Genomic DNA, 109954 nt, shown 5'->3' with positions numbered 1-109954 from the left:
CACCCGGGCCCGGAAGCTGGTCGACGTGACCTACGAGGCTCTGGAGCTGGGCCTCAAGCAGGTGAAGCCGGGGAACACCTTCGGCGACATCGGCTTCGCCATCCAGAAGTTCGTGGAGTCCCACCGCATGAGCGTGGTGCGCGACTTCTGCGGCCACGGCATCGGCCGGGTGTTCCACGACAGCCCCAACGTCCTGCACTTCGGCCGGAAGGGCGAAGGGGCGGTGCTGAAGGCCGGCATGTTCTTCACCGTCGAGCCGATGGTGAACCTGGGCAAGCCGCAGGTGAAGGTGCTGTCCGACGGCTGGACCGCCGTCACGCGCGACAAGTCCCTGTCGGCCCAGTGCGAGCACACCGTGGGCGTGACCGAGGACGGGGTGGAGATCTTCACCGCCAGCCCGGCGGGACTGTTCCGCCCCAACTGACGTCGCCGCTGGTCGCCGCCGCCGGCTCGCGTTAGCGTCACCCCGGCGGAGGGGGCATGGACGACGAGATCGCTGAGGACGCGCCGCGTCGTGCGACGCCGAAGCCGCACCACGTCGGCCACCGGGAGCGGCTGCGCGAACGGGCGCGCGGCGCCGGGATCCATCACCTGCCCGACTACGAACTGCTGGAGCTGTTCCTGTTCCGCAGCCAGCCGCAGGGGGATGTGAAGCCCATCGCCAAGGCCCTGCTCGAGCGCTTCGGCTCGCTCGCGGCGGTGCTGGCGGCGTCGGTCGAGGACCTGACGACGGTCAGGGCGGCGGACTCGCGCGGCCGGACCAAGGGGGTGGGGGCGGAGACGGCGCTGGACCTCGCGGCGCTGCACGAGGTGGCGCGGCGGGTGGCGAAGGAGGAGGCGAACCGGCGCACGGTGATCTCGTCCTGGACCTCGCTGCTCGCCTACGTCCGGCTGACGCTGCAGCACGAGCCGCGCGAGCAGTTCCGGGTGCTGTTCCTCGACAACCGCAACCAGCTGCTGCTCGACGAGGTGCAGAACCGGGGCACGGTGGATCACGCCCCGGTCTATCCCCGCGAAGTGGTGCGCCGCGCACTGGAGGTGTCGGCCAAGAATCTGATCATCGTGCACAACCATCCGTCGGGCGATCCGACGCCGAGCCGTGCCGACATCGACATGACCAAACAGGTGATCGAGGCGGCGCGGGCCCTGTCGATCACGGTGCACGATCACCTGATCGTCGGCCGCCAGGGCGTGGCCAGCTTCAAGCAGCTGGGCCTGATGTAGGGCTCACGAAAAAAGCCGCCCGACTCCGGGGAGAGTCGGGCGGCCGCCTCCGGTCCGGACCGGGCGGGGTCGGATGGCGGGTCGCGCCGGACCCGACCGGAGGGAAGGGACGGCGGGCGTCGGCCCGCCGGTCAGACGGATCAGCCCTCGAGGTCCTGCCCCTCGTCGGGCTCGGGCGTGCCCAGGAGCTCGTCGGCGATCTTGGCGGTGGAGCCGCGCACCGCCTTCTCGATGGCGGCGGCCACGTCCGGGTTGGCCTTCAGGAACTCGCGCACGTTCTCGCGGCCCTGGCCGATGCGCTGGCTGTCATAGGAGAACCAGCTGCCGGACTTCTCGATGACGTTGGCCTTGACGCCGAGGTCGATGATCTCGCCGAGCTTGGAGATGCCCTCGCCGTACATGATGTCGAAGATCACCTCCCGGAACGGCGGCGCGACCTTGTTCTTGACCACCTTCACCCGGGTCGTGTTGCCCACCACCTCGTCGCGGTTCTTGATCGCGCCGGTGCGGCGGATGTCGAGGCGCACCGAGGCGTAGAACTTCAGCGCGTTGCCGCCGGTGGTCGTCTCCGGCGAGCCGTACATGACGCCGATCTTCATGCGGATCTGGTTGATGAAGATGACGATGCACTTCGACTTGGAGATGGAGGCCGTCAGCTTGCGCAGCGCCTGGCTCATCAGGCGCGCCTGAAGGCCGGGCAGGCTGTCGCCCATCTCGCCCTCGATCTCGGCGCGGGGGGTCAGGGCGGCGACGGAATCGACCACCACGATGTCCACCGCGCCCGAGCGCACCAGGGTGTCGGTGATCTCCAGCGCCTGCTCGCCGGCGTCCGGCTGGGACACCAGCAGGTCGTCGAGGTTCACCCCCAGCTTCTGGGCGTAGACCGGGTCCAGCGCGTGCTCTGCGTCGACGAAGGCGGCCACCCCGCCGGCCTTCTGAACCTCGGCCACCGTGTGCAGCGCCAGCGTCGTCTTGCCCGAGCTCTCGGGACCGAAGATCTCGATCACCCGGCCCTTGGGCAGGCCGCCGATCCCGAGCGCCATGTCGAGCCCGAGCGAGCCGGTGGAAACCGCCTCGATCTCGTTCACCACCCCGCCCTTGCCGAGCTTCATCACCGAGCCCTTGCCGAAGGCGCGATCGATCTGCGCGATCGCCGCCTCGAGCGCCCGTTGCTTGTCGCCGTCGTCCTTGCCCACCAGTTTCAATGCCGCCTGCGCCATGGATTTCGTCTCCCTTGCCATGATTCCCCGAAAGGCTCGGGAGAGACCCGCCATGGACCCGCCCCCGTGAGGTGAGACGAGTATGTGCACGGTTTGTTCCGGTTCACAAGATGTTCTCTTTCTGGGCTCGGGCGCGCTCGTCCGGCCTGCGACCGGGTCTGACGCAGGCGTCCACTCGGGTTGGACCGAAATCTGAGCCCTTTGGCCGTGCGCCCAACTGGACCGATTTCGGTCTAGGTCGGGCCGCCGGGCCGGGCCGCCGGCGGGGGTTCGGCGACCCGGGCCGAGAGGGCGACGCCCGCGCCCGTCAACGCCAGCAGCGCCGCCACGACAAGGGCCGGACGCGCCAGACGCCCGCCGGGGGTGAACAGCCGCAGGCCGGCCCCGACCAGCAGGACGAAGACGGCCGTCACGCCGGGGAGATCCATGCCGACGCCCAGGATCACCGGATGCGCCTGGTACAGCAGCCAGGCGACGACCGGGACGGCCAGGATCGCGGAGGGAAGCAGGGCGCGTCCCTCCTGCAGCCGACGGGCAAGCCCCGCCGCGACGACCAGCCCGACGGCGAAGACCAGCCCGGGCCAGAGGAACAGCACGGCCGCGGTCGGCGCCAGGATCTGGATCAGCAGGCCGATCCCGAGGACCGCCGCCGACCAGCCGATCGCCGCGCCGTAGGGGGCTTCGGGTCGGGCGGCCGGGGCGAAGGCCAGCGCCGCCGCGAGCCCCGCGACGATGAGGACGACGAGGTTCAGCCCTCCGGCCAGCACGGCCACGGCCGCCGACAGCGCCAGGCCGCCCGCCCACCAGACCGGACGTATGCGCGCCCGTCCGGCGAGCAGCGCGATCAGAAGGCCCAGCAGAGCCAGCGCCAGCCCCGCCTCGATCCACGGAAGCCGTCGCAGCATGGTGTAGTAAAGCTCCGGGCCCGCGCCGTAGCGGTCGCCCATCGGTCCGGCGAGGCCCCGCACGGCGTAGGCGAAGGTGAAGGCGGCCAGGAGCGCGAACAGCGCGTCCAGAGCCCCGCGTCCGATGTCGCCCCAGCCCGCCTCGCGTCGCCAAAGCCAGGCCGCGCCGCCCAGCGACCCGGCGGCGGCGAGCAGGATCGCCCAGCCCGACCAGGCCGGAAGGGCGACCGGCCCCCAGCCGAGCAGGTCGGCGAAGGCGACGTCCCGGGTCGCCTCGGGCAGCCGCGGCGCCGCCAGGGCCTCCCGGGCGATCGCCAAGGTCTGGTCGCCGATGTGCTGCACGCTGCCGACGTCCAGCGCCTCGGGCGTCGATGTGGGCGAGTGATACTGCGACGGCCGTCCGATGAAGGCGAGGTTCAGTCCGGCGATCCCGCGCGCCTTGGGCACGGTGTAGTCGGTGCCGTTGGGCATGTTCTCGTAGACCAGGGTGGCCAGCGAGTTGGACGTCACGCCGCCCCTCACGTCCCGGGCCGCACGGGCGAACAGGGCCACGGTCTCGGCGTTGCCGGGGCCGGTCTCGAACATCATGGCCCGGCCGCCGCCGCCGCGCGCCTCGAGGTTCACGATCAGGCCGATCCGGTCGCGCAGCGGATGTTCGCTGAAGAAGGCGCGGGCGCCGTCCAGGCCCAGCTCCTCCGCGTCGGTCAGGAGCACGACCAGATCCCGGCGGCGCGTCTCGTCGTTCCGCAGCGCCCGCACCGCCTCGAGGATGGCCGCGACGCCGCTCGAGTCGTCGGCCGCGCCCGGCGAGTCCCAGGCGCTGTCGTAATGCGCCATCAGCATGACCGCCGGAAGGGCGCTGTCCTGCCCCGGCAGCACGCCGACCAGATTGTCGACGCGGCTGTGGCCGGCGATCCGTCCCGCGCTCCATCGCTCGAGCCGTCGGGAGGAGTCCGGACTCATCAGGCCGGTCTGGACCGTCGGCGACAGGCCCAGGCTCTCCATCCGGCCGAGAAGATAGGCCCTGACCCGCGCGTGCTCGGCGCTGCCGACGGGGTGCGGACGCCGGCCGATCTCGCGGATGTCGATCATGGCGCGCTCCGCCGAGAAGCGGTCGGCGGGCGCGTCGGTCCCCAGGGGGCGCGGCGCCTGGGACGCCAGCACCGCGAGGGCCGTCGCCACGATCAGCGTGGCCGCCAGATAGATGATCCGCGTCATGGTCCCCTCCGTCGCGCCCGCGGAGGTTATCGAGCCCGGAGGCTGACGTCGATCAGGCGGCGCGACGGGCGCTGGACGTGCCCTTGACGTAGAGGCCGCGGCGGCCGGCGACGGCGCGGAAGGCGACCGTGTCGCTCTCCACGCGCTCGTTCGGCGCGAGGAACAGGCAGCCGTCCTCCGCCAGCTCGGCGTCCAGGCGGTCCAGCAGCTGGGTCCGGCGCCCGGGCTCCATGTCCGACAGCACGTGACGGCACAGGACAATGTCGAATCCGCCGCCCGGAGCCCCGGCGTCCAGCAGGTTCTCCCGCTCGAAGCGGATGTCGTCGCGAAGACGTCGGGTCGCCCGCCAAAGCTCCCCGGCCTTGTCGAAATAGGTCAGCATGAGCCGGGCGCTGAGCCCGCGCTGGATCTCGAAGGGCGAATAGGCCCCCGCCCGGGCGCGCTCGATGGCGGCATGGGACAGGTCGACGCCGACGATCTCGGCGGCCACGCCGGCTTCGGCGCAGGCGATGGCGAGGGAATAGGCTTCCTGTCCGGTGGCGCAGCCCGCCGACAGCAGGCGGAGACGACGCCCGCCCCCGCGCGCGCGGGCCAGCGCCGGCAGCAGCTCGGCCTCGAGGGTCTGGTAGGCGCTCCGGTCGCGGCGGAACCAGGTCTCGAGGTTGAGCATGGCCTCGATCACCGCCCAGCCCAGGGCCCCGACGGGGCGGGACCAGACCGCGTCCATCAGGGCGTCGATGGTCTCGAATCCCTCGCGCCGGGCCACCGGCCCCAGCCGGTGCGCGGCGAGGTGCATCCGCGCGCGCGTCAGCCGATAGCCGGCGCGAGACGCCACCAAGGCCTGGAGCCGCTCGAAATCCTCCGCCCTCATGCCATCGCCACCGCGCCGATCTCGGCGAGCTTGGACTGCAGGATCTCACCGTCGAAGGGCTTCATGACGTAGTCGTCCGCCCCGGCCTCGAGCGCTTCGGCGATCCGTGAGGGGTCGGTCTCGATGGTGCAGAACAGGACCTTGGGCATGGGGCCTGGCAGGTCGCGCAACCGACGCACGAACGTGAGGCCGTCCATCACCGGCATGTTCCAGTCGAGAAGGATGACGTCGGGCGAGGCGGCGGCGCAGAACGACAGCGCCTCGGCGCCGTCGGCGGCCTCGTCGACCTCGAAGCCGAGACCCTCGACGATACGACGCGCGACCTTCCGGATGATCCGGCTGTCATCGACGATGAGACAGGTCCTGACGTCCAAGAGGGCGGTCCTTCCAGCGCGAAACGGAACGCCGCGCTTCACCTCCGATGATGAGGCCGGGCGGTTAACGAGGGGTTGGGAAGACCCGTTAAACGGGCATTAGGCACGTCAGCGCGACCTGGTCCTCCTGGGTGTGGATCGCCAGCCGGCCTCCGGCCTCGGTGACGGTCAGCCAGAGCCAGTAGGGCTGGATCCATTGTCCATGAAGCCCTTCGATCAGGACCTCGCCCGCGAGGCCGGTCGTGGCCTCCGGCTTCAGCCGCGCGCGGGGCCCGGCGGCGCGACCGGCGAGACGAATCTCCTCGCCCTCGGCGACGACCTCGATCACGGCCTCGCCCCCCGAGGGCAGGGCGCCGACGGTCATGTAGGCCAGGTTCAGAAGGGCGCGGGCCTGGACCTTGGACAGGTCCTGGACCTCCAGCCGCCAGGCCAGCCGCGCCCGCCCGCCGGCGAGGAGGGCCTCGGCGAGGTCGCGGATCGCCTCGGCGGAAAAACGCTCGGCGGTGGTCGAGGCGCCGAAGGCCACGCGCGCGAAATGCACGAGCGCCACCATCTTGGACGCGCTCTGCTCGATCAGCGCCAGGGCGTCTTCCCGCATGTCCTGCGCCGAGGGATCCTTCAGCAGGTCCAGGCCCGAGGTGATCGCGCCCGCCGGGCTGATGAAGTCGTGGCAAAGCTTCCCGGCCACCAGCGCGGCGAGGTCGACGGCGCGGATGGCGGAAGGGGACGTGGCGGTCATGGCGGCGGCTCACTCTGAAACCAGGCGAAGTTGGGGTGATTTGCCCCTTCGTCCAACCGTCCCGACCGGCTATGGGCTGGCGTCATGACCCCTATCGTGAGCGGCGACCCGGCGGCGGATCTGGACAGCGGCGCGCTGGAGGCGACGATCGCCGACCTCGCCGAGGAGGCCGGGCGGGTGATCCTGCCGTTCTGGCGCAACGGCGTCGCCGTCGAGCGCAAGGCCGACGACAGCCCGGTGACCCTGGCGGACCAGAGGGCCGAGGCGCTGATCCTGGAGCGGCTGGCGGCGCTCTGGCCGAGCGTGCCCGCCGTGGCCGAGGAGGCCATGGCGGCCGGCGGCGAGGGGCGGGTCGCCGCGTGGTGGTGGCTGATCGATCCCCTCGACGGCACGCGGGGCTTCGTCGAAGGCAAGACGGCCTTCACGGTGAACATCGCGCTGATGCGCGGCGACGCCCCGGCCGCAGGGGTCGTGTCGGCGCCCGCCATCGGCCGGACCTGGGCCACCCGGGGCGGCGGCGCCGTGGCGCGCGACGACGGCGGCGCCTGGAGGACCATCGCCGTGCGCGCGCGGCCGACGCGGGGGTCCATGCTGCTCAGCCACTCGGTCAAGCCGGAGGCGGCCGCCCGGCTGGCGGCGGAGCACGATTGCGCGGCCTGGGAGGGCACGGATTCGTCCCTCAAATTCTGCCTGATCGCCGAGGGGCTGCACGACCTCTATCCCCGCGAGGGCCCGACCTCGGAGTGGGACACGGCGGCGGGCCAAGCCGTGCTCGAAGCGGCGGGCGGCCAGGTGCTGGACAAGGAAAAAGCCCGGCTGCGCTACGGCAAGCCGGGCTTTCTGAACGGACCCTTCCTGGCGAAGGGGGCCTGATTACTTCTTGGCGCGGGCGCCGCGGGCCGGCTTCCGGCCGCCCTGGCCCAGACCCATCTGCTTGGCCAGTTCCGAGCGCGCCTTGGCGTAGTTCGGCGCCACCATGGGGTAATCCTTGGGCAGGCCCCACTTGGTGCGGTACTCTTCGGGGCTCATGTCGTACTTGGTGCGCAGGTGACGCTTCAGCGACTTGAACTTGCGCCCGTCCTCCAAGCAGATCAGGTAGTCGGGCGTGATCGACTTGCGGATCGACACCGCGGGCTCTTGCGGCGTGGGCTCGGGCTCGACAGGACCGTCCGACACCTGCGACAGAACGCTGTGGATGTTCTGGATGAGCTGCGGCAGAGCCGCCGCTTCGACAGCGTTGTTGCTGACGTAGGCCGAAACGATGTCGGCGGTCATTTCAAGCAGTTCGGGTTTTTGTTCCATTCTGCGGCTCCCCAAGATGTTTTTCTGCAGCGAATGCGATGGACGGTAAATCTACCGTGGCGCGATACACATCTTCGCGGCGATGATCAATGGTCGGCGACTGAATCGGCGTGCAGTTGAGCGGGCTTCGGTTGATCAGGCCCTGAAATCGTCGGACAGGGCGAGAATGGCGAGACGTTCCGGCGCCGCATAGGGATCGGCGGCGTCTTCGTCGCCGTCGCGAATGGCTTGAATAAGTCGTGGCGTGAGCGCCGACGACAGCGCCCAATTCCAGTATCGAAGCACGGTCTGGGCGCGGTCCACCGCCAGCATTTCGAACGTCTGCATGACCCGTTCCAGCACGGGGTGGGCGCCGCCGTCCTCATCGAGCTCGGGTCGGCGGAGCGATCGCCACAGCCCGAGCAGGTCGTTCCGCGTCAGGCCGGTCGCCTTGCACAGGATCGCGAGAGGTTCGCCCCCCAGGTCCGCCAGGATCTTTGCGCCCGTCAGCGGCTTCACGCCGGACAGGTGAGCGATCTCGGTGGCCAGCTCCCGGGTCAGGCCGTCCCGCCCGGCGACGGCGACCGCCGCCTCGAGATCCGGGAACGGACTCTTCTCGATGGCGGCGCGGTTTCGTTGCCGGCGCTCGATGAACTGCAGCGCCTTGCGCGCGACGGGATCCGACCATCCCTCGGCGGCGGCCAGGGAAAAGACATCCTCGGCCACCTCCTGCATCACCTCGCGGGAGACGGCGAACCGCTGCAGGATCGTGCGCCGTTCCTCCGGGCCGCACCACCAGAACATGGCGTAGGCGCCGGACGGGCGTAGCTCCGGCCGCCGCAGCAGCGCTTCGCAAAGCTCGCCGTGGTCGCGGCTGAGACCGACCATCATCTCGACGCCGGGCTGCGACAGTCGTGCGGTCGCATTGCGGAGCAGCGCCATGATGACCTCGGGCTCCCCCGGCGACATCAGGGTCTCGGTCACCACCTCGGACAGGCCGCGACGCTGGGCCATCAGCAGGCGATGGGCCGTTCCGGTGTCCTGGGCCGCCGCGCAGAGGTCGGCGTCGCTGAGGGAGGCGCAGCGCTCGATGAGAAGGCCCGCGATCTCGGGCTCATCCCGCAGCAGCAGGCGCGCGAGGGCGTTCGGCAGCTCCGCGAGTGGCGCGAGCCGCGCGGCGATGCGGCGCCGCTCATCGACGCCCGCCAGGCGCATCATCTCGACCAGCAGATCGCCGACGACGGACCGTTCGAAGGCGTTGATCCGGCTGGCGGGCAGCGAGACGACATCCGCCAGGCGCTTCAGCAGCGCCTGACGGGCGCGAGAGCCCTCGGGGGCGGGCCCCGGGGCGGCCAGGGCCGCATCGTCGGACATGTCGAACGAGAGGTTAAGGCCCCGCCGGTTAACCGGGCGTGACGGCGCTGGAGCCGTGAATCAGGCTCGCACTCAAGTCGGACCGAACTTCGAGCCCAGTTGGACGTGCGTCCAACTGAACCGATTTCGGTCTAGAGGCCCTCGAACAGCGCCGTCGACAGATAGCGCTCGGCGAAGCTGGGAATGATCGTGACGATGGTCTTGCCGGCGTTCTCGTCCAGGGCGGCCTGACGGAAGGCGGCCGTCAGGGCGGCGCCGGAGCTGATGCCGACCGGGATGCCCTCGGTCCGGGCCGCCCGACGGGCCATGTCGAACGCGTCCTCGTTGGAGACCTGTTCGACCGCGTCGATCACCGTCCGATCGACCACCGAGGGCACGAACCCCGCGCCGATGCCCTGGATCTTGTGCGGCCCGGGCTCGCCGCCCGACAGCACGGGGCTGGCGGTCGGCTCCACCGCCACCATGCGGACGGAGGGCTTCTTCTGTTTGAGCACCTGGCCGACGCCGGTGATGGTGCCGCCGGTGCCGACGCCGGAGATGACGATGTCGACCGTCCCTTGAGTGTCGGCCCAGATCTCCTCGGCCGTCGAGACGCGGTGGATGGCCGGATTGGCCGGGTTGTCGAACTGAGCCGGGGATACGGCGCCGGGCGTGCGCTCCAGCAGCTCCTGGGCCATGGCGATCGCGCCCTTCATGCCCTTCTCGGCGGGCGTCAGCACCAGTTCGGCGCCCAGCAGCGCCAGCATCTTGCGCCGCTCGATGGACATGCTCTCGGGCATGACGAGCACCAGCCTGTAGCCCTTGGCCGCCGCGACGAAGGCCAGGGCGATCCCGGTGTTGCCGCTGGTCGGCTCGATCAGCACGCTGCCCGGGCCGATGCGTCCGGCCTGCTCCAGCGCCTCGATCATGGCCACGCCGATCCGGTCCTTCACCGAGGCGATCGGATTGAAGAACTCCAGCTTGGCGAGCACGGTCGCCTTCGGCTGGAGCTCCGCCGACAGCCGGGGCAGGCCGACCAGCGGCGTGTCGCCGATGGTGTCGAGGATCGAGGCGTAGACCTTGCCGCGACCGGACTTGGCGTGACGGGCGGCGTCGTAGGGCTGGGCGACGGACATGGGGAGGCTCCGGCGGTTGTCTGGAGCTAGACTTAGGATGTGATCGCGGACGCCACAACGCGCGGTCTGCCAGCTGATCAATAACGAAACCTCATGGCATGCATCTCGTTCATCAGCTTCTGAGATCGCGACGCGAGACGTATGTGCGCTCCACGCAAATCTGGAGCTTCCTATGACCCAACTCGTCACCGTGGCCTTCGGCGACGGCATCGGCCCGGAAATCATGACCGCCACCCTGTCGATCCTGGACGCCGCCGGCGCGGACCTGCGCTACGAGGTCATCGACATCGGCGAGCGCGTCTACGCCGCCGGGCACACCTCCGGCATCGCGGCCGAGAGCTGGGACAGCCTGCGCCGAACCAAGGTGTTCCTGAAAGCGCCGATCACCACGCCCCAGGGCGGCGGCTTCAAGTCGCTGAACGTCACGATCCGCAAGACCATGGGCCTGTACGCCAACGTCCGGCCCTGCGTGGCCTATGCGCCCTTCATCCAGACACGTCATCCAGCCATGGACGTGGTCATCGTGCGGGAGAACGAGGAAGACCTCTACGCCGGCATCGAGCACCGTCAGACCAGCGAGGTCTATCAGTGCCTGAAGCTGGTCAGCCGTCCGGGCTGCGAGCGGATCGTGCGCTACGCCTTCGAGTACGCGCGTGCGAACAACCGCAAGAAGGTCAGCTGCTTCACCAAGGACAACATCATGAAGCTGACCGACGGCCTGTTCCATCAGGTCTTCAAGGAGATCGGCGCCGAATACCCGGAGATCGAGCAGGATCACTGGATCATCGACATCGGCGCCGCGCGGCTAGCCGACACGCCCGAGATCTTCGACGTGATCGTGACGCCGAACCTGTACGGCGACATCATTAGCGACGTGGCGGCCCAGATCACCGGCTCGGTCGGCCTGGGCGGCAGCGCCAACATCGGCTCGCAGATCGCCATGTTCGAGGCGGTCCACGGCTCTGCGCCGGACCTCGCCGGTCGCGGCGTGGCGAACCCGTCGGGACTGCTGCTGTCGGCGGTCATGATGCTGAATCACCTGGGCAAGGGCGAGGTCGCTCAGCGGATTCACAACGCCTGGCTGAAGACCATCGAGGACGGGGTGCACACCCAGGACGTCTTCCAGCATGGCGTTTCGCGAGAGGTCGCCTCGACGGACGCCTTCGCCCGCGCCGTGATCGCGCGGCTGGGGGAGCGGCCGGATCAGCTGAAGCCGGTTCGCTACGCCGCCAACGCCCCGCTGCGTCTGGAGCCCGCCGAGGCGCCGCGCCGTCCGGCGGCGAAGAAGACGACGGTCGGCGTCGACCTGTTCGTCGACTTCCGCGACGGCTCGCCTGACGATCTGGCGGCCCGCCTGCAGACGCTGGAGAACGCGCGGCTCAAGCTGAAGATGATCACCAACCGCGGCGTGAAGGTCTGGCCGAACGGCGCGCCGGAGACCCTTACCACCGACCACTGGCGCTGCCGCTTCATGAACGGGGGCGGGCCGGTGTCGATACAGGAGATCGCCGCGCTGCAACTCAGGGCCGCAGACGCCGGGGTCGATTTCATCAAGACCGAGCACCTGTGCGACTTCGACGGCGAGCCTGGCTACAGCCTGGGGCAGGGGCAGTAAAGCGTCTCCTCCCCCCTGAGGATGGGGGAGGGGGACCATGCGCAGCATGGTGGAGGGGGCGAGATCAAGCGCCGGTGTCTCGGGTCGCCCCCTCCACCGCTTCGCGGTCCCCCTCCCCCGCCACGCGGGGGAGGAGATAAGACTTAAGCCACGATTAACCATGATGGCGGAAGCCTCGGGGCCTGTTCCCGGGGCCTTCGTCTGTGCACACCCTCATCGCCGCCGTCGATGCGATCGATCCACTCAGCGTGACCGGCAAGGTGGCGGGGGTGAACGGCCTGCTCATCGAGAGCCGGGGGGGCTTGAGCCGCCTCGCCGTCGGGGCCCGGGCCGAGATCGAGCGCCGCCACCAGCCGCCGCTGCCCGCCGAGGTGGTGGGATTCCGCGACGCCAAGGCGCTGCTCATGCCGTTCGGCCCGGTGGAAGGCGTCGCGCCCGGCGCCGACATCCGCATCGTCGAGGCGGCCGCGAGCGTCCGGCCGACCACGGCGTGGCTGGGCCGCATCGTCGACGCCTTCGGCCAGCCCATCGACGGCAAGGGGCCGTTGCCGAACGGGCCGGCCGCCTATCCGCTGCGCGCCGCGCCGCCGCCCGCCCACGCGCGGGGCAGGGTGGGCGAGCGGCTGGATCTGGGCGTGCGCGCCATGGACGTGTTCACCACCACCTGCAGCGGCCAGCGCCTGGGCATCTTCGCGGGCTCGGGCGTCGGCAAGTCGGTGCTGCTGTCGATGCTGGCCAAGCGCGCCTCCTGCGACGCGGTGGTCGTCGGCCTGATCGGCGAGCGGGGCCGCGAGGTGCGCGAGTTCATCGAGGAGACCCTGGGCGAGGAGGGGCTGAAGCGCGCCATCGTCGTGGTCGCCACCTCCGACGAACCGGCGCTTAAGCGTCGCCAGGCGGCCTACATGACCCTGGCGATCGCCGAGTTCCTGCGCGACCAGGATCTGGAGGTCCTGTGCCTGATGGACTCCGTCACCCGCTTCGCCATGGCCCAGCGCGAGATCGGCCTGGCGGCGGGCGAGCCGCCGACGACCAAGGGCTATACGCCGACGGTCTTCTCCGAACTGCCCAAGCTGCTGGAACGCGCCGGGCCGGGGCCGCGCCGCCCCGACGGCACGACGGCGGCCCCGATCACGGCCCTGTTCACCGTGCTGGTGGACGGCGGCGACCACGACGAGCCGATCGCCGACGCCGTGCGCGGCATCCTGGACGGCCACATCGTCATGGACCGAAAGATCGCCGAGCGCGGACGCTTCCCCGCCATCGACGTGCTGAAGTCCGTCAGCCGGACCATGCCGGGCAACCAGTCGGGCGAGGAGCGCGAGCTGAACCGCCGCGCCCGCCAATGCCTCAGCGCCTATTCGAACATGGAGGAGCTGATCCGCATCGGGGCCTACCGGACGGGGGCCGATCCGATCGTGGACCGCGCCATCGCCCTGAATCCCGCGCTCGAGGCCTTCCTGTCCCAGGCGCCGGACGAAGCCACGCCGATCGACGAGAGCTTTAGGCGGTTGGAAACGATTCTGAACCAAGGGTTGCTGACGGAGGACCTGCCATGACCGCCTGGGCTCAATCCCTGATCCGGATTTCGAACTATCAGGTCGAGACGCTGCAGAAGCGCCTGGCCGAGATCACCGAGCGGCGCGCGTCGGCCGAAATGCGTCTGGCGGTGCTGGAGGCCGAGGTCGAGGTGGAGCGGGAGCGCGCCCGCGACGACGCCTCCGCCGGCATGCTGCTTAGCGCCTATCTGGACGGCTGGAAGCTCAGGAAGTCGGCCGCCGAGGGCGATCTGACGGTGGTCGAGGCCGAGGAGGCCGGCGCCCGCGACGCCCTGACCAGCGCCTTCGAGGAACTCAAGAAGTTCGAGCACGTCGCCGAGGTCACGCGGCTGGACAAGCTCGCGGCGCTCGGTCGCCGCGAAGCCGCCGCCTTCGACGAAATGGGTCTGCGCCGGCGGACGGCTTAGTTTTTTTCCTTCTCCCCTCGTGGGAGAAGGTGGCTCGCGGAGCGAGACGGATGAGGGGGATTTATCCGCTTGAGCCGACGGTGCGGAAGCTGAACCAGCCCCCTCATCCGAGCCGCGGCGCGGCCCACCTTCTCCCACGAGGGGAGAAGGATTTTTGCCGCCGCTCCCTCCTTCTCTCGACCCTCGCATTGGCCGCCTGCGGGCGCGCGCCGGTGCAGGCGCAGGCGCCGTCCGCGCCGCTGAAGGCCCTGACGCCCGCGCCGCTCGGCGTCGCCGTCATGTCGGGTCAGCTCGACGACCCCGCCTGGACGACCCTGGCGCGTCGCCACGTCTCCCAGCTCACGCCGGAGTGGGAGATGAAGATGGAGTACATCCTGGGCGACGACGGCGCCTTCCGCTTCGACGCCCCGGACCGGATCGACGCCTTCGCCCGCGCCAACGCCATGCGCCTGCATGGCCACGCCCTGATCTGGTACTCGCAAGGCCAGGACTGGTTCGAGGCGATCAAGCCGGCGCGGCGGGAACAGGCGTTCGACGACTACATCGCCCGCGTCGCCGGACGGTACCGGGGTCAGGTCGCCGGCTGGGACGTCGTCAATGAGGCGGTGGCCGAGGACGGCGACGGACTGCGCGACTGTCACTGGAGCGCGCAGTTCGGTCAGGACGGCTATATCGCCCGCGCCTTCGAGCGGACCCGAGCCGCCGACCCCGACGCTGTGCTGTTCCTGAACGACTACAATCTGGAGAACCTGCCGCGAAAGGGCGCGACCTTCCTGCGGCTGGTGGAGCGTCTGCTGCGCGCGGGCGCGCCGATCACCGGCATCGGGACCCAGGCGCATCTGGATATCGACATTCCGGCGGGTCAGATCACCGCCTTCATGCGCGACGCCGCCGCCTTCGGCCTGCCGATCCATGTGTCGGAGCTGGACGCGCCGATGGGTTCGGGCCTGATCGACCGTGCGCGCCGCGACGCGCGTCGCCGGCTGCAGACCGCGCGGGTGACGGAATACGCCGAGGCCTTCGCCGCCCTGCCCGAGCGCCAACGCTACGCCTTCACCCTATGGGGCCTGCGCGACACCGACAGCTTCGTGAACCGGCAGGGCGGAGACGACAGCCCGCTGGCCTTCGACGGGGACGGGCGTCCGACGCCGCTGTTCCAGGCCCTGGCGGACGGTTTCGCGGCGGCCCGCTAGACCTCGAGCGCCGCCTCGCCCTTCAGGATCGCATCGGCCTCGGGCGCGTGCTTCGCGCCGGATCGGTCGTGGAGCACGAGGGCGGGGAGCAGTTCCAGCGGGGCCCGCCCGCCGCGGATCGCGCGCACGAGCACACGCTTCGCGGGCTTGTCGGCGAAAGGCTGGATCGGCCGGATCGCGAAGGAGCCGCACCGACGGCTCCAGCCCTGAAGGATGTCCGCCAGCCGGTCCGCCCGGTGGATTATCAGCACCCGCCCCCCGTCACGCACGGCCAGCGAGAGGAAGTCGAGCCAGACCTGAAGCCCGTCGTCGGCCATCCAGGCGCCGCGCTTGGCTTCGGCCGGCGCCCTCAGCGCGCCCGGATCGTCGAAGAAGGGCGGATTGCACACCGCCCAGTCGAAGGCGGGGCGGTCCAAGGCCGCGAACCCGGCGGCGACGTCGCCCGCGACGATCTCGCCGGAGAGCCCGTTCAGCCCGAGGTTCTCCGACGCCAGCGCCGCCGTCGCCGGGTCGCGCTCGAGTCCGAACAGATGTACGCCGGGGCGCCGCACGCCGATCTGGCAGAGCGCCCCGCCCGCGCCGCAACCGGCCTCAATTACTCGCTGCCCGGGCTTCGCCCCGCAGGCGGCGGCGAGCAGGGCGGCGTCCATCCCGGCGCGATAGCCGTCCGCCCCCTGGCGCAGCACGACGCGCCCGCCCAGGAACCGGTCCTCGGTGAGCGGGGTTTCTCGCCTGGTTGCGACCGTCACGCGGCTTGACCCTTCATGGCCGCCTCACCATTGTCGCGCCACATCCGCCGGGCAAGACGCCGGCGAAAGAAAAGGGCGCGCCGCTCCGCGCCGGATTGGACGAGTACGCCTTTGGACGCCGCCATCGCCGCCCCGCGCGCAGGAACCGCTCGCCCGTCCGGCGACGCGGAGGCTCTGGTCCGTCTGGCGCGGCCGGACATGGTCGAGGTCGATCGGCTGATCCTGGAGCGCATGCAGTCGACGGTGCCCGTCATTCCGCTGCTGGCCGAGCACATCGTGTCGGCGGGCGGCAAGCGGCTGCGTCCGCTGATCGCCGTGGCGGCCGCCCGGGTCGTGGGCGGCGAGCGGCTGGCTGACGCCCACCGGTTCGCCGCGGCGGTGGAGTTCATCCACACCGCCACCCTGCTGCACGACGACGTGGTGGACAGCTCCGAGCTGCGCCGGGGGAAGGTCGCCGCGCATCTGATCTGGGGCGCGCCGTCCAGCGTGCTGGTCGGGGACTTCCTGTTCGCCCGGGCGTTCGAGCTGATGGTCGAGACCGGTCAGATGCGGGCGCTGGGCGTTCTGGCCCATGCCTCCAGCGTGATCGCGCAAGGCGAGGTGCTTCAGCTGACCCGCGCCCACGACCTGAAGCTGGACGAGGAGACCTATCTCCGGATCATCGCCGCCAAGACGGCGGAGCTGTTCGCCGCCGCCGCCGAGGCGGGGGCGCTGGGCGTCGAGGCGCCGGAAGGGGCGGTCGCGGCGCTGAGGTCGTACGGCCTGAACCTGGGGCTGGCGTTCCAGCTGGCGGACGACGCCCTCGACTATGGCGGCGCCTCGGAGACATTGGGCAAGAACGCCGGCGACGACTTCCGCGAAGGCAAGGTCACCCTGCCGCTGCTGATCGCCATGGCCCGCACCGCCGGGCGCGAGGACGCCTTCTGGCGCGCCGCCATCGACGACGGCAAGCGCGGCGACGAGGAGTTCCGCCGCGCGCGCGAGCTGATCATCGGGACCGGGGCGCTATCCGCCACGCTGGATCGCGCCGGCGCCTATGCTGACGCCGCCAAGGCCGCGCTCAGGGCCGTGCCCGCCAGCCCCTGGCGCGCGGCGCTGGCGGACCTCGCCGACTTCGCCGTCAGCCGGGCGGCCTGACCTAGCAGGGAATGGCAAAGGCGTGTCCGGCGGCCGCGAACTCAAGGATCGGGCGATCGCGGGTCATCAGGCGATAGTTCTGGGCTCTCGCGGTGGCTGCGATGATCCGATCTGACGGGTCCCGTAGGGGAGGTCCGGGCAACTGCGATGCGGCGATAAGGATTTCAGGCGACATTTCCGCGAGCGTCGCGCCCTCGTCCAGCAATGTTTGAAACCAGGACAGCGGCGGCAGGACGAGCGCGATACGTCCGCGCGAAACCAAAAGCCCGATCTCCCAAGCCGTGATCGGCGAGACGAGGACCTCTATGCCCTGCTCCTTGGCCAAGCGAATTTCACTCTCGGCACGGCTGGAAAGGCCGCCCTCGATCATCCAGATCGCGGCGCAGGTATCCAACAGGATCGGCCTAATCACTGAGTTTCCGCGTCCCACACCTCGCCCGTCGGATCCGTCAAATCTACACCGGGCGCGATAGTGACAGTTCCAGACAATCGCGCCCGAATACGCTCGAGAAAGTCTGGGTCTCCCTTCGGAGCCGCAGATGTCATCGTGGGCTCTCCCGATCTGGTGTCGCGTCGGAACACCAGGCGGCGGCTAGCCATATCGACTCGCTCTGTGACGTAGCCGGCGGCGAGCCACGCCTTCGTCATGACGTTGTTAGACGGATTATTGCTCCACCAAGCGCGTATGCCGCTCGCTTTGCCCGGCAATGGGAAGCCGAGAACCCGTTCGATCTCCGTGAACGTCATCGGCACTTCCTGGGTGCGCTGCCCGGCGAGAAACCGCGTCAAAGGCTCATATTTGCTCATGCCGACTCCTCCCTACCGCATGAGCCATGAAAACACACTGTGTGTTTTTTGGCAATGGAGTGTGTTTACTTCAAACTCGCCGCGAAGCGCTGGATGCGGCTGCAGGCCTCCTCCAGCACCTCGTTCGAGGTCGCGTAGCTGATGCGGAAATAGGGGCTCAGGCCGAAGGCGGCGCCGTGCACCACCGCCACGCCCTCGGCCTCCAGAAGCGCCGTGGCGAAGGTCTCGTCGCCGTCGATCACCGTCCCCTCCGGCGTCGTCTTGCCGATCAGGCCCTCGACGGACGGATAGACATAGAAGGCGCCCTCCGGGTTCGGGCAGCGGACGCCCGTCGCCTGGTTCAGCATCGACACCACCAGGTCGCGGCGACGCTCGAACGCCCGGCCGCGCTCGGCGATGAAGTCCTGCGGCCCGTTCAGCGCCTCGACCGCCGCCCACTGGCTGATGGAGGAGGGGTTGGACGTCGTCTGGCCCGCGACCTTGCGCATCAGGTCGATCAGGGGCTTGGGCCCGCCCGCATAGCCGATGCGCCAGCCGGTCATGGCGTAGGCCTTGGACACGCCGTTCACGGTCAGGGTGCGGTCGTAGAGCTCCGGCGCGACCTGGGCGATCGTCGTGTACTCGAAGTCGCCGTAGATCAGGTGCTCGTACATGTCGTCGGTCATCACCCAGACGTGGGGGTGACGCGCGAGCACGCCCGCCAGGGCCTTCAGCTCGTCGGCCGAGTAGGCGGCGCCGGTGGGGTTCGACGGGCTGTTCAGGATCAGCCACTTCGTCCTCGGCGTGATCGCCGCCTCCAGCGCCTCGGGCTTCAGCTTGAAGCCGTCGGCCTCGTGGCCGATCACGACGCGGGGCTCGCCGCCGGCCAGCAGCACCATGTCCGGATAGCTGACCCAGTAGGGCGCGGGCACGATGACCTCGTCGCCCGGCGACAGGGTGGCGACCAGCGAGTTGTAGATCACCGCCTTGCCGCCGGGGGCGACGTGAATCTGGTCGGTCCCGTAGGTCAGGCCGTTCTCGCGCGCGAACTTGGCGACGACTGCGGCCTTCAGCTCGGGCAGGCCGTCGACGTCGGTGTACTTGGTCTCGCCGCGCTGGATGGCCGCTATGGCGGCGGCCTTGATGTTGTCCGGCGTGTCGAAGTCGGGCTCCCCGGCGCCCAGGCCGATGACGTCGCGCCCCTGCCGCTTCAGCTCGCGCGCCTTGGCGGTCGCGGCGAGCGTGGCCGACGGCTTGACGCGGGCGAGGGCGGAGGACTGCAGCTGGGACATAGAGGCTTCCGGCAGGATCAGGCGTCACGTTCTTACGCAGTTGCGAACAGCGCCGCAAAGCTCTTCGCGGCCGATGAGGCGAATGGTAAGGCCCCGCCATGCGCAGGCTCCTCGATTTCGTCCTGAACATGGAGGCGCGCCGCTGGCGCACGGCGCTGGCGGCGGGGGCTCTGCTGGCGGCCACGATCGGGCTTCTGTGGCTCGGCAAGACGCAGCTGGGGCTGCAGGCCGAGCACCGCCTGGAAGCCTGGCTGCAGGGCTATTCCGGCAGCCCGTGGGCCTTCGCCGCGACGGTGGCGCTGTTCGTGCTGTCGGCCTTCATCGGCGCGCCCCAGTTCATTCTGATCGCCGCCTGCGTCGTGGCGTTCGGCCCGTCGCTGGGCTTCTTCTACAGCTGGGCGGCCACGGTGGTGTCGGCCGGGGTGACCTACTGGCTGGGGCGTGGGCCGACCGCGCGGCTGGTGGACCGGCTGGACAGCCGCACCCTGACCCGGCTCAAGCGGTTCGTGGGCCGGAACGCCTTCTACGCCAGCTTCATGATCCGGAACGTGCCGTCGGCGCCGTTCATCGTGGTCAACATGGCGTTCGGGGCCACGCGGGCCTCCTATCCCGCCTTTCTGGTGGGATGCGCGCTCGGCGTGCTGCCCAAGACCGCGCTCGTGGCCTTCTTCGGGGGCGCGGTGGTCACGGCGGTCAGCGGCGACGGGGTCTGGACGTCTCTGATCCTGGCCCTGGTGGCGGTCGTGTGGCTGGGCCTCATGCTCGTGGTGCGCGAGTGGGTGAGACGGCGCGAGGCGGCCGCCGGGGAACCGTGACGGCCCTTGTTGCGATAACGGACAGGGCCTAGACCGAGGCCCACACCGGCCACGGAGGGCTCCGATGCTGAAGCTCTACTATTCGCCCGGCGCCTGCGCGCTCGCGTCCCACATCGCGCTGGAGGAGGCGGGCGCCGCCTACGACAGCCAGGCCATCGACCTGCGGAAGGGCGAGCTGAAGACCCCAGAGTATCTGGCGATCAATCCGGCCGGCGTGACGCCGGCGTTGCAGACGGATCGCGGCGTCGTGACCCAGAACGCGGCGATCCTGGCCTATGTCGCCGAGCTTTATCCCCAGGCGAACCTGGCCCCGACCGACCCGTTCGAGCGGGCGCGGTTCAACGCGTTCAACGGCTTCCTGGCGTCGTCGTTGCACCCGGCGATCGGCCGTCTCCTGTTCAGCCGACCGCCCCTGGAAGGTCAGGCGAGGGACGACGCCCGCGACCTGGTGCTGTCCAAGCTCCAGCTGGTCGAGGACACGATGCTCCAAGGGCCGTTCGTGTTCGGCGAGGGCTTCACCGGCGCGGACGGCTACCTGTCGGTCTTCAGCCGCTGGTCGCGTCAGGCGCAGTTGCTGGACCCGGAACGGTTTCCCAAGCTGAACGCCCATCTGGATGTGATCCAGTCCCGCGACGCGGTCCGGCGCGTTCTTCAGGCCGAGGGCATTTCACCGGTTTGAGATCGCCGCCGCGCCTTGCGCGCGAAGGGCTTGTCATTCTGTGGTTTCGGGGGCAAACGGGCCCCACGGTCGTGTCGGCGGAACGACGAAGCAGCCGCGTGCGTGGGGACGCGCGCGGCGGGGGCCTCGCCGGCGCTTCCAGCCCTGTCAGACGCCCGCAAAGGCCCGAACCGAACGGTATTCCACCCCCATGAGCTTTTCCCTCTTCGGCTCGATGTCCAACGACATCGCCATGGACCTCGGCACCGCCAACACCCTCATCTACATGAAGGGCAAGGGCATCGTGCTGAACGAGCCGTCGGTGGTGGCGCTCAGGAACGTGGGCGGCCGCAAGATCGTCCATGCGGTGGGCATCGAGGCCAAGCAGATGCTGGGCCGGACCCCGGGCCACATGGAAGCCATCCGGCCCATGCGCGACGGGGTCATCGCCGACTTCGAAGTCGCCGAGGAGATGATCAAGCACTTCATCCGCAAGGTGCACTCGCGCCGCGGCTTCGTGCATCCGAACCCCAAGGTCATCGTCTGCGTGCCCTCGGGCGCGACCGCTGTCGAGCGCCGGGCCATCAACGACTCCTGCCTGAACGCCTCGGCGCGCCGCGTGGGCCTGATCGACGAGCCGATGGCCGCCGCGATCGGCGCCGGCCTGCCGATCCACGAGCCCACCGGCTCCATGGTCGTCGACATCGGCGGCGGCACCACCGAGGTGGCCGTGCTGTCGCTGTCGGGCATCGTCTATTCGCGCTCGGTCCGCGTCGGCGGCGACAAGATGGACGAGGCGATCATCAGCTACATGCGCCGCAACCATAACCTGCTGATCGGTGAAACCACCGCCGAGCGCATCAAGAAGGACATCGGCACCGCCCGCATCCCGCCGGACGGCGAGGGCCTGTCGATCGAGGTCAAGGGCCGCGACCTGATGCAGGGCGTGCCTCGCGAGGTGCGGATCTCGGAGCGTCAGGCCGCCGAGGCCCTGGCCGAACCGGTCACGCAGATCATCGAGGCGGTGAAGGTGGCGCTCGAGGCGACCCCGCCGGAACTGGCCGCGGACATCGCCGACAAGGGCATCATGCTGACCGGCGGCGGCGCGCTGCTTCGTGGACTGGACGCCGAGCTGCGCGACCATACGGGATTGCCGGTAACGGTGGCCGACGACCCCCTGTCGTGCGTCGCCATCGGCTGCGGCCGGGTGCTGGAGCATCCGCGTTGGATGAAGGGCGTTCTGGACGCCACGCTCTGACGCGCGCCTCATACCCGCGTGATCGGCGTTTCCTTAGCGCCCTGATTCTGCAATAGGCTGACCCAGCGGCGGGGGGCGTCCCGCCGATTCCGATCTCCCGCAGAGGAAGGCGCGCCGTGGCGTTTCGCGACGGACCGTTCGAGAACCTGAAGGTGCCGCTGGCCTGGACCGCGGGCGCCGCCACGATCGGGGCCGGCGTCGTGGCGCTCTTCCTGCTGCTCGGCGACCGACCGGGGGGCGGGGAGAGTCCGTACGCGGGGCTGAGGAACGGCGTGTCCCAGGTGGCCGCGCCCGTGGGCGGCGTGTTCGCGGCCCCGGTGCGCTGGATCGGCGCGGCCTCGGACTACGTCGGCGGCTACTTCAACGCCGTGTCGGAAAACCGCCGCCTGAAGCGCGAGCTCGCCGAGCTCGAACCCTGGCGCGATCAGGCCATCGCCCTGAAGAACGTCAACGCCCGCTACGAGGCGATGCTCGGCCTTCGGGTCGAGCCGCCCGTGGCCATGGCGACCGCCCGATCGGTGTCGGAGGCGAGGGGCCCCTTCGCCAACGCCCGGCTGCTGGACGCGGGGGCGTCCAAGGGGGTGCGGGTGGGCAACCCCGTCATCAACGAGCACGGTCTGGTCGGCCGCGTCGTCGGGACCACCGGCGGGGTCAGCCGCATGCTGCTGCTCACCGATGTCGCCAGCCGGACCCCGGTGCTGATCGACCGCACCGACGCCCGCGCCATCCTGGTCGGCGACGGCAGCGGCAACCCCCGGCTCGAGTACATCCGGGGGGAGGGGGCGCTCCAGTCCGGCGACAGGGTTCTGTCCTCCGGCGACGGCGGCGGCGTGCCGAGGGGGCTGCCGGTGGGCGTCGTGGCGCGCGGCATCGACGGCAGCTGGCGGGTCAAGCTGTTCAGCGACCGGGGCCCGATCGACTACGTCCGCATCCTGCTGTTCCAGGATTTCGCCCAGCTCGCCGACCGGGAGGCCCTGAACGCGCCGCCCCTGGCCGGCCTGTCGACCGCGCCCGCGCCGTCGGAGGCCGAGGCCGCGGCCCTGCGCGACGCGGCCGCCCGCCGGGATCGCCAGGCTCCGACCGCGGCGGAGGCGCAAGCCCCCGAGTGAGACGCGCCGGCATGGTCAGGGTGGTGGGGCCGGTCCAGTGGATCCTCTATCCCCTGCTGATCGCGCTCGCGGCGACGGTGGTCCTGGCGACGCCGATCAAGCTGTTCGGTTTGTCGCTGCCTGAGCCCGTCCTGTTGACGCCGTTGGCGTTCGCCTGGCCGCTGATCCGTCCGTCCATGCTGGCGCCCGGCGCGCTGTTCCTGGGAGGGGCGTTCCTGGATCTGTTCTGGGGCGCGCCGCTGGGCCTTTGGACCTTCTGCCTGATGGCGGTCTACGGATCGATCCTGTTGTGCCGCAACCTGCTGGCGGGTCAGGAGACCCGGGCCCTGTTCATCTGGTACGCGGCCGCGACGGTAGGCGCCTTTCTTCTGGCCTATCTGATCGTCACACTGCGGGTGGGCAATCCGCCCAGCCTCCTGTCGCTGGTGGGACAGATCGTGCCGACGCTCCTGGTCTTCCCGGCCGCCGACTGGCTGATCCAGCGGTTTGACGATACGGACGTGCGGTTCAGATGAGCGAGCCCTCGATCTTCTTCTCGGATCCGAACGAGCGGCAGGGGTCGTTCCTGCGCCGCACCCTGGTGCTGGGCGGCCTGACCGCGTTCGGCGTCACGGCCCTGACCTTCCGGCTGGGGCAGCTGCAGCTGGTGCAGGCCGGGGAGTACGCGACGCTCGCGACCCAGAACCAGTTCAACTTCCGCCTGATCCCCCCGCCGCGCGGGCTGATCAAGGACCGCAACGGCGTCGTCATCGCGGGCAACCGGCCGTCCTTCCGCGTGCTGGTGGTGCGGGACGAGACCAAGGACCTGGACCAGACGCTCGACCTGCTGGGTCAGCTGCTGCCCGACACGGTGGAGCGGCGGCGCTCGATCATCCGCGACGTCAACGCCGCGCCCCGCTTCTCGCCGGTCCCGGTCAAGAGCGACCTGACCTGGGAGGAGTTCGCCAAGGTCAACCTCTACGCCAACGAACTGCCGGGCGTCATGGCCGACATGCACGAGCAGCGCTACTACCCCTTCGGCGGGGCCTTCGCGCACGTGGTCGGCTATGTGGCCAAGCCCAACGCCAGCGACCGGGAGGTCTTCGCCGAGCGGGGCGAGGATCCGCCGGCCCTGTTCTTCAACCCCAGCTACCGGGTCGGTCGCCAAGGCATAGAGAAGGCGCTCGACGAAGCCCTGAGGGGCGAGCCCGGCGGCAATCGGGTGGAGGTCGACGCACGCGGTCGCGTGGTCGCCGAGGACGTCGGCGGCAGCCGCCCCCCGGTTCCCGGCGCCGAGGTGATCACCACCCTGGACGCCGACATCCAGAACCGCGCGCTTGAGGTCTTCGGCGAGGAGTCCGGCGGCTGCGTCGTCATGGACATTCGCAATGGCGATATCCTGTGCATGGCGTCGGCCCCGGCCTTCGACCCCAACCTGTTCGTCACGGGCGTCTCGAGCGACGTCTATCGCGCCTGGGCCGACTACGAGCGTCGGCCCCTGCTGGACAAGACGATCTATGGCACCTTTCCGCCCGGTTCGACATTCAAGATGACGACCGCGCTGGCCCTGCTCGACGCCGGTATTGATCCGTCAGACCGGGTCGTCTGCACGGGCGGCTACCGCTACGGGGGGCGGACCTTCCGGTGCTGGAAGCCTGGCGGACACGGCGCCCAGGACATGCACGACGCCATCAAGAACTCTTGCGACACCTACTTCTACCATATGTGCAATCGCGCAGGCGTGGACCGGATCGCACGGGTCGCCGAAGACCTCGGCTTCGGTCAGGCCTATGAGATCGGCATCGGCGGCCAGTCCGACGGAACGGTGCCCTCGACGCGATGGAAGCGCGAATACGTCGAGGCCGTGGGAAGAGGCGACCCCACCTGGTACCCCGGAGAGACCCTGTCGGTGGCGATCGGTCAGGGTGCGCTGGCCGTCAACGCCCTGCAGCTGGCGGTGATGACCTCCCGCTTGGCCAATGGCCGCAAGAAGGTGCAGCCGCGCCTGATCAAGGCGGTCGGCGGGGAAGAGCGGCCGCTTGAGGCGTTCCCCGATCTGCCCTTCCCGGACGAGCAACTCGATATCGTGCGCGCGGGGATGGCGGCGGTGGCCAACGATGTGACCGGGACCGCCTATCGCGCCTCTCAGCTCGGGCTCGGGGACATCCTCATGGCGGGCAAGACCGGGACGGCCCAGTCTCGGGACTACAGGCCCGGCGAGAGTCGCGGCCCCCGTAACGCCGTCTGGAGCCGCCGCGACCACGCGCTCTTCGTCGCCTTCGCTCCGCACGACGCGCCCCGGTACGCGATCGCCCTGATCATTCAACACGCTCCGGCCGGGGGTTCCGCCGACGCCGCCCCCCGCGCGCGCGAGGTGATGAAGGTGGCGTTGCTCAAGGACCCCGACATGAGAGCCCGTATCGAGCGGCCGTTGCCGCCCGCTCCCGAGGCCCCTGTCGACTCCATCGACGAGGGCGCCGCGCCCCCCGCACCCGAAGTCGCCCCCCCGGCGGCCACGCCACGCGCGAGCCCCGCGTCTGAGGCGACGCCGACCGGCCCGCGCCCCTATCTGTCGGAGCCGCCCCGGTGACCGCCTCGGCCCTGACCCGGCCCGGGGAGCGCGACCGCCTGCCGGTCAAGCTCAGCCAGATCGACTGGCGCCTGACCGCGCTGCTGTGCGTCATCGGCGGGACGGCGACGGCGATGCTGTACTCGGTCGGCGGCGAGTCGTGGGAGCCGTGGGCCGCCAATCACCTGCTGCGGTTCGGCTTCGCGCTGGGGCTGATGATCGTCCTGGCGCTCATCGATCTGCGGGTGTGGTTCGCCCTGGCCTATCCCTTCTATGGCGTGACCCTGCTGATGCTGATCGCCGTCGAGCTGATCGGCGTCACCGTCAACGGGGCCCAGAGCTGGATCGACCTGGGCGTCACCCGCGTCCAGCCCGCCGAGTTCATGAAGCTGGCCGTCGTGCTGGCGCTGGCGCGCTGGTATCACGGGGCCACGGCCAAGGAGGCGCAGCTCCACTGGAAGCTGATCTTCCCGGCGGCCATCGTCGGCCTGCCGTTCCTGCTTATCGCCATGCAGCCGGACCTGGGCACCGCCATGTCGCTGGGCCTGACCGGGGCGGCCATCATGTTCGTCGCCGGGCTCAGCTGGAAGCTGATCGTCCCGGTGATGGGGGCCGCGCTGGTCGCCATCCCGCCCTATGTGATGTTCGGCATGCACGAGTATCAGCGCGACCGGGTGCTGACCTTCCTCAACCCGTCCGCCGACCCCTCGGGCACGGGCTACAACATCATCCAGTCCAAGATCGCGCTCGGCTCCGGCGGCTTCCTGGGCAAGGGCTTCGGCCTGGGCAGCCAGAGCCAGCTGGAGTTCCTGCCCGAGAGGCAGACCGACTTCATCTTCGCCGCGGTGGCCGAGGAGTTCGGCTTCGTGGGCTCGGTGACCATCCTGCTCTGCTATCTGGCCATCGTCTTCACCTGCCTCAGGATCGCGTCCCTGTCGCACAGCCACTTCGCGCGGCTGGCGGCGTTGGGGGTGACGGCGACCTTCACCGCCTATCTGCTGATCAACGGGGCCATGGTGATGGGCCTGGCTCCGGTCGTGGGCGTGCCCATGCCGCTGATGTCCTACGGCGGGTCGATGATGCTGATGCTGATGGCCGGCTTCGGCCTGATCCAGTCCGTCCGCGTGCACCGCTACACCGAGCTGCCCAAGGGCGCCGGCCTGTTCTGAGCGGCGTTCGCTCAGGGCTCGGACCGCCATGCCCGCCACCACTCGACGAACCGCGCCAGGCCCTCCCGGAGCGGCGCCTTCGGCGCGTAGCCGGTCAGGGCGGCGAGCCGAGACACGTCTGCGTAGGTGGTGGAGACGTCGCCCGGTTGCATCGGCCGCATGATCTTGATCGCCTCGCGGCCGATCAGGTCCTCAAGGGTGGAGATCATCTCCATAAGCCCCACAGGTTGGGAGTCGCCGATGTTGTAGATCTCGTGCCCGCCCCGGGGCGGCGGCCGGTCCAGTACGCCGACGACGCCGTCGACGATGTCGTCGATGTAGGTGAAGTCCCGGGCCAGCCGCCCCTCGCCGAACACCTCGATCGGCTCGCCGCGGAAGGGTGCGCCGGCAGGGACCGGTCCCGGCGCCGCGGGTCGATGGCGTGAGCCGTCGACCCTCTGCCGTCCTCAGCGCGCGAAGGCCGCGCGCAGTTCGGCGGCGCCTTGAGCCACAGCCGCGCGGGCCGGCGTGCTCTCAGCCAGGGCGTTCAGCATGACGAAGTCGTGGATCGTGCCGTTGTAGCGCGTCGAGGTGACCGACACGCCGGCCTGGATCAGCTTGCGGCCATAGGCTTCGCCTTCGTCGCGCAGCAGGTCGTTCTCCGCCACGATGATGGTCGCCGACGGCAGGCCGGTCAGTTGGGCGACGGGGGCGCGCAGCGGGAAGGCCAGCACCTCGTCACGACGCTCGGCCGGATAGTTGGCCTCCAGGAAATAGTCCGGGCTTGTGACGCGAACACGCGATTCTCATGACGAACGAGTTGTTCGGGTCTCGCTGTCTGCGAAGGGACGCCAAGTCGCTGACGAAGCTCAGCGTTGCGTACCGGGCGAGATCCAGACGGCCACGGGGCTTGGCGACGGCGACCTCGCGTCCCTGACGCAGCAGCTGACGCGACTGGCCGCCACCTTACGCGACACGGCCGGGGCGTCGGACTGATCGAAGCTCGCCCGATGGCGCAGGTGCGACCGCGACCTGGATGGGTCGAACGGCCTAGGGGGCCAGTACCGGTGGGGCGACGCCGAGGGTCGCCTCGCGTAGGCGGCCCGCGTCGGTCGCGGGCGGGCGGCCGAAGACGCGGGAATAGTCGCGGCTGAAGTGGGACGGGCTCTCGTAGCCGACCGTGAAGCCCGCGCTGGCGGCGTCGAGGGCGTCGGTCACCATCAGGCGGCGGGCCTCCTGCAGGCGCAACTGGGTGCGGTACTCGATCGGGCTCATCGCCGTGACCGCCCTGAAATGCAGGTGAAATGTCGAGCGGCTCATGCCCGCGACCTCGGCGGCCTCCTCGATCCGGCACGGCTCGCGGAAGTGGGCCCGGATCCAGAGGATGGCGCGCGCGATCTGGCTTAGACGGCTGTCGCTCGTCGCCATCTGGCGCACGATGTCGCCGCCCGGACCGGTCAACAGCCGATAGAGGATTTCCCGCAAGGTCAGGGGCGCCAGGGCTTCCAGATCCTCCGGCGCATCGAGCAGGCCGATCAGTCGAGAGGCCGCGTCGATCAGGGGCGGCGTGGTCTCGTTCAAGGTCAGGCCGGCCGGCGCGTCGAGGCCCGGCCTCCGAGCCGGATGACGCAGGATCAACTCGCCCAGCGCCGTCATGTCCAGATCGATCTGCAGCGACAGATAGGGCTTGGCCGGGCTGGCCTCGATGACCGATCCCATGACCGGCAGGCCGACCGAGGCGATCAGGAATTGCGCGGGATCGTAGACATAGGCGACCGGCCCCAGCATGGCGCGCTTGCGGCCCTGGGCCACGATGCAGACCGTCGGCTCGTAGATGACCGGCATCGGCAGGGTCGGCGTGGCCGAACGGATCAGCTTCACGCCGGGAAGCGGCGTCTCGAACGTCCCGTCGGAGGGCGCATGCCGCGCGATCCGGCCGGCGAGAGTGTCCAGGGTGTCCATGGCGACGTCATCCCACGGAGGATGGGCCAAAAAAAGCCGATGAGGACCATTGCCGGACGATCCGGCAAGCCTCTCGGACAGTCAGGCTACCCGGTCGCGAGCGCGATGCGAGACAAGAGGGTCAGCCGCAGCCCGTACCGCGCTGCCTGCAATCCGCTCGTGGAGATTTTCGATGACCCTGCCCACCGCACTGGACCATTACCGCCTGCTCGGACGATCCGGCTTGCGCGTCTCGCCCCTGTCGCTCGGCGCCATGACCTTCGGCGAGGACTGGGGCTGGGGCGCCGAGGAGGGCGAGGCTCGCCGGATCTTCGACGCCTACGTCGATCATGGCGGCAACTTCATCGACACCGCCGTGAACTACAACAACGGTTCGTCCGAGCGCATCCTGGGTCGTTTCATCAAGGACCTCCGGGACCGGATCGTACTCGCCACCAAGTTCACGATGGCGAGGGACCCGCGGAACATCAACTCGGGCGGCAACCATCGCTTCAACATGGTCCGGTCGGTCGAGGCCAGCCTGCGTCAGCTCGATACGGACCGGATCGACCTGCTTTACGTCCACGCCTGGGACTTCACGACCTCTCCGGAAGAAGTGATGCGTGCGCTCGACGACCTCGTCGCGTCCGGGAAGGTGCTCTATCTGGGCATCTGCAACACGCCGGCCTGGCGCGTGGCCCAGATGCAGACCCTGGCCGATCTGCGCGGCTGGTCGCCCTTCGTCGCCCTGCAGATCGAGTACAATCTGCTGGAGCGGACGGTCGAGCACGAACTGATGCCGATGGCCCAGGCCCTGGGGCTGGGCGTCCTGCCCTGGTCGCCGCTGGGCGGCGGCATCCTCAGCGGCAAATACAGCCGCGAAGACCTGTCCGACGAGAACAGCGCCGATGTGGCCCGGACCCGCAAGGGCGTGATCGCCTCCAGCGGGCACCTGAACGCCCGCGCGCTCGACATCGCCGAGGTGGTCAAGGAGGTGGCCGTCGAGATCGGGGCCTCGCCGTCGCAGGTCGCCCTGGCCTGGACCCTGCGCCATCCGGCCGTGGTTTCACCGGTCATGGGCGCGCGCACCCTGGAGCAGGCAAAGGATAATCTGGGGGCCCTGCAGCTCAGCCTATCGGACGATCAGCTGGAGCGTCTGAGGGCGGCCAGCGCCCCGGCGCCGATCTTCCCGGCGCGCTTCACCGCCCGACCGATGGTGCGGCAACTGATCCGGGGCGTCTCCACCCTCGTGGATCGTGCGGGAAAGGCCGCGTGATCATGACCGCTCTGAGAACACTGGCGCTCGTCGCCGCCTTCGCCGGCTTTTCGCTGGCGTCCACCTCGGTGGCCCGAGCCCAGCCGGGTGCGGCCGCCCTCGCCATGACCGACAACCGCGCCGTCATCGCTTCCGCGTTCGACCGCTGGGCGGCGGGCGGGACCGACTTCTTCGCCACCGTGCTGTCGCCGGACGTCGTCTGGACGATCGAGGGGTCCGGGCCCAGCGCCGGGACCTATCGCGGTCTCGAGGAATTCACCTCCCGCGCCATCCGCCCCTTCGCGACGCGGATGCGCGAGCCGGTCAGGCCCGTCGCCGTCCAGATCTGGGCGGAAGGCGAACATGTCATCGCCCGGTGGGAGGGCCGCGGCGTCGCCGGCGACGGCCAGCCCTATCGAAACGACTACGTCTGGATCTTTCGCATGGCCGGCGGGCGGGCGGTGGACGTGACCGCCTTCCTGGACCTTCCGGCCTATGACGACGTGCTCCGGCGTGTGCCGGCGGCTCAGCGGTAAGCCGCCCGGTCGGAATATGGACGGCGGCCGGAGCCGGCGTGAGATCGGCGATCCCCGTGGCGGGCCTGACCACCCACACGATCCGGGCGGCGGCGCCTCAGGCGTCGGCGTCCCAGGCGATCCAACACCCCCCCAAGGTCATGAGGAACCAAAAATGACGCAGCACCCCTATGTCGGCATGTGGATCACCGCAGACGGCCATATCCGGCAGGAGCTCCTCGCGAACGGTCGCTACGATGAAGCGCGCGGGGCGCGTCAGAGCGCCTATCAGGGGCGCTACGAAGTGCGGGGATCGCACATCGACTACTGGGACGACACCGGTTTCACCGCCGACGGGACCTTCGTGAACGCGGACGAACTCCATCACGGCGGGATGATCTTCTACCGCGAGAAGGCCTGATCGCCGGGAGGAGGCCTCAGGACAGCGCTTTCGGACGATCGGGCAAACACCGTCTTCGAATGGGCATTCGCATTTCGCGGGCCTCCGTCACCCTGTGGAAGACGGCTCGCGAACACCCGCGAGCGACAGGCGGAAGACACGATCATGGCGCGTTGGACGACAGCGAACATTCCCGACCAGAGCGGTCGCACCGTCGTGGTGACCGGGACCGGCGGGCTCGGCTTCGAGTACGCCCTGGCCCTGGCCAAGGCGAATGCGACGGTCATCATCGCCGGGCGCAACCCCGCCAAGGGGGCCGAAGCGGTCGCGCGCATCCGCGCGGCGGCTCCTTCCTCGGATGTCCAGTTCGAAGAGCTGGACCTGGCCAGCCTGGCCTCGGTCGCCCGGTTCGGCGATCGCCTGAAGCAGTCGCGCGACAGTCTCGATGTCCTGATCAACAACGCCGGCATCATGGTGCCGCCGCGCCGGGTGGCGACCGAGGACGGCTTCGAGAGCCAGCTGGGGGTCAACTATCTGGGCCACTTCGCCCTGACCGCCCACCTCATGCCGCTCCTGCGGAGAGGGCGGGACGCGCGCGTCGTCACCCTGTCCAGCGTCGCGGCCCGGCAAGGCGCGATCGACTTCGACGACCTGAACGCCGAGCGCCGCTATCGGCCCATGCCGGTCTACGCCCAGTCCAAGCTGGCCTGCCTGATCTTCGCGCTGGAACTGCAGCGCCGGTGCGAGGCGGCGGGATGGCCGGTCATCAGCCTCGCCGCCCACCCGGGGGTTTCGCGCACCGAGCTGCTGAACAACGCCCCGAGCCGCGAGAGTTTCGAACACTGGGCCCGCAACAATCTGAGCTTCCTGTTCCAGCCCGCCGATCGCGGGGCCCTGCCGACCCTGTTCGCCGCCACGGCGCCGAACGCGCGGCCCGGCGGCTACTATGGCCCGAACGGCATGGGCGAGGTCCGGGGCTGGCCCGCGCCGGCCCGCATCCCGCCCGCGGCCGAGAACCGGGACACGGCGCGGCGTCTCTGGGAGGTTTCCGAGCAGCTGACGGGCCTGGAGCTCGGCTAGGCGGTGACTGAGCGCTTCGCCAAAGGCAGCGTCATCATGCCTCGGCTCGACGAGGCCGCCTTCGCACGCTTTCTGGACGAGGACGACGGCCGTTCGGTGCTGATCCTCAACCTGATGCGCTTTCCCTCCGGCACAGGGCCGGGCCGCCTGGCGGACTCCCTTTTCCGCATGCGAGCGGAGCTGGCCCGCTTCGGCGCGGAAGTCGTCTACATCGGCGAGACGTCATCGGCGCTCTGGGAGGACGGCGGCGGGCCGTGGGACGCCGTCGCGATCGTCCGCTATCCCGGACGCCGCGCCTTCGCAGACATGGTCGAAAGCGCCGAGTATTGCGAGACGACAAGCAGCCTGCGCGACGCCTCCCTGCTGGAGGTCGTCCTGCGACCGGTGCGGCTGATCAATTGAGTTCAGCGGTCGGGCGCGGGCCCGTTCTCGACACGAAGCGCAGTGACGCGAGCCACAGTTCGTGGGCGAGATAGACCAGGAGGTCGCCCCTCGCCCGCGTCTCGCGTGCGAGATCGCCGACGCCGACCTCTTCGGTCGTCACCGTGCAGCCCGAGCCCGCAGGCGTCAGCAGCCAGCTCTGGGCGTAATGCGGGGGCGGACCGGGCGGGGTGACCGTATAGCCGAAGCGACGCCCGGGCTCCGCCACGAATACCTCGGCGACGATCGGGATGTCGAAGATGCTCCAGGCGAAGCGCGACCCAACGTCGACGGGCGCCGACGGGTCCTCGAAGCGCACGTCGCGCGCGAAGATCAGCCAGGTCGGCCAGTCCTGGGGCGCAGACAGCCAGCTGTAGATGACGTCGCAGCTCTGCTCCATCGTCAGTCGATTATGGTTGAACAGGTCGGCCGTGTCGGGATTCAGCCCGGTCGGCCAGGCCATCTCAGGGTCGCGTCGGGGGAGGTCCTGTTCCGTCGTCTGCGCCCACGACGGCGTGGCGGCGAGGACGCCCGCGAAAGCCAGGATGGAAACGAGGGTCTTGAGCATGACGAGAGCCTCGGGGACCTGCCAGGGGATGTCGCAGCGAGCCGTCCGCGATCGCGAACGAAGAGGTGCACGTTAGACAGGGCAGTGGAGCTTCGACATGCCGTGAGATTGCAAGGCCTTGTGAGCCCAGATCAACAGCCTTGACCGTACTCGGATATCACGTGCTCGGCGTCCGGCCTGTCGCAGCGGCCAGCGCCTCGATTCGTCTGGCGTCGGCGTCGTTCGTGGGGGTGTAGACGAGCAGCGTCAGGTCCGGGCGCCCGTCGACGGCGAAGGCCGAATGCTCGATCGTGATGTCGCCCAGCACGGGATGACGCAGACGTTTGACCCCGGACCCGAAGTCTCGAACCTCTATGTCGTCCCAGAGCACGGAGAACTCCGGGCTCCGCGCGCGCAGGTCCTGGATGAAGGGCTCTAGCACCGGGCCCGCGCCGGCCCGGGCCACGTCGGCGCGAAAGGCGCCCACCACGAAGCGGGTGACCTCCTCCCAGTCCGTGTTTCGCTGCCGAGCCTCCGGATCGAGAAACAGCCGATGCAGCACATTGCGTTTGTCGGCCGGCAGGGCCGCGTAGTCCGTCAGCATGACCGTCGCGGCCGTGTTCCAGGCGACCACGTCCCAGTTCACCGTTCGCAGGATCGCCGGACAGCCGGACATGGAGTCCAGCACGCGCTGCAGCCGCTCTGACACCCCCTCGGCCGGTCGATAGCGGACATCAGGCGCCCGCCCCAGCCCGATGAGATACAGATGCTCCCGCTCGAGGTCGGTCAGCATCAGGGCCCGCGAGATGCGGTCCAGGACATCGGCGGAGGGCGCCCCGCCGCGCCCCTGTTCTAGCCAGGTGTACCAGGTGGCGCTGATGTTGGCGCGTTGGGCCACTTCCTCTCGCCGCAGGCCGGGCGTGCGTCGGCGACCGGGGGCGAAGCCCAGCGCCAGCGGGTCCATGCGGGCGCGTCTTTCGCGCAAGTAGACGCCGAGAGCAGAAGCGGTCATCCGCATATCCTGTTAGAAGTTATACCTGGATAAGGTCACGCATTTAACAGGATCAGCATCCCCGTCATTGAAGGCTAGTTCAAGGTCAAAGGAGACGGACGATGCATGTTTTTGTTACCGGCGCGACGGGCTGGGTTGGCGCGGCCGTCGTCGACGAACTGCTGGCCCATGGCCACGAGGTCACCGGTCTGGCCAGGTCCGCAGCGAAAGCGAGCGTGCTGGCCGCCAAGGGCGTTCGGCCGGTGATCGGCTCGCTGGAAGACCCGGCGCTTCTGGCCGAGGCCGCGCGGGAGGCCGACGCGGTGGCTCACCTCGCCTTCAACCACGATTTCTCGCGGTTCGCCGAAAGCGCCCAGGAAGACCGGGCGGCGATCGAGGCGCTGGGAGCGGCGCTCGCGGGCACGCGCAAGCCTCTGCTGATCACGGCCGGCCTCGCCCGGCTCGCCCCGGGTCGCGTCGCGGTGGAAGCCGACCGACCGATCGCGGACCCGTCCTATCCGCGGCGGTCCGAACAGGCAGCGCAGGCTCTGCTGGACGCCGGCGTCCGGGTGGCGACCGTGCGCCTGTCACCCTCGGTCCACGGGGTGGGCGAACGGCACGGCTTCGTGCCGATCCTGATCGACATCGCCCGGCAGACGGGTGTTTCGGCCTACATCGGCGACGGCGAGAACCGCTGGCCGGCCGTGCATGTGTCCGACGCCGGCCGTCTTTACCGACTGGCCCTTGAAAGCGACCTGCACGAACCCGCGTACCACGCGGCGGATGAGGAGGGCGTACGCTTCCGCGACATCGCCCAGGCGATCGGCGACAAGCTGGGACTGCCGGTCGAGGCGCGCGGTCCGGAACATTTCGGCTGGTTCGCCGGCTTCGCCGGCGGCGACATGCCGGCTTCCAGCGCCGTGACCCGCGACCGTCTCGGTTGGACGCCGACGGGGCCGAGCCTGCTCAGCGACATCCGACATCCGGACTATTACGCCGGCTGAAGGTCGACCCAGGCGGCCCTTCGGACGATCAGGCAATCAACTCGAAAGATCTGGCATCTCCACCGCCCGCCCCGCCGACTAAGGTGTCATTCGTGACGAGACAGCGACAGGCCCCATCCCCCCGGGCCTTCCGCATAGCCGTCGCGGACGCGCGAACCGGCTTCTCCCCCAGCCGCCGGTTCGCAAGGGGTCGCCATGCCCCTGGTGATCCTCAGGTCGTCGAGGACGCGCGCGCAAGTCCCGCGTCTTCGACGACCCCCGGGGGCGTTCAGAGACCCCAGAGCCTCCGGCGCTCCGAGTTCGTAGAAACAGGCAAATATTCCCGATCCCAAGGCAAGCCCCGCGCGACCGATTGGGCGACAATCCCATCGACGACGCAATCACTGGAACGAGCCATGACCCTCACCCTTTCGACGGAGCGGACGGCGCCGGAGTCCGAAGCTCGTCGCCGCCTGCGGGCCTTTCAGCGCCACCTCGCCCTGTGGACCCTCCAGGCCTGGCTCTCGATGTTCTTCATCGGCGCCGCCTATGCGAAGCTGACCAGCTCGTCGGAGCTCATGGTCCTATTGCTGGGCTGGCCGGAGGACGTCGACGGGTCGCTCGTTCGCGCCATCGGCGTCTTGGAGCTCTCGCTGGGGATCGGGATCGTCGCGCCGCTGCTGACGTGGAGACTTGCGCCGGTGATGGCGGTCTCGGCGATCGGTCTGACCGGCATGACCGGCGTCAGCCTCGCCCTCATCTCGGGCGTCAGGAGTTCGGTTTCGCCGGGCTGAACCTGCTCCTGGCCGTGGCCGCCTTGGCGGTCCTGATCGGTCGGCGCGACCGCTAGACCGCGCTGACCCGCGCCCCGCCGAAGACGACATGCTGGCGCATCTGATCGCTGAACAGGCCGTAGAGCATGGGCAAGGGCGGAGCGCTCGCCGCGACCAGCGTCGCCAGTTGGTCGGCCGTCAGATGCAGATCGATCGCCGCGATGTTGTCCCTGAGTTGGGAGACACGGCTCACGCCGGTCAGGGTGGTGCGCACGGCGGGGCGACCCAGGATCCAGGCGAGCGCGACCTTGGCTGGCGTTTCGCCGATCTCTGCGGCGACCGCCTTCACGGCCTCGACGATCGACCAATTTCGCTCTGTGAGCAGCATGTCGCCGAACGGATTGTCGCCGTCGAGACGGTCGCTGCGGTTTTCCCTGCTGTCGATAGCCCGCGATCACGGCGTCGATGACCGCTTGGGCGATGCGATCCGCATCGCTGGCGGAGGTCTTCTGCAGGTCGGTCATGAATGTCTCTCTTCTGGACGCCACCCAGATGAGACAGTCGCGACCACTACAAAAGACGGGACTTTATAGGGGTATAGCGCCTACCCCTGAGGCGGCGTTCGGCGGATGGCGTTTGCCGGATCGCGGGATGGCGACGCCGTCCGAGGAGAGACCGCCGAGGTCGCAGATCACTCACAACCTGGAGGATCGGGCAAAAAGCGCTTCCTATCCGGCAAGACCGGAGAGAGGTCGCGTGTTGATCTGACGTCATCGCAACCGGAGACCTCGTGATGACCCAGACCTCTCGCCGCTCCCTTCTCGCCCTGGCCGCCGCCGCCGCTCCGGCGATGGCGGCCGGCGTCGCCCAAGCTCAGGCGGCCGTGTCCGCGGACGGGCCGCGCGCCCTGCCGGGCGCCGGCCGCGCCGCGATCGTCAGCGGCTCGTCACGCGGCATCGGCGCCGCCACCGCCAAGCGCCTGGCGCGCGACGGCTTCGCCGTCACGGTCAATTATCTGACCAACCGCGACCTGGCCGCACAGGTGGTGCGCGACATCGAGGCGGCGGGCGGCCGGGCCATCTATCGCCAGGCCGACGTCGCCGACCCCGCCGCCGTGCGCGCCCTGTTCGACGCCAACGACGAAGCCTTCGGCGGCGTCGACGTGGTGATCTCCAACGCCGCCATCATGAGCGTGGCGCCCTTCGCCCAGTTCGAGGACGCCGCCTTCGACCGCATGATCGCGACCAACATCAAGGGCAGTTTCAACGTCCTGCGCGAGGCCTCGCGCCGGGTGCGGGACGGCGGACGGATCATCACCCTGGCGTCCACCTCCATCAAGGCCAAGCGCGCCACCCACGGTGGTTACGCCGCGACCAAGGCGGCCCAGGAGATCTTCGCCGGCTGTCTGTCCAAGGAGCTGGCCGGGCGGCGCATCTCGGTCAACGCCATGGCCCCGGGACCGACGAACACCTCGTTGCTGGACATTCCGCCGCCGGCGCGGGCTCAGGCCGCCTCGATGACGCCCTACGGCCGGATCGGCGAGCCCGAGGACATCGCCAACGCCATCGCGGCCCTGGTGTCCGGCGACGGGGAATGGATCAACGGTCAGATCGTCTTCGCCAACGCCGGCTTCATGTAGGCGCCGAGGCGTCCCAGGCATCTCGGGCGGCCCGGCGGGTCGCCCGCCTCCTCAAGCGAAAGTCCTCCTCATGCGTCCTTGCGCTCCAGTCTGGGCGGCCCTGCCGCTCGTCCTCGCCACCGCGGCCCTGGCTCAAGAGGGCCCGGGTCCTCAGGACCGGGGCGGAGGCTTCATCGCCGTCGGGCCGGGAGCCACGCCGGAGTATGACGGCGCCGACACGCTTAGGATCGTCCCGTTCGTGGCGAGCGACGTCCGCTGGAACGGCCTGGATGTCCAGGTGCGCGGCCTCGGCGGCCGGGTCGATGTGGCGTCCGATCCGCGACTGGCCGTCGGCCCCGTGGTCAACATCCGCCTGGGCCGCGACGATGTCGATGGACCGGTCGGACGGCTTGCGGACATCGACGCCGCCGTCGAGCTGGGAGGTTTCATCGCCTACCGGATCGGGGGCGGACGCGACGGGCAGGGCGCGCTGACCCCCGAGCTTTCCGTCGTACAGGACATCTCGGACGGTCACGGGGGCCTGCTCGCGACGGCGGGCGCAAGCTACGCCTTGGTCCGGCGCCGCAGTCTGGCGGTCGATTTCGACCTGCGGGCCACTTGGGTCGATGATGACTATTCCGTCACCTATTTCGGCGTCGATGCGATCGGCGCCGCCGCCAGCGGCCTAGCGGAGTATCGACCCGGGTCCGGGGTTCGCGACATCGGGGTGGGCGTGACCGCGGCCTACTGGTTCACGCAGAGCCTCGGCCTCCTGGCGCGAGCGGGCGCGAGCTATCTGCTGGACGAGGCGGCGGAAAGTCCGATCGTCGAGGACGGAGCGCGGTGGCAGCCGACCGTGGGCCTGGCCCTGGCCTACCGCTTCTGACCGGCTGCCCGATCCGCCGAGAGTCTTGCCGGATCGTCCGGGGCGATTGCCGCGCACTGGTCCCCAGGGTTACCGTGGGCGCCGAACCGCAAGGAGGCCGCAGATGGCCGATGACCTGACCTCCGCCATTGGTGCGATCCTGGACAATCAGGGCATCGTAAACGGGGTCTATGTGACGTCCGTCCCGGGGCTGCGGCTGCTCCGCACCCATGCCGACGTCGCGCCGCGCCACATGCACTATCGGCCGTCGCTCTGCGTGATCGCCCAGGGGCAAAAGGAGCTGCTGGTCGGCGACCGGACCATCCGCTACGGCGACATGCAGTCGATGATCGTCACGGTCGAGGTGCCGATCCTCAGCCAGATGTTCCGCACGCCGGACAAGAAGCCCTACGTCGGGGCGGTTCTCGAGCTCAATCCCGAGATCATCCTGGAGGTCGCGACCCAGCTGGGGGCGGCGGGCGAGCCCGTTCGCGGCAGGATCGGCGATGGACTTCTGGTTCAGGACATGGACGCCCGCATCTCGGCGGCGATCAAGCGGCTGCTGGATCTGGTGGATCAGCCGTCCGCCGTCGAGATCCTCTATCCGGTCATCATGCGCGAAGTGTCCTACTGGCTGCTGACCGGTCCGGCGGGGGCCAACGTCGCGCGCCTGGCCATCCCCGAGGGGGAGCCCGCGCGCATCGGCAAGGCCATCCAGAAGATGCGTGAGAACTTCGACGCGCCGATCAGCGTGCCCGAACTGGCCAGGGTCGCGGGCATGAGCGCCTCCACCTTCCATCAGCACTTCAAGACCCTGACCTCCATGTCGCCTCTTCAGTACCAGAAGCACCTCAGGCTGCTGGAAGCCCGACGTCTGATGCAGACCGCCGGCGAAAAGGCGGGCGCAGCCGGACTGTCCGTCGGCTACGAGAGCGTCTCCCAGTTCAGCCGCGAGTTCGCGCGGATGTTCGGCGCCTCGCCCCGCCGTCAGACGCAACGGTCGCTTCCGCGGACCGCCGGCGCCGGCTCCGCGGATCACGCCGCAGGCATCTCCGCCGTGGCGGTCTGACCCTGTCGCCGTTTTCGTCCGACGGCGATGCGCGCGCTGTCGAGGGCGGAACCTTCGCGGGCGGTCGGCTGATCGCGCTGCTGTTCGGTCTGTTCCTGGTCAACGCTCTGTCCCAGGTCGACCGGATCCTGCCGTTCATTCTGGCGGAGTCGATCCGCCGCGACCTGAACCTCAGCGACACCCAGATCGGCCTGGTGACGGGCCTGGCCTTCGCCGTCTGCTACGCGCTTCTGTCCCTGCCGCTGGCCCGCGCCGCCGATCGGGGCTCGCCGCGGGGCGTGCTGGTCGGCTGCATCGGTCTCTGGAGCGCCATGACGGCGCTCGGCGGCCTCGCGACGGGTTTCTTGACGCTCGCCCTGACCCGCTTCGGCGTGGCCTTCGGAGAAGCCGGCGCGATCCCCGCCGGTCACGCCCTGATCGCGCGCAAGGTCCCGATAAAGCGCCGCGGCCTCGCGCTCGGCGTCTTCTCCATGGGCATTCCGCTCGGCACCATGGCGGGGTTCGTCCTGGGCGGGGTTCTCGACCAGGCGATCGGCTGGCGCTGGACCTTCTTCGCGGCGGGTGGTCTGGGCCTGGGCGTCGCTCTCCTGACTTTTGTCGTGGCGGGGCCGACGCCGCGTCTATCGCGCCGGGCGACCGATCCGACCTTTCTGAGGTCCGCGGGCAAGCTCCTGCGCGGCTCGGCGTTTCGCGGCCTCGTGCTCGCCGCCCTCCTGATGGGGTTCGCCGCCGCACCCTTCTACGCCTTCATGCCCTCATTCCTGATCCGGACCCACGGGTTCAGCAGCGGCGAGGCGGGCCTGACCATCGGTCTGTTGCAGGGCCTCATGGGCGTGGCCGGCGCCATCCTGGGCGGGCGGGGCTTCGATCGGACCGTCCGCGCCGGGAGCCGAAGACTCTTGAGCTATCCTGGCCTGGTGTTCCTGATCGGCGCGGCGACGACCGCCGTCGCGCTCAACGTTCCCCAGGGATGGTTGGCGGCAGCGCTGCTGTCGCCCGCGATGTTCGGGTTCTCCTACATGCTGCCCTGGGGCTTCGGCGCCGCCCATCTCCTGGCGGGGCGCGGCAAGGAGGCGCTGGCGTCCAGCCTCGTCGTCATCGCGACGGGCCTGTTCGGCCCCGCGCTCGGACCGGTGCTCGTCGGCGTCGTCAGCGACCTCGCGGCCGGTGTGGGCCGGCCGAACGGTCTTGGTCTCGCGCTTCTACTCGTGCCGATCACGAGCCTGCTGACGGGATGGGCGCTGATCCGGGCGGATCGGCGCCTGGCGGCGGCCCGAGCCGAAGCGGACGCCGCGTTCGGTCCCTGAATGTCGAATAGGATCGACTTCTTGCCTGATCCTCCGGGCCGGGTTGCTCGCTCGCGCCGCCGCATCTAGCGTGGAGACGCTCTCGCAAAGGCTCCGACATGACTCAGGTCCTGCACGACGTCATCACCCGCCTGCTCGACGCCGAGATCGGGCCCGACGGATACATCGACACGGCCGTGCCGGGCCTGACGCTGATGCGGACCACCCTGCCGACGCCGCCCAGCCACATGCAGTACAGGCCCAAGCTGTGTGTGGTCACCCAAGGCGCCAAGCAGGTGCTGGTCGCGGATCAGACGATCGCGTACGGGTCGGGGCAGGCCATGATCGTCACGGTGGAGATGCCCGTGGTGAGCCAGGTCGTCGAGGCCGCGTCGGAGCACCCCTTCACCGGCCTGACCCTCGATCTGGATGCGGAGATCGTCCTCGACGTCGTCACGAGGCTGGATTCCGTGAGCCACCTTCAGGGCGCCGCGGGTCTCGGATTGACAGTCAGCGTCGTCGAACCGCAACTCGAAGGGGCGCTGCTGAGGCTGCTGGAATTGGTCGATCAGCCCCACGCCGTCAGTATTCTTTACCCCGCCATCATGCGCGAACTGGCGTACTGGCTGTTGATGGGGCCCGCCGGTCGCAATGTGGCGCGGATGGTCCTGCCGGAAGGCCAGCCGCAAAGGATCGCCCGCGCGATCGCCCACCTGAGGCAGACCTTCGACGCCCCCGTGAGTATCGCGGACCTCGCGAGCCTGGCGGGGATGAGCCCGTCCTCGTTCCACCACCACTTCAAGACGCTGACTTCCATTTCGCCGCTGCAGTACCAGAAGCAGATTCGGCTGCTGGAAGCGCGCCGGATGATGGTCACCGAAGGCGTCAACGCCGGCGTGGCGGCCTCCGCCGTCGGCTACGAGAGCCCATCCCAGTTCAGTCGCGAGTACGCGCGCATGTTCGGGGCGCCGCCTCGCCGGGAAACTCAGAGGGCCAGGTCGGATCCGGCTCGCTTCGCCACGCTCGAGAGTGGTCGTTCGGAGGCGTCGTCCAGAGCCTGATCGGCTTATGCGGAATCGCTGCTCGGTTCCGCTTGAGGCGTGACACAGGCCCTCGTTCGAACTGAACCGATTTCGCTCCAGGTCGTTCGGTCGTCAGGCGAAGGCGGTTCCGCAGAGACCCTCGAGCGCGCCCCAGAGGCGCCCGGCGTCGGCCTCATTCCTCGCGAGGGCCGGCACCTCGACTTCCTCCGGCGAGCCCGCGATCAGGGCGGCGGGACCATAGTATCCACCGCCTCGCGCATCGGTGGAGGCCCCCGCGTAGAGATGGGACAAGGCGCCGCGCGCGGCGGGCCCGAACATCATGGGCAGAGCCCGCTGGCGAAAACCTTCGGCGCTATCCATCCCGGGCCCGTCCGGCACCAGGAAGGTCCGAGCCACGCCGGGGTGACAGGCCATGCTGGCGACGCCCCATCCCGCCGCCTCGCTCCGGCGCTGCACCTCCTGTGCGACCAGGAGCACCCCAAGCTTGGAACGGTCGTACGCCAGAGCGTAGTCGTAGTCCCGCTCGAACTGCAGGTCCGTCAGCGCGAGCCGGCCGATCCTGCCGCTGGCGACCCAGACGACGCGGGGCGCGCGTCCCTGGCGCAACAGCGGCATCAGTTCGGACGTCAGGACGAAGGGCCCCATGACGTTGGTGGCGAAGACCCGTTCATGACCGCCAAGCGTCGTCTCCCGCGTTCGCCGGCCCATGACGCCGGCGTTGTTGATCAGCGCATCCAGGCGCTCGCCCGAACTCCGCCAGCGCGCCGCGTAAGCCTTGACCTGGTCCAGGCTTGTCAGGTCGAGGGTGTCGAAACGGACCCGGGCTCCGGGGACGGCGGCGCGGATGAGGCGCACGGCCTCGGCGCCCTTGTTCGCGTCGCGCGATGCGATGGTGACGTCGGCGCCCTTGCGGACCAGGGCGAGGGCGGCCTGATATCCCAGTCCGCTGCGATCCTCGCGCGGGTAGCCGTTCCCCCCGGTGATCAACAGACGCCGGCCCGTCTGGTCCGGAATGTTGGCGGCCGCCCACGCCTGCGCTTCGCGATCCGCGGACTGCGCCGCCCCTGGCGCCGCGCACCCGGCCGCCAGGCCGGCGACGGCCCCCGCGGCGCCCAATCGTAGAAGTCGCCGCCGTGAAACGTCCGCCTCATGATCGGACGGATGAAACGGGTGTCGGGACATGGCGCAAACCTTTCGTTCGTCACCATCCAGCCTAGGGGCCGCCCGCGCGGAGAAAATGCCGGAAGCAAGGCTATCCTTGCCCGATGATCCAGCCAGGCCGTGACCCCTCAAGCGGACCCAGGCTCCGGCGCGACCGCAGAATCCATGGCGCCCCCGATCCACCGCGTCGTCGGGCGATCTACCCGCGACGAGAATGTCCGGTTAGGGCAAGGCCGATGGCGGAGAGGGGGGGATTCGAACCCCCGGTACGCTTCCACGTACGCCGCATTTCGAGTGCGGTACATTCAACCACTCTGCCACCTCTCCGCGATCTCAGAGGCCTTACGGCGAGCGAGACGGGGTGTTTAGTCAAGCACGGGGGCCGCCGCAAGAGGGCATCTCACCGGAGCGCCGGAAGCGCCAGGCCCGGCGCGTGGCCGTCGATCCGCTCGCCGGCGCGGGCGGCGAAGAGTTCGGCCGGCCGGCCGCCGGTGCCGGCCACGGTGCGCCCGAGCGGCGTCACCAGCCCGGTGCGCTCCACGCCGCGCCGAAAGTTCTGCTTGTGAAGCTTGAGGCCCGACACCGCCTCGGCCGCCGTCTGCAGTTGCGACAGGGTGAAGGTCTCCGGCGCCAGGTCGAACAGCACGGGGCGGTACTTGAGCTTGCTACGCAACCGGCCGAGCCCCGTGGCGAGGATCCTGCGGTGGTCGGACTCCATGGGTTGCCCCAGCCGCGCCGACGGCCCGTCGGCCGCGCCGTCCCGCTCGGCCTCGGCCACGAGCCCGGCCTCATAGAGCAGCTCATAGCGGTCCAGCACCGCCGACTCGTTCCAGCGGGCGTCGTCGTCGAGGGCGAACAGAGCCTCCACACGGCGACGTCGCTTGGCGGTCTCCGCCGAAGCGGCCCAGGCTTCCAGGCGCGGCGTGATGACCTCGTCGATCATGGGGGCGCGGCCGGCGCGCCGGTCCTCCCAGGGGAAGAAGGCGGTCACCTCGCGCCAGCGGGCGTCGACGCTGGGCGGCGCCGCGATGTCCCGGGTCAGGGCCAGATAGCCGACGGAGACGACGCGCAGACGACCGGGGGCCGGCGTGGCGCGCGGCGTCTCACGGCCCGCGTCGCCGAAGGTGTAGAGCTGCTCCACGAAGCCCAGACGCAGCCCTGTCTGGGCGGTCACGAAGGCCCGCAGCGCCAGTTCGAAGGTGCGGTGGCGGCCGGGGTCGAAGGGACCGAACGGCAGGCCCGGCTCACCCTCCTTGGCATGGGTCGTCAGCACCGACAGGCGGTCGCCGTCCAATGCGAAGACCACGGCCGACAGGCCGATCAGGACGCCGATGTCGTCGTCCCGCGTCATGCTCACTCCGTGTGCCAGGCGTCGGGCCCGGGCAGGAGGCCGCAGGCCTCGGCCAGAACCCGATAACGCTCCAGATACCGCGCCTGGGCGACGGAGGCGGACTGGGGCTCGAGCGTCAGGGTCATGCCCGCGGGCGGCGGCCCGAAGAAGCGCAGCGCCTCCTCGCGCTCGAACCCGGCCAGCTGGGTCGCCTCCAGGTAGGCGCAGGCCCGGTCGGCTTTTTTGATCAGTGTCTTGATCGCGGCCGGCGTGGCCGGCGGCAGACCGAAGCGCAGATGAATGGCCGCCTCGAGCCGCGCTTCGAAGGCCTTGTAGCTGAAGCCGAGCGCCGCCTTGAACGGCGAGATCATGTCGCCGATCACGTATTCGGAGGCGTCATGGACCAGCGCCGCCAGCCGCCATTTCGGCTCGAGACCCGGCTTCAGGTGCTGGGCGATCTCCTCGACGATCACACTGTGCTGGGCGACGGAGAAGGGATGGTCGCCGGTGGTCTGGCCGTTCCAGCGCGCCACCCGCGCCAGGCCGTGGGCGATGTCCTCGATCTCGATGTCGAACGGGGAGGGGTCGAGCAGGTCCAGCCGACGGCCCGACAGCATTCGCTGCCACGCGCGGGGCGGCTCCTTGGCCTTGGCGGACACGGCGGTCTTGGGGGGCAACGCTTCACCTGAACCTGTCGGGCCCGTCAGGTGACGCATCCGGCGTCACGGATCAACCGGCTATTCGCCGACGTTCAGCGTCACGAGGTCCTTTGCGTCGTCGAAGACGCTGTCGCCCTCGCGGTCCTTGGATTTGACCGTGGCGATGATCAAGGGGCCGCCCTGGGGGCCCCGAGCCTCGTAGCCGACCGAGCGCCAACCCAGGGAGGAGGGCTCCGAATCGCTGAGAATGTAGGTGGTGCGCGTCGCATGGCCGCCCGCGTGGACCCGCACCTCGGAGACGTCGTCGCGAGACTGGATCGACACCTGACCGTCGCCGCCGCCCAAGGTGACGGACTGGCCGCCGCCCTCCGCGCTGTGCACGCGCACGCCGGCCACGGCGACCCGGCTGCCGCCTTCCTGGCTGGAGACGGAGACGCCCGGCATCCGCACCTCGGCGTTCTCACCCACGGTGCTGATCGACAGACCCGGCAGACGGATGTCGACCCGCTCGTCGTCGCGCGCGCCCGGGCTTTCGGGCGGCGTCGGCGGCGTGGGCGCGTCGGCCGCCGGCGCGATCGGCGCGACCCGTGACGACGCCTCCGGCATCAGCTGGTGCAGGCGGGTCTCGAACGCCTCCAGCGTTTCCTCAGGCGACGCGCCGTCGAGGCTCACGAGGTGCAGCGCCACCTCGGCGCCGCGCGGCCCGGCATAGGTGCAGATCTGGCCCTCGTCGCTGGACACCGACTTCCGCGTCAGGGCGCCGATCGTCTCCGGGCAGGTCAGGGTCTGGACGACCTTCAGGACCCCGGCGTTCGGCGAATCCTCGCTGCGCTTGGTGATTCTGACCGTCCTGTCGTCACACGCGCCCAGGGCGAGGACGGCGACACAGGCGGCGGCGATGACGACGGGGCGTCTCATGCCCTTATCCTGCTCCGCTTGGCGACGAACGCCAGTGAAATCGCGTTAACCGCCGGGGCGCGCGCCCTCGCGGCGACTCAGGAAGGCCAGCCGCTCGAACAGGTGCACGTCCTGCTCGTTCTTCAGGAGCGCGCCGTGCAGGGGCGGAATGAGCCGATTCGGCGAGCTCTCACGCAGGGACTCCGCAGGGATGTCCTCGACCATCAGCAGCTTCAGCCAGTCGAGCAGTTCGGAGGTCGACGGCTTCTTCTTCAGGCCCGGCGTCTCGCGGATCTCGTAGAAGGTCTTGAGCGCCTCCGACACCAGCCGGGTCTTGATGCCGGGGAAGTGCACCTCAATGATCGCCCGCATCGTCTCGTCGTCGGGGAAGCGGATGTAGTGGAAGAAGCACCGGCGCAGGAAGGCGTCGGGCAGCTCCTTCTCGTTGTTCGAGGTGATCACGACGACCGGTCGCCGTTCCGCGCGGATCGTCTCGTCCGTCTCCTGGACATAGAACTCCATGCGGTCGAGTTCCTGCAGCAGGTCGTTGGGGAACTCGATGTCGGCCTTGTCGATCTCGTCGATCAGCAGAACGGGCCGCACCGGGCTGGTGAAGGCCTCCCAAAGCTTGCCGGGCTTCAGATAGTTGCGCACGTCGTGGACCCGCTCGTCGCCCAGCTGACTGTCCCGCAGACGGCTGACGGCGTCGTACTCGTAAAGGCCGTTGTGGGCCTTGGTCGTGGACTTGACGTGCCAGGTGATCAGCGGGGCGTTCAGCGCCTTGGCGAGCTCATAGGCCAGCACCGTCTTGCCGGTGCCGGGCTCGCCCTTGATGAGCAGCGGCCGCTCCAGCGCCACCGCCGCGTTGACGGCGATCCTCAGGTCGGGCGAGGCGATATAGGCGTCCGTGCCCTCGAAGCGCGACGTCGGTTGCGGCATGGCGGTCTCCCTTGGCTCGGGGTTACGCCTAGCCCAGCCGAGGCCGACTTAACAGCGATCAGTCGTCGCGATCAGGTGATGTGCTTGCCGGTCGCCGGGTCGCTGGCGGGGAAGGTCTCCTCGAGCCCCTCGTCGACCAGCGCCTCCTCGCGGCTCGCGGCATCGTGTTTCAGCTGATCCGGCTTCTCGTGCGCCGCGACGCGATCTTCGGCCGGGCGGAACGGGCTGGCGTTCGGGTCGCTGTCGCGAGGTTCCGGCGACCGAGCCGGCGCGGCGTCGGCGTTCTGGGCGCCGGCGGCGTCGGGATGGATGTGCGAGCGGTCTTGGTCGGTCATGCCTTGTCCTCCGTATCGTCGGCGTAGCCCAGGGCCTCGATGTCGTCGTCGTCCAGGCGGCGAGCTTCCCAGTGGGCGGCGCTGGCCTGGGCGCCTTTCGCGTCGGTCAGGTCGCCGGCGTAGACCAGCTCGATCTCGTCGGGTCGGTTCGGGTCGCCCTCTTCGCCTTCCAGCTCGGCGACGCGCGGCGCGTCCTCGCCCCAGCGCTCGTCGGCCTCCGGCTCGACCCCTTCGGCCGACAGGACCTCATCGACGTCGAGATCGGCCTCGTCGCCGTCACCTGCCTCGGCCGTGACGTCCCTGACGTCCGGCAGGTCCTCGAAGGTGCGGAACTCGTTGGACGACGCGCCTGCGTCGCTCGGGTCGAAGTTGTCCTCGTCGAAGACCTCGGACTGGTCCTGGGGATCGATGGAATAGTTGGTGTCGGACATGGGCGTTCCCCTCGGGTTCCAGGGGGAAACGCCGCGCGGACGCGGCCGTTCCGGCGTTCGGCGATCTAGTCGAAGCCGCCCCTGGCGGCGGCGGCCTCCAGATCCTCGCGCACCTTCGCCAGCGCCACCGGCCAGCCGTCGAAGCCTTCGAGGGGAATGAAGCGCATGCCGGGATAGAAGGGATACCCCTCGGTCCCCAGCCGGTGCCAGTCGTCCGGCGCGTGGATCATCCAGGTCCGCGCGCCCGTCGCCGCCGCGAGGTTCGTGCCCGCGACGCCAGGGCCCACCACCAGATCGACCGCGACCGACAGGGCGGCGACGTCCTCCAGATCGTCCTTCAGGTTGATCGGCGGGGTCCAGATGTCCACGCCGGCCGCCTGCGCTTCGGCCAGGTCGTCGGCGACGTCGCCGCATTGCAGGTTGATCATGCGGCAGCCGGGCGTGGTCAGGACCGGCCGCCACCGCTCGAAGCTGGAGAAGTAGCGGACCCGCGCGCCCTTCATGACCAGGCTCTTCCAGTGCAGCCCGACCTTGAGTCCGGGCCCGAGCGCCGATAGCTCGTCGCGCCAGCGCGCCACGCGCACCGGATCGGCGGGCAGATAGCCGGGCCGCGCGGGGAAGCGGTCGATCGTCGGCCTCAGCGCCGTCATCAGCGACCCCATCGGCGCCCAGCAGTCCGGCCCCTCGCCGTCCAGCTGGTCCAGGAACGGGAACAGCCGGTGCAGCCGTCCCTGATGCTTCACCGAGCGGTGGCCGCCGACGATCGCCGTCGGCAACGCCCGCTGGAACATGGGGACCAGCCGGCTCTCCACGGCCACGAACAGCCGGCCCGTCGGCCCCAGCGCCTCGACCAGATCGGGCAGGAGGGAGCCGAACAGCATCTCGTCGGCCAGACCCTGTTCGCCGGTCACCAGCAGCCGGCGTCCCTCGAGCGGCTCGTCCGGACGCCAGCGGGGCACGGGGGTCGCGAACCTGGGCGCGTCCGGCATGGCGGGGTCCAGGCGCGCCTCGTAGTCGGCGTAGCCCTCGGCCAGACGCCCCGCGGCCATCAGCTGCATGCCGCGCGCCATGGTCATCATGGCCCGCTCATAGCCCGGCTCGGCGCCCTTCAGGGCCTGGGTCAGATCCTCCAGCGCGCCGTCGCGGTCGCCCAGGATCTGGCGGGCGTTGCCCCGATTGTAGCGGGCCTTGACGAACCTGGGCTCCAGCCGCAGCGCCTCCTCGAAGAAGACCATCGCCTGGCGCGCCTCGCCCTGGTCGCTCAGGACGGTGCCCAGGGTGTTCCACAGCACGGCGCTCGTCTGTTCGATGCCGAGCAGGGCCTTCAGCAGGTCGACCGCCTCGCCGTAACGCCTCTGATCGCGATACACGCACGCCAGGTTGTTGGTCGCCTCCACATGGCCCGGGTGCGCCGCGAGGTAGCGGGTGAGCAGCTTCTCCGCGATCTCGGCCTCGCCCATGCGCTCGGCCAGCCGCGCCAGGTCATGGGCGATGTCCGTGTCCTGGGGCGCCAGCTTGAGCGCCGCCTCATAGGCGAGGATCGCGGGGCCGAACTGACCTGATTTCTCCTGACAGATCGCCAGGATGTGCCAGGCCAGGAAGCTTCGCTCGTCGGTCTTCAGCGCCTCCAGGGCGGAGCGGGCGCCGCCGGCGAAATCGCCCTGGCGCACCCGGGCCAGCGCGGCCTTGAGCTTTTCCCGCAGCTTGCGGTCGTCCGCCTTGGCCCGCCCGCCGCCGTCGGCCAGCGCCCGCGACAGCCGTCCCAGCGCCTGGGCCGAGGCCGCGTCGCCGAACAGGCCCTCGGCGCGGGCCTGCACCCCCAGCACGAGCTGGGATGCGTCAGGCGCCGGCGACGGTTGCGGCTGAACGGGCAGGGCGGTCATGCGGCCTCCAGAATCACGGGACCAAGTCTGCACCATGCGGCGGAAGGTATGGTTAACCACGTTCCTTTAGTGTGCGTCAGCCGTCGTCCGGCTAGTCCTCATCCGGACCGGCGACCAGGGGAGCCGCCACGCCATGCCTTTGAAACTGTCGCTCAAGCCCGGCGAAAAGTTCGTCCTGAACGGCGCCGTGGTTCAGAACGGCGACCGGCGCGGCGTGCTGATCCTTCAGAATAAGGCCTCGGTGCTGCGCGAGAAGGACATCATGCAGGCGCACGAGGCGACCACGCCGGCGCGCCGCATCTATTTCCCCGTGATGATGATGTACCTCGACGAGGCCTCCGTTCCGAAGGTCTACGACGAGTTCGTGCGCCGCCTCACCGAGTTCATGGGCGCCACAAAGAACCCCGACGTCCAGGCCGAATGCGTCGCCGCCTCGCGGCACGTGCTGGCGCGCGAGTACTACAAGGCCCTGATGTCGGCGCGGAAGTTGATCGAATACGAGGACGAAAGGCTGGGCGATGTCGCTTCAGGCGTACACGGCGGCGGCGTCGCGGGCTGAGAGCCCGCGCGAGACCGAATATCGGCTGTTCGGCCAGGTCACCCGCGCGCTGATGCACGCCGCGACGGTGGACCGAACCGACATCCAGACGCGGATCAAGGCGCTCGACTGGAACCGGCGGCTGTGGTCGACCCTGGCGACCGACTGCGCCGATCCGTCCAACAGCCTGCCCATGGCGCTGCGGGCCCAGATCATTTCGATCAGCCTGTTCGTCGATCGGCACAGCTCCGCGATCATGCGCGAGGGCGAGGGGTTCGAGCCCCTGATCGACATCAACCGCATGATCATGCAGGGGCTCCAGCCGCCGGCCGACCCGGCGCGCGCGGCCTAGTAGCCGGGAAAAAACCGCCGCCCACACACGAGCGGTGATAAGGCCGGAAAGCTAACCTACTGAAAAGAATGCCATCCGCGCGTCCACGCGGCTGGCAGGGTCCTTGCGTGGGCGCGCGCGAACCAGAACCGGTTCGACGGCCAGAAGGCCGTTCGCATCTCCCGACCAGAATGGAAGGACCCGCCGATGTTCAATTCGGTCAACACCAACGTGGGCGCGATGATCGCGCTCCAGAACCTGAACGCGACCAACGCCGAACTCAGCCTCGCCCAGAACCGTATCAACACCGGCAAGAAGGTGGCGACGGCGAAGGACAACGGGGCCATCTGGGCCATCGCCCAGGGGCAACGGGCCGATATCGGCGCCCTGAACGCGGTCAAACAGTCGCTCGACCGGGGCGTGGCCGCGGTCGACGTCGCCCTCGCGGCCGGCGAGTCCATCTCGGACCTGCTGCTGCAGATGAAGGAGAAGGCTCTCGCGGCGACCGACGCGTCGCTCAGTTCCTCGGCGCGGGCCGCGCTGGATGAGGACTTCACCGCCCTTCGCGACCAGATCACCCAGGTGACCGACAACGCGGTCTTCAACGGCGTCAACCTGTTGGAGACCGGCGCGACCGGCTTCCAGGCCCTGGCCAACGCGGAGGGGACCAGCACCCTGACCGTCCCGGCGGAGGTGCTGGCTCTGGGGTCCACCAACGTGACCGTGACCTCGACCCAGGCGATCGCCACGGCCTCGGCGGCGACGGCCGCCCTGTCGTCGGTCAATGCGTCGATCGCCAACGTGTCCGGCGCCCTGGCGCGCCTGGGCACCAAGTCGAAGGCTCTCGGCACCCATGTGACGTTCGTCGGCAAGCTGATGGACTCGCTGGAAGCCGGGGTGGGGAATCTGGTCGACGCGGATCTGGCGAAGGAAAGCGCCCGCCTCCAGGCGCTGCAGACCAAGCAGCAACTGGGGGTCCAGGCCCTGGGCATCGCCAATCAGGCGCCGCAGCTCCTGACCCAGCTGTTCGGCCGCTGAGGTCCAAAGACTGAAGCCCCGGGGGTTCGCCTCCGGGGCTTTTTCCTGTGCCCATCACGACTTCGGGAGCATCCTTTGCCGACCCGGCGAAGCGCCCTACCTTCGTCCTCCCTGTCCAACAGTTGAAAGGAGGTGATCCAGTGATCTCATTGTCCCATACCCCGACGGTGCAGACCTGGGCCTCCGCGAAGGCGGCCAACGCCTGAGCGCGTCATCGAGGTCGACCGCACGGCGGTCATAGACAATGCGAAGCCGCCGGGTCCGCCCGGCGGCTTCTTCCATTTCCGGCGTCAGACGCCCAGAAGGAAAGTCAGGGGAATGTCGGCCCGCGCGGCCCACGCCGCCTCGTTGTGCTCGGCCCCCTCGAAGCGGCGGGTGACCCAGTTGTGGCCTTCGGTCCAGCCCGCGGCCCGCATGGCGGCGTCCATCCGCGCTTGCAGCGGAGGATAGAGCGCGTCCAGCGTCGCGGTGCCGTAGTCGAAATAGATCCGGTGCGTGGCCGGATCGGGCAGGTTCCGCGCCAGCCAGTCGATCACCGCCCCGTCCCCCGCCGGCCAGTGGGTCGAGACGCAGGCCGCGCCGCCGAACACCTCTGGGTATTCGGCGATCGCATAGGCCGAGATCAGCCCGCCCATGCTGGAGCCCATCACGAAGGTGTCGTCGCGCCCCGCCAGCGTGCGATAGCGCGCGTCGACGGCCGGCTTCAGCTGTCCCGTGAGATAGTCCAGGTAGGCGTCGGAGGTGATGTCCGCCGCGCGCATCACGTCGCGCCCGAAGCCCAGGGTGAAGGTCTCGCCGGTCACGGCCTTCCGGGGCATGTAGTCCAGGGCGCGGTTCTGGCTGTTCCAGATTCCCACGACGATGGGCGCACGGACGCGCCCCTCGGCGATCAGCCGCTCCAGCGTCTCGTCGATCCGCCATTCCTGGCCGCCGTAGGCGCGCCCGGGTTCGAAGATGTTCTGGCCGTCCTGCATGTAGAGAACGGGATGGCGTCCAGTCCCCGCGTCATAGCCGGGCGGCAGCCAGACATCGACGGCGCGGGGCAGGACGCCGACCGGCTCCGGTCCCTCGAACCGCTCCACCCGCCCGCCGTCGAGGCGTCGGTGCGAGGCTGCGATCGGGAGGGCGGCGAAGCCGGCCAGAAGGTCTCGTCTGTCGATCATGCCGCCACGGTAGCGCCGTCTCCGCCGCCTCGCCAGCGGTTCAGACCAGGCCGCCCCACCAGGCGCTGACCGCCTCGATCGTCCGCATGATCGCCTCCCAGGCCAGCCAGACCACCGTGGCGAACGCGGCCGACCCGACCCAGGCGGCGATCACCGCGACCCCGTCGCGCTGCATCAGGCCGAAGCCGAAGGTGGCGACGAACAGCGAGGGAAACAGGTTGAAGCCGATCAGCGGCAGCATCAGGACCCCCGCCCAGATGACGCAGGCCAGGCCGATCAGGCACTCCGACAGGTCGGTGCTCATGAACTGCAGGCGCGGTCGGCTGAACCGCTCGACCCGCTTCAGGTGCGGCATGACCCGGCTCGCGGCGTCGGCGAAGGCCTTGCGCTCGATCTCGCGCTTCAGGATCCAGCCGGGCAGCCACAGCTCGTCGCGGCGGAACAGCAGCTGGACGCCCAGGATCAACATGGGCAGCCCCAGGATCGTCGTCGTTCCCGGGATCGCTCCGATCACCGCGCTGATGAGCCCGAGCAGCAGCAGCAGGGCGCCGAAGCCGCGTTCGCCGAAGGCCTGCACCAGCTCCTCCAGCGACACCTGCGCGCCGGGCCGGGCGCCGACCCGCGCCAGCACCTCGGAGAAGGGCAGCCCGTCGTAGGGATGAGGCGAATCGTTCATTCGAGGGGCCGCTCAGGTCTGGCTTGCGATCTAGGGGCTGGCGCGCCCGCCCGCCAATGAACAATCGGCAAGGCGCGACATCGCTGTGTTCAAACGACGCCCTGAAGCCAGCGCCAGCCGGCCTCGAACCCCGCGACGACCAGGTTCCAGGCCAGGACGATCACCGCCGTCGCCGCCGCCGTCGTCAGCCAGCCCAGGATCACCGCCAAGCCGTCGCGCTGCATGACCCCCAGCGAGAAGAAGCCGATGGCCACGGCTGGGATCAGGTTCCCGCCCCAGACCGGCAGCACCAGGATGATGGCCAGGAACAGGCAGGCCAGCCCGATCAGCCCCTGTCCGAACGGCCCGGTCAGGACATAGAGGCGCGGCCGCGACAGGCGCTCGGCGAACCGGATGATCGGCAGGAGCCGACGGCTCAGTCGCTCGAACGTCGACCGGCTGAGCGACGCCTTCCTGATGAAGTTGGGCAGCCACAGCGTCTCGCGCCCCCAGGCCAGCTCCATGGCCAGGAACAGCAGCGGCGCCCCGGTCAGGGTCGTGCCCCCCGGCGGCCAGGGCAGCATGTTGATGATGGCGAACAGCAGCATGACTGCGCCGAAGGCTCGGTCGCCGAACGCGTCCACGATCTCGCCCAGATGCAGCTTCTCGCCGCCGACCTTGCCCATGCGCTCCAGCACGGCCGAGAAGCCGAGCGGCCGTCCGGTGCTGGTCTCGGTGATCGCCATTCGGAGAGCTTAGCCGCCGATGATGACGGACGACCTAACGGGCCTCAGTCGCCGGCATGCTCGGGCTTGCCCTTGCGCTTCGTGGACGCGAGCTCCTCGAGCTGTTTCTCGCTCATGGAGGCGGCCATGGACTTCGAGGCGCCCTGAAGCTTCGACTTGGGCGTGTCGCCGCGCTTGGCGGACAGCGCGGCTCCGGCGGCCTTCTGCTGGGCGGCGGATTTTGCGGGCATGACGGGTCTCCTTCCGCCGGAACCAACCCGCTGCGCCTCGCCCCGTTCCCCTAGAACCCGACGCAGGCGGTCTGCTGGATCAGCATCACCGCGTCCTGATCGAAGCGTTCGACATAGGCGGCTCGGATCGCATCGAGCGACGCCTGCTCGGTCTCGGCTTCGGTCAGGATGATCATCACGGCTTTCGAGGGCTCGCGCACGATAACCCCGTCGGGTCCCCGCCACTGGCCTGAGACGTCCGTCACGCTCAGGCCGTTGGGGAAGCGCGGCGTGATTTCCCGATCGACGAAGTCCTGCCAGTCTGCGTCCGACACGCCCAGCGACGCTCCGATGAAGCGGCCGAAATAGAGATGCGCCACAGGCGTGGGCGACAGTCCGGCGGCGCAGCCGGCCGGCCCGCGCGCCTCCCCCCGCTCGACATCCACACTGACGCAACCGCCCAGCGCCAAGCCGCCGAGGATCGCTACCATCTGTCGTTTCATCGTGGCCTCCCGATCCGCCTTGGTTAGACGACCGAGGCTCTGGCGTCACCTTCAGGACAGGGGCCTTGGCGTTGTGGCGAGTTCCGTCCCCTGCATGATCCGCGTCTGGATTCGCCGCAGGGCCGAGATATCCGCCGTCGGATCGGCCTCAAGCATCAGGAAATCCGCCTCGCAGCCTGCCTCCAGGCACCCGATCCGGCGCTCCGGAAACAGCACCGCTCCCGTCTCCAGCACCATCCGCGTCGCCTCCGCCGGAGTGGCGACGCCGATCTCGACCAGATGCTCGGCTTCCGAGAAGATCGGGCCGCGCCCGTCGGTGCCGATCAGGATCGGCACGCCCGCCTCGCGCAACAGCCGCAGGTTCTCGCGCTGCAGGGCGATCTGGCTTTCCGCAGCCGGGTTCAACGCACCCGCTTCATCGTAGGCGGAGCCCCGGATCACGCCATAGGTCGGGATGACCCGCATGCCGGACCGCGCGACGAGGGCCGCCAGTTCGGGTGTGATCCGCTTGCTGTTTAAGGCCTCCGGGTCGTCGCCGCCATAGCCGGGCAGGTGGGCGGCGAAGTCGGCCCCGGCGCTGGCTGCGACCTCCAGATCGTGCGCCGTCTCCATATGCACCGCGACCGGCAGGCCCCGCGCATGCGCCGCCTGGACCAGATAGGCGAAGTTCTCCGGGTTCAACCCCTTGCGGCCATAGCCGGACGGATCGTCCCTCAGCTCCGCATAGCGCTCGGAGTTCAGCAGATAGGCCTTCACGAAGTCCGCCCCCTGCGCCTTCAGCAGGTCCAGCGCTGCGTCGATCTCGGCCGGCGTCGAGCCATAGTGGAAGGCGTTGCCGATGAACCATTCGCGCGGCCGCCCGCCGTAGACGCTCTGGGCCAGGAACTCGACGTAGAGCCGCTCCGGATGGCCGCCGGGCTCGGTGATCCCGCCCTGGGCGACCCGCACATCGAACGTGTCCGGCCGGGCGAAGAAGGCCTTGTCCTCGGCGTCCTGTACGATGGTGTTCGGGTTCCAGACGTAGAAGACCCCGCTGTCGGTGTAGACGCGGCTCGTCTCCATCGTCGCATTGGTGATGTGGGCGTGGGCGTTGGCATAGGCCGGGGTCAGCCAGCGGCCGGTCGCATCGACCCGCGTCGCGCTCGGGCCGAGCGTCGACGGGTCGATGATCCGATCACCACGCACCGCCAGGTCCCGCGCCTCGAAGCCCCGGCCGGTCCATACATGTCCGCCGTGGTAGAGGGTCTCGACCGGAGTTTGCGCCGCCGCGCCTCCCGCCGCCAGACAGACCAGCACCATCCATCCCGCACGTTTCATCGATGCCTCTCCGCTTCGCGTTGAACCGCGATTAGGCCGGAACGGCGGCCGGGAGAGCGCGGATCGGCGAACGGACATCCGCGCTTCGGCCAATGGCGTCAGAGCGTTCGGTCCCTCAGCGCCTTCGCGCCCGCGCGGCTGGCGTGAACCGGCGGCCCGGCCTCCAGATGGATCAGCAGACGCCCGCCGCCGGCGGGCTCGGCCCGCACCATCCGGTCCAGATTAACGATGGCGGAGCGATGCACGCGGAGGAACCGCGCCGGGTCCAGCATGCGCTCGAACTCCGCCAGCCGCGTCTGGACCAGACGATTGCCGTCCAGCGTCACCACCTCGGAGTAGTCGTCGGCGCCGCGCACCGCGACCAGCCGTCCGACGGCCAGCGGCCGGATGTCCTCGCCCTCGCGCACCAGGAACCGGGCCTCGCTCTCGGCGTCCTCGGCCGTCAGCACGATCAGCCCGCCCCGCGCCGGCGTCCGCTCCAGCGCGATGAGGCAGGCGAGCAGCCCGTAAACGAACAGCCCCTGAAATATCTGCCATTCGGCCGCGGGTCCTACGAGGAAAGGGTTCACCACGAACCGCATGACCGACTCCGCTCCGAGCAGCGCCCCGGCCACGGTCAACACCCACAGCCACGCCAGGGTGAAGGCGACGGCCAACCCGATGTGCGCGACCGCTTGCACGGGCGGCTTGAGCTCCAGCGCCCGCCGCACCCAAGGCCGGATCAGCGCCGCCACCAGCGCCAGCGACGCGGTGTTCCTCAGCGTCGCCTGCAAAATCTCTACGAAAGGGACATCGCGCGTCAGCAGGAACAGGGTGAAGTAGCCCAGCGCCACGACGGCCAGCGCCGCCGCGTCGCGCGCCAGGTCACGCCGCCAGCCGCGACCGAGACCGGCCATGCCGGTCTTCAGCCAGGGTTGGGCGGAGCTGGTCACGACCCGAGCAGCTCCCGCCCGATCAGGAAGCGGCGGATTTCATTGGTGCCGGCCCCGATGTCATAGAGCTTGGCGTCGCGGACCAGCCGCTCGACCGGCCATTCCTTGGTGTAGCCGGCGCCGCCCAGGGCCTGCACGGCCTCCAGCGTCACCTTCACTGCGTTTTCGGACGCCAGCAGGATCGCGCCCGCCGCGTCGTAGCGCGTGGTCAGCCCCTGATCGCACGCCTTGGCGACCGCATAGACATAGGCCCGGGCCGAGTTCAGGGCGACGTACATGTCCGCCACCTTGCCCTGCATCAGCTGGAACGAGCCGATCGGCTTGCCGAACTGCTTGCGGTCGCGGACGTAGGGCAGGACCACGTCCAGCGCCGCCTGCATGATGCCCAGCGGGCCGGCCGCCAGCACGGCGCGCTCATAGTCGAGCCCGCTCATCAGCACCGCCGCCCCGCGGCCCTCGCCGCCCATTACGTTCTCTTCCGGGACCTCGCAATCCTCGAACACCAGCTCGGCGGTGTCGGAGCCGCGCATGCCCATCTTGTCCAGCTTCTTCGAAACGCTGAAGCCCTTCATGCCCTTCTCGATCAGGAAGGCGGTGACGCCCCCGTTGCCGTCGCCGGTGCGGGCATAGACGACAAGCGTCTCGGCGTGCGGCGCATTGGTGATCCAGAACTTGGTGCCGTTCAGGACGTAGCGATCGCCCTTCTTCTCGGCCCGCGTCTTCATCGACATGACGTCCGAGCCCGATCCCGCCTCCGACATGGCCAGCGAGCCGACGTGCTCTCCCGAGATCAGCTTGGGCAGATAGCGGCGCTTCTGCTCGTCGGTGCCCCAGCGGCGGATCTGGTTGACGCAGAGGTTGGAGTGGGCCCCGTAGCTCAGGCCGATCGAGGCCGAGGCGCGCGACACTTCCTCCATCGCGACGCAGTGCTCCAGATAGCCGAGCCCCAGTCCGCCGAACTCCTCCTCCACCGTGATGCCGTGCAGACCCAGTTCGCCCATCTCGGGCCACAGGTCGCGGGCGAAGGTGTTGGTCTCGTCGATCTCGGCGGCGCGGGGCGCCAGCCGGTCGGCGGCCCAGCGGGCCGTGGTGTCGCGAATGGCGTCGGCGGTCTCGCCGAGGCCGAATTCCATGGATTGCGGGGCGTTCGGGATGCTCATGGGCGCCGGGTTAGCATCGGTCGCCTACCCCGCAAAGGCGCCGCGCTCAGGCGTCGCGGTGGTGGTGCCGCCGCCAGAGCCGCATGAGGTTGTAGGCCGCGATGCCGCTGCAGCCCGCGCCCAGCAGGACGAGGGCCGCGAAGATCAGAAGGGTCTCGCCGCTGGGACCCGCCCCCTGGTTCAACAGCACCTGGAACGCCGGAACCGCCGCGCCGAGCGAGATCAGGCCGACCGCGCCCATGCCGACATAGGCGCCGATCTCGCCCACCTCGACGCCGGGACCGGGGTCTTCCAGGTCCTCGTGGCGCATGACAGGGCCGAGCGAGGTGTCGGCGGCCAGCTCCTCCTCGGTGAACAGATCGACGCTCAGCGCCGCATCGTCGCGGGCCTCGGCGCGCTCCTCGGCGGTCCAGACGGGACGGGCCGACACCGGAGCAGGCTCGGGCTCGGCGGGGGTCAGGACCAGGGTGTCGGGCGCCGCGAAGCGGGGCGTCTCGATGGGAGGCGGCGGGGCCGGTTCCGATGCGGGCGCGGGCGGGGGCTCCGGCGCGGGCGGCGGCGCCGGCGCGGGCGCGGCGGGGGGCGGGGGCGGCTCCGACGCCGGCGCGGGCTTGGCGGCGTCCAGGGGCAGGGAGCCGTACATCATGCCAGGGAAGGGCGAGAACTGGCGACGGACCATCTCCGCCATCGCCGCCGCCCGGGCCGAATCCTCGGCCGCGGGCTGGATCACCGGCTCCGGCGCGGGCGTTTCGGCTTCCGGTTCGGATGCGGCTTCGGGCTCCGACGCGGTCGCCGGCTGGGCCGAATCCTCGGCGGGGGACTGAGCCTCTCCCGAGGAGGGAGTCGCGGGCGCGGCGGCGGGCGTCGCCTCGAGCGCCGCCTCAACGACGGGGTCGGCGGGTTGAGCGGGCCCCGGCTGAAGGGGCGCGTCCTGGTTGGCGGCGTCAGGCGTCCGGACGATCGGCTCGGCTTCGTCGGCCTCGCCCAGCAGCTGGGATATGGCCGCATAGCGGACCTGCAGCGCCGCCGGGACATCGCGCTCAGGCCCCGGCGTCCGGGGTTCATCGGCCGGGAGAGGCTGCGGCGCGGAAGCCTGCGCGGCCTCCGCTTCGGCCGCGACCGGGGCGGACAGAAGCTGCGCCAGGGCCACGGGACCGGACGGGTCGGCCTCGAACAGCGCGCGTTCCACCGCGCGACGCCGGCCGGGCCGGGCCAGGGCGGGATCCACGTCGCCGCGCGCGCCGAGCGTGCGCGCCGCCGCCTGCGGGCCCTCGCCGTTGAGCGCGGAAAGGACGTCGGACCGGGCGAACGCATCCACGCCGACGCTGAGGGCGAAGCTGGCCAGGGCGTCGAACTGGTGCTGGTTCAGATCGACCCTCACATGGTCGTGCAGGGCGGCGACCACCGGCAGCAGATCGTACTGCAGAAGCAGTTCCGCGTCCGCCTCGCTGACGCTCAGCCCCTCGCGCGCCGATCGGGTGTGGCCATAGCCGATGACCCACGTCCCGTCGGGCCGGCGCGCGGCGCGGGGCGTGAACCCCTCGAAGCTCTTGATGAGCACGAGGCCCTCTCGGGACACCTTCCTGCGCTGAACGCTCGTAGACACCGGCATGTGATCCAAAATGGGACGCCCGGGACGGGCTCGCACCCCCCGTCGCAAAGGCCGGGCCGCCCCTTCGGGCCGTTAACCTCCGCGCGTCACAGAAGGACGACGGTCGCCAGGCCGAGGAAGATCAGGAATCCGAAGAAATCGGTGGTGGCGGTGACGAACACGGCCGACGACACGGCGGGATCCTGCTTCAGCCGGGACAGGGTCAGCGGCGTCAGCACGCCGACCGTGGCCGCGACCAGCAGGTTCAGGATCATCGCCGCGCCGATCACCAGGCCGATCCGCCAGTCCTCGCCCCGGAACCAAAGCGCCGCCGCCAGGCCGATCAGGGGCGCCAGGATCAGCCCGTTGGCCAGCCCCACCGCCAGCTCGCGCACGAAGGTCCGGCGCGCGTTGGAGCTGTTCAGCTCGCGCGTCGCCAGCGCCCGCACCGTCACCGTCAGGGCCTGGGTTCCGGCGTTGCCGCCGATCGCGGACACGATGGGCATCAGGATGGCCAGGGCGACGATCGCCTCGATCGTGCCGGCGAACCAGCCGATCACGCTGGCCCCGATCGCCGCCGTCGCCAGATTGACCGCCAGCCACGGCACACGGCCGCGCACGATCTCCGGCACGGAGGAGCCGCGCCCCTCGTCCGACACCCCGGCCAGACGCAGGATGTCCTCGCGGTTCTCCTCCTGGATGATGTTGACGATGTCGTCGACGGTGATCTGCCCCACCAGCCGGCCCGCCGCGTCGATGACGGGCGCCGAGATCAGGTGGTATTTCTCGAAGATGTAGGCGACCTCTTCCTGGTCCTGACTGACGTCGATCTCGGTGACCGGCTCCATCAGATCGGTCAGGGGCGTGGCGCGAGGCGCCCGCAGGAGCCGGCTGATGGCGACGCCGCCCACGGGCCGGTTCAGCGGATCGACCACGTAGATGTCGAAGAACAGCTCCGGCAGCTCCTCGCCCTGGGCGCGGACGTGGTCGATGGTGTCGCCGACCGACCAGAACTGAGGCGCGGCCATCACCTCGCGCTGCATCAGCCGGCCGGCGGAGTCCTCCTCATAGCCCAGCGAGCTCTCGATCGCGGCGCGGTCGACCTCGGGCATGGCCGCCAGCACGCGCTCGCGCTGGTCGTCCTCCAGGTCCTCGACCACGGCGGCGGCGTCGTCGGAGTCCAGCTCCTGCAGCGCCTCGGCCAGGGTGCCGTGCGGCACCCGCTCCAGCACCTCCTCGCGGATGCCGTCGTCCAGCTCGGGCAGGGTCTCGGCCAGCAGTTCGGGCGGCAGCCACAGCACGACCACCGCGCGGTGCTCGGCCGTCAGGAAGCCCATCAGGTCGGCGACGTCGGCGGGGTGCAGATCCTCGAGCAGCCCGCGCAGCTTCAACCCGTCGCCGTCGTCGGCGGCGTCGATCACCTTCTCCACGAAGGCCGGCGTCAGGGCGTAGTCCTCGCCCAGCGCCTCGTGCTCGATGTCCGGCTCGGGAGCGTTCAGGAGGGCGGAGTCGGTGCTGCTCACGCGGGGCCTCCCTGAAGATGGATCAGCGTCTAGCCGATGGCGGGTCCTGAATCAGATCGACGCCCGGAAAGGCGACGGTCACGCGGTGTCTCGCTCAGGCGCAGGGGGCGGTCAAGCCGGCCACAACCGTTTGCGCGCGAAGGCGTGGCCGGAGCCGGATTTGAGGTAGCGTTCGAAATCCTCGGCCTGGCTTCGGCGGGAGAACGTAATGTAAGTCACCAGACGCCACGGGACGTGTTTCGAGGTGTGGCCGGACTTGCCAGCGTTATGTTCCGCGAGGCGGCTCTTCAGATCAGACGAGACGCCGACATAGCGTTGGGTCGGATCGTTGAGGCTTTCGAGCAGGTAGACGTAGTGCAATCGGCGGCTCGCGTCAGCCAGCCGTGCTTCGCCAAGGCTTCGCAGGGCATCCTGCTTCTCCCATTGGCTTGCGCAGGACTTCGTCCTGCGAAGCCCGCAGGGCGAAGCAGGATGGTGCGGTCGAGAAGACTCGAACTTCCACGGGTTGCCCCACAGCGACCTCAACGCTGCGCGTCTACCAATTCCGCCACGACCGCTCGCATCGGAGGCGGGGGGAATAGCGGAGTGCGAGGGCTATGGGAAGGGGGCCGAGAAGGGCTTGGGCAATAGGCAGTAGGCAGTAGGCGATTCAAGTGCCGCCGTGAGCCTCGAGGCTGACGATGAGGCTGCGCAACATTCGACCGAGTTCGTCTGCCTGCTCCAGAAAAGGATCGGTTTCGGCAGCCGAGCAGATCGACACGCGCGCACACAACAGCAGGTGAGTCTCTGTTTCCTTCAGCGAGCCTTGCGCGATGCGAAGGTGGTTCAGGTAGGCCGGCTTGGAGGCTCGGCCGTATCCTTCGGCGACGTTGGCGGCGATGGAGCTGCTGGCGCGCCTCAGCTGCGAGGTAAGCCCGAATTGCTCGTCTCGCGGAAACGACTTGGTCAAGGTGTAGACCGCGACGGCGAGATCCATCGCGCGCTGCCAGACCTTGAGGTCACGATAGCTTTTGACCTCGGCCAACAGCGTTCGTCCTTACTGCCTACTGCCTACTGCCCGTTAAGCCGCCCCCGCCATGAAGTCATAGACGTCGGCCGGTCGGGTCACGACGATGGTGATGCGGTCCTCGCGCAGCTCGATCTGACCGCGGGCCACGGGGTGGTTGTTGGCCAGGATCCAGACCTCGTCCTGTTCGCCCGCGTCCAGCGGGATCACCGCGCCGCGGCCCATGCGCAGCAGTTGCGCCATCGGCAGCACGGAACGGCCGAGGACCACGCTGATCTCGACGTTCACCGCTTCGACTTGGGACATGGGATACTCGGCACTGGAGGAGTGGTCTTGCATGGAAGCCCCCGAAAGCCACATTGCCCCGTCATGCTTGCTGAGCCGTTAAACACGTCGGACCGACGCCTTCATCGCGCCGATCGACAGCCCGTCGAGTGGGGCGTGGCGCGCGGATATGTCGGCTACGACGCCGCCGTGGCCGAGATGGAGGCGCGCGCGGCGCTGATCGCGGCGGGCGAGGCGCCGGAACGGGTCTGGCTCCTGGAGCATCCGCCGCTCTACACGGCCGGCGTGTCGGCCAGGGACGACGACCTGCTGGACGCTCGGTTTCCCGTGCATCGGACCGGGCGCGGCGGCCAGTTCACCTATCACGGGCCCGGCCAGCGGGTGGCCTATGTGATGCTGGACCTGGACAAGCGCGGGCGCGACGTGCGCGGCTTCGTGCGGGGCCTCGAGCGCTGGCTGATCGAGGCGCTTAACCGGTTCGGCGTCGAGGCCGACGTGCGCGAGGGCCGGGTCGGCGTCTGGGTCGAACGGAAAGGTCCCGGCTGGTCGCGCGAGGACAAGATCGCCGCCATCGGCGTGAAAGTCCGCCGCTGGGTCAGCTTTCACGGCATCAGCCTGAATGTTGAGCCGGAACTGGACCACTTCGGCGGCATCGTGCCCTGCGGCATCCGCGAGCACGGCGTGACCAGCCTGGTCGATCTCGGCGTCCTGGCGACGATGGACGAGGCGGACGCGGCGCTGAAGTCGGCGTTTCAGGCCGTCTTCGGACCAGTGGTCGACGCCAGTGCCGACGGCGGCGCGCCGTAGCGGTTGAACACCTTCTGGCCGGGCCAGACCGCCAGGGCGCCGAACCAGATCAGGTGCAGCGCCACGCTGACCTCGTCGCGGAACTCGCCCATCGGGGAGGGGGCCATCCAGACGATCGCGGTCGCGGGCGCCGCCCACCAGCCGCTGCGACCGATGTCGTGCAGCCGCTGCGCCATCAGGCAGAACAGCACGAACAACAGCGGCAGCCGGATGGCCCAGAACAGCGCCTCGCCCGTCCAGCCCGCCGGCGGGATGAGCCCGGCCAGAAGCGCGACCGCCGTCACCGCCCCCAGCCCGAGCACGAACATCAGCCTGCCGATGCGGCCGTTCCCGGTGAACAGGGCGTCGGTGAATTGGTGCGGGGCGATCACGGTCGGGCTCGCGGTTGATGGTCGCCTAGATCAAGCGGATATCTGCAGGGTAGCCGCCCAGGGACGCGTCGGATGTGAACAGCACGCGCTCCTCGACAAGCGCCTGAGCCACGATCAGGCGATCGAAAGGATCCTTGTGAATCGGCGGCAGGAGAGGGGCGGCAAGCGCATGCTCTCCGCTGACAGGCAGCTCGACATATGCGGCGGCCAACAGCCCTTGGCGCAACGCGGCTGGATCAATGCGAAAGTCAGACCGAGCGAGCGACCGCTTGATCCCTATCTCCCAAAGGCTCGCGACGCTGTAGGCGACATCCGTGGCGGGATCGTCGACGACCGTTCTCATCGACTCAGCTCGTGCGTCGCCCGCGGCGATCCAGATCAGCAGGTGAGTGTCCAGCAACGCTCTCAATGGTCGAGGCCGAACTGCCGCTCGATCTCTTCCCGGCCGAGCGCATCGAAGTTGTCCGGCACTGAGATCAAGCCCTTCATCATGCCGAATCGTTTAACTGACATAGGCTCCGACGACACCGCCTCGACCTTCACCAGAGGCTTTCCCGCCTTCGCGATGATGAAGGGGTGGCCTTGCAGCGCCTGCTGGATGAGACGCGAAAGATGCGTCTTGGCCTGATGAATGTTTACCGTCTCCATAAGACTAGACTAACAGACTTAGTCTATCTTCGCCAGCGTCAGACGAACTCCACGAGCACGTCGTCGGCGGCGACGCTGTCGCCGTCCTTGGCGCCGACGGTCTTGACCACGCCGTCGCGCTCGGCGCGCAGGATGTTCTGCATCTTCATCGCCTCGATGATGGCGACCGCCTCGCCCGACTTGACCTCCTGGCCCGGCTTCACCGGGATCGAGACCACCAGCCCCGGCATCGGCGACTGGATCAGCTTGGAGGTGTCCGCCGCCGCCTTCTCGGGCAGGCGGGCGTAGAGGTCCGCGACAGAGGGGCTGAGCACCCGCACCCGGGCGCGGGCGGCCCGCTGACGGATGTCGAAGCCGTCGGCGACGCGCTTCACCTCGGCGGTGAAGGGCTCGCCGTCGAGCACGGCGCGGAACTGCGCCAGCCCGGGCCGCCAGTCGATGTCGGACAGCCGCACCGGCGCGTCGCGATCGCTCAGGTCCAGCGTCAGCGCCTCCGCGTCGTCATAGGCGAGCGCGACCTCCACGGGCGTCTTGTCGAACAGGACCGTCCACTGCGTGCGATCCGACGGATCGCCCGACTGCTCCGCCAGGATCTCATGCATCGCCATGGCCGCGGCGATCATCAGGTCGCGTTGGTCCGGCGTGGCGGGCAGACCATGGAAGCCGTCGGGGAACTCGTCCTTGATGTAGCTGGTCGACAGCCGCCCTGACCGGAACCGCCGCTGGTCCATCACCGCGGACAGGAACGGCACATTGTGGCCGAGGCCCGAGATGTGCGTGTCCTCCAGCGCCCGGGCCATGCCGTCCACGGCCGCGTCTCGCGTCTCGCCCCAGGCGCACAGCTTGGCGATCATGGGGTCGTAGAACATGCTGATCTCGTCGCCCTCCCGGACGCCGGAGTCGTTTCGCACGACGTAGCCGTCCTGCTCGCCCTCCTCGGGCTGCTCATAGCGCACCAGCCGCCCGATCGAGGGCAGGAAGCCGCGATAGGGGTCCTCGGCGTAGATGCGGCTCTCGATCGCCCAGCCGTTGATGGCCAGCTGGTCCTGGGTGAAGGGCAGGGGCTCGCCGGCTGCGGAGCGGATCATCTGCTCGACCAGATCCACGCCGGTGATCAGCTCCGTCACAGGATGCTCGACCTGCAGGCGGGTGTTCATCTCCAGGAAGAAGAAAGACTTGTCCTGACCGGCCACGAACTCGACCGTGCCGGCGGAGTCGTAGTTCACGGCCCGCGCCAGGGCGATCGCCTGGGCGCCCATCGCGGCGCGGGTCTCAGGATCCAGAAGCGGGGAGGGGGCCTCCTCGACGACCTTCTGGTTGCGGCGCTGGATCGAGCACTCGCGCTCGAACAGGTGCACGATGTCGCCGTGCTTGTCGCCCAGCACCTGGATCTCGATGTGGCGGGGGTCGACGATGAACTTCTCGAGGAAGACCCGGTCGTCGCCGAAGGCGTTCTTCGCCTCCGCCTTCACCGCCGCGAAGCCCTCGGCCATGTCGGCGTCGGAGTGGGCGACGCGGATGCCCTTGCCGCCGCCGCCGGCCGAGGCCTTGATCATCACCGGATAGCCGATGCCGCGGGCGATCTCGACCGCCTGTTCGGCCGTGTCGATCAGGCCCATGTGGCCCGGCACGGTCGAGACTCCGGCGTCCGCCGCGAACTTCTTGGAGGTGATCTTGTCCCCCATGGCCTCGATCGCCTCGGGGTTCGGCCCGATGAAGGCGATCCTCTCGTCGCGCAGGCGGCGCGCGAAGCCCGCGTTTTCCGACAGGAAGCCGAAGCCTGGATGCACCGCCTCCGCCCCCGTCCGGCGCACCGCCTCGACGATCTTGTCCGCCAGCAGGTAGGACTGGGCCGCCGGCGCCGGTCCGATCAGGACCGCCTCGTCCGCCATCTCGACCGCCAGGGAGCGTGCGTCGGCCTCTGAATAGACGGCTACGGTTCCGATCCCCATGCGACGGCAGGTCTTGATGATGCGAACGGCGATCTCGCCCCGGTTGGCGATCAGGATCTTTGAGAACATGCTTCCTGGCGGTCCCTGAGGTCGGGCGCTTCGACGGCCCCTTGGCGACCGTCCGATTAGGCCGGACCTCGACGCGAGTAAACGGCGGGCCGCGCTCGCCCGCGGGGGGAAAGGCTGACGCAGGGTGCCGCTTTGGCCTTGGCAAGGCGATGGTGAATGGGGATAACGACCGCCATCCCCGACGCGACAGCCTTTCCGGAGTGACTTCGATGATCCGCGCGCTCGCCGCTTCCGCCGCCGCCCTGGCCCTCTGCGTCGCCGCCGCGCCGGCCGCCGCCCAGAACTGGCAGGCCATCGCCCAGCAGGACCTGACGGCCGCCCGCGACGCCCTGAAGGCCGACCATCCGGCCGTGGTCGTTCCGGGGCCGGGCGACACCTTTCGCGCCTGGGTCGACGCGGGCTACGACCAGATCGCCGCCGAAATTCCCCGCGTTCGCGGCGCGCGCGACTACTTCTATGTGCTGCAGGGCTACGCTGGCGGCTTCCGCGACAACAACATCCGCCTGAACCCGTCCTACGAGCCGCTGCCGGCCTGGTTCGCCGCCGCGACGCCGAACTTCGCCACGGCCTGGCGCGACGGCGGCTATGTGGTGTCCTGGGTCAAGTCGGGCGTGCGCGGCCTGCCGCCGCTGGGCGCGCGGGTCATCTCCTGCGACGACCAGCCGATCGAGGAGTTCGCCCAGGTGCGTCTGGACCGGTGGGAGGGCAACCTCCAGCTGGAGGCCGAACGGGTGCGCACCGCCCCCTATCTGCTTTGGGACCGCGACAACAGCTTCGCGCCGGGCGTGCCGCGCCAGTGCCGCTTCCAGGACGGCCGTCGCCAGCGCAACTTTGTCCTGACCACCGCCATCACGTCCGAGGACGACCGTCGCGCCGCCTGGGCCGCGTCGGTCTACACCGCGCCGACGCCGCTCGCGGTCGAGACCGTGGATGGCCGCGGCTGGATCCATGTGCACACCCTTGAGGCCGATGCCGACTGGACCGCCTTCTATGCGGCGGTCGAGGCTCAGCGTGATCTGCTGCAGGGGCCGAACGGCGTGGTCATCGACCTGCGCGGCGCCTCGGGCACGGACGCGGAGGCGACCCGCCGCGGCTATGGCCTGGCCAACCGTCTTTGGACCGTGGAGTACACCGCGCCGCGGCAGCCGGAAGCCGGCACGATCGTATATCGCGCGACGCCGGGGAACCGCGAGTGGTACGCCCAGACCCTGGCGCGGATGGAGGCGGACCCCCTGTTCGTCGCGGAATCCATGCCGGTGATCGAGCAGACCCGCGCCATCGTGGCGGCCTTCGACGCCGCCATCGCCGCCGGCCAGCCCAGCTTCACCCTGGACGGCCGCGCCGCCGCCCCGGACACCGGCGCCGCCAACCCGGTGCAGGGCCGCGTGGTCGTGCTGATCGACGGCGGATGCTCGGGCGGCTGCCTGGACGTGGTCGATCTGCTGAAGAACCTGCCGAACGTGGTGCTGGCCGGCGCGCCGACGAACGCGGACTCGATCTTCATAGAGGCGACCGACATCCGCCTGCCGTCGAACTACGGCGACCTCAGCTTCGGTCACAAGGCCTGGACGACGCGCGAGCGCGGCCACAACGTCCCGCACACGCCGCAGGTCCCCTATACCGGCAACCCGACCGACGAGACGGCGGTTCGGGCTTGGGTCAACGGCCTGTTCGCGGGCTGAGCCACGGGTGGCGGCCGGGTCGGGCCGCCCCCACATGCCTGTCATGACCGAAGAGACGCTCCGCTCCGCCGCCGGCTACGATCTGACGCCCCCCGACGAGGGCCAGCGCGTCGCCCTCGAGGCCGGGCTCGACGCCGAGGAACGGCGCGTCCTGCTCGCACACGGCACGGAGGCCCCGTTCTGCGGGACCTTGCTGGGCGAGAAGCGGGCCGGCGTCTTCTGCTGCCGTATGTGCGGCCTGCCTCTGTTCAAGGCCGGCACGAAGTTCGAGAGCGGCACCGGCTGGCCCAGCTTCACCGAGCCGGTGGACGAGGCGCATGTTCTGGCGATCCGCGACACGTCGTACGGCATGGTGCGGATCGAGACCCGCTGCGCCCGCTGCGACAGCCACCAGGGGCACGTGTTCCCCGACGGCCCCCCGCCGACGGGGCTGCGCTACTGCATCAACTCGGTGGCGCTGCGGTTCGTCCCGATGGGCGAGCCCTTGCCGGATCCGCTTCAGCGCGGCGACGGGGTCGCCCGATGATCGCCGCATTGGTCGCGGACGTTCGTCGGGTTTAGGAGAAGCCCATGTCGCTGCTCGTCGCCCTTCTGGCCCTGTCCGTCTCGGATCCCGACGGGGTCGTCACCACCGGCCGGGTGTCGGACGCGCTTCCGGCCGCCGTGGCCGCGGGCGCCTCTCCGATTCTGGACGAACAGGCGCCGGTGCTTCGCGCCGGGACCCAACTCAGCACCGCCGAGCAGATCGACCGCTTCCTGGCACCCGCCCGCGCCGCCGACGCGCGCGACCGCGCGGAGCGACAGGCCGGTTCGCTGGAATGGCGGGACGACCGGCGGGTTCACGGCGAGGTCAACGTCGGCGTCGGCAGCCACGACTTCACCACCTACGGCGCCACCATCTCCGTCCCCGTCGGCGAGAACGGTCGCGCCACCTTCAGCTACCAGCAGAGCGAGGGCGGCCGGTACTACGCGCCCTATGGCGCGCCGGTCTGGGGCGCACCGGTCTGGGGCGCGCCGACCTGGGGCCCGCTCATGCGTCCGCACGTCATCGATTGACGAGGCTTCGGGGGGCTGGACGCGTCCTCGACCGGGCGAGGACGCGATCAACTCAGATGGTGCCGCCGGGCAGGATTGAACTGCCGACCTCAGCCTTACCAAGGATGCGCTCTACCACTGAGCTACGGCGGCCCGATCTGAGGAAGCGGCCGTATAGCCAATGGACTCCGCAGGGGCAAACCCAAAATGCGCGCTTGATCGACGGAGCGCGGTGAGGCTTCTCGCGGCATGGCCGAAGACGACCCCGACCCCAAGCCCGAGGACGCGGAGGCGCGGCGCAAGGCCGAGCGGGACGCACGCCTGGCCCAGGCCCTGCGCGCCAATCTGCGTCGTCGCAAGGCCGCCAGGGCGTCGCCCGCGGACGAGTGAGGCTCGGAAACGCAAAGTCACCGCGCCCCCTTTGGCGCCCGCCCTTCGCCGCGCTACAGACGAAACCCGCCGCGCCCGTCGCGTGGCGGAGACAGAGACTCCATGGACCGCATCGCCATCGTGGGCGGCGCGCGACTGACCGGCGAGATTCCGGTCAGCGGCGCCAAGAATTCCGCCATCAAGCTGATGGCCGCCGCCATCCTCACCGACCAGCCGCTCAAGCTGACCAACATGCCGCGCCTGGCCGACACGCGGTTTCTGGGCCAGCTGCTGCGCGCCTTCGGCCTGTCGGTCGAGGAGAGCGACCCGGCCACGACGGTGCTGCACGCCAGGGAGATCACCTCGACCTTCGCGCCCTATGATCTGGTGCGCCAGATGCGCGCCAGCTTCAATGTGCTGGGCCCGCTCCTGACGCGCACCGGGGAAGCCAGGGTGTCCCTGCCGGGCGGATGCACCATCGGGGCGCGGCCGGTCGATCTGCATCTGAAGGCCCTGCAGGCGCTCGGCGCCGAGATCACGCTGGAGGAGGGCTATGTCCACGCGGTCGCGCCGAAAGGCCTGAAGGGCGCCGAGATCGAGTTTCCGTTCGTCTCGGTGGGCGCCACCGAGCACGCGCTGCTCGCCGCCGTGCTGGCCGAGGGGACGACGGTGCTGCGCCGCGCGGCCTGCGAGCCGGAGATCGGCGACCTGGCCCACTGCCTCAACGCCATGGGCGCGCGCATCGAGGGAATCGACACGGACGTCCTGACCGTCACTGGCGTCAGCTCGTTGAGGGGGACCGAGTGGTCGGTGATCCCCGACCGGATCGAGATGGGCTCCTACGCCGTGGCCGCCGCGATGGCGGGGGGCGAGGTGCGGCTGACGAAGAGCCGGCCGGAGCTGATCGCCGCCCTGACCGACCGCATGGTCGCCGCGGGCGTGGAGGTCGAGCCGACGTCCGACGGCGTGATCGTTCGCCGCGATCCGGCCCAGCGCCTCAAGGCCGTCGATGTGACCACCGAGGTCTATCCGGGCTTCGCCACCGATCTGCAGGCCCAGTTCATGGCGCTGATGACCCTGGCGCGGGGCGAAAGCGTCATCCACGAAACCATCTTCGAGAACCGCTTCATGCACGCGCCGGAGCTGATGCGGCTCGGCGCCGAGATTTCCGTCCACGGCGGAGAAGCGCGGGTCACCGGCGTGGACCGGCTGGTGGGCGCCCAGGTCATGGCCACGGACCTGCGGGCCTCGGTCAGCCTGGTGATCGCCGGCCTGGCGGCGGAGGGTGAAACCACGATCGGTCGCGTCTATCATCTTGATCGCGGCTTCGAACATCTGGAGGCCAAGCTCCAGGCGTGCGGGGCCGATGTGCGGCGGATCAAGGGAGAGTCGGATGAGCATTGAGACGGAGGTCGAGGCGGCGGCCGCGCCGTCCAAGGCGCTGGAGCCGCTGCGCCTGCTCGCCCAGGACGGCGACGACCTGCAGATCATCTCCGCCGCCCTCCAGGACGCCATCGTGCATCCGGCCGACATCGCCTGGGACCGGCGCGCGCGCACCCTGACCGTCGAGCTGAGCCGCTTCTGCTGGGAATGCGGCGGCACCCGCGTGCGGGCGGCCATGCAGTTCGGCGACGTGCTGAAGGTTCAGAGCCGACGGCTGCCGCGCGGCGAGGACGTGCCGCTGGAGCTGCTGGCCATGGATTTCCTGCCGGGCGCGGAGGCGCCGGCGGGCCAGGTCGTCATGATGTTCGCCGCCGGCGGCGATCTGAAGCTGGACGTGGAGTGTCTGGACGCCGTGGTCACCGACCTGTCCGAACGCTGGCCCGCCAAGGCCGCGCCGGCGCACCCGCTCGACGGCGACGCGGCGTGAGCGACGGGGCGAACAGGCTGGGCTCGATCGAGCTGGATCAGGCGACCCTGCCGTCCGCGACCGCCGAGATCGAACACGAGCGGCGCGTCGCCATCTTCGATCTGGTCGAGAAGAACCACTTCGCGCCGGTCGGCGGCGGCGGCGGTCCGTATGCTCTCAAGCTCAGCCTTCAGGACAGCCGCCTGGTGTTCGACATCACCGGGCCCGGCTTCGGCAAGCTGCATGCCCTGTCGCTGACGCCGTTCAAGGCCGTGGTGCGCGACTACATCGCGATCTGCGACAGCTACTACGAGGCGCTGCGCGGCTCGTCCCCGAGTCAGATCGAGGCCGTCGACATGGGCCGGCGCGGCCTGCACAACGAAGGCGCCGAGCTGCTGCGCGAGCGTCTGGACGGAAAGATCGAGTTGGACCTCGAGACCAGCCGGCGGCTGTTCACGCTCATCACGGCGCTGCATCGACGCGGCTGACGGGTCGACGCCGCCGCCGTTTTGGTGCATAGGCCCGCCGCTTGGAAGGTCGCGCATCGCCCGGCGCGGCCCTGATCCCTGTCATATCGGGCGAGAGAGACCGCATGGCGAAGGAAGAACTGCTCGAGTTTCCCGGCGTGGTCAGCGAACTGCTGCCGAACGCGACGTTCCGCGTGACCCTCGAGAATGACCACGAGATCATCGCCCACACGGCGGGCAAGATGCGCAAGAACCGCATCCGCGTGCTGGCCGGCGACAAGGTCCTGGTCGAGATGACGCCCTACGACCTGACCAAGGGTCGCATCACCTATCGCTTCAAGTAAGGACCGGCCGCCCATGGCGGGCGACCGTCCCGAGTTGATCCTGGCCTCGGCTAGCCCGCGCCGGAAGGAGCTTCTGGCGCAGATCGGGGTGGTCCCCGATCGCATCCTGCCCGCCGACATCGACGAGACCCCGCTGAAGGCCGAGCCGCCCGCACGGCTCGCCGAACGACTGGCGCGGGAGAAGGCGGCGGCGCTCTCAGCCTCCAGCCCCGAGTCCATCATCCTGGCGGCGGACACCGTGGTCGCCCTGGGCCGGCGTCTTCTCGAGAAACCGGCCGACGAGGCCGAGGCCGCCGCCTTCCTGCGTCTGCTGTCCGGCCGCAACCATCGCGTCTACACCGGCGTCGCCGTGGCGCGGGGCGAGCGCCGGTCCGCACGACTGGTCGAGACGCGGGTCGCCTTCAAGCCGTTGTCCGAGGACGAGATCGCGTCCTACGTCGCCACCGGCGACTGGCGGGGCAAGGCCGGCGGCTACGGGATCCAGGGGCCCGCGGGCGCCTTCGTCCGGCGAATCGTCGGCAGCCAACCGGCGGTCATGGGCCTGCCGCTCTATGAAACCTCGGCGCTGCTCAGGGGCGCGGGCTGGCGGCCGTGAGCCTGGTCGAGCTGTTCCTGGACGAGACGCCGGGCGAGACGCGGGGCGTCCTGGTCCGTGACGGGCGCTGCGAGCGGCTGGTGATCCAGCGCGAGGGCGATATCCCTCAGCACCGTCTGGGCACCCGCTGCGTGGGCCGGGTCAGCGAGGTGCGCGCGGCCTACGGAGCCGCCTTCGTCGATCTCGGCGTCGGCGGCGCGCCGGGCTTTCTGCCGCTGGGTGGTCGATCCGCTCTTCACGAGGGCGACAGCCTCGAGGTCGAGGTGGTGAGCGAGCCGCGCGGGTCGAAGGGGCCGTCGCTCCGGTTGCTCGGTCCCGGGCAGGGGGCTCCGCGTCTGCTCGTCGCCGGGCCGGACGTGGAGACGCTGCTGAAGGGTTGGGCGCCTGGCGCGGAGATCGTCGAGGGCCTGCCCGCGATCGATGCGGCGCTGCAGGCCGAGGAGGAGGCGCTCTCGACCGGCTTTGCTTTTCCGGACGGCGTCGACGTCGCCGTGGAGCGCACCCGCGCCCTGGTGGCGGTGGACATAGACCATGCCGCCCTCGGCGGGAACGGCGGGTCGCGGGCGCGGGACCGCGCCAATCGGGAGGGGCTGCGTCAGGCGGCGCGCATGATCCGGCTCAGGAGCTGGGGCGGGCTGGTGGTGATCGACCTCGCCGGCTCGAAGCTGAACCCCGAGAGGGTGACCCAGGCCGCGCGCGAGGCGTTCGACGGCGACGGGGCGGCGCTGGGGCCGCTCAGCCGATTCGGCCTGCTCCAACTGACGATCCCCTGGACGCGCACGCCGATCGAGGAACGGCTCGGCGAGCGCGGCGGCCGCTCGGCCCTGACACGAGCGATCGATCTGACGCGTCGCCTGCGCCGCGCGCTGATCTGCGACACGGCGTCGCCGAGGCTGATCGCCCGGTGCTCTCCGCAGGTCGCGGCCCTCGCGGCCTCGCTCGTGGCGCGGCTCGGGCCCAGGGCCGGGGTCGCGGCGGACGACCGCGCCGCGTCCGACCACATCGACATTCGCGAGGACTGACCGATGGCGACCTGCCCCATCTGCGCCAAGGCGCCGGCCCAGCCCGCCTACCGCCCCTTCTGTTCCAAGCGCTGCGCCGACCTCGATCTGCAGCGCTGGTTCACCGGCGCCTACAGGATTCCCGTGCCCGAGGACGAGACCCCGCCGGACGCCGAGGAGGCGTGACGACAGGCGCTGGACAGGCCCCATGTCGTCGCCTATAGACCCCGCTCCCGAATGAACGGGCCCGGGCCTGGGTAGCTCAGTTGGTAGAGCAGCGGATTGAAAATCCGCGTGTCGGTGGTTCGAATCCGCCCCCAGGCACCACTTCGCACGAACCGTCGATCGAGCGCCTGAAAATGGGGCGTCGCGCAACGTTGTTGCGTCATAAGACGGTCGCTTTTCGGCATAACGCTCCATCTTGAACGCGAAGGCTCGCCCCAGGGGCGAAAAGCGCCTCAACGCCCTTGACGCTCTGTTATGGGTTCGCCAAAGGAGCTTGACCGCCAAGGCCCGTGAGGGCGGAAAGCGGCTGTCCGGACGTCGATCCGGACCGTCGTCTTCCGGTCGATCCGATCCTGCTTTCCGGCGGGGCAACCGGCATCGAGCTGAGGCGTTCGGTCGTTCGGTCGCTTTCGGCCGCGCGGCAGGTTTTCACAGGGCCGACGCCGACAGGCGGAGGTCTCGGGTCCCACGAGTCAGACCAAAGCAGGAACTGGCGACACATGCTGAACAGCAAGAAGACGAACCTCCTCCTCGCCATGGCCGGCGCCGCCGTCCTGATGGCGGGCTCGCCGGTCCTGGCGCAAGACGCGGCCCCGGCTCCGGCCGCCGCGGAAGCGACCACGGCCGCCCCGGCGGAAGCCGCCCCGGCTCCGGCCGCCGGCGCCGCCGCTGAAGATCCCGCGTCGCTGAACGAAGCCGTCGGCGGCGGCCACGGGGGCGGCGGCCTGACCCCGATCTCGATGTTCCTGATCGCCCACCCGGTGGTTAAGGTCGTCATGATCGGCCTCGTGCTGGCCTCGGTGTTCTCCTGGACCCTGCTGCTCATCAAGTTGCTCGAGTTCGGCTCGCTGAACCGCAAGACCGACCGCTTCCTGGAAGCCTTCCGCGGCGCCCGCACCGTCGCCGACATGCGTCGGGTCTCCACCTCGGAAGAGTTCGACGGCAACCCGCTGGCCGACATGGCCGCCGCCGCGACCGAAGAAATCGAGCTGTCGCGTCAGGCCGGTCTCTCCATCACCGGCGAACACCGCGACACCGCGCTGCTCCGCGCCCAGACCGCCGTCGCCGCCGTCCAGTCCTCGATCGCCAGCCGCCTTTCGGGCGGTCAGCAGTTCCTGGCCTCGGTCGGTTCGTCGGGTCCGTTCATCGGTCTGTTCGGCACCGTGTACGGCATCATGAACTCGTTCATCGGCATCGCCGAGTCGAACACCACCAACCTGGCCGTCGTGGCCCCGGGTATCGCCGAGGCGCTGCTGGCCACCGGCATCGGCCTGTTCGCGGCCATCCCGGCGGTTATCTTCTACAACTACTTCAACACCCGCATCGCGGCGTACGGCGTGCGTTCGGACGGCTTCAACGCCGAGCTGATCAACGGCATCTCGCGCCAGCTCGACAAGGGGGCGTAATCTAGATGGGCGCCAAACTCTCCGGTTCGGGGGGTGGCAAGTACGCCATTGAGCAGAACTCCGAGATCAACGTCACGCCGTTCGTCGATGTGATGCTCGTCCTGCTCATCATCTTCATGGTGGCGGCTCCGCTCGCCACCGTGTCGGTGCCCATCGAGCTCCCGCGGGCGGTCGCGCCGCCCGCCCAGAACCCGCCGAAGCCGGTCTACATCTCGATCCAGTCGGACGGCGACGTTTACGTCGGCGACTTCCGGACCGACGTGTCGACCCTGGGCCAGGACCTGACGGATCAGATTGGTTCGCGTAACCCGGAAGACGAGCGCATCTTCATCCGGGCGGACCAGACGACCCGCTACGGCGACTTCATGCAGGTCATGAACGCGCTGCAGGACAACGGCTTCTATTCCGTCGCCCTGGTGGGCGAAGACCAGTCGACGTCGTAAGGGGGCAGGAGAAAGCATGACTGCTGAAACCCACGCCCACCGCGATCCGATCCTGGATCCGCCCCGCAAGAAGAAGGGGCTGTCCACGGGGGCGATCGTCGGCATCGCGGTCTCCGCGATCCTGCACATCGCCGCGGGCGTCTGGCTGTACAAGTCGAAGTTCGAACTGCAACCGTTCGAATACACCGACGACGCGGTCGACGTGGAGCTGATCGAGCCGGCGCCTCCGCCGCCTCCTCCGCCCCCGCCGCCGCCGCCGCCGCCGGACACGCCGCCGCCGCCGAAGCTTCAGGTGCGCGAGCCGGTCGTGACGACCAACGCGCCGCCGCCGCCGGTGACGATCAACATCGAGCCGACGAAGAAGGAAGACCGCGTCGAATACACCGGTCCGCCCGTCATCGTCCCCGGCCCGCCGCCGCCGCCGGCTCCGCCGGCTCCGGTCCGTCCGTCGGTGATCACCACCCCGGACTGGGTCCGTCGTCCCAGCGGCGCCGACCTGGCCCGGTTCTATCCGGAACGCGCGCTGGAGCGTGGTGTCAGCGGCCGGGCCACGGTTCAGGGCGTCGTGACCGAGAGCGGTCGCGTCGAGAACTGCACCGTCGTGAGCGAAGAGCCGGCGGGTCAGGGCTTCGGCCGGGCCACCGTGCAGCTGTGCTCGCGGTTCCAGATGCGTCCCCAGACGCGCGACGGGGCTCCCGTCGGCGGCGCCCGGGTGAATATTCCGATCGTGTGGAACGCGCCGGAGTAAGACCGGACCCCCGGTCTCGAGACAGAACGCCCCGCGGTTCGCCGCGGGGCGTTTTTCGTTGCGTGCGATGAAGCTAAGCGGCTGTCTGTTCGTTGTGGCTGACTGAACCGCCTGGGAGGATTCCGGATGCGCCTGCTCACCCCCGCCCTTCGTCGCCGCGGCGTAACGTCCGCCGTCGTCGTCGGCCTGACCGCTGCCCTGGGCGCCTGCGCCTACAACGAGACGCTCGGCCGTAACCAGCTCGTCTTGGTCGACGAGGGATCCCTGATCCAGCAGTCGAACGCCGCCTGGGCCCAGGCCATCCGCACCCAGCCCCTGAGCCGCGACCAGAGCCAGACCACGCGGGTCCGTCGCGTCGGCGAGCGCATCGTGCAGGCGGCCGGCCTGACCGACCGCTCTTGGGACTACGCGGTCTTCGTCAACGACGCGCCCAACGCCTTCGTCCTGCCGTCGGGCCAGATCGGCGTGACCACCGCGCTGCTCCAGCTCGTCCGCAACGACGACCAGCTGGCCACGGTCATCGGCCATGAGGTCGCCCACGTGGTCGCCCGTCACGCGGCCGAGCGGGCCAGCTCCACCGCCCTCGCCCAGGTCGGCGTCGCCGCCGTCCAGGGCGCCGCCGGCGACTATGGCCAGCAGGCCGGCGGCCTCGCCTCCATCTTCGCCCAGTACGGCGGGCTGCTGCCGTTCTCGCGCCGCGACGAGCTGGAGGCCGATCGCATCGGGGTCGATTTCATGGCTCGCGCCGGCTACCGCCCCTCGGAGGCGGTGGAGCTGTGGCGCATCATGGCCGCCCAGCGTCAGAGCGGCACGCCGGAGTTCGCCTCCACCCACCCGTCGGACGCCACCCGCATCCAGCAGCTGCAGCAGTACATCGCCCAGCGCGGCTATTCCTGACGCCGGGCTTTGACTTTTCGCGCGGGACGACTAGAGAAGCCGTCCCAGACCGAACGCGGTCCCTGCGGCCACGTCCGCCGGGGCCCAGCGTTCGGAGCGCTGGAGCGATGCCGCCTTAGCTCAGTTGGTTAGAGCGCCAGTTTGTGGCACTGGAGGTCCCCCGTTCGATCCGGGGAGGCGGTACCATCGTCCTCGGCAATGCGGCCCGGCCCGCGTGGCCTTCCGCACTCGGGCACCGTCCCCGTCACGCCTGGGCCGCCTGCGGTTCGCCAGTCATATCCGTCTCGATCAGCCGCGCCGCCGCGCCCTTGCGGCGCAGATGCGTCAGCGGCGTCTCGACCCCGGCGAGGGCCTCGACCGCCGCCGCATGGCCGGCCGCGACCGCGGGCTCATAGGCCTTCCAGTCCCGGATATCGACGCCGCCCGGATTGGGCTGGATCAGGACATCGGTCTCCTCGCGCGCGATTTCCAGCTCCGCGTCCGTGGTGATGGTGGCGGACCGCATCAGGATCGACACGATCGGCGTGCCCTTCTTCCACTCGCCGGTCAGCAGCCACTTCCACCACGACGGCGGCCGTTCGAGCGTCTCGGCGTCCACGCCCCGCATGCGCGACAGGTCCACGCCGATCACCGGGCCGGCGTTCAGCCGCTTCATGGTCTTGGTGGGGAAGTTGTCCAGCACCGCCCCGTCCACCAGCACCTCGCCCCGCGACACCACGGGCGGCAACACGCCGGGCAGGGAGATCGTCGCCCGGATCGCCTGCTTCAGGGGACCGCGCCGGTGCACCTCGATCTCGCCGCGCGTCAGGTTGGACGACACGCAGTAGAACGGCAGCAGCAGATCCTCCATCGCCTGGTCGCCATAGGCCTGCTCCAGCAGGCGCTGCACCTTGCGGCCCTGGGTCATGGCGATCAGCGGGAAGGCGATGTCGGCCAGGGGGCTGGAGTCCACGAAGGCCCTGCGGATGCGCTCGTCCATCTCCCGGTCATCCCAGCCGAGCGCCACGCCCGCCCCGACCACGGCCCCCATGGAGGCGCCGCCGACGAAGTCGATCATCACCCCGGCTTCGCGCAGCGCCCGCACCGCGCCGATGTGGGCATAGGCCCGCGCACCCCCGCCGGACAGCACCAGGCCGATGGAGGCGCCGGAAATCACTCGCGCCATGCGCGCAGCGTCGCCGTCCTCGTCCTCGCGCGCCTGGAACCAGCGGTTGGGCTGCAGCGCGTCCAGCCAGACCCGGGTGTTGGCGGGCCGCGTCATGCCGCGTGGCCGCATCAGGATCAGATCGCGCGACTGACGCCGCAAGGCCTGGGTGGGGGAGGGGACCAGGTCCGTCGACGGCGCGGCCAGGGCGTCGCCGACCAGGAACAGGTGATCGACCTGGCGCATGCACAGGGCGGCCCAGGCGGTCTCCTCCCGCTCGGCCACGTAAAGGACGAAGTCGTGCGTGTCCTCGACCCGGGCGAACCATTCCGCGACCGAGCTCAGGGCCGACTGATCGACCACCTGCACCGTGAAGCCCAGCGCCTGGATCCCCGCTGCGACCCGCTCCACGAACGCCCGGATGGGCCGTGGCCGGGCGGCGACGAAGCCGAAGACCGTCGGGTGGGCCCCGCCCTCCGTGCGGTCCCGGCTGCGGCGCACCATCAGCCGCGCCAGCTCGACCAGCAGGTCGGGATCGCCGCGGGCGGCCTCAAGGAACGCGTCCCTGGGCAGGGCCAGCATCTCGCTGTCGCGCAGGGCGACGACGGTGGCCGTGTGCGGCGTCTCGGCCACCAGCGCCATCTCGCCGACGGGCTCCCCCGGCCGCACGACGCCCTTCAGCTCCGGCTCGCCGTTCATGCCGTCGGTGAACACCCCCAGGCGCCCGGAGCGCAGCAGATAGAGGGTGTCGGACGGCGCGCCGGCGACGAACAGCGGCTCGCCCGAGGTCAGGGTGAACCAGCTGGCGCGTGTCGAGGCCTCGCGTTCGAACACCCGCGCCAGGGCGGCCTCGAAGGTGTCGGCGCGGCGTCTGCGGCCCATCAGCCCCATCTGGCGTCCCCGTTCATCGGCCTCACCCTAATGCGAAGGTGGCGCGGTTTGGTTAAGGCGCAAGGGCGCGCGCGTCCGGGCGTCAACGCGCGAGCGGGCGAGGCGGGGGCGCCGGGCGACAGGCCTGTGCTTCCCGACCGGCGCGGCTTCCCCTAAACCGGCCCCATGCCGAAGCTGACCTCGTCCCTCGACCGCCAGAGCCCCGCCTTCAAGACGCTGGAGGCGCACAATCGGGCGCTCCGCGACGAGCTCTACGCCCGGGTCGCCGAGGCGGCGCTGGGCGGGCCCGAGGCCAGCCGCGAGCGCCATGTGAAGCGCGGCAAGCTGCTCCCGCGCGACCGGGTCGAGCGCCTGCTCGACCCCGGCTCGCCGTTCCTGGAGATCGGCCAGCTGGCCGCCTACGGCATGTACGGCGGCGAGGCGCCGGGCGCGGGCATGATTTGCGGCGTGGGGCGCGTGTCCGGCCGCGAGGTGATGATCGTCGCCAATGATCCGACGGTGAAGGGCGGGGCCTACTTCCCCCTGACGGTCAAGAAGCACCTGCGCGCCCAGGAGATCGCCGAGCAGAACCGGCTTCCGTGCGTCTATCTGGTGGACTCCGGGGGGGCGAACCTGCCGCATCAGGCCGAGGTGTTTCCCGACCGCGACCACTTCGGCCGCATCTTCTTCAACCAGGCCCGGATGAGCGCGGCCGAAATCCCCCAGATCGCCTGTGTGATGGGCAGCTGCACCGCCGGCGGCGCCTATGTCCCGGCCATGTCGGACGAGACGGTGATCGTCCGCAACCAGGGCACCATCTTCCTGGCCGGTCCCCCGCTGGTGAAGGCCGCGACCGGCGAGGTCATCAGCGCAGAGGAACTGGGCGGCGCCGAGACCCACGGCCGGCGGTCCGGCGTGGTCGATCATGTGGCGGAGAACGACGAGCACGCGCTGGAGATCGTGCGCGCCATCGTCGCCGACCTGAACATCACCAAGCCCATGCCGCTGGACGTTCGCGAGCCCCAGGCCCCCGCTTTCGACCCGGAGGAGCTGTACGGCCTGATCCCCGACGACGTGCGCGCGCCCTATGACGTGCGCGAGGTGATCGCGCGGGTGGTCGACGGCTCGGACTTCGACGAGTTCAAGCGCGACTACGGCACGACGCTGGTCTGCGGCTTCGCCCGCATCTGGGGCTATCCGGTCGCCATCCTGGCCAACAACGGGGTGCTGTTCAGCGAAAGCGCGCTGAAAGGCGCCCACTTCATCCAGCTGGCCTGCAAGCGGAAGATCCCGCTGGTGTTCCTGCAGAACATTTCGGGCTTCATGGTCGGCGGGAAGTACGAGGCCGAGGGCATCGCCAAGAACGGCGCCAAGCTGGTCACCGCCGTCGCCAGTGCAGAAGTGCCGAAGTTCACCGTCCTGATCGGCGGCAGCTTCGGCGCCGGCAACTACGGCATGTGCGGCCGGGCCTATTCCCCGCGCTTCCTGTTCACCTGGCCCAACAGCCGGATCAGCGTCATGGGCGGCGAACAGGCCGCCAGCGTGCTGGCCACCGTCAAGCGCGACGCCATGGAGGCCAAGGGCGAGACCTGGTCCGCCGAAGAGGAGGCCGAGTTCAAAGCCCCGATCCGGCAACGCTACGAGGACGAGGGCAGCCCCTATTTCGCCACCGCCCGCCTGTGGGACGACGGAATCATCGACCCGGTGCAGACGCGGGACGTGCTCGGCCTGGCGATTAGCGCGAGCCTCAATGCGCCCGTGCCGGGGACGCGGTTCGGGGTGTTCAGGATGTGATGGGCTCAACGCCGGCGGTGAGTTGGACGCCGACACGTCGCTTCAACGTCAGCGACTGCTCCGGCCTCGTGCAACCCAGATCGGCGGCCCTTACTCAGCGCGTCCGGGCGTAGCCTTTGGCCTGCATGCAGTGGTCATAGATGCTGGCCTGAATCCGGGCCGCGCGATCCACGCGAGCCAGGTCCCGATCAAAATTCGGTGCGGGATGGTGGAGAGGACTCGAAGGGGGATAGACGGGGTTCGTCCGCGCTTGCTGGGTGCAGGCCGTGGAGTCCATCTGCCTCTGTGTGGCCGTCGCGTCGAGCGGGCTAGAGGACGTCAGGTCCGAGGCGCAGGCCGATAAGGCGCTGGTTGCGATCACCGGAAGAACGCGTTTGAGCATCGCCGTCTCCCTCTCGAAGCCTCAACTGTCCGCAGACAACGACGGACCGTCAAGTCATGGACGCCGAGGGGGTCCGTAGCGGAGGCCGGCGGCGTTGAATGGACACCACCGCCCCGGCGACTCGCGCGCGCGCGCCATGGTCGTCCGCCTCGCGGATGGAACCCTCTGAGATCAGTGGGCGACGCCCACGGGGAGGTGGCTTTTGTCATGCCTGCCGACCTTGTCGATCAGGGTTCGACCAGCCTGGTTCATGCCGATGACCTCGACGTCGGCGCCCTGGCGGCGATAGCGGAACACGACCTTGTCCACCGCCGCAACGCCGGTGAGGTCCCACAGATGCGCCCCGGTCATGTCGATCTCGACGCGTCTGGGATGACCGTGATGCTCGAAGGCGGCGGCGAAAAAGTCCGCTGAGGCGAAGAACAGATTTCCCGTGACCCGGTAGCGCAGCACGCCGTCTTCCGGCGTCTCGATCTCCTCGACTCCGATGGTCTTGCCGACCTTGCGCATGAAGAAGACGGCAGAGAGGATCACGCCGAGCACCACCCCCTTGGACAGATCATGGGTGACGACCACGGTCGCTGTCGTGGCGATCATGACGATGGACGACTGGAGCGGCGTTGAGCGCAGCTTGATGACCGATCCCCAATCGAACGTGCCGACCGAAACCATGATCATCACGGCCACCAAGGCGGCCATCGGGATCTGAGCGACCCAGGGTCCGAGCACAAGGATCAGAAACAGCAGAAACAGGCCGGCCCACAGCGTTGACAAGCGGCCTCGCGCGCCGGAGGTCACATTGATGATCGACTGACCGATCATGGCGCAGCCCGCCATGCCGCCGAACAGGGACGCGGCGATATTGGCGATGCCCTGGCCGCGGGTCTCGCGGTCCTTGTCGGAAGGGGTGTCGGTGATGTCGTCCAGCAGATTGGCGGTGAGCAGGCTTTCCAGCAGACCGACGAAAGCCAGGGTCGCCGACACGGGCGCGATGATGGCCAGGGTCTCCCAAGTCAGAGGGACGTCGGCGATGTGAAAGGCCGGCAGTGCGGAGGGCAGTTGCCCCATGTCGCCGACCGTCCGCACATCGGCGCCCGTGAGCATCGTCAGTGCGCTCAGAGCCACGATGGCGATCAGGGGCGCGGGCACCGCTCTGGTGATCAGCGGAAAGCCGTAGATGATCGCCAAGCCCGCCCCGACCAGCGCGAAGGTCTGCCAGTTCGCCCCGATCAACTCGGGCATCTGGGCGAGGAAGATCAGGATCGCCAGCGAGTTCACAAAGCCCGTCATGACGCTCCGAGAGACGAACTTGATGTAACGGCCCAGCCTGAACAGGCCCACGACGATCTGGAAGACGCCGGTCAGCAGCGAGGCCGCGAAAAGGTACTCCAGCCCGTGATCGCGCACGAGGCCGACCATTAGAAGGGCCATCGCCCCGGTCGCCGCCGAGATCATGGCCGGACGTCCGCCGACGAAGGCGATCGTCACGGCGATGACGAAGCTGGCGTAGAGCCCCACCGCCGGATCGACCCCCGCGATAAGGGAGAAGGCGATGGCCTCGGGGATCAGGGCCAAGGCGACGACCGTCCCCGCCAGCAGGTCGCGGCGAGGATTGGCGAGCCATTGCTGGCGCGCGGAAGCGATCATGGACATGTGCATGTCAGTAGGTTCTGCCGCATCGCGCGGCTCGGTTTCCTGACGGATGGGCGGTCAGGATAGCCACCCGTCGCCTGGCGGCAGGCGCGGGTCCAAGGTTGCCGCGCCTAATGCCCCTGACAGGCGACCAAAGCAAGGTCCGGGGCGCGGTCAAGGCCGTGGAGGCCCGCCGATGCGGTCGGCCGCGCTGGTCGCCATCTACTCCCCGCCGTGTTCAGGATGTGAGAAGGGGGGTGAGGAGCACCAGTGAGCAAGTCGTGAGCAAAGGCATCGCTTCGCCCGGCTCACCCCTTGCTCACGAGCACTGTTCACTCCTACGCCTATCGCGCGTTGATGTCCCGAAGGAGCTTCCGATGACCAAAACCCCCATCGACCCCGACCCCAACGCGCTCGACATCACCGACGCCGAGGCGGCGGAGATCAACCGCATCGTCCATCCCTTTCTGGCCGATCCGGCGCCGGACGCCGACGACCGGCTGGTGCGGGTCGAGGGCACGCCTGACGGGATCGTCTTCGTCACCATCAACCGGCCGCAGAAGAAGAACGCCTTCGACGCCGCCACCATCGCCGCGCTCAACGAGGCGTTCGAGACCCTGCACGGCGCCGACCACGTCCGCGCGGTGTTCCTGCGGGGCGCGGGGGGCACGTTCTCGGCGGGCGCGGACCTGGGCTGGATGCGCGACGCGGTGGACTGGTCCGAGGGCGACAACCGCGACGACGCCATGGGCCTGGCGAGGATGCTCAAGAGCCTGCACGACATCCCGGCGCTGACCGTCGCCCTGGTCGAGGGCGCGGCGATGGGCGGGGGCGCGGGGCTGGTGGCCGCCTGCGACATGGCCGTGGCGGTGAAGGGGACGCGCTTCGCCTTCTCCGAGGTCAAGCTGGGCCTGATCCCGGCGACGATCAGTCCCTATGTCGTCGAGGCGGTGGGGGCGCGAAAGGCGCGCCAGCTGTTCATGACCGGCAATGCGTTCGACGCGGACTACGCCGCCGCCATCGGCCTGGTCGACGCCGTGCTGCCGGACGGCGCCGCGATCCCCGGCTTCGTGGACCAGCTCAGCGCCTCGCTCAGGACCAGCGCGCCCGGCGCGATGGGCGACGCCAAGCGTTTGACCCATTCGGTCGCCGGCCACCGGATCGACAGCGGCCTGATGGACGACACCGCCAAACGCATCGCCCGCGCCCGTGTCTCCGACGAAGGCCAGGAGGGCGTCCGCGCCTTCCTGGAGCGCAAGAAGCCCCGCTGGGCGGAGTGACTTGGCGGAGGCGTCGGTAAGGATTATCCTTACGCCATGATCATCAGCCGTATCACCACCAAGGCTCAGACCACAATCCCTCAGGCGGTCCGCACGGCGTTGGGGCTGGGACCGGGCGACGCCGTGGCTTATGAGATCGTCGATGGCCACGTCCGCCTCACCAAGGCGCGCGAGCCCCAGCGCGATGATCCTTTCGCGACCTTCGACGAGTGGGACGGCGACGCCGATCGCCGGGCCTATGCCGACTTTTGAGTTCGGCGACGTCGTTCGTGCGCCGTTTCCCTACACGGATCGGGAGACCCGCCAGCACCGCCCCGCGCTCGTCGTCGCGGCCGGCCTGGGCGAGGAGCGACGGATGGTGTGGGTCCTGATGATCACCAGCGCGGAGAACCGCCCCTGGCCCGGGGACGTCGATGTCGGCCCCGAACATCGGGCCTGTGGACTGCCGGCCCCATCGGTGGTCAGGACCGCGAAGATCGCCACCGTCGAGGCCGAGCGGATCGACAGGGTCGGGACGGCCCCCGCCGATCTGCGGGCGACGGTCCGCCAGACACTCAGCGGCCTATTCGTCGCCTGACACTCGCCACTCGACACTCTAGAACACACCCATGTTCAAATCCGTGCTGGTCGCCAATCGCGGCGAGATCGCCTGTCGTGTGTTCCGCACCGCTCAGCGGATGGGGATGCGGACCATCGCCGTCTATTCCGACGCGGACGCCGAGGCGCCGCATGTGAGGATGGCCGACGACGTCGTCCGCCTGGGTCCGGCGCCCGCGCGGGAATCCTATCTCGACGCCACGAAGGTCCTGGAGGCCGCGAAGGCCACGAGCGCCGAGGCCATCCACCCCGGCTATGGCTTCCTGTCCGAGAACGCCGACTTCGCCGAGGCGGTCATGGCGGCCGGCATCGTCTGGATCGGCCCGCCGCCCGCCGCCATCCGCGCCATGGGCCTGAAGGACGCGGCGAAAAAGCTGATGATCGAGGCGGGCGTGCCCGTCACCCCCGGCTACCAGGGCGAGGACCAGTCGCTGGAGACGCTGTCGGCCGAGGCCGACCGCATCGGCTACCCCATCCTGATCAAGGCGGTCGCGGGCGGCGGCGGCAAGGGCATGAAGCGGGTCGACGACCCCGCCGACTTCGCCGCCGCGCTGGCCAGCGCCCAGCGGGAGGGCCAGTCCTCCTTCGGCGACCCCCGCGTGCTGCTCGAGACCTACATCACCCGCCCGCGCCACATCGAGGTGCAGGTGTTCGGCGACAGCCACGGCGAGGTCGTGCACCTGTTCGAGCGCGACTGCTCGCTCCAGCGCCGCCACCAGAAGGTGATCGAGGAGGCGCCCGCGCCCGGCATGGACGAGGCGACCCGCGCCGCGGTCACCTCCGCCGCCGTGCGGGCGGCGAAGGCCGTGAACTATGAGGGCGCGGGCACCATCGAGTTCATCGCCGATGCGTCGGACGGCCTGCGCGGCGACCGCATCTACTTCATGGAGATGAACACCCGGCTCCAGGTCGAGCATCCGGTGACCGAAATGGTGACCGGCCAGGACCTGGTCGAGTGGCAGTTCCGCGTCGCGGCCGGCGAGCCCCTGCCGCTGAAGCAGGACCAGATCAACCTGAACGGCTGGGCCATGGAGGCGCGCCTCTATGCGGAGGATCCGGCCTCCGGCTTCCTGCCCTCGATCGGCAAGCTGGAGCACTTCCACCTGCCGGACGACGTCCGCGTCGACACGGGCGTCGAGCAGGGCGGCGAGGTCAGCCAGTTCTACGATCCCATGATCGCCAAGCTGATCGTCCACGAACCGACCCGCGAAGCCGCCGCCGCGCGCCTGGCCGAGGCCTGCGGCGAGGTCGAGGTCTGGCCCATCAAGACCAACGCGGGCTTCCTGAAGCGCTGCCTGGAGCACCCGCGCTTCGTCGTCGGCGACGTCGACACCGGCCTGATCGCGGCGGAGAGCGAGGCTCTCGAATGGCGGGCCGACGCCTCGGTGGAGGCTGCGGCCCTGGCCCTGGCGGCGGAGAACGAGTGGCACAGCCGGGTCTTCTACCGCGGCGCGGATCGGGCGGGTCCCTTCGAGGGGCTGCCGGGCTCGACCTACGGATTCCGTCTGAACGCCGGGCCGCGCGCGACCTACGCCATACGCATGGGCGGTCGAAAGCTGGCGCGCGGCGTGCTCGCCGACGGGGGCGAACCCATGTGGCGGATCGGTGATCTGACCGCCGAGGTGCAGGGGCAGAGCATTCGCGTCGACGGGCGCACCTTCGGCTGGGCCTACGGCGAGGGGGACGAGGACATCCTTTTCGCGGACGGGGAAGCGATCCCCGTGCGCTGGCGGGGCCCCATCGCCGATCGCGGCGCGGCCGGCGGCGCCTCCGACGGCGCGCTCCGCGCCCCCATGCCGGGCAAGATCGTCGCCGCGCAGCTGAAGGCTGGGGACGCGGTGGCCAAGGGCCAGCCCGTCGTGGTGCTGGAGGCCATGAAGATGGAGCACGCCCTGACCGCGCCCTTCGACGGCGTGGTCGAGACCCTGTCGGTCGCGGTGGGGGATCAGGCCACCGAGGGCGCGGTGCTGGCGGTGGTGAAGGCCGCGGCCTGAGCCCTCAGCCTTCGATCCGCGCCAGGCTGGGCCGCTCGCCGGCCTTGTCCCGCGCGACGGCCTCGGCGGCGCGCAGCACCCGCAGGACGTTCTCGCCCGCGAGCTTCCTGATGTCGGCGTCGCTCCAGCCGCGCCGCATCAGCTCGGCCAGGATCGCCGGATAGGCGTCCACCCCGGTGATCCCCTCGGGCAGGCTGGAGATGCCGTCGAAGTCGCCGCCCAGGCCGACGTGGTCCACCCCCGCCACGTCGCGCACGTGCTGGATGTGGGCGACGATGTCGTCGATCGTGGCGCGCGGGGCCGGGTTGGCCGCCTCCCACGCCGTCAGGCCCTCGGTGACGCGTTCGGCCGCTTCGGGATGAAGGCTGCGCAGTCTGGCCTGTTCGGCGGCGCGCGCGGCGCTCCACTGGCGCACCGTCTCGTTTATGAAGCCCGGCACGAAGGTGATCATCACCACCCCGCCGTCCTCGGGCAGGGCGCGCAGCACGCTGTCGGGCACGTTCCGGGGATGGTCCGTCACCCCCCGCGCGGAGGAGTGGGAGAAGATCACCGGCGCGTCCGATACGCGCATGGCGTCGACCATCGTCGCTTCCGAGACGTGGCTCAGATCGGCCAGCATGCCGATGCGGTTCATCTCGCGCACCACCGCCTCGCCGAACGGCGACAGGCCGTCGTGGCGCGGCGCGTCGGTGCCGGAGTCGGCCCAGCTGATGGTCGTGGAGTGGGTCAGCGTCATGTAGCGCACCCCCGCACGCTGGAACTCCCGCAGCAGGCCCAGCGAGTCGGCGATGGAATAGCCGCCCTCGATGCCGATCAGGCTGGCGATACGCCCCTGGCGATGGATGCGCACCACGTCGTCGGCGGTCAGGGCGATCTCGAAGGCGTCCGGGTGGGCGGCGACGATCCGGCGCAGCAGGTCGATCTGCTCGAAGGTGGCGCGCGCCGCCTCCAGGGGCGGCAGGCCGGCGGGCACATAGACGGACCAGAACTGGCCCCCCACGCCGCCCGCGCGCAGGCGCGGGATGTCGGTGTGCAGTTCGGTCGACCCCGACAGGTCGCTGTTCAGATCCACGGCGTAGGGATCCGAGTTGAAGTCCTGGCGCAGCGCCCAGGGCAGGTCGTTGTGTCCGTCGATCAGCGGCGTGCGCTGGAGCAGCCGCATCACCCGGTCATGCTCCGGCGTCTGCTGAGCGGCGGCGGGCGCGGCGACGGCGGCGATCAGGGCGGCGGCGAGGACGGTGCGGATCATCGAGGGCTCCAGAACTGACGCGCGACTTTGCAGCCGCGCCTTCCCGGCGCGCAAGCGGCATGGCGCGACGCACCCGCCTGTGCTTGAAGGCGCCCATGATCGACGCCGCCGTCATGGATGACCGCAAGGCCCGCGCCCGGGCCTGGTTCGAGGACTTGCGCGACCGCATCCACGCGGCGTTGGAGACCCTGGAGGACGAGGCCTCCGACGCGCTCTTTCCGGGCGCGCCGGGCCGCTTCGTGCGCACCGCCTGGGATCGGGCCGAAGGCGGCGGCGGGGTCATGGGCATGCTGCACGGCCGCCTGTTCGAGAAGGCCGGCGTCCATGTCTCGACGGTGCATGGAACCTTCCCCGCCGACTATGCGAAGCAGGTGCCGGGGGCCGAGGCGGATCCGCGCTTCTTCGCCACCGGGATCAGCCTGATCGTCCACCCCAGAAGCCCGCGTGTGCCGGCGGTGCACATGAACACCCGCTTCATCGCCACCACGAAGAGCTGGTTCGGCGGCGGCGCCGACCTGACGCCGGTGCTCGACGTCGACCGCCGTCAGGACGCGCCCGACGCGATCACCTTTCACGCGGCGATGCAGGCCGCCTGCGACGCCCACGACCCGGCCTGGCACGCCCGCTACAAGGCCTGGTGCGACGAGTACTTCTTCCTGCCGCACCGGAACGAGCCGCGCGGGATCGGCGGCGTCTTCTACGATCACCACGACACCGGCGACTGGGACCGGGACTTCGCCTTCACCCGCGACGTGGGCGAGGCCTTCCTGAAGGTCTATCCCGAGATCGTGCGCCGCCGGATGGGCGAGGCCTGGACGCCCCAGGAGCGCGAGGAGCAGCTGGTCCGGCGCGGGCGGTACGTCGAGTTCAACCTGCTGTATGATCGCGGCACGACCTTCGGGCTGAAGACCGGAGGCAACGTCGAGTCGATCCTGAGTTCCATGCCGCCGGAGGTGAAGTGGCCATGACCGACCTCGAGGACGTCTCGCCCGTCATCCTGATCAACGTCTTCAAGTGCGAAGCGTCCAAGCAGGACGAGTTGGTGGAGCACCTGACCGCCCTGAACCGGGTCCAGCGCGGCCTTCAGGGCTTCCGTTCCGCGACGCTGCACCGGGGCGTGAACGGCCGCACGGTGGCCAACTACGTGGTCTGGGAGACGGCCGCGGACTGGAAGGCCATGACCCGTCATCCGGACGTCGTAGATGGAATGCGCCCCGTCATGGCGCTGGCCACCTTCGAGCCTCACCTCTATGAACCTGGCGAGGTCATCGAGTAGCCCGCCCGCGCTCATCACGTTTCCCGCTTGGCTGGCCGGGCGTGCTGTGCCCATCTGACGGCGTGCCCCCGAGATGGCGGAGGAGCGGACGGTGCTGAAAATCTTGCTTTCGGGCGTTCTCGCGGCGGCGCTGTTGGGCGGCGCGGCCCAGGCGCGGGAGGCGGGCGACAACCTCGCTGAGCGCGAGGCGCTGGCCCAGCGCTACATCGCGCTGTCGACGGGAGAGAACCTCAACAAGGTCTTCTCGGACATGGCCGACGCCATCGTCGCCGAGTACCCGGATCCGGACGGGCCGGAAGCGCAATGGATGCGGCGACAGCTTCCCGGATTCGCCGAAGGCATCGTCGATCAGGTGGCCGAGGCGATGGCTCCGGAATACGCCCGGCGCCTGACCCTCGAGGAGCTCACCGCCCTCGTCGCCTTCTTCGACACGCCGATGGGGCGCGAAATCCTGCGCAAGAGCGTCGTGCTCGCCGTCGAACTCCAGCCGACGATCGACGCCATCGCCATCGAGGAAGCCGGCGAGCTGTTGTCCAAGTTCTGCGCCGAGTTCGACTGCACCTCCGCCGTGCCCCTGGCCCCCGCCAAGAGCTGATCGGTTGATTTCCGCGCGGCTTCGTCTATAGAGCCCGCTTTCCGCGCCGAGCCTCAGGGATCGATGCGGACCTGTCCGAGAACTTCGGGGTCCAGGGGTCGCCTGGATCGTAAGCGCGGAACGGCCGTTCCGCCCTGGGGGGAGATGGGGATGCGATGAACCTTCGACCGGTCGGCCCGCGCATCGCGGGGCGAGCGCTTCGGGTTCAGCCTTCCTTCGGACAAGACGACCGGCTGTGACCACGCTTTCGCGTGGGCGCGGCCACACGCCGTCGGGGCCTGTCCCGGCGGCGAACGCGTAAACGGAGACCGCAATGGACCGCGCACAAAAGGCCGAGTCGATCGAGACGCTGAAGGGCGTCTTCGCCGACGCCGGCGCCGTGGTCGTGACCCACAACCTGGGTCTGACCGTTGCGGAGATGGAAGACCTGCGTGGCCGCCTTCGCAAGGAAGGCGCCGCGTTCAAGGTGGTCAAGAACCGCCTGGCCCTGAAGGCCCTCGAGGCGTCCGAAGGCAGCGACTATCACACGCTGTTCAAGGGCCCCGTCGGGATCGCCTTCGCGCCGGACCCGGTGACCGCCGCCAAGGTCACGAGCGAGTTCGCCAAGGGTAACGACAAGTTCGTCATCCAGGGCGGCTTCATGGGCGAGAAGGTCCTGGACGCGAAGGGTGTGGAGGCTCTGTCGAAGCTCCCGTCGCTGGACCAGATCCGCGCCAGCCTGATCGGTCTGCTGAACGCCCCGGCCACCAAGGTCGCCGGCGTCATCCAGGCCCCGGCCGGCCAGCTGGCTCGCGTCGTCGGCGCCTACGCCGCCAAGGACGCCGCCTGAGACCCCTCCATCTCCATTCAAGACCTCAATCCAACATTCCCCGAAGGAAACTGAATCATGGCTGACCTGTCCAAGATCGTTGAAGACCTGTCCTCGCTGACCGTTCTGGAAGCCGCCGAACTGGCGAAGCTGCTGGAAGAGAAGTGGGGCGTTTCGGCCGCCGCTCCGGTGGCCATGGCCATGCCGGCCGGCGGCGGCGCCGCTGGCGGCGCTCCGGCGGAAGCCGCTGAGGAGCAGACCGAGTTCACCGTCGTCCTGACCGACGGCGGCGACAAGAAGATCAACGTCATCAAGGAAGTTCGCGGCGTCCGCTCGGACCTGGGCCTGAAGGAAGCCAAGGACCTGGTCGAAGGCGCTCCGCAGAACGTCGTCGAGAACGTCTCCAAGCAGCAAGCCGAAGAGATCAAGAAGAAGCTCGAGGAAGCCGGCGCCAAGGTCACGATCAAGTAAGATCGGACCTCACGTCCAAACCTTCAGCGGGCCGGGGAGCGATCCCCGGCCCGTTCGCTTTTCGCCCGGTGGTCGCCCGCGTCAGATGCCCGAGGCGCGCACGCTCTCGGGCTCCTCCGCCGTCGGGTCGCCGGGCAGCCAGGCGACGCGGCCGTCATAGACCTCGACGTCCAGCATGCGCTCCTCCTTCGCGACCAGCACGGGGACGAGCATCTGGCCCGTCACGTTCGTCGCCGTGCGCATCATGTCGATCACGCGATCGATGGCGATGATGTAGCCGATCCCCTCCAGCGGCAGGCCCGCCGTCGACAGGGTGAGCGTCAGCATGACGATCGAGGTGCCCGGAACCCCTGCGGTGCCCAGGGATCCCAGCACCGCCGTCAGGCCGATCAGCACATACTGCGTCAGGCTCAGCTCGATGTTGAAGTACTGGGCGATGAACACCGCCGCGACCGCCGGATAGATGGCGCCGCAGCCGTCCATCTTCACGCTGGCGCCGAGCGGCACGGCGAAGGCGGCGTAGGCCTGGGGCACCCCCAGCCGCTCCACCGTCTGGCGCAGGGTGATCGGCAGGGTGGCCAGCGAGGAGGAGGTGGCGAAGGCCGTCTGCTGGGCGGCGAAGGCCCCCCGGAGGAAGCTCGACGCCTTCAGCCCGTGCAGCTTCAGCAGCCCCGCATAGACGACCAGGATCTGGAACAGGCAGGCCGCATAGATGGCCGCGATGAACCGGCCGAGCGGCAGCAGCGCCTCCCAGCCGTAGCCGCCGACGACCGACCCGATCAGGGCGAACACGCCGATCGGGGTCAGCTGGATGATCCAGCGGGTGATCCGGAAGATCACGCTCGCGCCCTCGTCGACCAGTCGCCTCAGGGTCTGGGCGCGATCGCCCAGCGCCACGAGCGCCGCGCCCAGCAGGGCCGAGAAAAAGATGATCTGCAGCACCCGCCCCTCCGCCAGCGCCTGGAAGGGGTTGGTCGGCACGACGCCGATCAGCACCTCGAGAGGCGTCGGGATCTCGCGCGGCCTGACCTCGCCGAGCGGCAGGGGACCCAGGCCGACGCCGGGATCGAAGGCGTGCGCGAAGCCCAGGCCGACCAGGACCGCCAGCAGCGACGTGACGGCGAACCAGACGAGGGTGCGGGCCCCTAGGCGCGCGGCCCCCGCGCCCTCGCCCAGCTTGGCGATCGACGAGGCGATGGTCAGGAGCACCAGCGGCGGCACCACCATCCGGATCAGGTTCAGATAGACGTCGCCGATGGGGTCCAGCCAGACGCCGGCCCGCTCTCCGAGCAGAAGGCCGGCGAGCACGCCGAGAACGAGGCCGGCGGCGGTCCGCTGCCAGAGCGGGGTGGCGAAGAGGCGGCGAAGCATGGCGCCTCCCGGGCTGACAGGTCGATGTGTGAACGCCGCCGGCTCGCCGCAACGCCTCGAGGGCGATTTGGTCCTGGCGCCTTGAGCGTTCAGCGGCGGCGGGGGGCCAGGATGTCGCCCAGCCGGTCCTGCGTCCCCGCCACCCGCTCCAGCCGCGGGTAGCGCAGGCCCTCGTGCCAGGCGAAGGGAAGGGTCCGCACGCGGTCGTCCTTCCTGACCACCAGCCGGATCGGCTCGGTTCCGCCCTTCGCGGCGGTGATGGCGTCGCGCAACGCCTGCGCCGACGGGGCGCTGTCGTTCACCGCGATCAGGTCCCAGCCCACGCCCAGCCCCTGTTCGAAGGCGGGCGAGCCCCAGCGGACCCCGGTGATGCGGTTGGCCGACGTCAGGTTGAACCCCAGCGTGTCCTGGAAGTCGTTGGCCCAGCCGGGGTTCACGGCTTTCTCGACCGCGTTCGGCTCCTCGACATAGACCAGCCGGTAGCCGCCGCGTTCGATGCCGCCCAGCGGGGCCTCGGCGTCGGGGCCGACCGCGTCCAGCCGCGCGCGCAGCCAGCCCGACCAGTCCATCGGATGGACCGCGTTCAGCGCCTCGACCACCTCCTCGAACGTATAGCCCCGCGCCTGGGCCTCCCCGTCCAGCCGTCCGAAGAAGCCGCGCGCGAAGTCGTCCAGCGACCGTCGCCCGTCCGTCGCCTCGCGGATCAGGGTGTCGGCGTCGAGCCAGACCAGCAGCGCCTCGTCGTAGTAGTCGCTGGTGGTGCGCATCCAAGACGGCCACTGGCCCGGCACGCGATAGCCGAGCAGGTTGTGGTTGTTGGTGTCCTGCAGCGCCCGCCACTGACGGCCGGGCTGCGTCTCGTAGAAGGACGCGTGTCCCGCCAGTCCCGCCAGCGCCTCTTCCTTCGACACCAGCCCCGCACGCGCGGCCAGCACCTCGCCCCAGTAGGAGGTCAGCCCCTCATAGACCCACAGCAGGGTGTTCTGGGTCGGCACGTTATAGTTCGCCGTCAGCTCGTCGGCCGGGCGCATGTACTTGCCGTTCCAGGAATGGACGTACTCGTGCGGCAGCAGCTGGCGCGCCCCCAGCGATCCGGTCCCGCGCGTGAAGAAGTCGGTCGGCACGGTGTTCTCCGACGACCGGTGGTGCTCCAGCCCGATGCCGCCCAGCGCGCTCGTCGCCGCGACCAGGAACTCGTAGCGATCGAAGGGCCGCGCGCCGAACAGCCGGTCGGCCTGGACCACCAGCTGGCGATACTTGTCGATGAAGCCCTCGGCGGGCTCCAGCTGAGCGGCCTCGTCGGCGATGAGGCTCAGGTGCACGGGCGAGGGCCCCTCGGCGTCCAGCTCGAAGCGGCGATAGTGCCGGCCCGCGAACATCGGGCTGTCGACGAAGGTGTAGAGGCTGACCGGCGCGAACCGGGCGAGGCCCCCCTCGTTCGCCACCGTCTCCAGCGCCACGCCGTAGCCCCAGCCCTCGGGCAGTTGGATCGACGGCTCGATCATGATCCCGGTGGAGGCGTAGCCGGCGGGATACAGAACCGCCTTCTCCCACTGCATATTCACCATGTCCGGGGTCTGCACCACGCGCCAGGGGCCGCCGTCCGGCTGGGTCAGCCACTGGAAGGCGACGTTGAGCTCCGACACCCCGACGGGCACGTCGAGGTGAAAGGCGTGCGGCTGCAGCGTGTCGCGCAGCCACTCCAGCCGGCGACCGTCGGGCGTGGTCACGGTCAGGCCGGCGAGCAGCTGGATCGGCCCGGTGTCGGCGTGGTTGCCGGGCAGGTACTCGGGATAGAGCAGGGTGAGGGGACCCGCCGCCGGGACGGGGATCGTCTGGCGCACGCTGATGATGCGCCGGTCGTGGTCGGTGACGTCGGCCTCATACCGGATCACCCCGGGGAAGCTGGCGCGGGTCGGCGCCGGGATCGTCGGCTGGGGGCGGGGCAGGGCCAGCGCGGCTTGCGTCGGATCGGTCAGGACGGGGGTCTGGGCGACGGCCGGCAGGGCGGCGGCGAGGGCGAGGGCGGCGACGCCCGCCGAAAGCAGGAACTTCATCTGTAATCCCGGATCCAACTGACCGCGAGGCGCGGGGGGCCGCAGATCAGGGCGCCCGGTCCGGGGCGTCAACCCTTGGCAGGGACCGGCGGATCAGCCGGCCGGCTTCACCTCGAGCAGCTCGACGGTGAACCTCAGGGCCGAGTTCGGCGGAATCTCGCCCCCGCCGGCGCCCCGCGGACCGTAGGCCAGCTCGGCCGGGATCACGAATTCGAAGGTCTCGCCCGCGCGCATCAGCCCGACGCCCTCGGTCCAGCCGCGGATGACGCGGTTCAGGGGAAACTCGGCGGGTTCGTTACGGCTGTAGGAGCTGTCGAATTCGCGCCCGTCGATGAAGGTTCCGCGATAGTGGACGACCACCACATCGGCGCCCGACGGCTGCGCCCCGTTCGGGTTCGCCGCGCCGACCCGGCGGTACTGAAGGCCGCTGGCCGTGGTGGTCCAGCCGCGCCGCTCCCCGTTCCAGGCGAGATGGGCCGCCTGCGCGGTCTCCCAGGCCGTCTGGTCCCCGGCGGGCGGCGCGGCGGGAACCGGCGGCGGCGGCGCCGCGCAGGCGGCCAGCAGGCTGACGACGGCAAGGACGAGCAACGGGCGAGGCATGTTCATGGCCGGACGCTAGCCAGCGTCCCCTGGCCCGGCAAGCCCGCCTCGGCGGGCCTCCAGGAACAGCCGCTCGGCCGGCGCCGGGTCCAGCGCCAGCGCCGCGTCATAGGCCGCTTTCGCCTCCGGCCGTCCCAGCCGCGCCAGCAGCTCGGCGCGCGCCGCCTGATAGGGCAGCCAGTCCGGCGCGGCGGCGGCCTCCAGCGCCGCGAGGCCCGCGGCCGGGCCCTCGATCTCGGCCAGGGCGACCGCGCGGTTCACCCTGACCACCGTATACGACCGATGCGCGAGCAGCAGGTCGTAGAGGGCCAGCACGCCCGCCCACGGCGTCACGCCGCTCCGCCGCCGCTCCGCGTGGGCCGCATGAATCGCCGCCTGCAACGCTCGCGGGCCGGGGGCGCGCGCCGCCTGGCGGGACAGGGCGGCGGATCGGCGAAGGTGTGCTTCCGCCTCCGCCATCAGCACCGAATCCCAGTCCCTGGCGTCCTGTTCAGTCAGCGGGACCATCGCGCCGGATGCGTCGAGCCGCGCGGGCCGGCGCGCCTCGGCGAAGCGGACCGTGGCCGCCAGAGCCTGGACTTCGGGGTCGTCGGGGGCCAGTCGGGCCAGGAGGCCGCTCAGTGTCAGCACCTCCCGCGCGAAGTCGGCGTGCGGGCCGGCCAGCGCGGCGTCCGCGTGGGCCTGGGCGTAGGCGATCTCGAGCGTGGACAGCACCGCGTCCATCCGCTCCGGCCAGGCGGCGGGGGAGGGGACCTCGAACGGCACGCCGGCCTCTGCGATCTTCTTCTTGGCGCGGACCAGGCGCTGGGCCAGCGTCGCCTCGGGCGTCAGGAAGGCGGTCGCGACTTCGGCGGTGGTCAGCCCGCAGACGGTGCGCAGCGTCAGGGCCGCGCGCGCATCGGGACTTACGGCCGGGTGGCAGCAGACGAAGATCAGCCGCAGCCGCTCGTCGGGAATGGGGGTTTCGGCCGCCAACAGCAGGTCCTCCGGCGTCGGCTCGGGCGGCGTCTCCTCCGGACGATGCGCCTGCGCCGTGGCGCGACGGCGCAGGCGGTCCAGCGCCGCGCGCCGGGCGACGGCGTAGAGCCAGCCCGCCGGGTCGCGTGGCGTCGCGTCCGCCCAAGCGGTCTGGGCGCGCAGACAGGCGTCCGCGAACGCCTCCTCGGCCAGGTCCAGATCGCGGAAGGCGGCGGCCAGGGCGGAAACGACCCGGCCGCCGTGCTCGCGAAACGCCGCCTCGAGCAGTTTCAGAGCCCTTCGGGCGTCGGCAGCAGCGGGCGGATCTCGATCGATCCGCGCTTGGCGATCGGCAGCTTCTTGGCCCAGGCGATGGCGGCGTCCAGGTCCGGGACCTCGATCATGTAGAGGCCGCCCAGCTGCTCGCGCGTCTCGGCGAAGGGGCCGTCGTGGACCGTGCGTCCCTCCGGCGTGACCTTGACGGTCGTGGCCAGCTGACTGGACTTCAGGCCCGCGCCGCCGCGCATGGCCCCGGACTGCGCCAGCTCGCCGCCGAAGGCGAAATGCGCCGCCAGGATGTCCTGCCAGGCCTGACCGGCTTCGCCGTCCGGATAGGACTCGGCCTCGTTCTCATAGATCAGCAGAGCGTACTGCATGGTGTGGTCTCCCCGCCGCCCGACCGGCCCATCCGATCATGCGCGACAACAGGGAGACGCGCGAGGGGCGTCGGTTTCGACAGGTGATGCGCGATTTTTCCGACAGGCCTTTATTTCGCCTGAGAAGCGCGTATATCAGCGCGTTCCGCAACTCCGTCATGAGTCCGCGCGAAAGCGCCGAGGCCCGGTCCGTCGCCCTCCGACCGGAGCGAAGGCGCGCTCCTCCCCAAGGGAGCCTCACAATTCAGGCGTCCTGATCCGCCAGGATCGAGGGTGGACGCCGAAAACCTAAGCCGCGAGTCGCCCACGGGGGCGAGGCGCGGTCGCTGCTGCATTGGACGCGGGGCTCCCCACCCCCGCGATTGGGAAAACAGAATGGCCAAGACCCTCGACGATCTCGCCCTCGCCGGTCAGATCGATCTCGCCACGTCCTTCACCGGCAAGAAGCGCATCCGCAAGTCCTTCGGGAAGATCCCCGAGGCCGTGCGCATGCCGAACCTGATCGAGGTTCAGCGCGCCTCCTACGAGCAGTTCCTGCAGCGCGAAGTGCGCGCCGGCCAGCGCAACGACGAGGGCATCGAGGCGGTCTTCAAGTCGGTCTTCCCGATCAAGGACTTCAACGAGCGCGCCGTGCTCGAATACGTCTCCTACGAGTTCGAGGAGCCGAAGTACGACGTCGACGAGTGCATCCAGCGCGACATGACCTACGCCGCGCCTCTGAAGGTCAAGCTGCGCCTGATCGTGTTCGAGGCCGACGAGGAGACCGGGGCCCGGTCGGTCAAGGACATCAAGGAGCAGGACGTCTACATGGGCGACATCCCGCTCATGACGGACAAGGGCACCTTCATCGTCAACGGCACCGAGCGGGTGATCGTCTCCCAGATGCACCGTTCGCCGGGCGTCTTCTTCGACCACGACAAGGGCAAGACCCACGCCTCGGGCAAGCTGCTGTTCGCCGCCCGCGTGATCCCCTACCGGGGCTCCTGGCTGGACTTCGAGTTCGACGCCAAGGACATCGTCTACGTCCGCATCGACCGCCGCCGGAAGGTGCCGGCGACCACCTTCCTCTATGCGCTGGGCATGGACGGCGAGGAGATCCTGCGGACCTTCTACGAGACCGTTCCCTACGAGAAGCGCGGCGATACCTGGGTCACCCCCTACAAGGCCGAGCGCTGGCGCGGGGTGAAGCCGGAGTTCGATCTGGTCGACGCCGACACGGGCGAGGTGATCGCCCCGGCCGGCCAGAAGGTCAGCGCCCGCGCCGCCAAGAAGCTGGGCGAGACGGTCAAGTCGCTGTCGCTCGCCGCCGACGCGCTGCTGGGCAAGTACCTGGCCGCCGACGCGGTCAACATGCAGACGGGCGAGATCTACGCCGAGGCCGGGGACGAACTGGATCAGGCCACGATCACCCTGCTGGAAGAGAACGGCTTCTCGACCATCGACGTGCTCGACATCGACCACGTCACCGTCGGGGCCTACATGCGCAACACCCTGCGGGTGGACAAGAACGCCGGGCGCGAGGACGCCCTGTTCGACGTCTATCGCGTCATGCGCCCGGGCGAGCCGCCGACGCCGGAAGCGGCCGAGGCGATGTTCAACAGCCTGTTCTTCGACTCCGAGCGCTACGACCTGTCCGCGGTCGGCCGCGTCAAGATGAACATGCGCCTGGAGACGCCCGAGGTCGGCGACGAAGTGCGCGTGCTCCGCAAGGAAGACGTGCTCAAGGTGCTGCAGATCCTGGTGGGCCTGAAGGACGGCCGCGGCGAGATCGACGACATCGACAACCTGGGCAACCGTCGCGTCCGCTCGGTCGGCGAGCTGCTGGAGAACCAGTACCGCGTCGGCCTGCTGCGCATGGAGCGGGCCGTCAAGGAGCGCATGAGCTCGGTCGATATCGACACGGTCATGCCGCACGACCTGATCAACGCCAAGCCGGCCGCGGCGGCGGTGCGCGAGTTCTTCGGCTCGTCGCAGCTGTCGCAGTTCATGGACCAGACCAACCCGCTGTCGGAGATCACCCACAAGCGCCGTCTGTCGGCGCTCGGCCCGGGCGGTCTGACGCGTGAGCGCGCGGGCTTCGAGGTGCGCGACGTGCACCCGACCCACTATGGCCGCATCTGCCCGATCGAGACGCCGGAAGGCCCGAACATCGGCCTGATCAACTCGCTGGCCACCCACGCGCGGGTCAACAAGTACGGCTTCATCGAAAGCCCGTACCGCCGCGTGAAGGACGGCAAGGCGACCGACGAGGTGGTCTACATCTCGGCCATGGAAGAGGCGAAGCATGTCATCGCCCAGGCCAACATCGAGCTGAAGAACGGCGAGATCGTCGAGGACCTGGTCCCCGGCCGTATCAACGGCGAGTCGACCCTGATCCCCAAGGACGCGGTCGACATGATGGACGTGTCGCCCAAGCAGGTCGTCTCGGTCGCCGCGGCGCTGATCCCGTTCCTCGAGAACGACGACGCCAACCGCGCGCTGATGGGCGCCAACATGCAGCGTCAGGCCGTGCCGCTGGTCCAGTCGGACGCGCCGCTGGTCGGCACCGGCATGGAGGCCGTGGTCGCCCGTGACTCCGGCGCCGTGGTCGTGGCCCGCCGCGACGGCGTGGTCGAGCAGATCGACGGCACCCGCATCGTGGTGCGCGCCACCGGCGACCTGGAGGCCGGTCGCTCGGGCGTCGACATCTACCGCCTGTCGAAGTTCCAGCGCTCCAACCAGTCGACCTCGATCAACCAGCGCCCGATCGTGCGCGTGGGCGACGAGGTGAAGGCCGGCGACGTCATCGCCGACGGCCCCTCGACCGAGCTGGGCGAGCTGGCGCTGGGCCGCAACGCCCTCGTCGCCTTCATGCCCTGGAACGGCTACAACTTCGAAGACTCGATCCTGATCTCCGAGCGCATCGTGCGCGACGACGTCTTCACCTCGATCCACATCGAGGAGTTCGAGGTCATGGCCCGCGACACCAAGCTGGGCCCGGAAGAGATCACCCGCGACATCCCCAACGTCGGCGAGGAGGCGCTGCGCAACCTCGACGAGGCGGGCATCGTGGCGGTGGGCGCCGAGGTCCAGCCGGGCGACATCCTGGTCGGCAAGGTCACGCCGAAGGGCGAAAGCCCGATGACGCCGGAAGAGAAGCTGCTGCGCGCCATCTTCGGCGAGAAGGCGTCCGACGTCCGCGACACCTCGCTGCGTCTGCCCCCGGGCGTCGCCGGCACCATCGTCGACGTGCGCGTCTTCAACCGGCACGGCGTGGACAAGGACGAGCGCGCCCTGGCCATCGAACGCGCCGAGATCGAACGCCTGGGCAAGGACCGCGACGACGAGCTCAAGATCCTTGAGCGCAACGTCTACGGCCGCCTGAAGCCGCTACTGCTCGGCAAGAACGCCGTCTCGGGCCCCAAGGGCCTGGGCCGCGGCGCGGTCACCGAGGAGAAGCTCGCCGAGCTGTCGCGCGGCCTGTGGTGGCAGATCGCGCTCGACGACGAGAAGGCGATGGGCGAGCTCGAGGCCATGAAGCGGTCGTTCGAGGACGCCCGCAAGGCGCTGGACCGTCGCTTCGAGGACAAGGTCGAGAAGCTGCAGCGCGGCGATGAACTGCCCCCGGGCGTGATGAAGATGGTCAAGGTCTTCGTGGCCGTGAAGCGCAAGCTTCAGCCCGGCGACAAGATGGCCGGCCGTCACGGCAACAAGGGCGTCATCTCCAAGATCCTGCCGATCGAGGACATGCCGCACCTGGAGGACGGCACCCCGGTCGATCTGGTGCTCAACCCGCTGGGCGTGCCCTCGCGGATGAACATCGGCCAGATCTTCGAGACCCACCTGGGCTGGGCCGCCGCCGGCCTGGGCCGTCAGATCGCCGACCTCCTGGAAGCCTGGCAGAACGGCGGCCAGAAGCAGGCCCTCGTCGATCGCCTGACCGAGATCTACGGCAAGGAGACCCCCCTGCCGCAGACCGACGAGGAGCTGATCGAACTGGCTCGCAACCTGTCCAAGGGCGTCCCCTTCGCCACCCCGGTGTTCGACGGCGCGCACATCTCGGACATCGAGCGCCTGCTCGAGGAAGCCGGACTGCACAAGTCGGGTCAGTCGATCCTGTACGACGGCCAGACCGGCGAGCAGTTCAAGCGTCCGGTGACCGTCGGCTACATCTACATGCTGAAGCTGCACCACCTGGTGGACGACAAGATCCACGCCCGCTCGATCGGCCCGTACTCGCTGGTCACCCAGCAGCCGCTGGGCGGCAAGGCGCAGTTCGGCGGTCAGCGCTTCGGCGAGATGGAGGTGTGGGCGCTGGAAGCCTACGGCGCCGCCTACACCCTGCAGGAGATGCTGACGGTGAAGTCCGACGACGTGGCCGGCCGGACCAAGGTCTACGAGGCGATCGTCCGCGGCGACGACAGCTTCGAGGCGGGCATTCCCGAGAGCTTCAACGTGCTCGTCAAGGAAATGCGCTCGCTGGGACTGAACGTGGAGCTGGAGAACGGCTGAGTTGCGGTGAGCGAGTGGTGAAAAGTGAGCGAAGGACTGGGCGAAAGCTCACCGGCCATCGCTCACTTCTTGCTCACTCTTCACTCGTCACCCACCACTGCTCCCGCCCTTTGAGATTATTCGCGGCCCCGCGCCGCAGAAGGAACTGACAGATGAACCAGGAAGTCCTGAACATCTTCAACCCGGTCCCGGTCACCCCGACCTTCGACCAGATCAAGATCGCCCTGGCCTCCCCGGAGAAGATCCGGTCGTGGTCCTTCGGCGAGATCAAGAAGCCCGAGACCATCAACTACCGCACGTTCAAGCCCGAGCGTGACGGTCTGTTCTGCGCGCGCATCTTCGGTCCGACCAAGGACTACGAGTGCCTGTGCGGCAAGTACAAGCGGATGAAGTACAAGGGCATCATCTGCGAGAAGTGCGGCGTCGAGGTCACCCTGGCCCGCGTCCGCCGTGAGCGCATGGGCCACATCGAACTGGCCGCCCCCGTCGCCCACATCTGGTTCCTGAAGTCGCTGCCCAGCCGCATCGCCCTGATGCTGGACATGGCGCTGAAAGACGTCGAGCGCGTCCTGTACTTCGAGAACTACATCGTCACCGAGCCGGGCCTGACGCCCCTGAAGCAGAACCAGCTGCTGACCGAGGACGAGTTCTATCGCTACCAGGAAGAGTTCGGCGACGACGGCTTCACCGCCGAGATCGGCGCCGAGGCCGTGCGCAACCTCCTGATCGGCATCGACCTGCACGCCGAGGCCGAGAAGCACCGCGCGGAGCTGGCCGACAACCCGTCGGAGATGAAGGCCAAGAAGGCCTCCAAGCGCCTGAAGCTGATCGAGGCCTTCCTCGAGAGCGGCAACAAGCCGGAGTGGATGATCCTGACGGTCGTGCCGGTGATCCCGCCGGAACTGCGTCCGCTGGTGCCGCTGGACGGCGGCCGCTTCGCCACCTCGGACCTGAACGACCTGTATCGCCGGGTCATCAACCGGAACAACCGCCTGAAGCGCCTGATGGAGCTGCGGGCCCCGGACATCATCATCCGCAACGAGAAGCGGATGCTGCAGGAAGCCGTCGACGCCCTGTTCGACAACGGCCGTCGCGGCCGGGTCATCACCGGCGCCAACAAGCGGCCCCTGAAGTCGCTGGCCGACATGCTGAAGGGCAAGCAGGGCCGGTTCCGCCAGAACCTGCTCGGCAAGCGCGTCGACTACTCGGGCCGTTCGGTCATCGTCGTCGGCCCTGAGCTGAAGCTGCACGAGTGCGGCCTGCCCAAGAAGATGGCGCTGGAGCTGTTCAAGCCGTTCATCTACGCGCGCCTGGACGCCAAGGGCCTGTCGGGCACCGTCAAGCAGTCCAAGCGGATGGTCGAGCGCGAGCAGCCGCAGGTCTGGGACATCCTGGAAGAGGTGATCCGCGAGCACCCGGTTCTGCTGAACCGCGCGCCGACGCTGCACCGCCTCGGCATCCAGGCGTTCGAGCCCAAGCTGATCGAGGGCAAGGCCATCCAGCTGCACCCGCTGGTCTGCGCCGCCTTCAACGCCGACTTCGACGGCGACCAGATGGCCGTGCACGTCCCGCTGAGCCTCGAGGCCCAGCTGGAAGCGCGCGTCCTGATGATGTCGACGAACAACATCCTGTCGCCCGCGAACGGCAAGCCGATCATCGTGCCGTCGCAGGACATCGTGCTCGGTCTCTACTACCTGTCGCTGGTCAAGGACGGGGAGCCCGGCGAGGGCAAGTTGTTCGCCAACGTGGGCGAGATCGAAGCCGCGCTCGACGCCGGCGTCGTGACCCTGCACACCAAGATCAAGGCGCGCTGGACCGAGCTCGACGCCGCCGGCCAGACGGTGACCAAGGTCATCGACACCACCCCGGGCCGGATGAAGCTGGGCGCCCTGCTGCCGAAGAACCCGAACATCGGCTACCGCCTGCTCGAGAAGAACCTGACCAAGAAGGAGATCGGCAACCTGATCGATCAGGTCTATCGCCACTGCGGTCAGAAGGCGACGGTCATCTTCGCCGACCAGATGATGGCGCTGGGTTTCCGCGAGGCGGCCAAGGCGGGCATCAGCTTCGGCAAGGACGACATCGTCATCCCGGCCAAGAAGCTGGACATCGTCGAGGAGACCCGCACCCAGGTGGAGGAGTACGAGCAGCAGTACGCCGACGGCCTGATCACCAAGGGCGAGAAGTACAACAAGGTCGTCGACGCCTGGGCCAAGGCGACGGACCGGATCGCCGACGCGATGATGGGCGAGATCGCCCAGCCGCGCGTTCTGCGTGAGGGCCGCACGCCGGAGATCAACTCGGTCTACATGATGGCCAACTCCGGCGCCCGGGGCTCGCAGGCCCAGATGAAGCAGCTCGGCGGCATGCGCGGCCTGATGGCCAAGCCGTCGGGCGAGATCATCGAGACGCCGATCGTGTCGAACTTCAAGGAAGGCCTGACCGTCCTTGAGTACTTCAACTCGACCCACGGCGCCCGGAAGGGTCTGGCCGACACCGCTCTGAAGACCGCCAACTCGGGTTACCTGACCCGTCGCCTGGTGGACGTGGCGCAGGACTCCATCGTCACCGAGGAAGACTGCGGCTCGACGCGCGGCATCACGCTCCGCGCCGTGGTCGAGGGCGGCGACGTGCTGGTCTCGCTGGGCCAGCGCGTCCTGGGTCGCTATGCGGCCGAGGACATCAAGGAGCCCGGCACGGACAACGTCCTGTTCCCCGCCGACACCTATCTCCAGGAAGAGGAGATCGAGGTGCTGGAGTCCGCAGGCGTCCAGTCGGTCAAGGTCCGCTCGGCCCTGACCTGCGAGGCCGAGACCGGCGTCTGCGCGGCCTGCTACGGCCGTGACCTGGCGCGCGGCACCAACGTCAACATCGGCGAGGCGGTGGGCGTCATCGCGGCCCAGTCGATCGGCGAGCCGGGCACCCAGCTGACGATGCGGACCTTCCACATCGGCGGCACCGCCCAGGTGGCCGAGACCTCGTTCTTCGAGGCCACCAACGCGGGCGTGGCCAAGATCACCGGCCCGACCGTCCAGGCGGCGCATGGCGATCTGGTGTCGATGAGCCGCAACGTCGTCGTCACCGTCGTCGTCGACGGCAAGGACCGCGAGACCCACAAGGCTCCGTACGGCGCCCGCATCCGGGTCAAGGACGGCGCCGAGGTCAAGAAGGGTCAGCGTCTGGCGGAGTGGGACCCCTACACCACCCCGATCCTCACCGAGGTCGGCGGCGTCGTTCGCTTCGAGGACCTGGTCGACGGCCTGTCGGTCAAGGAAGAGACGGACGAGGCCACCGGCATCGCCCAGCGCGTCGTCTCGGACTGGCGCGCCAGCCCGCGCGGCTCGGACCTGCGTCCGGCCATGGGGGTGACCCAGGGCGACGCCTACGCCCGCCTGTCGTCCGGCGCCGACGCCCGCTACCTGCTGCCGGTGGGGGCCATCCTGTCGGTGGCCAACGGCGACGAGGTGAAGCCCGGCGACGTGCTCGCCCGTCTGCCCACCGAGGGCGCCAAGACGCGCGACATCACCGGCGGTCTGCCGCGGGTGGCCGAGCTGTTCGAGGCCCGCCGTCCGAAGGACTGCGCCGTCATCGCCGAGATGGATGGCCGCGTCGAGTTCGGTCGCGACTACAAGAACAAGCGCCGCATCAAGATCACGCCCGAACCGAACGAGGACGGCGTGCAGGGCGAGGCGGTCGAGTTCCTGATCCCCAAGGGCAAGCACATCTCCGTCCACGACGGTGATCTGATCCAGAAGGGCGACTACATCATCGACGGCAACCCGGATCCGCACGATCTGCTGCGCATCCAGGGCGTCGAGGCCCTGGCCGAGTATCTCGTCAACGAGGTGCAGGAGGTCTATCGACTGCAGGGCGTGCCGATCAACGACAAGCACATCGAGGTGATCGTTCGCCAGATGCTGCAGAAGGTCGAGGTCACGGACTCCGGCGAGACCACCCTCATCAAGGGCGATCACGTCGACAAGGCCGAGGCCGAGCTCGAGAACGCCAAGGTCGAGAAGCGCGGCGGCCGTCCGGCCACCATGCAGCCGGTCCTGCTGGGCATCACCAAGGCGTCGCTGCAGACCCGCAGCTTCATCTCGGCGGCCTCGTTCCAGGAGACGACCCGCGTGCTGACCGACGCCTCGGTCAACGGCAAGGTCGACACCCTGGAAGGGCTCAAGGAGAACGTCATCGTCGGCCGTCTCATCCCGGCCGGCACCGGCGCCTACCTGCGCTCGCTGCAAAAGATCGCCAACGAGCGCGACGCGGCCCTCACGTCGCAACGCGAAGCGGCGGTCGAGCCGCTCCCCGCCGACCTGGCGGCTGAACTGGAGCACTCCGAGGGCTGATCGCCTTCAGGAGCGCGATGGACAGGGGGCGGCGTCGGCGACGGCGCCGCCCTTGTTCGTCAGGGTCAGTCCAGCTTGTTCGACGGCTGGCGCACCAGGTTGTCGGCGCCCTGGCGCATATCGACGCCCGGCACGGCGGGCAGGTGCGCCCCGGCGCAGCCCGCCCCGAAGTTGGAGCCGACGCAGTCGGCGGGCCCGACCACCCCCACGCCGCCAGCCAGGGGCGCGCGACGCGCCTCGTACTGGGCCAGCGCCCTGGCGCCTTCCGCCGCGAAGCGGGCGTCCCGCCGGGCGTCGCCTGACCCGGTGATCGGCGCGGCCCGCGCGGCCGCCCGGCCGAAGGCCTGATCGCAATCCGCCTGTTCCAGATCGCTCATTCGTCCGCCGCGCATGCGACAGCCGACGCCGCTGTTCCGCAGCGATCGGGCGACCCGGTCGCCCAGCGCCTCTTCGCGAACGGTCCAGTCTCTGGGGACAGCGACCGCCTCGCCGGTGGTCGTGTTCGCTATGGAGGGAGAGGCGGCCGCGTCCTCCTCATCTCTCACCCGGACCCGCGGCGCGTCAGGGCGCGCTGCGGCGACCTGGGCCGTCACCGGTGTCGGACGCGCGAACGAAGGCTCCCTCGGCCGCTCGTCGCGCAGCAGGGGGCGGGGCGCGATGTCCAGCAGGATCGGCGCCTCCGGAGCCATCGGCGGGACGCGCTCCGCCTCGGCCCACCTCAGCGCCAACGACCAGAGGATCGCCAGGTGCAAAGCGGCGGAGGCCGCCAGGAGCGCCCAGCGCCGGTCGGGCCCCCGCATGCTGAACGCCGCTGTCGACATCGCCCCTCCGGCCAGAGCCGCAGTCGAGCCCTCAAACGCGGCGACTTTCAGGCCGCCCACCGCTCCGCTTGACCCCGGGCCCCCGCGCGCGTAGAGAGCGCGCACTTTCGAGCCGGGCGTGCGCGTCCTGCCGGAGGTGACAACCGATCCCGGGCTGTGTCCCGCCTGAACGCCCGAAGCGCGCGTTCAGGCGCTTCGCATTTCCGGCCGCCTCTCTGCTGCGAGGCGGGGGCTGAACGCCCGAAGCGCGCGTTCAGTCTCTTGTGTTTGTCACGCCGGCCTCGAAACCCACCCGGGACGGTCCGCCGTCCGAAAAGAAGGCCAACGGGGCGCTCCGGCCGAAAGGCACACGCCCCACCGATCGAAGAGAGAGACGCGTTCGAATGCCCACGATCAACCAGCTGCTGCGCAAGCCCCGCAAGCCCAAGCCCGTCCGGAACAAGGTGCCGGCGCTCGAAGGCTCGCCCCAGCGCCGCGGCGTCTGCACCCGCGTGTACACCACGACCCCGAAGAAGCCGAACTCGGCGCTGCGTAAGGTCGCCAAGGTGCGCCTGGCCAAGAACGGCTACGAGGCGGTGTGCTACATCCCCGGCGAAGGCCACAATCTTCAGGAGCACTCGGTGGTCCTGATCCGCGGCGGCCGCGTCAAGGACCTTCCGGGCGTTCGCTATCACATCCTGCGCGGCGTGCTGGACACCCAGGGCGTCAAGGACCGCAAGCAGCGCCGTTCGCACTACGGCGCCAAGCGTCCGAAGTAATCGCCTCTGCGCGCACACCAGATCTAAGAGGATACATCCATGTCCCGTCGTCACCGCGCCCAGAAGCGTGAAGTCCTGCCGGATCCCAAGTTCGGCGATCTCGTCGTCACCAAGTTCATGAACTACGTGATGTACGAAGGTAAGAAGGCCGTCGCCGAGAACATCGTCTACGGCGCCTTCGACATCCTGGCCGAGAAGAAGAAGGACCAGGAGCCGGTCGCCACCTTCCACGCCGCGCTCGAGAACGTGGCCCCGGCCGTCGAGGTCCGGTCCCGCCGGGTCGGCGGCGCCACCTATCAGGTGCCGGTCGAGGTTCGCCCCGACCGCCGTCGCGCCCTGGCCATCCGCTGGCTGGTCAACGCCGCCCGCAACCGCGGCGAAAACACCATGACCGAGAAGCTGGCGGCGGAGCTGCTGGATGCGGCGAACAATCGCGGCACCGCCGTGAAGAAGCGCGAAGACACCCACAAGATGGCCGAAGCCAACCGGGCCTTCTCGCACTACCGCTGGTAAGCCGGGTTCCGCATCCCCATCTAAGGCTATCCGGCGCGGGCGGTTTGAGCTAAATCGCCCGCGCCGTCGCATCCGACAGTTCAGACGTTCACGACACCGGCCGCCGAGGCGTCCGGAAATCCCTTTCAGGCACGCTCCCCAAGGCCCGTATCATGCCCCGCACGCACAAGATCGAAGACTACCGCAACTTCGGGATCATGGCCCACATCGACGCGGGCAAGACCACCACGACCGAGCGGATCCTCTATTACACCGGCAAGTCCCACAAGATCGGCGAAGTCCACGACGGCGCCGCCACCATGGACTGGATGGAGCAGGAGCAGGAGCGCGGCATCACCATCACGTCGGCCGCGACGACCGCCTTCTGGAACGGCAAGCGTCTGAACATCATCGACACCCCCGGCCACGTGGACTTCACCATCGAGGTCGAGCGTTCGCTGCGCGTGCTCGACGGCGCCGTGACGGTGCTGGACGGCAACGCGGGCGTCGAGCCCCAGACCGAGACCGTCTGGCGTCAGGCCGACAAGTACCGCGTGCCGCGCATCATCTTCGTCAACAAGATGGACAAGCTGGGCGCCGACTTCGACAAGTCGGTGGAGTCGATCCGCGACCGCCTGGGCGTGAAGGCCGTGCCGATCCAGTTGCCGGTCGGCCAGGAGTCGGACCTGAAGGGCATCGTCGACCTGGTCCGCATGAAGGCGGTGATCTGGGACAACGACGGCCTGGGCGCGTCCTTCCGCGACGAAGAGATCCCCGCCGACCTGAAGGACAAGGCCGACGCCGCCCGTCAGTATCTGATCGACAACGCCGTCGAGCTGGATGACGAGGCCATGGAAGCCTACCTCGAGGGCAACGAGCCTTCGGAGGAGACGCTGAAGAAGTGCCTGCGCAAGGCGGTTCTGACCGGCGCCTTCTATCCGATCCTGTGCGGCTCGGCGTTCAAGAACAAGGGCGTGCAGCCGCTGCTCGACGCCGTCGTCGACTACCTGCCGTCGCCGGTCGACATCCCGCCGACCCCGGGCATCGACTACAAGACCGAAGAGGAAGTGGTTCGCCGGGCCTCGGACGACGAGCCCCTGTCGGTGCTGGCGTTCAAGATCATGGACGACCCCTTCGTCGGATCGCTGACCTTCTGCCGGATCTACTCCGGCAAGATGGAGACCGGCATGGGCCTGCTGAACTCCTCGCGCGACAAGAAGGAGCGCGTCGGCCGCATGCTGCTGATGCACTCCAACAACCGTGAGGACATCAAGGAAGCCTACGCCGGCGACATCGTCGCCCTGGCCGGCCTGAAGGAGACCCGCACCGGCGACACCCTGTGCGATCCCATCAAGTCGCCGGTCATCCTGGAACGCATGGAGTTCCCCGCGCCGGTCATCGAGATCGCCGTGGAGCCGAAGTCCAAGGCCGACCAGGAGAAGCTGGGCGTGGCGCTCGCCAAGCTGGCTTCGGAAGACCCGTCCTTCACCGTCTCCACCGACCACGAGTCGGGCCAGACGATCCTGAAGGGCATGGGCGAGCTGCACCTGGACATCAAGATCGACATCCTGAAGCGCACCTACAAGGTCGAGGCCAACATCGGCGCGCCGCAGGTGGCCTATCGTGAAAGCCTCAGCCGCAAGGCCGAGATCGACTACACCCACAAGAAGCAGACCGGCGGCACGGGCCAGTTCGCCCGCGTCAAGCTGGTGTTCGAGCCGGGCGAGCCGGGTTCGGGCTTCGTGTTCGAGTCCGCCATCGTCGGCGGCGCCGTGCCGAAGGAATACATCCCCGGCGTCCAGAAGGGCCTGGAGTCGGCCAAGGAGAACGGCCTGCTGGCCGGCTTCCCGCTGATCGACTTCAAGGCGACCCTGATCGACGGCGCCTTCCACGACGTCGACTCCTCGGTGCTGGCGTTCGAAATCGCCTCGCGCGCGGCCTTCAAGGAACTGCGCGAGAAGGGCGGGCCGAAGCTGCTCGAGCCGATCATGGCCGTCGAGGTCGTGACGCCGGAAGAATACCTGGGTTCGGTCATCGGCGACCTGAACGGTCGTCGCGGCATGATCCAGGGCCAGGACATGCGCGGCAACGCCACGGTGGTGAACGCCTTCGTGCCGCTGGCGAACATGTTCGGCTATGTGAACACCCTGCGCGGCATGTCCCAGGGCCGGGCCCAGTTCACCATGCAGTACGACCACTACGACCCGGTGCCGCAACACGTCGCCGACGAAGTGATCAAGAAGTACTCCGCCTAAACTTAACCCCGAAACCAAGAGGAACCCCGGTCTCGGGGCCTAAGGAGCTAGAGAATGGCCAAGGAAAAGTTCGAACGCACGAAGCCGCACTGCAACATCGGCACGATTGGTCACGTTGACCACGGCAAGACGACGCT

At 69.5% G+C, this 109954-nt stretch carries 112 protein-coding genes, 5 tRNA genes, 2 pseudogenes and 1 other annotated feature (1 of these 120 cut by a window edge); of the genes and pseudogenes, 64 read left to right on the top strand and 55 right to left on the bottom strand.

From position 1 onward, the window contains the following. Together map and radC are read left to right on the top strand one after the other, a co-directional pair. Positions 1-424, top strand: partial view of a type I methionyl aminopeptidase gene (gene map, locus ACFFGE_RS10305; protein WP_376836282.1) — the 3' portion only. It extends 395 nt beyond the left edge of the window; only the last 424 of its 819 coding nucleotides appear in the window; the start codon falls outside the window, past its left edge; its stop codon occupies positions 422-424. Positions 425-480: 56 nt separating this feature from the next. Next, complete coding sequence (radC, locus tag ACFFGE_RS10300) at positions 481-1224, top strand: RadC family protein (RefSeq protein ID WP_376836281.1); 744 nt, start codon at positions 481-483, stop codon at positions 1222-1224. A gap of 140 nt (positions 1225-1364) precedes the next feature. Here the strand turns inward: radC and recA are convergent, their stop codons facing one another. The 5 genes from recA to chpT form a co-directional block, all read right to left on the bottom strand. Continuing rightward, positions 1365-2444 (bottom strand): recombinase RecA, encoded by a 1080-nt coding sequence (gene recA, locus ACFFGE_RS10295; RefSeq protein ID WP_376836280.1) that lies wholly within the window; start codon positions 2442-2444, stop codon positions 1365-1367. 233 nt (positions 2445-2677) lie between these two features. Then, entirely contained in the window at positions 2678-4567 is a 1890-nt protein-coding gene (locus ACFFGE_RS10290; protein ID WP_376836279.1) for a M20/M25/M40 family metallo-hydrolase, read from the bottom strand. 52 nt (positions 4568-4619) lie between these two features. After that, positions 4620-5438, bottom strand: a complete 819-nt coding sequence (locus ACFFGE_RS10285; protein WP_376836278.1) for a CheR family methyltransferase — start codon at positions 5436-5438, stop codon at positions 4620-4622. Next, on the bottom strand, positions 5435-5812 hold the full coding sequence (locus ACFFGE_RS10280; RefSeq protein ID WP_376836277.1) for a response regulator: 378 nt from the start codon (positions 5810-5812) through the stop codon (positions 5435-5437). The genes ACFFGE_RS10285 and ACFFGE_RS10280 overlap by 4 nt, the downstream gene beginning before the upstream one ends. Positions 5813-5900: 88 nt before the next feature. Continuing rightward, positions 5901-6551, bottom strand: coding sequence for a histidine phosphotransferase ChpT (gene chpT, locus ACFFGE_RS10275; RefSeq protein ID WP_376836276.1), 651 nt, complete (start codon positions 6549-6551; stop codon positions 5901-5903). A gap of 84 nt (positions 6552-6635) precedes the next feature. Between chpT and cysQ the strand changes: the two genes are divergently transcribed. Then, positions 6636-7424 carry a 3'(2'),5'-bisphosphate nucleotidase CysQ gene (gene cysQ, locus ACFFGE_RS10270; protein WP_376836275.1) on the top strand — a complete coding sequence of 263 codons (789 nt, stop codon included), beginning with the start codon at positions 6636-6638 and terminating at the stop codon, positions 7422-7424. Here cysQ and ACFFGE_RS10265 read toward each other — a convergent pair whose 3' ends face one another. The 3 genes from ACFFGE_RS10265 to cysK all read right to left on the bottom strand — a co-directional run bounded on the left by ACFFGE_RS10265 (position 7425) and on the right by cysK (position 10321). After that, entirely contained in the window at positions 7425-7853 is a 429-nt protein-coding gene (locus ACFFGE_RS10265; RefSeq protein ID WP_376836274.1) for a Ros/MucR family transcriptional regulator, read from the bottom strand. Between the two features lie 135 nt (positions 7854-7988). Beyond that, positions 7989-9206: a DUF2336 domain-containing protein gene (locus ACFFGE_RS10260; RefSeq protein WP_376836273.1), complete on the bottom strand. Its 1218-nt coding sequence runs from the start codon at positions 9204-9206 to the stop codon at positions 7989-7991. Between the two features lie 131 nt (positions 9207-9337). Next, entirely contained in the window at positions 9338-10321 is a 984-nt protein-coding gene (cysK, locus tag ACFFGE_RS10255) for a cysteine synthase A (protein WP_376836272.1), read from the bottom strand. A gap of 172 nt (positions 10322-10493) precedes the next feature. Here cysK and ACFFGE_RS10250 point away from each other — a divergent pair, with 172 nt between their 5' ends. The 4 genes from ACFFGE_RS10250 (at position 10494) to ACFFGE_RS10235 (ending at position 15092) form a co-directional block, all read left to right on the top strand. After that, complete coding sequence (locus ACFFGE_RS10250; RefSeq protein WP_376836271.1) at positions 10494-11936, top strand: NADP-dependent isocitrate dehydrogenase; 1443 nt, start codon at positions 10494-10496, stop codon at positions 11934-11936. A 203-nt stretch (positions 11937-12139) separates the two neighbouring features. After that, positions 12140-13492 carry a flagellar protein export ATPase FliI gene (gene fliI / locus ACFFGE_RS10245; protein WP_376836270.1) on the top strand — a complete coding sequence of 451 codons (1353 nt, stop codon included), beginning with the start codon at positions 12140-12142 and terminating at the stop codon, positions 13490-13492. After that, positions 13489-13899 (top strand): flagellar export protein FliJ, encoded by a 411-nt coding sequence (locus ACFFGE_RS10240; RefSeq protein ID WP_376836269.1) that lies wholly within the window; start codon positions 13489-13491, stop codon positions 13897-13899. Before fliI ends, ACFFGE_RS10240 begins: the two co-directional genes overlap by 4 nt. A gap of 188 nt (positions 13900-14087) precedes the next feature. After that, positions 14088-15092 (top strand): endo-1,4-beta-xylanase, encoded by a 1005-nt coding sequence (locus ACFFGE_RS10235; protein ID WP_376836268.1) that lies wholly within the window; start codon positions 14088-14090, stop codon positions 15090-15092. On the opposite strand, the gene ACFFGE_RS10230 is transcribed toward ACFFGE_RS10235, so the two are convergent. Further along, positions 15089-15841, bottom strand: coding sequence for a tRNA1(Val) (adenine(37)-N6)-methyltransferase (locus tag ACFFGE_RS10230; RefSeq protein WP_376836267.1), 753 nt, complete (start codon positions 15839-15841; stop codon positions 15089-15091). The two genes, ACFFGE_RS10235 and ACFFGE_RS10230, sit on opposite strands and share 4 nt — an antisense overlap. Before the next feature lie 123 nt (positions 15842-15964). Between ACFFGE_RS10230 and ACFFGE_RS10225 the strand changes: the two genes are divergently transcribed. Further along, positions 15965-16978, top strand: coding sequence for a polyprenyl synthetase family protein (locus tag ACFFGE_RS10225; RefSeq protein ID WP_376836725.1), 1014 nt, complete (start codon positions 15965-15967; stop codon positions 16976-16978). Between the two features lies 1 nt (position 16979). Here ACFFGE_RS10225 and ACFFGE_RS10220 read toward each other — a convergent pair whose 3' ends face one another. The 3 genes from ACFFGE_RS10220 to ACFFGE_RS10210 form a co-directional block, all read right to left on the bottom strand. Next, a complete protein-coding gene (locus ACFFGE_RS10220; RefSeq protein WP_376836266.1) occupies positions 16980-17372 on the bottom strand; it encodes a type II toxin-antitoxin system VapC family toxin in 393 nt (130 codons plus the stop codon). A gap of 14 nt (positions 17373-17386) precedes the next feature. After that, entirely contained in the window at positions 17387-17785 is a 399-nt protein-coding gene (locus ACFFGE_RS10215) for a DUF7662 domain-containing protein (protein ID WP_376836265.1), read from the bottom strand. Between the two features lie 65 nt (positions 17786-17850). Then, positions 17851-19056, bottom strand: coding sequence for a pyridoxal phosphate-dependent aminotransferase (locus ACFFGE_RS10210; RefSeq protein ID WP_376836264.1), 1206 nt, complete (start codon positions 19054-19056; stop codon positions 17851-17853). A 98-nt stretch (positions 19057-19154) separates the two neighbouring features. Between ACFFGE_RS10210 and ACFFGE_RS10205 the strand changes: the two genes are divergently transcribed. The 7 genes from ACFFGE_RS10205 (at position 19155) to rodA (ending at position 26613) form a co-directional block, all read left to right on the top strand. Then, on the top strand, positions 19155-19871 hold the full coding sequence (locus ACFFGE_RS10205; RefSeq protein WP_376836262.1) for a TVP38/TMEM64 family protein: 717 nt from the start codon (positions 19155-19157) through the stop codon (positions 19869-19871). A gap of 64 nt (positions 19872-19935) precedes the next feature. Next, the gene (locus tag ACFFGE_RS10200; RefSeq protein WP_376836261.1) at positions 19936-20550 is read left to right on the top strand and encodes a glutathione S-transferase family protein; all 615 of its coding nucleotides are present in this window, start codon (positions 19936-19938) and stop codon (positions 20548-20550) included. A 190-nt stretch (positions 20551-20740) separates the two neighbouring features. Further along, positions 20741-21787: a rod shape-determining protein gene (locus tag ACFFGE_RS10195; RefSeq protein ID WP_376836260.1), complete on the top strand. Its 1047-nt coding sequence runs from the start codon at positions 20741-20743 to the stop codon at positions 21785-21787. Positions 21788-21903: 116 nt separating this feature from the next. Then, complete coding sequence (mreC, locus tag ACFFGE_RS10190; RefSeq protein WP_376836259.1) at positions 21904-22896, top strand: rod shape-determining protein MreC; 993 nt, start codon at positions 21904-21906, stop codon at positions 22894-22896. Beyond that, complete coding sequence (locus ACFFGE_RS10185; RefSeq protein ID WP_376836258.1) at positions 22893-23411, top strand: hypothetical protein; 519 nt, start codon at positions 22893-22895, stop codon at positions 23409-23411. The genes mreC and ACFFGE_RS10185 overlap by 4 nt, the downstream gene beginning before the upstream one ends. Further along, positions 23408-25465 (top strand): penicillin-binding protein 2, encoded by a 2058-nt coding sequence (gene mrdA, locus ACFFGE_RS10180; protein ID WP_376836257.1) that lies wholly within the window; start codon positions 23408-23410, stop codon positions 25463-25465. The genes ACFFGE_RS10185 and mrdA overlap by 4 nt, the downstream gene beginning before the upstream one ends. Beyond that, on the top strand, positions 25462-26613 hold the full coding sequence (rodA, locus tag ACFFGE_RS10175) for a rod shape-determining protein RodA (RefSeq protein WP_376836256.1): 1152 nt from the start codon (positions 25462-25464) through the stop codon (positions 26611-26613). The genes mrdA and rodA overlap by 4 nt, the downstream gene beginning before the upstream one ends. Before the next feature lie 11 nt (positions 26614-26624). Here rodA and ACFFGE_RS10170 read toward each other — a convergent pair. The 3 genes and pseudogenes from ACFFGE_RS10170 to ACFFGE_RS10160 form a co-directional block, all read right to left on the bottom strand. Then, positions 26625-26987, bottom strand: a pseudogene (locus ACFFGE_RS10170) (NAD-dependent epimerase/dehydratase family protein); the annotation flags it as partial. 72 nt (positions 26988-27059) lie between these two features. Continuing rightward, a pseudogene (locus ACFFGE_RS10165) lies at positions 27060-27365 on the bottom strand (alpha/beta hydrolase fold domain-containing protein); the annotation flags it as partial. 277 nt (positions 27366-27642) lie between these two features. After that, positions 27643-28554: an AraC family transcriptional regulator gene (locus ACFFGE_RS10160; RefSeq protein WP_376836255.1), complete on the bottom strand. Its 912-nt coding sequence runs from the start codon at positions 28552-28554 to the stop codon at positions 27643-27645. 172 nt (positions 28555-28726) lie between these two features. On the opposite strand from ACFFGE_RS10160, the gene ACFFGE_RS10155 reads away from it, so the two are divergent. From ACFFGE_RS10155 to ACFFGE_RS10135, 5 genes are all read left to right on the top strand, one after another. Further along, positions 28727-29809, top strand: a complete 1083-nt coding sequence (locus tag ACFFGE_RS10155; protein WP_376836254.1) for an aldo/keto reductase — start codon at positions 28727-28729, stop codon at positions 29807-29809. A 2-nt stretch (positions 29810-29811) separates the two neighbouring features. Continuing rightward, positions 29812-30324, top strand: a complete 513-nt coding sequence (locus ACFFGE_RS10150; RefSeq protein WP_376836253.1) for a nuclear transport factor 2 family protein — start codon at positions 29812-29814, stop codon at positions 30322-30324. A 154-nt stretch (positions 30325-30478) separates the two neighbouring features. Next, a complete protein-coding gene (locus ACFFGE_RS10145; RefSeq protein WP_376836252.1) occupies positions 30479-30724 on the top strand; it encodes an Atu4866 domain-containing protein in 246 nt (81 codons plus the stop codon). A 144-nt stretch (positions 30725-30868) separates the two neighbouring features. Then, positions 30869-31783, top strand: a complete 915-nt coding sequence (locus ACFFGE_RS10140) for an SDR family oxidoreductase (RefSeq protein WP_376836251.1) — start codon at positions 30869-30871, stop codon at positions 31781-31783. A gap of 36 nt (positions 31784-31819) precedes the next feature. After that, positions 31820-32185 carry a DUF1330 domain-containing protein gene (locus ACFFGE_RS10135; RefSeq protein ID WP_376836250.1) on the top strand — a complete coding sequence of 122 codons (366 nt, stop codon included), beginning with the start codon at positions 31820-31822 and terminating at the stop codon, positions 32183-32185. On the opposite strand, the gene ACFFGE_RS10130 is transcribed toward ACFFGE_RS10135, so the two are convergent. Continuing rightward, a complete protein-coding gene (locus ACFFGE_RS10130) occupies positions 32178-32771 on the bottom strand; it encodes an SRPBCC family protein (RefSeq protein WP_376836249.1) in 594 nt (197 codons plus the stop codon). The two genes, ACFFGE_RS10135 and ACFFGE_RS10130, sit on opposite strands and share 8 nt — an antisense overlap. Before the next feature lie 157 nt (positions 32772-32928). Continuing rightward, the gene (locus ACFFGE_RS10125; RefSeq protein ID WP_376836248.1) at positions 32929-33762 is read right to left on the bottom strand and encodes a helix-turn-helix transcriptional regulator; all 834 of its coding nucleotides are present in this window, start codon (positions 33760-33762) and stop codon (positions 32929-32931) included. 101 nt (positions 33763-33863) lie between these two features. Here ACFFGE_RS10125 and ACFFGE_RS10120 point away from each other — a divergent pair, with 101 nt between their 5' ends. Both ACFFGE_RS10120 and ACFFGE_RS10115 read left to right on the top strand, forming a co-directional pair. After that, positions 33864-34745, top strand: a complete 882-nt coding sequence (locus tag ACFFGE_RS10120; RefSeq protein ID WP_376836247.1) for an SDR family oxidoreductase — start codon at positions 33864-33866, stop codon at positions 34743-34745. A 395-nt stretch (positions 34746-35140) separates the two neighbouring features. Further along, complete coding sequence (locus ACFFGE_RS10115) at positions 35141-35518, top strand: DoxX family protein (RefSeq protein ID WP_376836246.1); 378 nt, start codon at positions 35141-35143, stop codon at positions 35516-35518. Between the two features lie 52 nt (positions 35519-35570). Here the strand turns inward: ACFFGE_RS10115 and ACFFGE_RS10110 are convergent, their stop codons facing one another. Then, entirely contained in the window at positions 35571-35942 is a 372-nt protein-coding gene (locus ACFFGE_RS10110) for an aldo/keto reductase (RefSeq protein ID WP_376836724.1), read from the bottom strand. A gap of 348 nt (positions 35943-36290) precedes the next feature. Here ACFFGE_RS10110 and ACFFGE_RS10105 point away from each other — a divergent pair, with 348 nt between their 5' ends. The 5 genes from ACFFGE_RS10105 to ACFFGE_RS10085 all read left to right on the top strand — a co-directional run bounded on the left by ACFFGE_RS10105 (position 36291) and on the right by ACFFGE_RS10085 (position 41396). Then, positions 36291-37136 (top strand): SDR family oxidoreductase, encoded by an 846-nt coding sequence (locus tag ACFFGE_RS10105; protein WP_376836245.1) that lies wholly within the window; start codon positions 36291-36293, stop codon positions 37134-37136. A gap of 70 nt (positions 37137-37206) precedes the next feature. Next, entirely contained in the window at positions 37207-38001 is a 795-nt protein-coding gene (locus ACFFGE_RS10100; RefSeq protein ID WP_376836244.1) for a MipA/OmpV family protein, read from the top strand. A gap of 103 nt (positions 38002-38104) precedes the next feature. Further along, positions 38105-39049, top strand: a complete 945-nt coding sequence (locus ACFFGE_RS10095; protein WP_376836242.1) for an AraC family transcriptional regulator — start codon at positions 38105-38107, stop codon at positions 39047-39049. Then, entirely contained in the window at positions 39046-40356 is a 1311-nt protein-coding gene (locus tag ACFFGE_RS10090) for an MFS transporter (protein ID WP_376836723.1), read from the top strand. Before ACFFGE_RS10095 ends, ACFFGE_RS10090 begins: the two co-directional genes overlap by 4 nt. A 98-nt stretch (positions 40357-40454) precedes the next feature. Continuing rightward, positions 40455-41396, top strand: a complete 942-nt coding sequence (locus ACFFGE_RS10085) for an AraC family transcriptional regulator (protein WP_376836241.1) — start codon at positions 40455-40457, stop codon at positions 41394-41396. Between the two features lie 93 nt (positions 41397-41489). Here ACFFGE_RS10085 and ACFFGE_RS10080 read toward each other — a convergent pair whose 3' ends face one another. The 9 genes from ACFFGE_RS10080 to ACFFGE_RS10040 all read right to left on the bottom strand — a co-directional run bounded on the left by ACFFGE_RS10080 (position 41490) and on the right by ACFFGE_RS10040 (position 49013). Next, positions 41490-42560, bottom strand: a complete 1071-nt coding sequence (locus tag ACFFGE_RS10080) for an SDR family NAD(P)-dependent oxidoreductase (protein WP_376836240.1) — start codon at positions 42558-42560, stop codon at positions 41490-41492. A gap of 216 nt (positions 42561-42776) precedes the next feature. Then, positions 42777-42866 (bottom strand) — tRNA-Ser (locus ACFFGE_RS10075). Positions 42867-42939: 73 nt separating this feature from the next. Further along, positions 42940-43890, bottom strand: coding sequence for an NUDIX hydrolase (locus tag ACFFGE_RS10070; RefSeq protein ID WP_376836238.1), 951 nt, complete (start codon positions 43888-43890; stop codon positions 42940-42942). Positions 43891-43892: 2 nt separating this feature from the next. Next, positions 43893-44486: an HD domain-containing protein gene (locus tag ACFFGE_RS10065; protein WP_376836722.1), complete on the bottom strand. Its 594-nt coding sequence runs from the start codon at positions 44484-44486 to the stop codon at positions 43893-43895. A gap of 120 nt (positions 44487-44606) precedes the next feature. Beyond that, a complete protein-coding gene (locus ACFFGE_RS10060; protein WP_376836237.1) occupies positions 44607-45446 on the bottom strand; it encodes a methyltransferase type 11 in 840 nt (279 codons plus the stop codon). A 45-nt stretch (positions 45447-45491) separates the two neighbouring features. Further along, positions 45492-46364 (bottom strand): AAA family ATPase, encoded by an 873-nt coding sequence (locus ACFFGE_RS10055; protein ID WP_376836234.1) that lies wholly within the window; start codon positions 46362-46364, stop codon positions 45492-45494. Between the two features lie 71 nt (positions 46365-46435). Then, complete coding sequence (locus ACFFGE_RS10050; RefSeq protein ID WP_376836233.1) at positions 46436-46699, bottom strand: hypothetical protein; 264 nt, start codon at positions 46697-46699, stop codon at positions 46436-46438. Next, the gene (locus tag ACFFGE_RS10045) at positions 46696-47130 is read right to left on the bottom strand and encodes a hypothetical protein (RefSeq protein WP_376836232.1); all 435 of its coding nucleotides are present in this window, start codon (positions 47128-47130) and stop codon (positions 46696-46698) included. Before ACFFGE_RS10045 ends, ACFFGE_RS10050 begins: the two co-directional genes overlap by 4 nt. Positions 47131-47195: 65 nt before the next feature. Further along, positions 47196-49013, bottom strand: a complete 1818-nt coding sequence (locus ACFFGE_RS10040; protein WP_376836231.1) for a tetratricopeptide repeat protein — start codon at positions 49011-49013, stop codon at positions 47196-47198. Positions 49014-49146: 133 nt separating this feature from the next. Between ACFFGE_RS10040 and flbT the strand changes: the two genes are divergently transcribed. The 3 genes from flbT (at position 49147) to ACFFGE_RS10025 (ending at position 50920) form a co-directional block, all read left to right on the top strand. After that, positions 49147-49572 carry a flagellar biosynthesis repressor FlbT gene (gene flbT / locus ACFFGE_RS10035; RefSeq protein WP_376836230.1) on the top strand — a complete coding sequence of 142 codons (426 nt, stop codon included), beginning with the start codon at positions 49147-49149 and terminating at the stop codon, positions 49570-49572. Beyond that, positions 49532-49903: a flagellar biosynthesis regulator FlaF gene (flaF, locus tag ACFFGE_RS10030; protein WP_376836228.1), complete on the top strand. Its 372-nt coding sequence runs from the start codon at positions 49532-49534 to the stop codon at positions 49901-49903. The genes flbT and flaF overlap by 41 nt, the downstream gene beginning before the upstream one ends. Positions 49904-50089: 186 nt before the next feature. Beyond that, the gene (locus ACFFGE_RS10025) at positions 50090-50920 is read left to right on the top strand and encodes a flagellin (RefSeq protein WP_376836226.1); all 831 of its coding nucleotides are present in this window, start codon (positions 50090-50092) and stop codon (positions 50918-50920) included. Between the two features lie 290 nt (positions 50921-51210). On the opposite strand, the gene ACFFGE_RS10020 is transcribed toward ACFFGE_RS10025, so the two are convergent. From ACFFGE_RS10020 to ACFFGE_RS09955, 14 genes are all read right to left on the bottom strand, one after another. Next, the gene (locus ACFFGE_RS10020; protein ID WP_376836225.1) at positions 51211-52083 is read right to left on the bottom strand and encodes an alpha/beta hydrolase; all 873 of its coding nucleotides are present in this window, start codon (positions 52081-52083) and stop codon (positions 51211-51213) included. Between the two features lie 40 nt (positions 52084-52123). Continuing rightward, on the bottom strand, positions 52124-52759 hold the full coding sequence (locus tag ACFFGE_RS10015; protein ID WP_376836223.1) for an exopolysaccharide biosynthesis protein: 636 nt from the start codon (positions 52757-52759) through the stop codon (positions 52124-52126). Positions 52760-52848: 89 nt separating this feature from the next. After that, the gene (locus ACFFGE_RS10010; protein ID WP_376836222.1) at positions 52849-53484 is read right to left on the bottom strand and encodes an exopolysaccharide biosynthesis protein; all 636 of its coding nucleotides are present in this window, start codon (positions 53482-53484) and stop codon (positions 52849-52851) included. A 44-nt stretch (positions 53485-53528) separates the two neighbouring features. Continuing rightward, entirely contained in the window at positions 53529-53714 is a 186-nt protein-coding gene (locus tag ACFFGE_RS10005; RefSeq protein ID WP_376836221.1) for a DUF3008 family protein, read from the bottom strand. 50 nt (positions 53715-53764) lie between these two features. Beyond that, positions 53765-54196, bottom strand: a complete 432-nt coding sequence (locus ACFFGE_RS10000) for a DUF3574 domain-containing protein (RefSeq protein ID WP_376836220.1) — start codon at positions 54194-54196, stop codon at positions 53765-53767. Between the two features lie 51 nt (positions 54197-54247). Beyond that, on the bottom strand, positions 54248-55513 hold the full coding sequence (locus tag ACFFGE_RS09995; protein ID WP_376836219.1) for an amidohydrolase family protein: 1266 nt from the start codon (positions 55511-55513) through the stop codon (positions 54248-54250). Between the two features lie 98 nt (positions 55514-55611). After that, positions 55612-56445 carry a LytTR family DNA-binding domain-containing protein gene (locus tag ACFFGE_RS09990; RefSeq protein WP_376836218.1) on the bottom strand — a complete coding sequence of 278 codons (834 nt, stop codon included), beginning with the start codon at positions 56443-56445 and terminating at the stop codon, positions 55612-55614. Continuing rightward, positions 56442-57605, bottom strand: coding sequence for an isovaleryl-CoA dehydrogenase (locus ACFFGE_RS09985; RefSeq protein WP_376836217.1), 1164 nt, complete (start codon positions 57603-57605; stop codon positions 56442-56444). Before ACFFGE_RS09985 ends, ACFFGE_RS09990 begins: the two co-directional genes overlap by 4 nt. A gap of 46 nt (positions 57606-57651) precedes the next feature. Continuing rightward, complete coding sequence (locus tag ACFFGE_RS09980; RefSeq protein ID WP_376836216.1) at positions 57652-59166, bottom strand: glycoside hydrolase family protein; 1515 nt, start codon at positions 59164-59166, stop codon at positions 57652-57654. Positions 59167-59303: 137 nt separating this feature from the next. Further along, a complete protein-coding gene (mgtE, locus tag ACFFGE_RS09975; protein WP_376836215.1) occupies positions 59304-60719 on the bottom strand; it encodes a magnesium transporter in 1416 nt (471 codons plus the stop codon). A gap of 111 nt (positions 60720-60830) precedes the next feature. Then, positions 60831-61079, bottom strand: a complete 249-nt coding sequence (locus tag ACFFGE_RS09970) for a GIY-YIG nuclease family protein (RefSeq protein ID WP_376836214.1) — start codon at positions 61077-61079, stop codon at positions 60831-60833. Between the two features lie 112 nt (positions 61080-61191). Then, a tRNA-Leu gene (locus tag ACFFGE_RS09965) sits at positions 61192-61276 on the bottom strand. A gap of 92 nt (positions 61277-61368) precedes the next feature. Beyond that, on the bottom strand, positions 61369-61743 hold the full coding sequence (locus ACFFGE_RS09960; RefSeq protein ID WP_376836212.1) for a four helix bundle protein: 375 nt from the start codon (positions 61741-61743) through the stop codon (positions 61369-61371). Between the two features lie 36 nt (positions 61744-61779). Continuing rightward, on the bottom strand, positions 61780-62085 hold the full coding sequence (locus ACFFGE_RS09955) for a FliM/FliN family flagellar motor switch protein (RefSeq protein WP_376836211.1): 306 nt from the start codon (positions 62083-62085) through the stop codon (positions 61780-61782). Between the two features lie 9 nt (positions 62086-62094). On the opposite strand from ACFFGE_RS09955, the gene lipB reads away from it, so the two are divergent. Next, positions 62095-62817, top strand: coding sequence for a lipoyl(octanoyl) transferase LipB (gene lipB / locus ACFFGE_RS09950; RefSeq protein WP_376836210.1), 723 nt, complete (start codon positions 62095-62097; stop codon positions 62815-62817). Here the strand turns inward: lipB and ACFFGE_RS09945 are convergent. The 4 genes from ACFFGE_RS09945 to ACFFGE_RS09930 are packed head-to-tail and all read right to left on the bottom strand — an operon-like array spanning position 62763 to position 65857. Then, positions 62763-63188, bottom strand: coding sequence for a DUF805 domain-containing protein (locus tag ACFFGE_RS09945; protein ID WP_376836209.1), 426 nt, complete (start codon positions 63186-63188; stop codon positions 62763-62765). The two genes, lipB and ACFFGE_RS09945, sit on opposite strands and share 55 nt — an antisense overlap. 25 nt (positions 63189-63213) lie before the next feature. Further along, positions 63214-63588, bottom strand: a complete 375-nt coding sequence (locus tag ACFFGE_RS09940) for a type II toxin-antitoxin system VapC family toxin (RefSeq protein WP_376836208.1) — start codon at positions 63586-63588, stop codon at positions 63214-63216. Positions 63589-63593: 5 nt separating this feature from the next. Then, positions 63594-63836, bottom strand: a complete 243-nt coding sequence (locus ACFFGE_RS09935) for a type II toxin-antitoxin system Phd/YefM family antitoxin (RefSeq protein WP_376836207.1) — start codon at positions 63834-63836, stop codon at positions 63594-63596. 38 nt (positions 63837-63874) lie between these two features. Further along, positions 63875-65857: an acetyl-CoA carboxylase biotin carboxylase subunit gene (locus ACFFGE_RS09930; RefSeq protein WP_376836206.1), complete on the bottom strand. Its 1983-nt coding sequence runs from the start codon at positions 65855-65857 to the stop codon at positions 63875-63877. 209 nt (positions 65858-66066) lie between these two features. On the opposite strand from ACFFGE_RS09930, the gene ACFFGE_RS09925 reads away from it, so the two are divergent. From ACFFGE_RS09925 to ACFFGE_RS09915, 3 genes are read left to right on the top strand one after another with little or no spacing between them, the layout of a single operon-like run. Next, a complete protein-coding gene (locus ACFFGE_RS09925; protein WP_376836205.1) occupies positions 66067-67539 on the top strand; it encodes a S41 family peptidase in 1473 nt (490 codons plus the stop codon). A 43-nt stretch (positions 67540-67582) separates the two neighbouring features. Further along, positions 67583-68065 carry a peptide-methionine (R)-S-oxide reductase MsrB gene (gene msrB, locus ACFFGE_RS09920; RefSeq protein WP_376836721.1) on the top strand — a complete coding sequence of 161 codons (483 nt, stop codon included), beginning with the start codon at positions 67583-67585 and terminating at the stop codon, positions 68063-68065. Positions 68066-68109: 44 nt separating this feature from the next. Further along, a complete protein-coding gene (locus ACFFGE_RS09915) occupies positions 68110-68595 on the top strand; it encodes a hypothetical protein (RefSeq protein WP_376836204.1) in 486 nt (161 codons plus the stop codon). A gap of 57 nt (positions 68596-68652) precedes the next feature. On the opposite strand, the gene ACFFGE_RS09910 is transcribed toward ACFFGE_RS09915, so the two are convergent. Beyond that, positions 68653-68727 (bottom strand) — tRNA-Thr (locus tag ACFFGE_RS09910). 96 nt (positions 68728-68823) lie between these two features. On the opposite strand from ACFFGE_RS09910, the gene ACFFGE_RS09905 reads away from it, so the two are divergent. The 14 genes from ACFFGE_RS09905 (at position 68824) to ACFFGE_RS09840 (ending at position 77104) form a co-directional block, all read left to right on the top strand. Then, positions 68824-68964 carry a hypothetical protein gene (locus ACFFGE_RS09905; protein ID WP_376836203.1) on the top strand — a complete coding sequence of 47 codons (141 nt, stop codon included), beginning with the start codon at positions 68824-68826 and terminating at the stop codon, positions 68962-68964. Between the two features lie 102 nt (positions 68965-69066). Further along, complete coding sequence (gene murA, locus ACFFGE_RS09900; protein ID WP_376836202.1) at positions 69067-70347, top strand: UDP-N-acetylglucosamine 1-carboxyvinyltransferase; 1281 nt, start codon at positions 69067-69069, stop codon at positions 70345-70347. After that, entirely contained in the window at positions 70337-70813 is a 477-nt protein-coding gene (locus tag ACFFGE_RS09895) for a DUF2948 family protein (protein WP_376836201.1), read from the top strand. Before murA ends, ACFFGE_RS09895 begins: the two co-directional genes overlap by 11 nt. Then, positions 70810-71280 (top strand): UPF0262 family protein, encoded by a 471-nt coding sequence (locus ACFFGE_RS09890; protein WP_376836200.1) that lies wholly within the window; start codon positions 70810-70812, stop codon positions 71278-71280. Before ACFFGE_RS09895 ends, ACFFGE_RS09890 begins: the two co-directional genes overlap by 4 nt. 104 nt (positions 71281-71384) lie before the next feature. Continuing rightward, the gene (infA, locus tag ACFFGE_RS09885; protein ID WP_003164348.1) at positions 71385-71603 is read left to right on the top strand and encodes a translation initiation factor IF-1; all 219 of its coding nucleotides are present in this window, start codon (positions 71385-71387) and stop codon (positions 71601-71603) included. A gap of 13 nt (positions 71604-71616) precedes the next feature. Continuing rightward, the gene (locus tag ACFFGE_RS09880) at positions 71617-72198 is read left to right on the top strand and encodes a Maf family protein (protein WP_376836199.1); all 582 of its coding nucleotides are present in this window, start codon (positions 71617-71619) and stop codon (positions 72196-72198) included. Then, entirely contained in the window at positions 72195-73220 is a 1026-nt protein-coding gene (locus ACFFGE_RS09875; RefSeq protein WP_376836198.1) for a ribonuclease E/G, read from the top strand. Before ACFFGE_RS09880 ends, ACFFGE_RS09875 begins: the two co-directional genes overlap by 4 nt. Positions 73221-73223: 3 nt before the next feature. Next, entirely contained in the window at positions 73224-73385 is a 162-nt protein-coding gene (locus ACFFGE_RS09870) for a DNA gyrase inhibitor YacG (protein ID WP_376836197.1), read from the top strand. Positions 73386-73450: 65 nt separating this feature from the next. Further along, positions 73451-73526, top strand: a tRNA-Phe gene (locus ACFFGE_RS09865). Positions 73527-73924: 398 nt separating this feature from the next. After that, positions 73925-74830, top strand: coding sequence for a MotA/TolQ/ExbB proton channel family protein (locus ACFFGE_RS09860; RefSeq protein ID WP_376836196.1), 906 nt, complete (start codon positions 73925-73927; stop codon positions 74828-74830). Between the two features lie 5 nt (positions 74831-74835). Next, positions 74836-75273 (top strand): biopolymer transporter ExbD, encoded by a 438-nt coding sequence (locus ACFFGE_RS09855; RefSeq protein WP_376836194.1) that lies wholly within the window; start codon positions 74836-74838, stop codon positions 75271-75273. Between the two features lie 16 nt (positions 75274-75289). Beyond that, positions 75290-76021, top strand: coding sequence for an energy transducer TonB (locus tag ACFFGE_RS09850; RefSeq protein ID WP_376836193.1), 732 nt, complete (start codon positions 75290-75292; stop codon positions 76019-76021). 126 nt (positions 76022-76147) lie between these two features. After that, the gene (locus ACFFGE_RS09845; protein ID WP_376836192.1) at positions 76148-76918 is read left to right on the top strand and encodes a M48 family metallopeptidase; all 771 of its coding nucleotides are present in this window, start codon (positions 76148-76150) and stop codon (positions 76916-76918) included. 109 nt (positions 76919-77027) lie between these two features. Continuing rightward, positions 77028-77104: transfer RNA gene (locus tag ACFFGE_RS09840), tRNA-His, on the top strand. A gap of 58 nt (positions 77105-77162) precedes the next feature. Here ACFFGE_RS09840 and ACFFGE_RS09835 read toward each other — a convergent pair. Next, positions 77163-78944 (bottom strand): patatin-like phospholipase family protein, encoded by a 1782-nt coding sequence (locus ACFFGE_RS09835; RefSeq protein WP_376836190.1) that lies wholly within the window; start codon positions 78942-78944, stop codon positions 77163-77165. Between the two features lie 174 nt (positions 78945-79118). Between ACFFGE_RS09835 and ACFFGE_RS09830 the strand changes: the two genes are divergently transcribed. Further along, positions 79119-80726 carry a carboxyl transferase domain-containing protein gene (locus ACFFGE_RS09830; RefSeq protein WP_376836189.1) on the top strand — a complete coding sequence of 536 codons (1608 nt, stop codon included), beginning with the start codon at positions 79119-79121 and terminating at the stop codon, positions 80724-80726. A gap of 553 nt (positions 80727-81279) precedes the next feature. Here the strand turns inward: ACFFGE_RS09830 and ACFFGE_RS09825 are convergent. Further along, a complete protein-coding gene (locus tag ACFFGE_RS09825; protein ID WP_446680619.1) occupies positions 81280-82761 on the bottom strand; it encodes a SulP family inorganic anion transporter in 1482 nt (493 codons plus the stop codon). Positions 82762-82797: 36 nt separating this feature from the next. Beyond that, positions 82798-82861, bottom strand: a sequence feature (sul1 is cis-regulatory element that is thought to sense ions involved in sulfur or methionine metabolism; They are found in Alphaproteobacteria). A gap of 256 nt (positions 82862-83117) precedes the next feature. Between ACFFGE_RS09825 and ACFFGE_RS09820 the strand changes: the two genes are divergently transcribed. The 4 genes from ACFFGE_RS09820 to ACFFGE_RS09805 are packed head-to-tail and all read left to right on the top strand — an operon-like array spanning position 83118 to position 86611. Continuing rightward, entirely contained in the window at positions 83118-84020 is a 903-nt protein-coding gene (locus tag ACFFGE_RS09820) for an enoyl-CoA hydratase-related protein (RefSeq protein ID WP_376836188.1), read from the top strand. 36 nt (positions 84021-84056) lie between these two features. After that, positions 84057-84272 carry an AbrB/MazE/SpoVT family DNA-binding domain-containing protein gene (locus tag ACFFGE_RS09815; protein ID WP_376836186.1) on the top strand — a complete coding sequence of 72 codons (216 nt, stop codon included), beginning with the start codon at positions 84057-84059 and terminating at the stop codon, positions 84270-84272. After that, positions 84259-84597, top strand: coding sequence for a type II toxin-antitoxin system PemK/MazF family toxin (locus ACFFGE_RS09810; protein WP_376836184.1), 339 nt, complete (start codon positions 84259-84261; stop codon positions 84595-84597). The genes ACFFGE_RS09815 and ACFFGE_RS09810 overlap by 14 nt, the downstream gene beginning before the upstream one ends. Positions 84598-84628: 31 nt before the next feature. Beyond that, on the top strand, positions 84629-86611 hold the full coding sequence (locus tag ACFFGE_RS09805) for an acetyl/propionyl/methylcrotonyl-CoA carboxylase subunit alpha (protein WP_376836182.1): 1983 nt from the start codon (positions 84629-84631) through the stop codon (positions 86609-86611). 4 nt (positions 86612-86615) lie between these two features. Here the strand turns inward: ACFFGE_RS09805 and ACFFGE_RS09800 are convergent, their stop codons facing one another. Continuing rightward, positions 86616-87860 carry a dipeptidase gene (locus ACFFGE_RS09800; RefSeq protein WP_376836181.1) on the bottom strand — a complete coding sequence of 415 codons (1245 nt, stop codon included), beginning with the start codon at positions 87858-87860 and terminating at the stop codon, positions 86616-86618. Positions 87861-87955: 95 nt separating this feature from the next. Here ACFFGE_RS09800 and hemF point away from each other — a divergent pair, with 95 nt between their 5' ends. The 5 genes from hemF (at position 87956) to rplL (ending at position 91010) form a co-directional block, all read left to right on the top strand. Beyond that, positions 87956-88828: an oxygen-dependent coproporphyrinogen oxidase gene (gene hemF / locus ACFFGE_RS09795; RefSeq protein ID WP_376836179.1), complete on the top strand. Its 873-nt coding sequence runs from the start codon at positions 87956-87958 to the stop codon at positions 88826-88828. Then, on the top strand, positions 88825-89136 hold the full coding sequence (locus tag ACFFGE_RS09790) for an antibiotic biosynthesis monooxygenase family protein (protein ID WP_376836177.1): 312 nt from the start codon (positions 88825-88827) through the stop codon (positions 89134-89136). Before hemF ends, ACFFGE_RS09790 begins: the two co-directional genes overlap by 4 nt. 91 nt (positions 89137-89227) lie before the next feature. Continuing rightward, positions 89228-89731, top strand: a complete 504-nt coding sequence (locus ACFFGE_RS09785) for a DUF2059 domain-containing protein (RefSeq protein WP_376836176.1) — start codon at positions 89228-89230, stop codon at positions 89729-89731. Positions 89732-90044: 313 nt separating this feature from the next. Next, positions 90045-90560 (top strand): 50S ribosomal protein L10, encoded by a 516-nt coding sequence (rplJ, locus tag ACFFGE_RS09780; RefSeq protein WP_376836174.1) that lies wholly within the window; start codon positions 90045-90047, stop codon positions 90558-90560. Between the two features lie 57 nt (positions 90561-90617). Then, complete coding sequence (gene rplL / locus ACFFGE_RS09775; RefSeq protein WP_376836173.1) at positions 90618-91010, top strand: 50S ribosomal protein L7/L12; 393 nt, start codon at positions 90618-90620, stop codon at positions 91008-91010. An 81-nt stretch (positions 91011-91091) separates the two neighbouring features. Here the strand turns inward: rplL and ACFFGE_RS09770 are convergent, their stop codons facing one another. From ACFFGE_RS09770 to ACFFGE_RS09750, 5 genes are all read right to left on the bottom strand, one after another. Then, the gene (locus tag ACFFGE_RS09770; RefSeq protein WP_376836172.1) at positions 91092-92381 is read right to left on the bottom strand and encodes a dicarboxylate/amino acid:cation symporter; all 1290 of its coding nucleotides are present in this window, start codon (positions 92379-92381) and stop codon (positions 91092-91094) included. An 89-nt stretch (positions 92382-92470) separates the two neighbouring features. Beyond that, a complete protein-coding gene (locus tag ACFFGE_RS09765; protein ID WP_376836171.1) occupies positions 92471-94438 on the bottom strand; it encodes a M61 family metallopeptidase in 1968 nt (655 codons plus the stop codon). Between the two features lie 93 nt (positions 94439-94531). Beyond that, entirely contained in the window at positions 94532-95044 is a 513-nt protein-coding gene (locus ACFFGE_RS09760) for an FKBP-type peptidyl-prolyl cis-trans isomerase (protein WP_376836169.1), read from the bottom strand. 9 nt (positions 95045-95053) lie between these two features. After that, positions 95054-96283 carry an RNA polymerase sigma factor gene (locus ACFFGE_RS09755; protein WP_376836719.1) on the bottom strand — a complete coding sequence of 410 codons (1230 nt, stop codon included), beginning with the start codon at positions 96281-96283 and terminating at the stop codon, positions 95054-95056. Between the two features lie 2 nt (positions 96284-96285). After that, complete coding sequence (locus ACFFGE_RS09750) at positions 96286-96651, bottom strand: YciI family protein (RefSeq protein ID WP_376836168.1); 366 nt, start codon at positions 96649-96651, stop codon at positions 96286-96288. Positions 96652-97026: 375 nt separating this feature from the next. On the opposite strand from ACFFGE_RS09750, the gene rpoB reads away from it, so the two are divergent. Both rpoB and rpoC read left to right on the top strand, forming a co-directional pair. Continuing rightward, positions 97027-101142: a DNA-directed RNA polymerase subunit beta gene (gene rpoB, locus ACFFGE_RS09745; protein WP_376836166.1), complete on the top strand. Its 4116-nt coding sequence runs from the start codon at positions 97027-97029 to the stop codon at positions 101140-101142. A gap of 152 nt (positions 101143-101294) precedes the next feature. Beyond that, a complete protein-coding gene (gene rpoC, locus ACFFGE_RS09740) occupies positions 101295-105491 on the top strand; it encodes a DNA-directed RNA polymerase subunit beta' (protein WP_376836164.1) in 4197 nt (1398 codons plus the stop codon). A gap of 65 nt (positions 105492-105556) precedes the next feature. Here rpoC and ACFFGE_RS09735 read toward each other — a convergent pair whose 3' ends face one another. Continuing rightward, a complete protein-coding gene (locus tag ACFFGE_RS09735; RefSeq protein ID WP_376836163.1) occupies positions 105557-106291 on the bottom strand; it encodes a hypothetical protein in 735 nt (244 codons plus the stop codon). Positions 106292-106695: 404 nt separating this feature from the next. Here ACFFGE_RS09735 and rpsL point away from each other — a divergent pair, with 404 nt between their 5' ends. From rpsL to ACFFGE_RS09715, 4 genes are all read left to right on the top strand, one after another. After that, positions 106696-107070, top strand: a complete 375-nt coding sequence (rpsL, locus tag ACFFGE_RS09730) for a 30S ribosomal protein S12 (protein ID WP_376836162.1) — start codon at positions 106696-106698, stop codon at positions 107068-107070. A 39-nt stretch (positions 107071-107109) separates the two neighbouring features. Next, on the top strand, positions 107110-107583 hold the full coding sequence (gene rpsG / locus ACFFGE_RS09725) for a 30S ribosomal protein S7 (RefSeq protein ID WP_376836161.1): 474 nt from the start codon (positions 107110-107112) through the stop codon (positions 107581-107583). Positions 107584-107735: 152 nt separating this feature from the next. Further along, positions 107736-109817: an elongation factor G gene (fusA, locus tag ACFFGE_RS09720; protein ID WP_376836160.1), complete on the top strand. Its 2082-nt coding sequence runs from the start codon at positions 107736-107738 to the stop codon at positions 109815-109817. Positions 109818-109871: 54 nt separating this feature from the next. Further along, positions 109872-109954, top strand: an 83-nt coding sequence (locus tag ACFFGE_RS09715) for a GTP-binding protein (protein ID WP_376835154.1), incomplete at its 3' end; no start/stop codon positions are given.

Source organism: Brevundimonas balnearis, assembly GCF_042434805.1.
In the GTDB taxonomy this organism is placed as follows: Bacteria; Pseudomonadota; Alphaproteobacteria; order Caulobacterales; family Caulobacteraceae; genus Brevundimonas; species Brevundimonas balnearis.
This window is presented reverse-complemented; position numbering and strand designations above follow the sequence as displayed.

Excerpts from the sequence above, each read along its gene's own strand:
- radC (WP_376836281.1), top strand. The coding sequence starts at position 481 with ATGGACGACGAGATCGCTGAGGACGCGCCGCGTCGTGCGACGCCGAAG.
- recA (WP_376836280.1), bottom strand. The coding sequence starts at position 2,444 with ATGGCGCAGGCGGCATTGAAACTGGTGGGCAAGGACGACGGCGACAAG.
- ACFFGE_RS10290 (WP_376836279.1), bottom strand. The coding sequence starts at position 4,567 with ATGACGCGGATCATCTATCTGGCGGCCACGCTGATCGTGGCGACGGCC.
- ACFFGE_RS10285 (WP_376836278.1), bottom strand. The coding sequence starts at position 5,438 with ATGAGGGCGGAGGATTTCGAGCGGCTCCAGGCCTTGGTGGCGTCTCGC.
- chpT (WP_376836276.1), bottom strand. The coding sequence starts at position 6,551 with ATGACCGCCACGTCCCCTTCCGCCATCCGCGCCGTCGACCTCGCCGCG.
- cysQ (WP_376836275.1), top strand. The coding sequence starts at position 6,636 with ATGACCCCTATCGTGAGCGGCGACCCGGCGGCGGATCTGGACAGCGGC.
- ACFFGE_RS10265 (WP_376836274.1), bottom strand. The coding sequence starts at position 7,853 with ATGGAACAAAAACCCGAACTGCTTGAAATGACCGCCGACATCGTTTCG.
- ACFFGE_RS10260 (WP_376836273.1), bottom strand. The coding sequence starts at position 9,206 with ATGTCCGACGATGCGGCCCTGGCCGCCCCGGGGCCCGCCCCCGAGGGC.
- cysK (WP_376836272.1), bottom strand. The coding sequence starts at position 10,321 with ATGTCCGTCGCCCAGCCCTACGACGCCGCCCGTCACGCCAAGTCCGGT.
- ACFFGE_RS10250 (WP_376836271.1), top strand. The coding sequence starts at position 10,494 with ATGACCCAACTCGTCACCGTGGCCTTCGGCGACGGCATCGGCCCGGAA.
- ACFFGE_RS10240 (WP_376836269.1), top strand. The coding sequence starts at position 13,489 with ATGACCGCCTGGGCTCAATCCCTGATCCGGATTTCGAACTATCAGGTC.
- ACFFGE_RS10215 (WP_376836265.1), bottom strand. The coding sequence starts at position 17,785 with ATGAGCAAATATGAGCCTTTGACGCGGTTTCTCGCCGGGCAGCGCACC.
- ACFFGE_RS10210 (WP_376836264.1), bottom strand. The coding sequence starts at position 19,056 with ATGTCCCAGCTGCAGTCCTCCGCCCTCGCCCGCGTCAAGCCGTCGGCC.
- ACFFGE_RS10205 (WP_376836262.1), top strand. The coding sequence starts at position 19,155 with ATGCGCAGGCTCCTCGATTTCGTCCTGAACATGGAGGCGCGCCGCTGG.
- ACFFGE_RS10200 (WP_376836261.1), top strand. The coding sequence starts at position 19,936 with ATGCTGAAGCTCTACTATTCGCCCGGCGCCTGCGCGCTCGCGTCCCAC.
- ACFFGE_RS10195 (WP_376836260.1), top strand. The coding sequence starts at position 20,741 with ATGAGCTTTTCCCTCTTCGGCTCGATGTCCAACGACATCGCCATGGAC.
- mrdA (WP_376836257.1), top strand. The coding sequence starts at position 23,408 with ATGAGCGAGCCCTCGATCTTCTTCTCGGATCCGAACGAGCGGCAGGGG.
- ACFFGE_RS10160 (WP_376836255.1), bottom strand. The coding sequence starts at position 28,554 with ATGGACACCCTGGACACTCTCGCCGGCCGGATCGCGCGGCATGCGCCC.
- ACFFGE_RS10155 (WP_376836254.1), top strand. The coding sequence starts at position 28,727 with ATGACCCTGCCCACCGCACTGGACCATTACCGCCTGCTCGGACGATCC.
- ACFFGE_RS10150 (WP_376836253.1), top strand. The coding sequence starts at position 29,812 with ATGACCGCTCTGAGAACACTGGCGCTCGTCGCCGCCTTCGCCGGCTTT.
- ACFFGE_RS10145 (WP_376836252.1), top strand. The coding sequence starts at position 30,479 with ATGACGCAGCACCCCTATGTCGGCATGTGGATCACCGCAGACGGCCAT.
- ACFFGE_RS10140 (WP_376836251.1), top strand. The coding sequence starts at position 30,869 with ATGGCGCGTTGGACGACAGCGAACATTCCCGACCAGAGCGGTCGCACC.
- ACFFGE_RS10135 (WP_376836250.1), top strand. The coding sequence starts at position 31,820 with ATGCCTCGGCTCGACGAGGCCGCCTTCGCACGCTTTCTGGACGAGGAC.
- ACFFGE_RS10130 (WP_376836249.1), bottom strand. The coding sequence starts at position 32,771 with ATGCTCAAGACCCTCGTTTCCATCCTGGCTTTCGCGGGCGTCCTCGCC.
- ACFFGE_RS10125 (WP_376836248.1), bottom strand. The coding sequence starts at position 33,762 with ATGACCGCTTCTGCTCTCGGCGTCTACTTGCGCGAAAGACGCGCCCGC.
- ACFFGE_RS10120 (WP_376836247.1), top strand. The coding sequence starts at position 33,864 with ATGCATGTTTTTGTTACCGGCGCGACGGGCTGGGTTGGCGCGGCCGTC.
- ACFFGE_RS10115 (WP_376836246.1), top strand. The coding sequence starts at position 35,141 with ATGACCCTCACCCTTTCGACGGAGCGGACGGCGCCGGAGTCCGAAGCT.
- ACFFGE_RS10105 (WP_376836245.1), top strand. The coding sequence starts at position 36,291 with ATGACCCAGACCTCTCGCCGCTCCCTTCTCGCCCTGGCCGCCGCCGCC.
- ACFFGE_RS10100 (WP_376836244.1), top strand. The coding sequence starts at position 37,207 with ATGCGTCCTTGCGCTCCAGTCTGGGCGGCCCTGCCGCTCGTCCTCGCC.
- ACFFGE_RS10095 (WP_376836242.1), top strand. The coding sequence starts at position 38,105 with ATGGCCGATGACCTGACCTCCGCCATTGGTGCGATCCTGGACAATCAG.
- ACFFGE_RS10085 (WP_376836241.1), top strand. The coding sequence starts at position 40,455 with ATGACTCAGGTCCTGCACGACGTCATCACCCGCCTGCTCGACGCCGAG.
- ACFFGE_RS10080 (WP_376836240.1), bottom strand. The coding sequence starts at position 42,560 with ATGTCCCGACACCCGTTTCATCCGTCCGATCATGAGGCGGACGTTTCA.
- ACFFGE_RS10070 (WP_376836238.1), bottom strand. The coding sequence starts at position 43,890 with ATGACGCGGGACGACGACATCGGCGTCCTGATCGGCCTGTCGGCCGTG.
- ACFFGE_RS10065 (WP_376836722.1), bottom strand. The coding sequence starts at position 44,486 with ATGCTGTCGGGCCGTCGGCTGGACCTGCTCGACCCCTCCCCGTTCGAC.
- ACFFGE_RS10060 (WP_376836237.1), bottom strand. The coding sequence starts at position 45,446 with ATGAGACGCCCCGTCGTCATCGCCGCCGCCTGTGTCGCCGTCCTCGCC.
- ACFFGE_RS10055 (WP_376836234.1), bottom strand. The coding sequence starts at position 46,364 with ATGCCGCAACCGACGTCGCGCTTCGAGGGCACGGACGCCTATATCGCC.
- ACFFGE_RS10050 (WP_376836233.1), bottom strand. The coding sequence starts at position 46,699 with ATGACCGACCAAGACCGCTCGCACATCCATCCCGACGCCGCCGGCGCC.
- ACFFGE_RS10045 (WP_376836232.1), bottom strand. The coding sequence starts at position 47,130 with ATGTCCGACACCAACTATTCCATCGATCCCCAGGACCAGTCCGAGGTC.
- ACFFGE_RS10040 (WP_376836231.1), bottom strand. The coding sequence starts at position 49,013 with ATGACCGCCCTGCCCGTTCAGCCGCAACCGTCGCCGGCGCCTGACGCA.
- flbT (WP_376836230.1), top strand. The coding sequence starts at position 49,147 with ATGCCTTTGAAACTGTCGCTCAAGCCCGGCGAAAAGTTCGTCCTGAAC.
- flaF (WP_376836228.1), top strand. The coding sequence starts at position 49,532 with ATGTCGCTTCAGGCGTACACGGCGGCGGCGTCGCGGGCTGAGAGCCCG.
- ACFFGE_RS10025 (WP_376836226.1), top strand. The coding sequence starts at position 50,090 with ATGTTCAATTCGGTCAACACCAACGTGGGCGCGATGATCGCGCTCCAG.
- ACFFGE_RS10020 (WP_376836225.1), bottom strand. The coding sequence starts at position 52,083 with ATGATCGACAGACGAGACCTTCTGGCCGGCTTCGCCGCCCTCCCGATC.
- ACFFGE_RS10015 (WP_376836223.1), bottom strand. The coding sequence starts at position 52,759 with ATGAACGATTCGCCTCATCCCTACGACGGGCTGCCCTTCTCCGAGGTG.
- ACFFGE_RS10010 (WP_376836222.1), bottom strand. The coding sequence starts at position 53,484 with ATGGCGATCACCGAGACCAGCACCGGACGGCCGCTCGGCTTCTCGGCC.
- ACFFGE_RS10005 (WP_376836221.1), bottom strand. The coding sequence starts at position 53,714 with ATGCCCGCAAAATCCGCCGCCCAGCAGAAGGCCGCCGGAGCCGCGCTG.
- ACFFGE_RS10000 (WP_376836220.1), bottom strand. The coding sequence starts at position 54,196 with ATGAAACGACAGATGGTAGCGATCCTCGGCGGCTTGGCGCTGGGCGGT.
- ACFFGE_RS09995 (WP_376836219.1), bottom strand. The coding sequence starts at position 55,513 with ATGAAACGTGCGGGATGGATGGTGCTGGTCTGTCTGGCGGCGGGAGGC.
- ACFFGE_RS09985 (WP_376836217.1), bottom strand. The coding sequence starts at position 57,605 with ATGAGCATCCCGAACGCCCCGCAATCCATGGAATTCGGCCTCGGCGAG.
- ACFFGE_RS09955 (WP_376836211.1), bottom strand. The coding sequence starts at position 62,085 with ATGTGGCTTTCGGGGGCTTCCATGCAAGACCACTCCTCCAGTGCCGAG.
- lipB (WP_376836210.1), top strand. The coding sequence starts at position 62,095 with ATGCTTGCTGAGCCGTTAAACACGTCGGACCGACGCCTTCATCGCGCC.
- ACFFGE_RS09935 (WP_376836207.1), bottom strand. The coding sequence starts at position 63,836 with ATGGAGACGGTAAACATTCATCAGGCCAAGACGCATCTTTCGCGTCTC.
- ACFFGE_RS09930 (WP_376836206.1), bottom strand. The coding sequence starts at position 65,857 with ATGTTCTCAAAGATCCTGATCGCCAACCGGGGCGAGATCGCCGTTCGC.
- ACFFGE_RS09925 (WP_376836205.1), top strand. The coding sequence starts at position 66,067 with ATGATCCGCGCGCTCGCCGCTTCCGCCGCCGCCCTGGCCCTCTGCGTC.
- msrB (WP_376836721.1), top strand. The coding sequence starts at position 67,583 with ATGACCGAAGAGACGCTCCGCTCCGCCGCCGGCTACGATCTGACGCCC.
- ACFFGE_RS09915 (WP_376836204.1), top strand. The coding sequence starts at position 68,110 with ATGTCGCTGCTCGTCGCCCTTCTGGCCCTGTCCGTCTCGGATCCCGAC.
- ACFFGE_RS09905 (WP_376836203.1), top strand. The coding sequence starts at position 68,824 with ATGGCCGAAGACGACCCCGACCCCAAGCCCGAGGACGCGGAGGCGCGG.
- murA (WP_376836202.1), top strand. The coding sequence starts at position 69,067 with ATGGACCGCATCGCCATCGTGGGCGGCGCGCGACTGACCGGCGAGATT.
- ACFFGE_RS09895 (WP_376836201.1), top strand. The coding sequence starts at position 70,337 with ATGAGCATTGAGACGGAGGTCGAGGCGGCGGCCGCGCCGTCCAAGGCG.
- infA (WP_003164348.1), top strand. The coding sequence starts at position 71,385 with ATGGCGAAGGAAGAACTGCTCGAGTTTCCCGGCGTGGTCAGCGAACTG.
- ACFFGE_RS09880 (WP_376836199.1), top strand. The coding sequence starts at position 71,617 with ATGGCGGGCGACCGTCCCGAGTTGATCCTGGCCTCGGCTAGCCCGCGC.
- ACFFGE_RS09870 (WP_376836197.1), top strand. The coding sequence starts at position 73,224 with ATGGCGACCTGCCCCATCTGCGCCAAGGCGCCGGCCCAGCCCGCCTAC.
- ACFFGE_RS09860 (WP_376836196.1), top strand. The coding sequence starts at position 73,925 with ATGCTGAACAGCAAGAAGACGAACCTCCTCCTCGCCATGGCCGGCGCC.
- ACFFGE_RS09855 (WP_376836194.1), top strand. The coding sequence starts at position 74,836 with ATGGGCGCCAAACTCTCCGGTTCGGGGGGTGGCAAGTACGCCATTGAG.
- ACFFGE_RS09850 (WP_376836193.1), top strand. The coding sequence starts at position 75,290 with ATGACTGCTGAAACCCACGCCCACCGCGATCCGATCCTGGATCCGCCC.
- ACFFGE_RS09845 (WP_376836192.1), top strand. The coding sequence starts at position 76,148 with ATGCGCCTGCTCACCCCCGCCCTTCGTCGCCGCGGCGTAACGTCCGCC.
- ACFFGE_RS09835 (WP_376836190.1), bottom strand. The coding sequence starts at position 78,944 with ATGGGCCGCAGACGCCGCGCCGACACCTTCGAGGCCGCCCTGGCGCGG.
- ACFFGE_RS09830 (WP_376836189.1), top strand. The coding sequence starts at position 79,119 with ATGCCGAAGCTGACCTCGTCCCTCGACCGCCAGAGCCCCGCCTTCAAG.
- ACFFGE_RS09825 (WP_446680619.1), bottom strand. The coding sequence starts at position 82,761 with ATGTCCATGATCGCTTCCGCGCGCCAGCAATGGCTCGCCAATCCTCGC.
- ACFFGE_RS09820 (WP_376836188.1), top strand. The coding sequence starts at position 83,118 with ATGACCAAAACCCCCATCGACCCCGACCCCAACGCGCTCGACATCACC.
- ACFFGE_RS09815 (WP_376836186.1), top strand. The coding sequence starts at position 84,057 with ATGATCATCAGCCGTATCACCACCAAGGCTCAGACCACAATCCCTCAG.
- ACFFGE_RS09810 (WP_376836184.1), top strand. The coding sequence starts at position 84,259 with ATGCCGACTTTTGAGTTCGGCGACGTCGTTCGTGCGCCGTTTCCCTAC.
- ACFFGE_RS09805 (WP_376836182.1), top strand. The coding sequence starts at position 84,629 with ATGTTCAAATCCGTGCTGGTCGCCAATCGCGGCGAGATCGCCTGTCGT.
- ACFFGE_RS09800 (WP_376836181.1), bottom strand. The coding sequence starts at position 87,860 with ATGATCCGCACCGTCCTCGCCGCCGCCCTGATCGCCGCCGTCGCCGCG.
- hemF (WP_376836179.1), top strand. The coding sequence starts at position 87,956 with ATGATCGACGCCGCCGTCATGGATGACCGCAAGGCCCGCGCCCGGGCC.
- ACFFGE_RS09790 (WP_376836177.1), top strand. The coding sequence starts at position 88,825 with ATGACCGACCTCGAGGACGTCTCGCCCGTCATCCTGATCAACGTCTTC.
- rplJ (WP_376836174.1), top strand. The coding sequence starts at position 90,045 with ATGGACCGCGCACAAAAGGCCGAGTCGATCGAGACGCTGAAGGGCGTC.
- rplL (WP_376836173.1), top strand. The coding sequence starts at position 90,618 with ATGGCTGACCTGTCCAAGATCGTTGAAGACCTGTCCTCGCTGACCGTT.
- ACFFGE_RS09770 (WP_376836172.1), bottom strand. The coding sequence starts at position 92,381 with ATGCTTCGCCGCCTCTTCGCCACCCCGCTCTGGCAGCGGACCGCCGCC.
- ACFFGE_RS09765 (WP_376836171.1), bottom strand. The coding sequence starts at position 94,438 with ATGAAGTTCCTGCTTTCGGCGGGCGTCGCCGCCCTCGCCCTCGCCGCC.
- ACFFGE_RS09760 (WP_376836169.1), bottom strand. The coding sequence starts at position 95,044 with ATGAACATGCCTCGCCCGTTGCTCGTCCTTGCCGTCGTCAGCCTGCTG.
- ACFFGE_RS09750 (WP_376836168.1), bottom strand. The coding sequence starts at position 96,651 with ATGCAGTACGCTCTGCTGATCTATGAGAACGAGGCCGAGTCCTATCCG.
- rpoB (WP_376836166.1), top strand. The coding sequence starts at position 97,027 with ATGGCCAAGACCCTCGACGATCTCGCCCTCGCCGGTCAGATCGATCTC.
- rpoC (WP_376836164.1), top strand. The coding sequence starts at position 101,295 with ATGAACCAGGAAGTCCTGAACATCTTCAACCCGGTCCCGGTCACCCCG.
- ACFFGE_RS09735 (WP_376836163.1), bottom strand. The coding sequence starts at position 106,291 with ATGCGGGGGCCCGACCGGCGCTGGGCGCTCCTGGCGGCCTCCGCCGCT.
- rpsL (WP_376836162.1), top strand. The coding sequence starts at position 106,696 with ATGCCCACGATCAACCAGCTGCTGCGCAAGCCCCGCAAGCCCAAGCCC.
- rpsG (WP_376836161.1), top strand. The coding sequence starts at position 107,110 with ATGTCCCGTCGTCACCGCGCCCAGAAGCGTGAAGTCCTGCCGGATCCC.
- fusA (WP_376836160.1), top strand. The coding sequence starts at position 107,736 with ATGCCCCGCACGCACAAGATCGAAGACTACCGCAACTTCGGGATCATG.